Genomic DNA, 113,358 nt, shown 5'->3' on the forward strand with positions numbered 1-113,358 from the left:
TTTTCTTTTTGAGCCTTGTGTTTTCAAGCAAGCGTTCATCTATCGATAAGCCTTATAAACCTAGCTCATTCTGCACAGCGAAATTTAGGTTCGCACTTATTGTCAAGCACTTTTGCATAGCCTAGGATGGTAGTCAATAATTGGAATCTGGTTTTGCAATGCAAAACAAAGCAACGACACATCATCGATTTGCATAAAGGATTGATTCAATGGCGACGATATCTTCTCCGTTTCGCACCTTGGGAATCGTGGGCACCGGTGCCATGGGGCGCGGTATTGCACAGCTAGCAGCACAGGCAGGTCTGGAAGTAAGGCTCTTCGATGTCAAGGAGGGCGCGGTAGAAGAAGCCAAGGCGTTCATCGAAGGCCTTTGGCAGCGCGGCGTCAAGAAAGAGCGCCTATCAAGCGAAGAGGCGACGGCATACGGCGAGCGGCTGAAAAAAGCCGACGATCTCCAAGCGCTTGCACCTTGCGACATCGTCGTCGAAGCGATCGTCGAAAGGCTTGATGCAAAACAGTCACTGTTCTCCGAGCTCGAAGGTATCGTCGACACACAGGCAGTACTGGCGACCAATACCTCGTCGCTTTCGGTCACCGCCATCGCTGCGGGCTGCCGTCACCCGGAACGCGTCATCGGTTTTCACTTCTTCAATCCAGCGGTGCTGATGAAAATCGTCGAAGTGATTCCAGGGCTTCGCACCAGCGACGAGGTCACCGAGCGCGTGAGCGCGCTGGGCGAAGCGATGGGCCACTTCACCGCACGGACTACCGACACGCCGGGGTTTTTGGTCAACCACGCTGGGCGCGCCTTCGGCACCGAGGCGCTGCGCATTCTGGGCGAAAGCGTCACCGATGTGGCCACCATCGATCGCATCATGGTCGATCAGGGCGGTTTCCGGATGGGGCCATTCACCCTGCTGGATCTCACGGGTCTCGACGTTTCCCACGCGGTGATGGAGTCCATTTACCACCAGTTCTATGAAGAGCCACGCTTTCGCCCTTCCCCGCTGACACGCCAGCGCCTCGATGCCGGGCTTCTCGGCCGCAAGACCGATGAGGGTTTTTACCGCTACGTGGATGGAAAGCAGCAGATGCCCTCGGAACCCGAGCTTCCAGGGGCCGAGGCGCGACCGGTGTGGGTCAGCCAGGACGACCCGCAAAGTGCGGCGCAGCTTGCCAAACTCGTGCAAGACGCCGGCTGGACACTGGAAACCACGGATGCTCCCTCGCCACAGGCGCTTTGCCTGCTGACCCCGTTTGGCGAAGACACCACGACCTGCGCCCTGCGCCTCGAGCTCGACCCTCGCCGCTGCGTCGCCGTGGATATGCTCGCCGGGCTTGAAAAGCGCCGCAGCCTGATGGTCACGCCGGTCACCCAGGACGATTATCTGCAGACCGCCGCCGCTCTGCTCAATCACGACGGCACGCCGGTCAGCACCTTTCAGGACAGCAACGGCTTCGTGCTTCAGCGTATCGTGGCCTGCATCGTCAACGTGGGTGCCGAAATCGCCCAGCAAAGCGTCGCCGAGCCGGCCACCATCGACCGCGCCGTGGAACTCGGCCTGGGCTACCCCTTTGGGCCGCTGAAGATGGGGGATCACTACGGGGCGCGACGCATTCTGACCATTCTCGATCGGATGCAGGCGGCCACCGGGGACCCGCGCTACCGCCCAAGCCCGTGGCTGCGTCGTCGCGCCGAGCTCGACATGCCGCTGACCCAAGCCTAATGAAAGCACTCGGCCGAATCCTATTCTGAAACCGATTCGGCCGGCCTATTTGATAAACGCCCATTGACCACAACAAGGAAAACGTCATGACCGATGCTTACATTTTTGATGGTATTCGCACACCGTTTGGCCGCCACGGCGGTAGCCTTTCAGCCATTCGCCCGGACGATCTGCTCGGGCTCACGCTCAAGACGCTCGTCGAGCGCAACGCCTTCAAGCCTGAAAGCTACGAGGACGTGTTGGCCGGTTGTACCAACCAGGCCGGGGAAGATTCGCGCAACGTTGCGCGCCACGCCGCGCTTTTTTCGGGGCTGCCCATCGAGGTGGCGGGGCAGACAGTCAATCGCCTGTGTGGCAGCGGCCTGGCGGCGATGATGGATGCCGCCCGCGCGGCGCGCGTGGGCGAAGGTGAGCTGTTTCTAGCCGGCGGCGTGGAGTCGATGTCCCGCGCGCCCTATGTGCTGGGTAAGGCGGAGACCCCCTACGCCCGCAATCAACCGATGTATGACACGGTCATCGGTTCGCGCTTTCCCAACCCGTGGATCGGGCGTGAGTACGGCAATCACAGCATGCCGGAAACTGCCGACAACGTTGCCCGCGACCTGAACATCAGCCGCGAACAGGGCGATGCTTTCGCCGCTCGCTCCCAGGCACGCTACGCCAAGGCGCTGGAACAGGGCTTTTATGAAGGCGAAATCATGGGCGTCGAAGTCCCCCAGGGCCGAAAACAGCCGCCGCTACTGATCGACAAGGATGAACATCCGCGCCCGCAGAGCACCGAAGACAAGCTCGCCAAGCTCGGTGCCCTTTTCGAGGATGGCGTGGTCACCGCCGGCAACGCGTCGGGCCTTAATGACGGCGCCGCGGCGCTGATCGTCGGCACCCGCGGCGCAGGCGAGAAAGCCGGAGTCGCCCCGAGGGCGCGTATCGTCGCCAGCGCCGTGGCCGGCGTTGCACCGCGCGTGATGGGGTTAGGGCCGGTGCCCGCCTCACAGAAGGCGCTCGCCCGCGCGGGTCTTTCGCTGTCGCAGATGGACGTTATCGAGATCAACGAAGCGTTTGCCGTGCAGGTGCTGGGCTGCCTGCAAGGGCTTGGCCTTTCAAGCGACGACCCGCGTTTGAACATGAACGGCGGCGCCATCGCCATTGGCCACCCGCTCGGCGCGTCCGGTGCGCGTCTGGTTCTGACCGCGCTGCGCCAGCTGGAAGCCACTAAAGGCCGCTACGCGCTGGTGACCATGTGCATCGGCGTGGGCCAGGGCATCGCCACGGTCATCGAGCGCCTCGACGCTTGATCGCTTGCGTTGAAGGGTGTCGCGCTGGCCCCGGTGACATATGCGATAATGAACGCCATTCACCACCGATTGGAAGACCGAATGCAACACACCGATAGCGATGCCCCGGCCTCGCCCGGCAAGGACCGCAATTTCGTCACTGCTCTGGCCCGCGGGCTGGAGCTTTTGCGCGCCTTCGGAACCGGTGAGGAGTATCTGGGCAACGCCGAGCTCTCCAACCGAACCCGCATTCCCCGCCCGACGGTATCCAGGCTCACCTACACGCTGACCCAGCTCGGCTATCTTCAGCATAATACCCATCTGGAGAAGTACCGACTCGGTCCCGGCGTACTGGCGCTGGGCTACCGCTTTCTAGGCAACATGGGGATACGCGAGATCGCTCGCCCTCACTTGCAGAAGTTTGCCGAAGCCACGGACTGCAACGTAAGCCTGGGCGGTGCGGATCGCAGCGACATGGTGTATCTGGAAACCTGCCACGGCAGCGGGCCGTTGATCATTCGACTGGATGTGGGCTCCAGGCTTCCTATCGCCACCTCGGCCATTGGCCGGGCATGGCTGTGTGGCCTAACAGAGAGTAAGCGTGAGCAAGTCCTTCAAGTGCTCGCTCAGCACCATGAGCGTGACTGGCCAGCACTGGAAGCAGGTATTCAGCAAAGTCTGGAAGATTACGCCCAACACGGGTTCTGTTTTTCGGAGCAGGATTGGCAACGTGACATTAGCGCCGTGGCCATGCCGCTCATTCTGGAAGATGGCGCCGAGGTCATGGCAATCAACTGCGGTGGCTCCAGCGTACGCCTGGATCACGATCGACTGGTGCACAACCTTGGGCCGCGCCTCAAGGAGGTAGCCGCGCAAATCAAGCAGGAACTCGCTCCCAAACCTCGCATAGTGCGCTAAGCTTGCGTCCAAAGCTTTTCACTAACGCCCGTTTGAATGCATCATGAAAAGCGCGAGATCGAAAGGACGCGGGAGCGGCAATGCCAACGCAGTGGTTCAAACGCGAAGGAAACACACTTACTCTTCAGGGAGAGTGGACCTTAGAGCACTACGCAACACTTAAAAAAGCGCTCGACGGCCTCGACCCAAAAGCCAACGCCGAGATAAAACTCTTGGGTTTTGAGCGCATTGATACCGCCGGTGCAGCGCTCTTGATCAATCTTCTGGGCGTCGAGCGCGCCGGTCAGGTCGATGAGTGGGCAAGCGATTTACCCAAGTCGCAGCGCGCGCTGATCATGCGTATTGCCAGCGCCATGGACGTTTCGCTGACCCACGATACCGACACGCCCAATCGGCTGGTGTCGATGCTGGTGGGTATCGGAGCCCAGGTCGAGGGGCTTTATCGTCAGCAGCGCGAGCTTTTGGGCTTTATCGGCCTGGTGCTGGCAACGGCGCTGCCGATCATGATCAATCCCCGGCGCTGGCGGGTAACCGCCACCGTCGCTCACGTCCAGCAAAGCGGCTTGAATGCCGTGCCCATCGTCATGCTGCTCACCTTCATGGTGGGCGCAGTGGTCGCCTTTCTAGGCGCGACGGTGCTGCAGAGTTTTGGCGCGACCGTTTATACCATCAATCTGGTGGCGTTCTCTTTTTTGCGCGAGTTCGGCGTGCTGCTGGCCGCCATTCTGCTTGCCGGACGCACGGCCAGCGCCTTTACCGCCCAGCTCGGGGCGATGAAATCCAACGAGGAGATCGACGCGCTCAAGGCGCTGGGGCTCGACCCGATCGAGCTTCTGGTGCTGCCGCGGATTCTGGCGATGCTGGTGAGCCTGCCGCTTCTGGCGTTCATAGGCATGCTTAGTGGCCTTCTCGGCGGCGCGGTGGTCTCTGCGGTATCGCTCGACATACCGTTCTACCAGTTCATGAACACACTGCAGGAGAGCGTCTCGCTCAACCATTTTCTGGTCGGGCTGGCCAAGGCGCCGGTGTTCGCCTTCATCATCGCGGTTATCGGCTGTCTCGAGGGGTTCAAGGTCGCCGGAAGCGCTCAGTCCGTTGGCGCGCACACCACCTCGAGCGTCGTGCAGTCGATCTTCATGGTGATTTTGATCGACGCGCTGGCCGCGCTGTTTTTCATGGAGATGGGCTGGTGAGCGGTACAGGCGATCAAGAACCGGTCATTCGCGTAAAGGGGCTGGTCAACCGTTTTGGCGACCATACCGTCCATGAGAATCTCGATTTGATCGTCGAAAAAGGCGAGATTCTCGGCGTGGTGGGCGGCTCGGGTACCGGCAAGTCGGTGCTGCTTCGAAGCATCATTGGCTTGCAGCGCCCTAACGAAGGCACCATCGAGGTGCTGGGTACGGATCTTTCAACGCTGGACAACGAGGCGCGCAGCCGGGTCGAGCGCCGCTTCGGCGTGCTGTTTCAACAGGGGGCGCTATTTAGCTCGCTGAACCTTCAGGAGAATATCGCCCTGCCGCTGATCGAGCATATCGGTTTGCCGCGCGAGGACGCCGAGTACCTGGCGCGCATCAAGCTGTCGCTGGTGGGGCTTTCACCAGAGGACGCACTCAAGTCGCCGGAGTCGCTTTCCGGGGGCATGATCAAGCGCGCCGCCCTTGCCCGCGCGCTGGCACTGGACCCGGATATCCTGTTTCTTGACGAGCCCACCGCAGGGCTCGACCCCATCGGCGCTGCGGCGTTTGATCAGCTGATCAAGACGCTGCGCGATGCGCTCGGTTTCAGCGTGTTTCTGGTGACCCACGACCTGGATACGCTCCATGCGGCCTGCGACCGGGTGGCGGTGCTGTCCCAAAAGCGCGTGCTGGTGGCGGATACGTTGGAAAACGTCGCTCAAACCGACGACGAGTGGGTACAGGAGTACTTCAACGGTCCGCGGGGCCGCGCCGCCGCTTCTTCTTTCGATCAGGAGTGACACGCTCATGGAAACCCGTGCGCACCACGTTTTAATTGGTCTTTTTACCCTGCTGACCGCGGCCGCCGCGCTCGTATTCGCGCTCTGGATGAGCCAAGCGGCCGGTGAACAGGAGTACCGGCCCTACCGCATTCTGTTCGACAGAAGCGTCAGCGGGTTATCCGAAGGAAGCTCGGTGCAGTACAACGGCATCGAGGTCGGCGAGGTCACCAACATGGCGCTCGACCCGACCGACCCGCGCCAGGTGGTGGTGTCGATTCGCGTCGAAAAACAGACGCCGATCAAGATCGATACCCGCGCCAAGCTCTCGATTCCGAGCATCACCGGCAGCATGTCGGTACAGCTTGAAGGCGGCTCGCCGGAAAGCCCGCTTTTGTACGCGCATTCCAACGATGCAGTGCCTTTCATCCAGGCAGATCCTTCGCCCATTGCCACGTTCATGGAGCAGGGGGAAGAGATGATCGACAACGTCAATGCCATTCTTGAGAACGTGAACCGGTTGTTCAACGACGAGAGCCGCGAGCAGGCGGGCAACATTCTGACCGATATCGCCGAGATCACCGACATGATCGCTTCTCAGCGCGCCGCGCTCGACGAGAACATGGCGCTGTTTGGCGATACCTCCCGCCAGGCCACCGCAACGCTAGAACGCATCGAGGTGCTAAGCGACGAGGCCACTAGGCTTTTGCGCGAGGATGGCCATCAGGTCATGGCGAGCGCGGCTAGCGCCAGCCAGGACGTTGCCCGGGCCGCTCAGCGTATCGAGCAGTTGGTCGACGACAACGCCGCCGCGGTTGAAAGTACCCTCGCCAGCACTCAGGACGTCGCCCCGGCACTCTCGGCGCTGCGCTCGACGCTTACTACGCTTGACCGTATTACCCGCGATCTAGAAGAGAACCCGACCGACTTTTTGCTGGGTCGTGATCGAATAGAGGAGTTTCGCCCATGAAGATTCGCGCAGGCCTTGGCCTTTTCGCGGCCGCGCTGCTGGCGGGCTGTTCGGTGCTGCCGGAAAGCGACCCGGCCACGCTTTACCGCCTGCCGGTCGCCGCCAATCAAACCCCGGCAAGCAACCCCTTACTCGGCGATAAGCGTCTGGGCGTGGCTGCCCCGGAAGCGGGTCATCTATTCAGCGGCAACCGCATCGTGGTCTACCCGGATCGCAACGTGGTCAACGTCTACGAAGGTGCGCGCTGGCACGAAAACGCGCCGGCGCTGATACAAACCCGCCTGGTCGATGCGCTCTCGCAAAGCGGGCTATTCGAAAGCGTCGGCGTCGACCGGCTGCCGTCTGATCTGCTGCTGGTGAGCGAGCTTAGGCATTTTCAAAGCGAGTATGACCGCACACCGCCGATGGCGCGCATCCAGCTCGACGTTCAGCTCGTCGACGAGCAGCGACGGCCGATCGCCAACGAAACCCTTACCGCAGAATCGCGGGCGGCAAGCGTCGAGATTCCCGATGTCGTCGACGCCTTTGGCGAGGCCTGCGACCGCTTGAGCGCCGCGCTCGTCGAGTGGCTCACCACCCTTTCAAGCGACGCGCTCGCGTCCGCTTCCCAGAATTGAAACCTCAAAGCGCCCGCGGGTTTTTGGGGTAAAAGCGCTCGGGCTGACGCTCGAGGTGAGAAAAAAAGCGGGTATCCTTGTAAGGCATTTTCATGAAGCCGGAGACCCCTAGCCCGTCGATCAGATTGACCGCATCGAGTATCCGATCCAACAGCGCCGTAAAGGCGCGCTCCTGGTCCGGGTCGAGCAGCCGGTAGTAGCTATGAATTTTTAGGTGCCGTGGATGGGCCTCGAAGATGATCATACCGGTGTGGTGGATCTCGTTGAGCCGTTTGAGCAGCGCCATGATGGTGTCGGGCAGCGCCAAAAGCTCTTCCGGGTCGGGGCCGTCCTCGAAGTAGCTGTGCTGGCGGGTACGGTTCTCCTCTGGCGTGGCGCTTAGCTCGAAGCGAATACGGGTGCCTGGCTGACGCTCGAAGGGCTCACCCTCGCTTGCCCGCTCCAGATGCAGCGTCTGGCGGGCGTCGAACAGACAGCTTTTGAACACCCCCTGACGGTGAATGGCCCGGGCCAGGTGCACCATGTTGTTGACGGCCTGAGTGAATGCCGGGCGCCTAGCCGGGTCGTGCAGGTTCAAGGAGGAGTCGATATAGACCCCTTCGGCTTCCCAGCGAATGGCGAGCCCGCCCACGACAGGGTATCTGCCCAGCCGGCTTACCGAGGCGAGAAACGCCTTTTCGGTCTCCCCCATTCCCTGCATGAACTGCTTGTAGTAGCGGTCTAGCTGCACGTCGTTGACATCATCCAGCGCCGGCTCGACGTTGGCTTCACGCAGAAACGCCTTACGCGAGCTGTACACCACGGTATCGATCTCGGCGCCAGCCGGGCGTGCCCAGACCGGAATCAGCGCCACCGCGGGCTTTTCAGGCAGATCCACCATCACCGTGCGCGCTATGGCGGGCATGCGCGCGAGAAAGTAGTCACCGGCCTGGCGGCGCGTGGCAGGGTCTGGGTCGAGCATGGCGTCCAGCGTACGGGCGAACTCGACGGGAAGGCCCAGCGAGCTTGCCGGAATGGCGCGGTGGCCGAATCGGCAGGACTGCGCCGAAGCGAGCGCGTAGAGCGTGCCGGCCACGCCCTGCTCATCAAAACGCGGTGACGACAGCGCCCCGCCCAGCTGCTCCTCGCCAATGAAATAGACGTCGCCGAGGCGCGCGTTGGTTTGCTGAAGGTGGTTGGACATTAGCTCCATGACGTTGCTGCCGACCGGCTGCAGATCGCTATCCAACTGGGCGAATACCGACGAGCCCCAGTCGATCAATGCCACTGTCTCACGCGTGGCGTCATACACCAGGTTCGAGGGTTTGATATCGCCATGCACCAGCGGCCGGCCATAGGGGCCGGTCTCCTGGCGCAGCGCCAGCAGAATATCGGCGAGCTGCGCGGCGATTTTTACGACCAACCGGGGCGATAGCCGCCCGTGGCGCAGCGATATCTCCTCCAGATTCAGGCCCGGCGCCCGCTCCATGACCAGAATCGACTGGCCGCGAATGCGCTGATAGCTGACTAGCCGGGGAATGCGCGGATGATATATTTGATCGAGCATGAACGCCTCCTCCTCGAGGCGCTCCTGCAGGTGGGTGGGTAGGGTGATACGCGAGAACTTGAACACGTAGTGGCAAAGGGTGGCGCCCTGCTCGGCGCGACCGGCAAAGACGAAGCCGTAGGCGCCCTTGCCGATCAGCTCGATCGCCTCGAACCCAAGCTGGCCGAGCTCGGCCTGGCAAAGCGCCACCCAGTCCTTGAGCTTTCGCGCATCCCGATGGTTGAGAAGATAAACCGACTGCTCTTCGGGAATGTAGAACTGCTGTAGCGCCTTGGGCATCGCTCCCTCGCCGGGCTTTTGCGGTCAGTGGCTAGCGCAGATGCAACAGCATCGACTCCGGCGCCTCGAGAAAGCCCTTCCAGGCGTTGCAAAAGCGCGCAATGGTGCCGCCGTCGATGAAGCGGTGATCGCCTGCCCAGGTGACCGTCATGATCGCCCGGCGCGTCACCTGACCCTCCGCATCGAAACGCGGCAGCCACTGGCTTTTGCCGATAGCGACGATCGCCGCCTCCGGGGCGTTGATGATCGGCGCGGCGTAGGTGCCGCCGAGCGCGCCGATGTTCGAGACGGTAATGGTGCCACCCTTGAGATCCGCCTGATCGACACGCCCTTCGCGCGCCGCGGTGGTCAGCCGACCAACCTCTCTGGCAAGCTCCACAAGCGTTAACGCCTCGACCCCTTTGACATTGGGCACCATCAGCCCCGCCTTGCCATCCACCGCCATGCCGATATTGCAGTGCGCGGCGTAGTGAAGAGTTTCTCCCGCCTCGTCGAGCCGTGCGTTGACCAGCGGCTCGGACTCGATAGCCAGCGCCATCGCTTTCATGAAAAAGGGCATCAGGGTCAGGCGCTCGCCACCCGCCTCGACCGCGGGCTTGAGCCGTTCGCGAAGCGCCAAAAGCTCGGTAACGTCGATCTCTTCACCGTAGTGAAAGTGGGGAATGGTGCTGACCGAATGCACCATGCGCTTGGCCATCGCGGCGCGCATGCCGCGAAGTGGCTCGGTGCGCTCGCCGGCACTGCTCGCCCCCGGTGCCTGGGCCGGCTCGCCGCTGGCACTTTCCAGATGCGCCAGCACGTCTTCCTTGAGCACCCGGCCGTCCTTACCGCTGCCCTTGATCTCATCGAGCTTAAGCTCGTGCTCGCGCACCAGCCGGCGCACGGCGGGGCTGGCCGGGGTTTTGCCGTGGCGCTCTTGAGACGAAGTATCCGGCGCCCTTTGCGCTTCAAAACTGGAGCCCGATTGAGCGGCCGGCGCTATCGGTCGTGAAGCCGGCTCTTCACCTGGGGATGCCTCGGCCTTGTTCTCGTTCGCTGCGCCAGCACTTTCACCTTCGTCTTCAGCGTCATCGGTTTGGTAGGCGTATAGCGGCGCGTGCACCTTGGCGATTTCGCCTTTTTGCACGTACAGCCTGGTAACCACGCCCGCCTCGGCGGCGGTAATCTCGACCAGGGCCTTGTCGGTCATCACCTCGACGACCGGCTGGTCCTCTTCGAGCCGGTCGCCCTTTTGGACGTGCCACTCGACCACTTCGCACTCAACGATCCCTTCGCCGATGTCCGGCAGTACAAAATCACTCATGGTTTCTCTCCCGGATTAGAAATCGACGCTTTCACGGATCGCCTCGAAGATCTTGAGGTGATCCGGCAGGTACTCTTTTTCGAGCACCAGCGGAAACGGCGTGTCCAGCCCGGCCACGCGGCGAATGGGGGATTCCAGGTAGAGAAAGCAGCGCTCGGCCACCGTGGCGGCGATCTCGCCAGCGAAGCCGCCGGTCAACGGCGCCTCGTGGCTAATCACCAGCCGTCCGGTTTTGAGCACCGACTCGACCACGGCGTCGCTGTCCCAGGGCGACAGCGTGCGAAGATCGATCACTTCGCAGTCGATTCCCTGCTCCTCGGCAAGCTCGGCGGCCTTGTGAATCACCTCCATCTGCGCGCCCCAGCCGACCAACGTGATATCGCCGCCTTCGCGAGTGATCTCCGCCTGGCCGATGGGGAGCTGGTAGTCCTCCTCCGGCACTTCGCCGGTGGCGGCGCGGTACAGGCGCTTGGGTTCGAGAAACAGCACCGGGTCCGGGTCGCGGATCGCGGCGAGCAACAGCCCCTTGGCCTGGTAGGGGTTTCGCGGCACCACCACCTTGAGCCCCGGCGTATGGGTGAAATAGGCCTCCGGCGACTGCGAGTGGTAGAGCCCGCCGGCGATACCACCGCCGTAAGGCGTGCGAATGGTCAAGCCGCCGACGTTGAACAGATCGCCGGAGCGGTAGCGGAACTTGGCGGTTTCGTTGACGATTTGATCGAACGCAGGAAAGATGTAGTCGGCGAACTGGATTTCGGCCACCGGCACCGAGCCCTGGGCGGCCAGGCCGTTGGCGAAGCCGATGATGCCCTGCTCGACCAGCGGCGTATTGAAGCAGCGCGCCTTGCCGTACTTCTCCTGAAGATGGCTGGTAGCGCGGAAAACGCCGCCAAACACGCCCACGTCCTCGCCAAAGCAGATGACCTTGTCATCCTCGGCCATGGCGATATCCAGCGCTCCGTTGATCGCCTGCAGCAGATTCATTTTAGCCATGGCTACACCTCCTCATCCGTGGACGCGGCGGGCGCGATGTCCAAATCCAAGGATTTGGCGCCTTTCGGGTAGGCCTCAGGGTAGCGGCGAATATGGCGCTTGAGGCTATCAAGCTGGCGCGTCAGTTCCGGGGTCACCTCGGCATACACGTCGGTGATTAGAGAGTCCAGCGGCGGCGCGGCACGCTTCTCGGCACGCTTCAAGGTCTCCAGCACCTCGCGGCGCAGCGACTCCTCGAGCTCGCTCTGCTCATCGTCGCTCCACCACTCCTGACGGGTGAGCCACTTTCTAAAGCGCAGCACCGGGTCTTTGAGCCGCCAGGTCTCCTCTTCGCTCTTGGCGCGGTAGCCCGATGGGTCGTCTGACGACGAGTGGGCCGCGAGACGATAGGACATCGCCTCGATCAACACCGGCTTGTTCTGCTCGACGGCGATGACGCGCGCCCGGCGGGTAGCCTCGAACACCGCCAGCGCATCGTTGCCATCCACGCGAATGACGTGCATGCGATAGCCCATCGCCCGTGGGGCGATACCGTCGGCGGCGAACTGCTCGACTGCCGGTGTCGAGATGGCGTAGCCGTTGTTGCGACAAAAGAAGATAACCGGCACCTGGTGAACCGAGGCCATGTTGAGCGCGGCGTGAAAGTCGCCTTCAGAGGCCGCGCCTTCGCCAAAAAAGGTCAGCGTGCAGAGCCCGTCTCCGGCAAGTTTCTGGCCATAGGCGTAGCCGGTGGCCTGGGGAATTTGCGTAGCCAAGGGCGATGAAATGGTCATGTAGTGCAGCTTGCGCGAGCCGTAATGCACCGGCATCTGCCGGCCCTTGCCGTAATCCAGCTCGTTGCCGAACAGCTGGTTCATGAACTCATCGATGGTGAAGCCGCGATACATCAGCGCGCCCTGCTCGCGGTACTGCGCCATGATCATGTCGCGCTCATCGAGGGCAGCGGTGGCGCCGACGATGGCAGCCTCCTCACCGGTACACTGCATATAAAAGCTCAGCCGCCCCTGGCGCTGCGCGGCCAACATGCGCTCGTCGAGAAGCCTGGTGGCGAGCATCGCCTTGTACAAGCGCCGGGCGTGGTCGCGCTCGAGAGCCGGGGCCGCGGCGCCTTCGTACAGCACCCCTTCCGGGTCGAGCAGGCTAAAGGTCGGGATGGAAAACTCGTCGCCGGTCATGAAACTCGGCTGATGGTCGAAGCGTGTCATTTTTTATCCTTGTATGCCCCTTTTGAAGGCAGTGTTGTCGGTGCCGACCGTTTTTGCCAGTGGATATAACCGGCAGCGATCAACGCAACACATGAACAGTAACGCAGCGAACCACTTTTAGAGATACGACTTAGGGCGCAGAGCGCAAGCGCGCTCTGAAAGGCTAGCAAGGGGAGGGATTATGCGGCGGAGCGCCTGGCCAGCGCCTGCTGGAAAAGATCGAAAAGGCTATCGACGGTGAGTGCCAGCAGCGCGATCAAGAGCGCACCCTGCAGCACGTAGGCCATGTTGGAATTGACGATGCCGGAGATGATGGGATCGCCCAGGTTACTGGCCCCGACCGTCGCTCCCAGCGCAGCGGTAGCGATGTTGATCGTGATCGAGGTGCGAATGCCGGCGAGAATCACCGGGGCGGCCAGCGGCAGCTCGACGCGCCAGAGGATTTGGTGCTGGGTCATGCCCATGGCGAGCGCCGCCTCCTTGGTACTGGCGTCCACCCCCTGGAGCCCCGCTAGGGTATTGCGCAAAATCGGCAGAAGCCCGTAGAGCATGAGCGCGACGATGATCGGAAGCGTCCCAAAGCCCAGCACCGGTACCGCCAGCGCCAGTACCGCCACCGGCGGAAACGTCTGGCCAATGGAGGCGAGCTGGCCCGCCAGCGGCAGGAAATCGCGCCCGTACCGACGGGTAACACCGATTCCCGCCAGCACGCCGACCACGATAGTGACCGCCCCAGCGACGCCGACCACCAGCAGATGGCGGCCCAGCAGGTCGAGAAAGCTGGCGCGGCTATAGATGACCTGGCGGGCATCCGGCGCGATCCAGCGAAAAAAGCCGTCGGCATACTGCATGCCGAACACCGCCAGTGCCAGCAGTGCCGCCCAGCCAAGCGGCACCAGCCAGCGGAGTGCAAAACCGGGGCGCTGAGAGACGACACTAGCCAGCACGGTGCACGCCCCGCTCGGTTTGAGCTTCCTTGATCAGCCGGCGAAGCGAGAGCTCGCCAATGGGCACGTCGCTGGCATCGACTACCGTGAGCCGGTCGCAGTGATCGCGCATCATCATCGAAAGCCCTTGGCGCAGGGTGAAGTCGCCGGGAATGCGCGAGTGAGCGGGAATGGCCGAGCCCAGTGACGCCATATGGTCCTTTACCCGGGTGAGCGCGGCCTGCTTGAGCCCGCGCTCGAGCCCGCCGAGCATCGACTCCACGAAGGCGTCCGCCGGGTGCTGTAAAAGCGCAAGCGGGCTGCCCTGCTGTACGATTCGCCCGTCGCGCATCACCACCAGGTGGTCGGCAAGCTTCAACGCCTCGTCCATGTCGTGAGTGACGAACACCACGGTCTTGTGCAGTTTGGCCTGCAGACGTAAAAGCTCGTCCTGAAGCTTTTCGCGCGTGAGCGGGTCGAGCGCGCCAAACGGCTCGTCCATCAGCAGGATGTCCGGGTCGGCGGCCAACGCCCGGGCAACGCCCACTCGCTGCGCCTGACCGCCGGAGAGTTGGTGCGGGTACTTGTGGGCGAACTCGTCAACGGGCAGCCCGAAAATGCCCATCAGCTCCTCCACCCGCGCGTTGACCTTTTCCGTGGGCCATTTCAACAGCCGCGGCACCAGGCCGATATTGCGCGCCACGCTCCAGTGGGGAAACAGCCCGGTGCTCTGGATGACGTAGCCGATACGCCGCCTTAACTTGACCGGATTGAAGCTTTCGATGGGCTCGCCATCCAGCGTGATTTGGCCGTCGCTGTGAGAGATCAACCGATTGATCATGCGAAGCGTGGTCGATTTACCGCAGCCGGAGGTACCCACCAGCGCACAGAACTTGCCGCTGGGGATGCTCAAGGAGATATCGTCGACCGCGGTGGTGTCACCAAAGCGCTTGGAAACGCGGGAGAGCTCGATCATGCCTGTCCTCCGTGACGGGTGAGTTCAGCCAGCGCCCCGAGCCCGGCGTCCACGATCAGCGCCATGATTACGATCGGCAGCGCCCCGAGCAGCACCATGTCCATGGCGGCCTGCCCCAGCCCCTGAAAAATGAACGTACCCAACCCGCCGGCGCCGATCAGCGCGGCCACTGCGGCAAGCCCAACGGCTTGAACGGTGGTGATACGCACGCCTTCCAGCAGCACCGGCAGCGCCAGCGGAAACCGCACCTGCCAGAACCGTTGGGCCGGGCGCATACCCATGGCGGTGGCGGCTTCCAGGGTGTCCGGGCGCACCTCGCCCAGCGCAATGTAAGTGTTTCGCGCAATCGGTAGCAGGCTATAGGCGATCAGCGCAATCAATGCCGGCGTATTGCCGATGCCGCTCACGCCGAGATCGCGCAAAAAGGCCACGTTGGCACCGAGCCAAGCAAGCGGCGCCAGCAAAAGCCCGAAAAGCGCCAAGCTCGGGACGGTTTGAAAGAAATTCAGCAGCGCAAACCCGACCTTTTCTACCCGGGTGAACCGGCGCATCAAAAGCGCCAGCGTCATGCCCAGCACCAGGCTTACACCCACGGCGCTGGCGACCAGCACCAGATGCTGGGATAGCGCGGCGTAGAACGCGCTCTGGCGCGAATGGAACTCCTGCACCAGCGCCAGCTCGTCGAGCCAGAGCCGGGCGCAGAGCCACCAGACCAGCGCCACGCCCACCAGCAGCGCGGCGGTAGCCAAGCGTTTAAGCCCAAGGCGCAGGCGAAGCTCGACCAGGCACAACAGCAGCACGAACAAAAGCGTCCAGTAGCCTGCGCCGATGCCGAGCCGCGCCTGGGCAAGCGCCGGGTCGATGAGAAAATGGCCGGCAACCATCAGCCCAAAGGGCATCAGCAGCAAAATCAGCACCACGAGCAGCAGCATCGCTTGGTAGTTGACCCGCTCGGCCTTGAGCGACAGCGCCGCCAGCGTCAGCAGCAGCAGCGAGACCAAAAGAGCCCCCACCACGCCGAACGCGGCGACTACGTCAAACGCGCTGCCGGGGACGATACGGTTAGGTGCGACGCTGACCGTGGAGGTCAGCCAAAGCGCCGCAAGCATGACGATCGAAAGCGTCAGCAGTACCGCGTTGGGCGCAAGCGTGCGCGCCCCGGCCCTGAGCCGGGCCGTTGCCCTTAACGGCATCGATCAGTCGCCCAGGCTATCGAGATAGTCGCGGGCCACCTGATCCGGCGACAGCCCGTTGACCGCCACGTCGGCATTCAGGCGTTGGAGGGTTTCGAGATCGAGCGTTTCGAACACCGCCTCGAGGCTCTCTTCGATGGCCGGATAGGTTTCGAGCACGCTTTCGCGCACCAGCGGCGCGGGCTGATAGATCGGCTGAACGCCTTTGGTATCCTCCAGCACAACGAGGTTGAGCGCGTTGAGCCCGCCGTCGGTACCGTAGGTCATCGCCGCGTTAACGCCGCTGGTTTGCTGGGCGGCAGCGCGCATGGTGGCCGCGGTGTTGCCACCGGAGAGCACCAGCAGCTGGTCGTCGGAAAGCTCGAAGCCGTAGGCATTCTGAAACGCCGGGAGCGCCTGCTCGGACTCGACGAACTCGGCGCTGGCGGCGAACTTGAACTCACCGCCCTGCTCCAGATACTCGGTCAAATCATCCAGCGTCTTGAGGCCATTTTCTTCGGCCACATCGCCGCGCACGCTGATCGCCCAGGTGTTATTGGCGCTGGCGGGACGCAGCCACACCAGGCCGTTTTGCGCATCGCGCTCGCGCACGGTTTCAAAGGCCTGATCGGCATCGTTCCAGACCGGGCTGTCGGTCATGTCGAAAAAGAACGCGCCGTTGCCGGTGTACTCCGGGTAGAGGTCGATTTCACCAGCCTCGATGGCGCTTCGCACCACGCTGGTGGCGCCGAGCTGCAGACGGTTTTCCGTCGGAATCCCTTCGCGCTCCAGCGTCTGAATGATCAGCTCGCCAAGCACCGACCCTTCGGTATCGATTTTCGATGCCACGACCACCGGATCGTCGGCCTGGGCGGCGCTTGTGGCGAAGGCGAGCGCCAGCGTTGCAAGCGTAGGTTTAACCATGGAGCGCATTGTCATCATCCTTTATTCAATTGGCTCATCAAAGCGTTAAGTATAGGTGCCGCGCCGTCAAGCGCCACACCCACCGCCCGCTCTAAAGCGCTTCGACGACCCAGGTCGTGCCCTCGCGGGAGTCCTTGAGCACGATACCGAGTGCTGCCAGCTCGTCGCGAATGGCGTCGGCCCGGGCGAAATCCTTATCCATTTTGGCCTGTTTACGCTGCTCGATCTTCGCCTCGATCTCGGCGTCGCTGATCGCCGCGCTAGCGGTGCCTTTGAGAAACGCTTGGGGGGCCTGCTGTAAAAGCCCCAGCACGCCGCCCAAGCGAACGAGCTCGGCGGCCAGCGCCGGCGCGCTCGAAGGCGCCTCCGTTTTGGCGCGGTTCACTTCGCGGGCCAGATCGAACAGCACCGCCAGCGCTTCGGGCGTGTTGAAGTCGTCGTCCATCGCCGCCTTGAAGCGAGCATCGAACGACGCGTCTTCGATTGGCTGCGACGCGGGCGAATCTTCGACACCGTCAAGGGCGGTGTAGAAGCGAATCAGCGACTTGCGCGCCTCGACCAGCGAGCCCACCGAGTAGTTGATCGGGCTTCGATAGTGGCTCGCCACCAGAAGAAAACGAACCACTTCCGGGTCGTGCTCTTCGAGCACGTCGCGAATGGTAAAGAAGTTACCGAGCGACTTGGACATTTTCTCCTGGTCGACGCGCACCGCCCCGGCGTGCATCCAGGTGTTGACGTAGGTCTGGCCAGTGGCGGCCTCGCTTTGGGCGATCTCGTTTTCGTGGTGCGGGAAGGTCAGGTCAGGGCCGCCGCCATGAATATCGAACGTGTTGCCCAAACAGCACGTCGACATCGCCGAGCACTCGATGTGCCAGCCAGGCCGGCCGTTACCCCAGGGCGAGTGCCAGTGCGCTTCGCCCGGCTTGGCGGCTTTCCAGAGTACGAAATCGAGCGGGTCTTCCTTGTGCGTGTCTACATCGACGCGGGAACCCGCGCGCATGTCGTCGAGCTGGCGGTTGTTGAGCTTGCCGTAGCCGTCGAACTTGCGCACCCGGTAGTAGACGTCGCCGTTATCGGCGCGGTAGGCGAAGCCCTTGTCGATCAGCGTCTCGATCATCGCGGTGATGTCGTCGATGTGACCGGTGGCCCGCGGCTCTCGCGACGGCGGCAGGACGTTCAGGCGCGCCTCGTCCTCATGCATCGCGGCAATCATGCGCTCGGTGAGCGCGCCAATCGGCTCGTCGTTCTCTTCGGCACGCTTTAAAATCTTGTCGTCGATATCGGTGATGTTGCGCACGTAATCGACCTCGAACCCGCGCTCGCGCAGGTAGCGGGTGATCACATCGAACGCCACCATCACCCGGGCGTGGCCCAGGTGGCAGTAGTCGTACACCGTCATGCCGCACACGTACATGCGCACCTTGCCAGGCTCGATCGGCGTGAAGGTTTCCTTGGCGCGGGTAAGCGTGTTGTAAATCTGCATGGCCACCTCAGCCCTTTTTCTGAATTTTCGCCCAGCTATCCTTCAGCCCGACGGTGCGGTTGAAGACGAGCTTGTCCGGCGTTGAGAGGTGGCGGTCGGCGCAGAAGTAGCCCACCCGCTCAAACTGGTAGCGTGACTCTGGCGCGGCATCCGCGAGGCTCGGCTCGCCAACGGCCTGGCAGACAACCAGCGACTCCGGGTTCAGGTGATCAAGGAAGTCGGCATCCTTGTCACGGTCCGGCTGCTCGACCATGAACAGGTTATCGTAGAGGCGCACTTCCATGGGCACGCCGTGAACCGCGCTCACCCAGTGGATCACGCCCTTGACCTTGCGACCTTCCGGGTTCTTGCCGAGGGTATCGAAGTCCACCGAGCAGCGAAGCTCCTTGATCTCGCCGGCGTCATCCTTGATCACCTCGTCACAGCAGATCACGTAGCTGTTGCGCAGGCGCACTTCCTTGCCTGGGGCCAGGCGGAAGAACTTCTTGGGGGCGTCCTCCATGAAGTCTTCCTGATCGATATAGAGCTCGCGGGTCAGCGGCACTCGGCGCACGGCCATATCGTCGCGGGCCGGGTGGCCTGGCACCTCGTACACCTCTTCGAAGCCTTCGTCGACGTTGGTCAGCACGACCTTGAGCGGCTTCATCACGCACATCGCTCGCGGGGCATTGTCCTCGAGATCCGAACGGATCGCGTGGGTCAGCATGGCGATGTCGACCAGGCCGCCGTCGGCGCGGGTCACGCCGATCATTTCGCAGAACTTGCGAATCGAGGCCGGGGTGTAGCCGCGTCGGCGCATACCCGAGATGGTCGGCATGCGCGGGTCGTCCCAGCCGTCGACGATCTTCTCATCGACCAGCAGCTTTAGTTTGCGCTTGGACGTGAGCGTGTAATTCAGGTTCAAGCGGGCGAACTCGATCTGGCGCGGCTTGCTGGGCACCGGCAGGTTGTTCAGAAACCATTCGTAAAGCGGGCGGTGATCCTCGAACTCCAGGGTACAGATCGAGTGGGTAACGCCTTCGAGCGCATCCGACTGGCCGTGGGTAAAATCGTAGGAGGGGTAAATCTTCCAGGCGTCGCCGGTCTGATGATGACTTGCGTGGCGAATGCGGTAAAGAATCGGGTCGCGCAGGTTGATGTTCGGCGACGCCATGTCGATTTTGGCGCGCAGCACCTTCTCGCCTTCACCGAACTCACCAAGGCGCATGCGCTCGAGCAGATCCAGGTTCTCCTCGACCCCGCGCTCGCGGTAGGGGCTGGGGCGGCCGGGTTCGGTCAGCGTGCCGCGGTATTCACGTATCTCGTCCGGGTTCAGGTCATCGACGTAGGCCTTGCTTTCGCGCACCAAGTGCTGCGCCCAAGCGTAGAGCTGGTCGAAATAGGTCGATGCAAAGCGCACCTCGCCCGCCCACTCGAACCCCAGCCACTCGACGTCCTCCTTGATGGCGTCGATGTAGGCCTGCTCTTCCTTAGCCGGGTTGGTATCGTCGAACCGCAGATGACAGTCACCACCGAGTTCACGGGCCAACCCGAAGTTGAGACAGATCGACTTGGCATGGCCAATGTGCAAAAAGCCGTTGGGCTCCGGGGGAAAACGCGTCACGATAGTGCTGACCTGCCCGCTTTCGATCTCGTCGCGTACCTGGTTGCGAATGAAGTTCGGCGCTTTGGTGGTCTCGTTGGTCATGGCGGTGTTGATAACCTCACAGTGGATGGCGTGCCGGACGGCAAGCAGTGCGCGTCGTCCCGGAGTAGAACCGTAGCGCTTCGCGGCGCCGGGCAAAACCGCTATTATAACGCGACGCCGATGCACAGCGCCAAGGCGAACGCCTTCATTCAACAGGAATTTAACCATGATCGTATTACAGACCAGCATGGGCGACATCACTGTCGCGCTCAATCACGACAAAGCCCCGAACACCGCGGCGAACTTCGAGCAGTACGTGCGCGACGGCTTCTACGACGGTACGCTGTTTCACCGCGTGATCGACGGCTTCATGGTTCAGGGCGGCGGCTTCGACACCAACTTCGAGCAAAAGACGACCCGCGACCCGATCGAAAACGAAGCCGACAACGGCTTGGAAAACACGATCGGGACTCTCGCCATGGCGCGTACCCAGGACCCGCACTCGGCGAGTTCGCAGTTTTTCATCAACGTGGGAAACAACAGCTTTTTGAACCATAGCGGCAAGAATCTGCAGGGCTGGGGCTATGCGGTGTTCGGCGAAGTGGTCGACGGCATGGACGTGGTCAACGCCATCAAGGCGGTTTCCACGACCCGCCGCGGCATGCACGCCGACGTACCCGCCGAGGACGTCATCATCGAGCGCGCTTACGTCAAAGACGAGTGATCACCGGGAGTCCTATGCGCACGCTGCTGGTAGCCGACACGCATTTGAGCGGCGATACCCCCGAGATCAACCGAGGGTTCTTTCGCTATCTTGAACACACCGCCCAAGGGGCCGAGGCGCTCTACATTCTAGGCGACCTGTTCGACGCCTGGATCGGAGACGACACCCTCGACGCCCCTCACCCCAGCGCCCAAGTGGCGAGCGAGGTCGCAACGCGGCTACGCGCGCTAGCCGATACCGGCACCGCCGTCTATTTTCAGCACGGCAACCGCGACTTCTTGCTCGGCGAGCGCTTTTTAAGCGAGTGTGGCGCCACGCTCTTGCCCGAGACCTTCGAGGCCGAGCTGCAGGGCCTGCCCGTGGTGCTGTTGCACGGCGATAGCCTCTGCACCCAGGACGAAAGCTACATGGCGTTTCGCGCCCAGTCGCGAAACCCCGAGTGGCAGGCGCACATTCTCGCCATGCCGCTGGAGGAGCGCCTGGCGCTGGCCAAGAAGCTGCGTCTGGAGTCGGACAGCGCCAATGCCGGCAAGGGGGAGGCGATCATGGACGTCACGCCGTCAGAGGTCACGGCGCTGCTGCGCCAAACCGGCGTGAGCACCATGATTCACGGCCATACCCATCGCCCGATGGTGCACGAGCTGACCGTCGAGGACGTGCCGGCCCGGCGCTTTGTTCTGGGCGACTGGCAGTCGGACCAAGGGTGGGACATCGTGATCGAGGCCAGTGATGGCTTGCCGACCCCGCGGCTTCGACGCTTTGCGCTGGATGCGCCGCCTGAGCCAAACGCTGGCTGAACGCAACCAGAGTGGCAGCAAGAGCAGTCAACCCGCGGACATAAAAAAGCCGATCCAGTGGATCGGCTTTTTCGTTTCGCGTTTATCAAGCCCTCGTGTGATCACGAGAGCTCGTTAAAGCGTTTAACGCTCGATATCGGCGTCGTTTCTGAGCTGCTCGATCAGCCCCTGAACTGCGGCCTGGGCGCGCAGCTGCTCGGAAATGCGGGTAATGAACTCGCTGGCCTGATCGCCTTCATCGCTCTCGGGCGTGGTCACGCTGTCCAGCGCCACTACGCCAACGCTTGCTGGCATCATCACGCTTGCGTAGCTGCTATCACCTTCGTCCGGTCGCGGCATGCCAAAGACCCCATCGACCAGCGTGGCGGGCAGCGTCGTCGGGCCCTGGCGAGAAACATCGCTGGCCTCCTGCCAGTCGATATCGACGGAGTCGCCGGCGCTTAACGCATCGATGAGCCGCTGTGCCTCTTCCTTGAGCGCATTTTGGCGCTGAGCGGCGGCGACGTACCCTTCGATATCGCTGCGCACCTCGTCCAGGGGCAACAGCGTCGCTTCGCGGTGGTCCGCCACGCGCAATACCAGACGGCGGTCGTCGTCGAGCTCGATGACCTGGCTGTTGTAGCCGTCCTGAAGCACGTCGTCGGTGAAGGCCTCGTCCATGACGCCGGGCTCTGAAAGCACGCCGGTACCGCCATCGCGGGTGATCCAGTCCGTTTGATAAAGCGTCAGGCCCAGATCCTCCGCCACGCTTTGCAGATCGTCGGCGGCGAAGCTTTCGTCGATCAAGCTCTGTACCTGGCGGTTGAAATCGTCATTGACCTCATCGAGCGCGGCGGTTTGCTCAAGGCTTTCACGCTGCTCCTCGAAGCTCGGGCCTTCGACGCTGGTCACGCGCAGCACGTGGAAGGCGTTGCCCATTTCCACCAGTCCAGAGGTTTCCCCTTCCCCCAGGGCAAACGCGGCGTCATCAAACGCCTCGCCCATGATGCCCGGGGCGACGACGCCCAGATCGCCGCCCTGCTCGGCGCTGGCGGTATCGTCGGAGTACTCCAGCGCAACCTCATCAAAAGATTCACCGCCTTCAACGGCAGCCAGCGCCTGCTCGGCGCGCGCTTGGGCCTCTTCACGGCTGCGCTCGTCGCCGAACGTCACCATGATGTGCGATATCTGGCGGTCGCTGGTCTGGCTCTGAGCGCGGTAGGCGCGGCGCAGCGCCTCCTCGTCAACGTCAACCCCTTCGGCCATCTCCTGGCGGTCGATCACCACGTACTCCACCTGCACCTGCTCTGGCCGCTCGAAGCGCTCCGGATGGGTATCGTAGTAGTCGCTGACCTGCTCGTCGGTGACGTTCGGGTTGAAATCGATATCACCCTGGTCGAGCATCACGTAGCGAAAACTGCGCTGCTGATTTTGCAGCGCGAGGAGTCGCTCGCGCTCGCTGGGCAGCAAGAAATCGCTTTGTGCCAGGCCCTGCTGCAGGTAGCTACGCTTGAGATCGTTTCTTAGCTCTTCGCGAAACGCCAGCGGCGTATAGCCTGCACGGCCGAGCTGGTTGCGAAAGATATCCGCGTTGAAGCGGCCCTGCCCGTCCTGAAACTCGGGTAGCGTGACGATGACCTGATCGAGCTGCTCATCGGACAGATGGAAGCCGCCGTCGTCGGCGTACTGGCCCAGAAGCTCCTGGGTGATCAACTGGTCGAGCACATCGCTTCGAAGCGCGCGCTCCTGCTCCGGCGGCACCTGGCCCGAGCGCATCGCCCGCTGCACCTCGATTTCCACCTGTTGGCGCATGATGGGTTCGCCATTGACGCTTGCCACCTGATTGGGGTCGCGGCCGAACGCGCTGAACAGCGATTCGATGCCAAACAGCGCCATGGCGGCCACCATGAGCCCAATGATGATTTTAGCCCCCCAGCTTCGGGAACCGTTGCGAATACTTTGCAGCATGCTTGCCTCAGATCGTCACAGCCATTTGTCGCGCCCGGTGAGGGCCCTTTAAATAACATGGGCGCATCGCTTTCGCGATGCGCCCATTACGTTACATCAAACGCGGGTCAATCAGTTGACGGCGTCTTTCAACGCTTTACCCGCCTTGAAGTTGGGTACCTTGGCAGCGCTGATCTGGATCGGCTTGCCGGTTTGCGGGTTACGGCCGGTGCGCGCGGCGCGTTCCTTGATGGCGAACGTACCAAAGCCCACCAGTGAAACGCTCTCGCCTTTTTTGAGGCTATCGGTGACAGACTCGACCATGGCATCCAATGCGCGGGTTGCCGCTGCTTTCGGAATATCTGCAGACGCGGCAATAGCTTCAATCAGCTCGGACTTATTCACACTTCACCCCTTAAATGTTTCGAAAAAATGGCTCTGAACGGCGCGGTCACCGGCGGGTACAAGCTCAAAGCATAGCTGCGTTTTATAGCAATGCCTTGAAATACCTGTCAAGCGACCCGGATACGAGCGCCCGCCCCAATGAAGGGCCCGAGCGCTCCTTATACTTGCAAGCCTCTACGGGCTCTAACGCTTAATGCGTACTGGCCGTGGTGCTGCCGGTAAATGACGGATCGGCGCTTTTAAGCGCGGGCGCCCCCGATACCGGCTCCTCGGCCAAGGCTACCGCTAACACGTCATCTATCCACTGTACCGGGCGAATATCAAGCGCTCCCTTGATGTTATCCGGTACTTCCTTGAGATCACGGCGGTTTTCCTCAGGGATTAGGACGGTCTTTATACCACCCCGGCGCGCTGCCAGCAATTTCTCCTTCAAACCACCAATCGGCATCACTTCTCCGCGCAGATTGACCTCGCCGGTCATCGCCACGTCGCAGCGAACCGGACGACCGGTGTAGGCAGAGATCATCGCCGTCACCATGGCAACGCCGGCGCTGGGGCCGTCTTTCGGCGTAGCACCCTCTGGCACGTGGATATGAAGATCTTCGCTCTCAAAGCGCTCTGCGGCGATACCGAAGGTTGCCGCCCGCGCCTTGACCACGGTGTGCGCAGCGCTCACCGACTCCTTCATTACATCGCCCAAGGAGCCGGTCTTGTTGATCCGCCCCTTGCCCGGCGTGACCACGGATTCGATGTTGAGGATTTCGCCGCCCACAGAGGTCCAGGCAAGCCCGGTCACGCGACCCACCTGGTCTTCCTTCTCGGCCAGGCCGTAGCTGTAGCGGCGCACTCCGGCGTAGGTCTCGATGTGCTCGGCCTCCAAAGTGCGCGGCGGCTCCTTGGGCTCTTTGGACGTGCTCACCTCCGCCTCGACGCGCTCACGCAGCACCTTGCGGCACACCTTGGCGATCTGGCGCTCGAGCTCACGCACGCCCGCCTCGCGGGTGTAGTAGCGCACAAGCTCCAATAGCGCCTCGTCATCGAGGGCCAGCTCCTCGGTCTTCAAGCCGTTGGCCTTGAGCTGCTTGGGCAGTAGATAGCGCTTGGCGATCGCGAGTTTCTCGTCTTCGGTGTAACCCGGCAGACGAATGATCTCCATCCGATCCAGAAGCGGTCCGGGAATGTTCATCGAGTTCGCGGTACAGATGAACAGCGTCTCCGAGAGATCGTAGTCGAGCTCGAGATAGTGATCGCTGAAGCTGTTGTTCTGCTCCGGATCGAGCACCTCGAGAAGCGCCGAGGACGGATCGCCACGATGATCCATGCCGAGCTTATCGACTTCGTCGAGCAGAAACAGCGGGTTTTTCACCTCGGCACGCGCCATGCGCTGCATCAGCTTACCCGGAAGCGAGCCGATGTAGGTGCGCCGGTGGCCGCGGATCTCGGATTCGTCGCGTACCCCGCCGAGCGCCAAGCGCACGTACTTCCGGTTGGTGGCCCGCGCAATCGATTGACCCAGCGAGGTTTTGCCCACCCCGGGCGGGCCGACCAGACACAGCACCGGCCCTTTCATTTTCTTCACACGCTTTTGTACCGCGAGATACTCGAGAATGCGCGCCTTCACCTCTTCAAGGCCGTAGTGGTCCTCGTCGAGCACCTCCTGCGCCTTGATCAGGTCGTGCTTGACCCGAGTGCGCTTTTTCCAAGGCACGGCGATCAGCCAGTCCAGATAGGAGCGCACCACCGTGGCCTCGGCGGAGTTCGAGGCCATCATCTTGAGCTTGTTGAGCTCCTGAGTGGCTTTCTCGGCGGCCTCCTTGGGCATGCCGGCATCCGCAATCGCCTTCTCGTACTTCTCGGCTTCGTTGGGAACGTCGTCGAGCTCGCCCATCTCTTTCTGGATGGCTTTCATCTGCTCGTTGAGGTAGTACTCGCGCTGGGTCTTCTCCATCTGCTCCTTGACCCGGGAGCGGATACGCTTTTCGACCTGCAGCAAATCGATTTCGGACTCGATCAGCGCCATCAGATGCTCAATGCGATCGCGCACGCGATCCATCTCCAAAAGCTCCTGCTTGTCGCCTATCTTGAGCGACAGGTGGGCGCAAATGGTGTCCACCAGCCGGCTCGGATCCTCGATGCCGGAGAGCGAATTGAGCACCTCGTTGGGCACCTTCTTGGAGAGCTTGACATACTGCTCGAACTGATTGAGCAGCACGCGCACCAAAGCCTCCTGCTCGCGAGAGGTCAACGGCTCGCTTTCCCGCGGCGTGAGGTGGGCCTGAGTGTAGCCCGCCTCGTTCTCCTCGATATCGACCACGTCAGCGCGGAAACTGCCTTCGATCAGTACCTTGACGGTGCCGTCGGGCAGTTTTAGAAGCTGCATGATGTCGGCGACGGTGCCCATCCGGTATAAATCGTCATTGTCCGGCTCGTCCTGGGAGGCTTCGCGCTGGGCGACCAGCAGGACGCGCTTGTCCGCTTCCATGGCTGCTTCCAGCGCATGGATGGATTTTTCCCGCCCCACAAACAGCGGAATCACCATTTGCGGGTATACCACCACGTCGCGCAGCGGCAACATGGGTAAACACTGTGTCTGATCGGCGTTCTGCTGCATCGCAGACGTTCCTCAAATCGGATAGGCGCTCGATAAAGCGTTACCACTTCAAAGCGCCCAACAATATGGAAGACGCGGCCTGGTAACGTCAGCCGCTGGCTCGCTGGGTGATCCGGGTTCGGCCTGGCGCGGCGCGCCGGAAAAGCGGCGCGCGATCAGCGCCGGCTCGACGTTTTTTCGACGACCTTTCTACAACAACAAGGGGTCGCATAGGCGACCCCTTGGCGGTGGTGCAAGCAGAACCTGGATCGTACGCGGCGCGATTAGCCGTCGGTTCCGTCAACGCGCTTCTCTTGCTGATTGGTATAGATCAAAAGCGGCTGGCTCTCGCCTTCGATGACCGACTTATCGATCACCACCTTGCTGACGTCCTCGAGCGAGGGAATCTCGTACATGGTGTCGAGCAGTACCGACTCGAGAATCGAGCGCAGCCCCCGCGCGCCGGTCTTGCGCTCCATGGCCTTGGCGGCCACAGCGCGCAGCGCCTCTTCGCGAAACTCCAGCGTCACGTCTTCCATTTCGAAGAGCTTGGCATACTGCTTGACCAGCGAGTTTTTCGGCTCGGTCAAAATCTGGATCAGCGCATCCTCGTTGAGCTCGGTAAGCGTAGCGATGACCGGAAGACGCCCGACGAACTCGGGAATCAAACCAAACTTGACCAAATCTTCCGGCTCGACCGCAGCCAGAAGCTCGCCCACGCCTTTCGACGCTTCCTTGCTCTTGACGCTTGCGTTAAACCCGATACCGCCTTTCTCGGAGCGGTCGCGAATGACCTTGTCGAGTCCGGCAAAGGCGCCGCCCACGATGAAGAGCATGTTGGCCGTGTTGACCTGCACGAACTCCTGCTGCGGATGCTTGCGCCCGCCCTGGGGCGGCACCGAGGCGGTCGTACCTTCGATCAGCTTCAAAAGCGCCTGCTGTACGCCTTCGCCGGACACGTCGCGGGTGATCGAGGGGTTGTCCGACTTGCGCGAAATCTTGTCGATTTCGTCGATATAGACGATACCGCGCTCGGCCTTCTCGACATCGTAGTCGCACTTTTGCAGAAGCTTCTGAATGATGTTCTCGACATCTTCACCCACGTAGCCTGCTTCGGTCAGCGTGGTGGCATCGGCAATCGTGAACGGCACGTTCAAAAGCCGCGCCATCGTTTCGGCCAGAAGCGTCTTGCCGCTACCGGTCGGACCGATCAGCAGGATGTTGGACTTGCCAAGCTCCACATCGCTTTCGCGCACTTCGGTCTTCAAGCGCTTATAGTGGTTGTACACCGCAACGGAAAGCACCATTTTCGCGCGGTCTTGCCCAATGACGTAGTCGTCCAGGGTGTAACGAATTTCACGAGGCGTAGGCAGACGCTCTTCATCGCTCTCGGCATCGGCTTCGAGAACTTCCTCGCGAATGATGTCGTTACACAGGTCGACACACTCATCGCAGATATATACGGACGGACCGGCAATCAGTTTACGAACTTCGTTTTGATTCTTGCCACAAAACGAGCAGTAAAGCAGTTTGCCACCTTCGTCCTTGCCTTTGCCGTCGGCCATTGGCGTACCCCTGTCACTGCGGCGGCTCTCGCCGCCGGAAAAGCTCGTTGGAAAAGCGGTAATCCGTTTACGCTATCAGGATGCAGGCCGCTTATCCAGCACTGCGTCGATCAGGCCATACTCCTGAGCCTGGTTGGCGCTCATGAAGTTATCGCGGTCGGTATCGCGAGCGACTTTCTCGATATCCTGGCCCGTGTGATGGGCAAGAATGTGATTGAGTTTTTCGCGAATACCCAGGATTTCCCGCGTATGGATTTCGATGTCCGAGGCCTGACCCTGATAGCCGCCCAGCGGCTGGTGGATCATGACGCGCGAGTTGGGCAAACAGTAACGCTTGCCCGCCGCACCCGCAGTCAAAAGCAGCGCACCCATACTGGCAGCCTGACCGATACACACGGTCGAGACGTCCGGCTTGATGAACTGCATGGTGTCGTAAATCGACATGCCCGCGGTTACGGACCCACCCGGTGAGTTGATGTACAGGTGGATGTCCTTGTCCGGGTTTTCCGACTCGAGAAAGAGCATTTGCGCCACGACCAGATTGGCCATGTAGTCCTCGACCGGGCCAACGAGAAAAATGACGCGCTCTTTCAAAAGCCGCGAATAGATATCGTAAGCTCGTTCCCCTTTGGCGCTTTGCTCAACCACCATGGGCACTAAACCGCCGGCGTTTTGAATATCAAACTCACTCATACGGGTGATTCCTTGCGTCCGGTAAGGGAGAGGCGCACCGGGGTGCGCCACGAGATTGCCAAGGGTAGGTTAGGCGTTGGACTCTTCGCTCTCTTCCTCGCCCTGCTCCGCCTGCTGCTGAGCCGCGGCCAGCGCCTGCTGGTAGCTCATTTCGACATCCTTGACGTTTGCCTGCTCAAGAAGTTTGTCGACCGCTTTCTCTTCGAGGATGGCGGATTTGACTTGGGTCTTAAGCTCGTCGTTACCCATGTAGTACTCGACCACTTCAGACGGGTCTTGATACTGCTCGGCAAGCTCTTCGACCTTGGCCTTGATTTCGTCGTCAGAGGCGTCGAGTTCGTTGGTTTTGATGACTTCAGCAAGCAGCAGGCCGACCTGAACGCGACCCTTGGCCTGATCGGCGAACAGTTCGTTGGGCAGCTGGCTGACGTCGAAGTCTTCACCAAGACCGAACTGCTGAGCGGCCTGACGCTTCATACCGTCGGTTTCCTGCTGTACCAGCGCGCTGGGAACAGAAATGTCGTTGGCGTTTTTGAGCGCGTCCAGCACCTGCTGCTTGACGCGGTTATCGACCGCTTGGGACGCTTCGCGAGTCATGTTCTTCTTGATTTCGGCGCGGAATTTGGACTCGTCGCCGTCTTCAACACCGAAACGCTCGAAGAACGCGGAATCGACCGCCGGAAGCTCCTGAGCGCTAACCTTGTGAACCGTAACCTTAAAGGTAGCTTCCTGGCCGGCCAGATGCTCGGCCTGGTAGTCTTCCGGGAAAGTGACGTTGAGCGTTTTCTCTTCGCCTGCTTTCGCACCGATCAACTGCTCTTCGAAGCCCGGAATGAAGCTATTGGAGCCGATGACCAGCGAGTGGTTCTCGGCGCTGCCGCCTTCAAACGGCTCGTCGCCCAGGTAGCCCTGGAAATCGATGGTGACCTGATCGCCGTCTTCGGCGGCCTTGTCCACTTCCTGCCACTCGGCATTTTGCTTGCGCAGGGTTTCGATCATCTCGTCGACGTCGCTTTCGCTGACTTCAACGACCGGACGCTCCACGTCGGTGCCTTCGATCGAGTTCAGCTCGACCTGCGGATACACTTCCATGATCGCGACGAACTCGAAGTCCTTACCTGCTTCGTTGACCTTCGGCTCGATTTGCGGATACCCGGCGGGGTTCAAACCTTCGTCGGTAATGGCGCGGACGTAGCGCTCGCGCATGACTTCGCCAACCACTTCGCTGCGAACGCTGTCGCCGTAGCGCTGGCGAACGACGTCCATGGGAACCCGGCCTTGGCGGAAACCGTTCAAGCGAACGTTTTTCGCGGTGTCTTTCAAGCGAGCGCTGACGGCCTCGTCGATGTCCGCCGCCGGTACCTGGATGGTGATGCGACGTTCGATGGGGGAGGTCGTCTCGACAGAAACTTGCATGAATTGTCCTCTAGCGGCTGGGCGTTGTAGTGAGTGCGTATCAATAGTTAAAGGGGCGATTTTAAGAACCCCGGCGCAAGCTGGCAAGCGCCGGGATGCCCACCATGTTCGCAAGATGGGGGCGCGCTGCGTAATTACAAGGGAGTTTCAGTGAAATTCCGCGCTCCACTGTCAGTCAGTCGTTTTTCGCTGCCAGCCAAGGCTCACGGCAAATAGTAAAAGGCCACAGGTCGCGCCATGAGAGATAAACTGCTGCCAGCTTAGCCAGTCGGTCATCAGCAGGTGCCAAATCCCCATGATGGCGGCGCCAATACCCAGCGATACTCCCAGCCGCTTCAAAAGCGACGGCAGACGATTGCGCTCGTCACTTGAGAGTATGCGCCAGTTAAAAATCGCCGCGCCCGCGACTAGAACGATGGCGACCAGCAACAGGGTTAAACGCGTCTCGAAACCGCCGGCCACATAGCGTGGAATCACCGACAGCATGAGTATGCACAGGCCGATTGCCACCCCTACCCGTTCACAGCGTCCCGATTGCATCAGGCGACCTTAAGCGACTGCTCGTCGATCCAGGTTTCGACCCAGGGGAGCGCGGCGTCGTCCGCCATGAAGGTCTCCATGGCGTCCACTTCCAGGCGCTCGCCAAGGCGCTTGGCGCCCAGATCCTCGAGCATCGCGTCGAGCGACCGGCCGGCGCCGCAGAAAGTGTCATCATAGGAGCTATCGCCCAGCGCGATGAGCCCGTAATTGAGCTCTGTCAGCGCCGGACTTTGATCCTTAAGCTGGCGTACGAAGGGTACGAAATTACCCGGAAAATCGCCGCTGCCGGTGGTGGAGACACAAAAAAGCGTCAGCGCTTGCTCTTTAACGTCCTCGACAACCGGCTGCTCCTTAATCGAAACCGTATACCCGGCGGCTTCGAATAGCGGCTTGACCTGTTCGGCTACATCAAGCGCTCCGCCGTACATGGTGCCCACCAGAATATTGAGCTGAGGCATTGATGAACTCCTCGATAAACAATTCTCGAAAACCATGCTCGATAAAACATGTTCGAAAAAATCATGTTTGAAAAACAGTGAAAGCACGGGTCGGATAGCCTCCGACCAATACCTGATGAATTTGCTCGGATATTAACACGACTTGCCCGCAAAACGCATTCCGGGCGCCTGTGACCCAGACAATTGATGCGGGTCGCGCACAAAAAAAGCGCCCCGGTTAAGAGGCGCCTGGAACGAACAAGGGCGCCGCGCGCGCAATGGCGCAGCGGCTCCGGCGTCGACCCTCAAGCGTCGGTGAAGTGCTCGACCTGCTGCTTGAGCTTCTGACCCGGGCGAAAGGTCACCACGCGGCGAGCGGAAATCGGAATCTCTTCACCGGTTTTCGGGTTTCGACCCGGCCGTTCACGCTTGTCACGCAAATCGAAGTTGCCAAAACCGGAAAGCTTCACCTGCTCGTTTTCCCGCAGGCAGGCACGAATCTCTTCGAAAAACGTCTCTACCATGGCCTTGGCTTCGCGCTTGGACAGCGCAAGCTCGGTGTGTAGATGCTCGGCCAACTCCGCTTTGGTCAACGCCCCCATATCGCTTCTCCTTGTCGCCCACCATTGCCAACGATGTTGCTTGCGACCTTTAAGTGTCAGCCGCGAAGCTGCGCATTCAACGTGGCGCTTGCCTCGGCCACGATCGAATCCACCCGCTGATTGATTTCATCATCATTTAGCGTGCGCGATGGATGCTGCCAGGTCAAGCCCAGGGCGATACTCTTCTGCCCCGGCTCCACTCCTTTACCCGTGTAGACGTCGAAAAGCTTGAGATCCTCGAGATGATCGCCGGCCTGACGGCTCACGCAGTCGAGAAGCGCCTGAACCGGCGTTTGCGCATCGAGGCTGAAGGCGAGATCGCGACGCACTTCCGGGTAGCGCGATAGCGGCGCAAAGGCAGGAATCACGCCTTCGCTCAGCGCATCCAGGCGCACCTCGAACAGTACCGCATCGACCTTGAGTCCAAGCTCAGCGCGCACTTTCGGGTGCAGCGTACCGATCCAACCGGCGGGCTGGTCGCCGTGGAACAGCTCGGCGCACTGGCCTGGATGTAGTGCCGGGTGCTCACCGGGCTCGAAGCGCCAAGCGCTGTCGTCGCCCATCGCTAAAAGGCTTTCGAGATCGCCCTTGAGATCGAAGAAATCCACCGCGGTCTTGTCGCTGCTCCAGCCTTCAAGCTCACGCGGCCCGCAGGCAAGCGCGCCCAGCATCGGGGTTTGGATGAGCGAATCGAGCTCGCCCTGGAAGACCAGCCCGGTTTCGAACAGGCGTACGCGGTGCTGCTGACGGTTCAGGTTGTGCGAAAGCGCGCGCACCAGCCCCGGGAAAAGACTTGCACGCATGACCGAGAGATCCGCCGAGATCGGGTTGGCCAGCACCGGCGAGACCGCTTCGGGCAGAAGCGTCTTTTGAAGCTCCGGCGCGACGAAGCTGTAGGTGATCGCCTCCTGATAGCCGCGCGCGACCATCTGGTTTTTAAGCGCCGACTGGGTCAGTCGAGCCTCATTGGCCGGGCGCAGTGCTAAACGCGCCGCCGGGCGGCGAACCGGCAGGTTGTTATAGCCGTGGATGCGGGCGATCTCTTCGATCAAATCCTCTTCGATCGCGATATCGAAACGCCAGCTCGGTACCGCTACCTGCCACTCGCCGTTGGCATACGAGTTTGTAAGCCCGAGACGGTCGAGAATATCGCTGACTTCGTCAGACGCAAGCGCCTTGGAGAGCGCTTGCTTAAGACGAGCCTCGCGCAGCGTAATACGTCGCGCTTGTGGTAGCCCCGCCTCGCTTTGCGTTTCACAGACCGGCCCCGCCTGGCCACCGCAGATATCGATCAAAAGACGGGTAGCACGCTCGATCGCCTGAGCGGTCAGCGACGGGTCGACGCCGCGCTCGAAACGGTGAGAAGCATCGGTGTGAAGCCCGTAGGAGCGCGCCTGGCCGGCGACCGCCAGCTGCGTGAAGTAGGCGGCTTCGAGAAACAGCGTACGCGTGGTGGCGCTAACGCCGGAGGACTCACCGCCCATGACGCCAGCCATGGCCAGCGGACCGGTACCGTCGGCGATCACCAGCGTATCCGGGCGCAGCGCGATGTCCTGGCCGTCGAGCAGCGTCAGCCGCTCGCCCTCTTGGGCCATGCGCACCTGAATGCCCTCGCTCAGGTTATCCAGATCGAAGGCGTGAAGCGGCTGGCCGAGTTCGAGCATGACGTAGTTGGTGACGTCGACCGCCGGGTCGATGCTACGCACGCCGCTGCGGCGCAGGCGCTCGACCATCCAAAGCGGCGTCGGCCGAGTCAGATCGACGCCGTCGATCACCCGCGATACGTAGCGCGGACACTGCTCAGCGGCGCTGACGCCGACCGGGAAGCGCTGTTCGCTGCTCGGCGCGACCGGGTCAGTGCCGGGCGCCTGGACCGGCAGACGGTTGAGTACGCCGACTTCCCGAGCCATGCCCTTGACGCTCAGGCAGTCGCCCCGGTTAGGGGTCAGGTCCACCTCGATGGTCGCGTCATCGAGCATCAGGTAGTCGCGCACGCTGTCACCCACCGGGGCGTCTTCCGGCAGTACGAAAATACCCTCCGAGGCCTCTTCCTCGAGGCCAAGCTCCGAGGCGGAGCAAATCATGCCGAAGGATTCGACGCCGCGAAGCTTCGCTTTCTTGATCTTGAAATCGCCGGGCAGCAAACCGCCTACCTGGGCGAAGGGCACGCGCTGGCCGACGGCCACGTTGCGCGCCCCGCAGACCACCTGTACCTCGCCGGTGCCGTCGTTGACGCGGCAAACGTTGAGCTTGTCGGCGCCCGGGTGCGGCTCCTTGGCGATGACCTCGGCGACCACCACGCCTTCAAAGGCGGGTGCGACGGGCTCAACGGCGTCGACTTCGAGGCCCGCCATGGTGATCTGATCGGCAAGCGCCTGGGTGTCCAACTGCGGCGATACCCACTCACGCAGCCACTGTTCTGAAAATTTCATGCTCGTTCCTGTGTCTGGCGGCGTGGTTAGGCAAACTGACGTAAAAAGCGCAGGTCGTTTTCGAAAAACAGGCGCAGGTCGTTGACGCCGTAGCGCAGCATCGCCAGGCGCTCGGCGCCCATGCCGAAGGCGAAACCGGTGTAGCGCTCGGTATCGATACCGGAGTGCTTGAAGACCTCAGGGTGCACCATGCCGCAGCCCATCACCTCGAGCCAGCCGCTGTGCGAGCAGACCCGACAGCCGTCGCCGCTACACATCACGCACTGAATATCCACCTCGGCAGAGGGTTCGGTGAACGGGAAATAGGAGGGGCGAAAGCGCACGTCCAGATCGTCGCGCTCGAAAAACGCCTGCAAAAAGTCTTCGATGGTGCCCTTGAGATCGGCAAAGCTTACGCCTTCGTCGACCAGCAGCCCCTCAACCTGGTGAAACATCGGCGTGTGAGTGAGGTCGGAGTCGCTGCGATAGACCCGTCCGGGGCAAACGATGCGAATCGGCGGTTCGCTCTCTTTCATCGTGCGCACCTGGACCGGCGAGGTGTGGGTACGCAGAAGCCGCGTGGCGTCGAAATAGAAAGTGTCCGCCATGCCGCGCGCAGGGTGATGCGCGGGAATATTGAGCGCTTCGAAGTTGTGGTAATCGTCTTCGATTTCAGGCCCCACTGCTACGTCATAGCCGATACGGGTGAACAGGCTCTCGATACGCTCCAGTGTACGCGTGACCGGATGTAGCCCGCCCGGCGCCTGAGCGCGCCCCGGAAGCGTCACGTCGATCTTTTCCGCCGCCAGGCGAGCGTTTAGCGCTTCACTCTCCAGCGCCGAACGCTTGGCGTCGATTTCGCCCGCTAACGTCTGCTTCGCCTGGTTGATACGCTCGCCCGCCGCCGGGCGCTCCTCGGCGCTGAGCTTACCCAGCCCTTTCAAAAGCGCGGTGACCTCGCCCTTCTTGCCCAGGTAGCGAACTCGTAATTCGTCCAGCTCAGCGACGCTCTGCGCGGCCTTGATCGCGTCGCGCGCCTCTGATACCAGCGTAGGCAGGTGGTCCATCCATTAAACTCCGAATTAAGCGGTTTTCATCCAATAAGGCGTCGCCAGAACGGGGCCTTACTTGCCATTTTTTAATGGCAAAAAAACAGGGGAAGAGCGGCTGCTCTTCCCCTGCACGGGTCATAGGGACATGACCCTGGTTTCAAGCCAAAGCGGGCCTAAAACCTTATTGGGCAGCCTTGGCTTTTTCCACGATGGCAGCAAACGCTGCTTTTTCGTGAACCGCCAGATCCGCCAGTACCTTACGGTCGATTTCGATGCCGGCTTTCTTCAAGCCACCAACGAAACGGCTGTAGGACATGCCGTTGATGCGGGCACCGGCGTTGATACGCTGGATCCACAGGGCACGGAACTGACGCTTGCGGTTACGACGGTCGCGGTACGCGTACTGGCCGGCCTTGATGACGGCCTGCTTGGCAACGCGGAAAACGCGCGAACGAGCACCGTAGTAGCCTTTGGCCTGCTTCAGTACTTTCTTATGACGACGACGGGCGACAACGCCACGCTTGACTCGAGTCATGACACACTCCTGACTTTAAAAAATTCGAAAAACGACTTACAGATTCGGCAGCATGCGCTGGATCAGCGGCTTGTCAGCCGAGTGAATCTGCTTCATACCGCGAAGCTGACGCTTACGCTTGGTCGATTTCTTGGTCAGGATGTGGCTACGGAAAGACTGCTTGTGCTTGAAGCCGTTAGCCGTCTTCTTAAAGCGCTTGGAAGCGCCGCTGTTGCTTTTGATTTTCGGCATGAGAAAAACTCCGCTCGATGTTTTTTAGAAAACCCAAGGCCGGTCAGCGCCAGGCGCTGACCCGTTAAATTCGCCGTTGGATCACTTCTTCTTGGGGGCAAGAATCATGATCATCTGGCGGCCTTCCATTTTCGGGAAGGATTCCACCGTACCGATCTCTTCGAGGTCAGCAGCGACCCGCTCCATCAGCTTGCGGCCGATGTCCTGGTGCGCCATTTCGCGACCGCGAAAACGCAAAGTGACCTTGCCTTTGTCACCACCTTCAAGAAAGCGAATCAGGTTTTTAAGCTTGACCTGATAATCGCCTTCGTCGGTGCCAGGCCGGAATTTAACTTCCTTGACCTGGATTTGCTTTTGCTTTTTCTTCTGAACCGCTTTTTGTTTCTTCGTTTCAAAAACAAATTTGCCGTAATCCATAATCTTACAGACGATGGGGTCGGCATTCGAAATTTGCACGAGGTCCAAACCGGCAGCTTCAGCCCGTTCCAACGCTTCGGTGGTGGGCACAACACCCAACTGCTCACCTTCTGCATCGATCAGACGGACTTCTTCTTCGGTAATACGCTCGTTCATTGGTGGGCGTTTGTCTGCTGGACGCCCGCGCGGGTTGCTTCGCTTGATTGCTCTGTCTCCTTAGGCAATTGACGATGTCGCCAGGGCTGCTCTCTCGGCACTTGCGCGTTCGATGAAGTCATCGACGGTCATGGTGCCGAGGTTTTCGCCGCTGCGAGTTCGCACGGCCACTGAGTCAGCTTCGACTTCCTTATCTCCGACCACAAGAAGATAGGGAATTTTCTGTAACGTATGCTCACGGATTTTAAAGCCGATCTTCTCGTTCCTCAAGTCTGCCTTGACGCGAAGACCGCTTTTTTGCAAGCGTTTCTCCAATTCCAGCGCATAATCACGCTGCGAATCGGTGATATTCATGATCACCACTTGCTCGGGTGCCAGCCATAATGGCATAGCGCCGGCATAATGTTCAATCAGGATACCGATGAAGCGCTCCATGGAGCCGACGATCGCCCGGTGCAGCATGACCGGCGCCTTGCGCTCGCCGCCTTCGGTCACGTACTGCGCGCCAAGGCGTTCGGGCATCATGAAATCAACCTGCATGGTGCCGACCTGCCATTCGCGGCCCAGGCAGTCCTTCATGTGATACTCGATCTTGGGGCCATAGAACGCGCCTTCGCCGGGAAGTTCCTGCCACTCGACGTCGCAGGCCTTTAAAGCACCGCGCAGCGCGTCCTCGGCGCGGTCCCACACCTCGTCGCTGCCGATGCGTTTTTCCGGACGCAGCGCGATCTTGATCGCGATATCCTCGAAGCCGAAGTCCTGGTACACCTTCAGCGCCTGGCGGTGGAAGCTCGTGACTTCCGGCTCGACCTGCTCTTCGGTGCAGAAGACATGGCCATCGTCCTGGGTAAAGGCTCGCACGCGCATGATGCCGTGCAGCGCGCCGGAGGGCTCGTTGCGGTGACAGCCGCCGAACTCGCCAAAGCGCACCGGAAGCTCGCGGTAGCTTCGAAGGCCCGAGTTGAACACCTGGACGTGGCCCGGGCAGTTCATCGGCTTAAGCGCGTACTCGTGCTTTTCCGATTCGGTGAAGAACATGCCATCGGCGTAGTTGTCCCAGTGGCCGGACTTTTTCCACAGCGACACGTCCATGACCTGCGGGCAGCGAATCTCCTGGTAGCCGCCCTCTTTATAGACGCCGCGCATGTACTGCTCGACCTGCTGCCACAGCGCCCAGCCGTTGGGGTGCCAGAACACCATGCCCGGCGCCTCTTCCTGCATGTGGAAGAGATCGAGCTTGCGCGCCAGCTTGCGGTGGTCGCGCTTTTCCGCCTCTTCCAGACGCTTCAAATACGCCTTGAGCTGCTTTTTGTCGGCCCAGGCCGTGCCGTAGATGCGCGTGAGCATGGCGTTGGAGGCGTCTGCACGCCAGTAGGCACCGGCCAGCTTGGTCAGTTTGAACGCTTTTAGATGACGCGTGTTGGGCACGTGCGGGCCCCGGCACATGTCCGTGTACTCTTCGTGGTGGTACAGGCGGATGGCCGCGCCGTCCGGGATCTCGCGCACGATCTCCTGCTTGTAGGGTTCGTCGCGAGCAACGAAGGTTTCCAGCGCCTGGTCACGGTCGACGTATTCGCGAACAACGTCGTACTCGGTGTCGATCAGCGACTGCATGCGCTTCTCGATCGCGTCCAGATCGTCCGGCGTGACCGAGCGGCCAAAGTCGATATCGTAATAAAAGCCGTTTTCGATCACCGGGCCGATCGCCATTTTGGCGTCGGGGTAGAGCTGCTTGACCGCATGCCCAATCAGGTGCGCGCTGGAGTGGCGAATGATGTCGACGCCTTCCGGGTCGCGGGCGGTGATGATCGCGACCTCGGCGTCGTGCTCGATCATGTCGGCCGCATCGACCAGCACACCGTCGATCTTTCCGGCCACGCACGCCTTGGCCAAACCAGGGCCAATGGACTCGGCGAAAGCCATGATGGAAAGCGGTTCGTCAAACGTACGTTGGCTGCCGTCGGGCAGTGTCACTATGGGCATTCGGGTGTTCCTTGAGCGCAGTGGTGATCCATACCAGGGATCACATATCGCTATCAATGGCTTGAGGGTTCGTTTCAAACGCAAAAGCGCCTGCCCACTGATGGGCAGGCGCGTAGACTAGCAGACTTTCAAGCCACGAGACACCGGCGCCCGGCTTGCCCCGCAGGGCCAAAACCAGTGCCAAGAACGCTTCAGCCGCAGTGCGCCAGCGCCAGAACGTGCTCACGAGTCAGCGGTGCGAGCGCAAGCGCCTGGGCGCTGGGCGGCGTGACCCACACCGCCTCGGCGATCTCCGCCGCCGCCTCGACGTGCTCATCAAGGTCCAGACGAAAAAGCTCGGTATCGATCAGCGTATCCGGCTCGTTGGCGGCCTCGATTTTGAGGCGCGCCATGTACTCGAGACGCTCAGACGCCACGACGACGCCAAGCTCCTCTTCGAGCTCGCGAACCAGCGCCTGGCGGGCGGGCTCGTTGGGTTCGATTTTACCGCCGGGCTGCATGAAGAAGCGGCTCCCCCGCTTTCGCACCAGCAAAAGCTCGCCCACGGCGTTGATGACCAGCGCCGCGGCGATGTGCAGCGTATGTGCGGGCGCCCCGGTAGGCGCTCCCGCTGAAACGACGCTATCGCTCATGCGACGGCCTCAAAACGCCCAGTCGTCGTCTTCGGTGGCGACCGCCTTGCCGATCACGTAGGACGAGCCGGAGCCCGAGAAGAAGTCGTGGTTCTCATCGGCGCTGGGCGATAGTGCGGCCATGATGGTCGGGTCCACGTCGGTCACGCTGCTCGGAAAGAGCGGCTCGAAGCCCAGGTTCATCAGCGCCTTGTTGGCGTTGTAGTGCAAAAACTTCTTCACGTCCTCGGTCAGGCCGACCGCGTCGTAGAGCGACTCGGTGTAGCGCACCTCATTGTCGTAAAGCTCCAAAAGCAGCTCGTAGGCGTAATCCTTGACCGCCTGCTGGCGCTCCGGAGTGGCCTCGTTGAGGGCCTGCTGGAACTTATAACCGATATAGTAGCCGTGCACTGCCTCATCGCGAATGATCAAACGGATCAGATCCGCCGTGTTGGTGAGCTTGGCGTGGCTCGACCAGTACATGGGCAGGTAGAAGCCGGAGTAGAACAGAAACGACTCCAGGAAGACGCTGGCGACCTTGCGCATCAAGGGGTCGTCTGCACGATAGCGCTCGAGAATCAGCTCGGACTTCGCCTGGAGCATCGGGTTCTCTTCGCTCCAGCGAAAGGCGTCGTCAACGTCGCGCGTGGTACAGAGCGTCGAGAAGATCGAGCTATAGGAGCGCGCGTGTACCGACTCCATGAAGGCGATGTTGGTGTACACCGCCTCTTCGTGCGGCGTGCGCGCGTCCTCCATCAGCGTTGGCGCACCGATGCTGCCCTGGATGGTATCCAGAAGCGTCAGACCCGTGAAGACGCGGATGGTCAGCTGTTTTTCCTGCTGAGTCAGCGTGTTCCAGGACTGAATATCGTTGGACAGCGGCACTTTTTCCGGCAGCCAGAAGTTGCTCGTCAGACGGTTCCAGACCTCCAGGTCCTTGTCGTCCTGCAGCCGGTTCCAGTTAACGGCGTCGACCCGTGATAGGCGTTGCATGGTGTTCATTGTGCGGTCTCTTTCGTTACGTGGTTACAGCGTGCAGGAAACACAGCCTTCAACTTCGGTGCCTTCCAGCGCGCTTTGACGCAGACGAATGTAGTAAAGCGTTTTAATGCCCTTGCGCCACGCGTGGATCTGCGCCTTGTTGATGTCGCGCGTCGTGGCGGTATCCGGGAAGAACAGCGTCAGCGACAGGCCCTGATCGACGTGTTTGGACGCCTCGGCGTAGGTGTCGATGATCTTCTCGGGGCCGATCTCGTAGGCGTCCTGGAAGTAGTCGAAGTTCTCTTCGTTCAAGAAAGGCGCCGGGTAGTAGACGCGGCCGAGCTTGCCTTCCTTGCGAATCTCGATCTTCGCCGCCACCGGGTGAATGCTCGAGGTGGAGTGGTTGATATACGAGATCGAACCGGTCGGCGGTACGGCCTGCAGGTTACGGTTGTAAAGGCCGTGAGCCATGACCGACTTTTTCAACTGCTCCCAGTCGCCCTGGGTCGGAAGCGCGATGCCGCTGCGCTCGAAGAGTCCGCGCACCTTTTCGGTCTTCGGCAGCCACGCATCATCAGTGTACTTGTCGAAGAAGGTGCCCGAAGCGTAGGTGGAGTCGGCAAAGCCCGCGAAGGTGTCGCCATGCTCGATCGCCAGCTGATTCGACGCGCGAATGGCGTGAAACGCTACGCAGTAGAAGTAGAGATTGGTGAAATCCAGCCCCTCTTCCGAGCCGTAATAGATGTGCTCGCGAGCCAAAAAGCCGTGCAGGTTCATCTGGCCAAGGCCGATAGCGCGTGACTTGGCGTTTCCTTCGGCGATCGAGGGCACGCTCTTTAGGTTGCTCATCTCGGAGACGGCGGTCAGGCCACGAATGGCGATGTCTACGCTGGTGCCGATATCGCCGGAATCCATCACCTTGGCGATGTTCATCGAGCCCAAGTTGCAGGAGATGTCCTGACCGATCTTGCTGTAGTTCAGGCTTTCATCATACTCGGTCGGCGTGTTGACCTGCAGAATCTCCGAGCACAGGTTGCTCATGTTGATGCGCCCGGCGATCGGATTGGCCCGGTTCACCGTGTCTTCGAACATGATGTAGGGGTAGCCGGACTCGAACTGAAGCTCAGCAAGCGTCTGGAAGAAGGCGCGCGCGTTGATCTTCTGCTTGCGAATGCGCGCGTCCGCGACCATCTCGTGGTAGTGCTCGCTGACGCTGATATCGCCAAACGGCTTGCCGTAGACCCGCTCCACATCATAAGGCGAGAACAGATACATGTCGTCGTTGCGCTTGGCGAGCTCAAACGTGATATCCGGAATGGTCACGCCAAGCGAGAGCGTCTTGATACGGATTTTCTCGTCGGCATTTTCGCGCTTGGTATCCAGAAAGCGCAGAATATCCGGGTGGTGGGCGTTCAAGTAGACCGCCCCCGCGCCCTGGCGCGCGCCGAGCTGGTTGGCGTAGGAGAAGGCATCTTCCAAAAGCTTCATGATCGGAATGATGCCGGAGGACTGGTTCTCGATGCGCTTGATCGGTGCGCCGGACTCACGAATGTTGCTCAGCAAGAACGCCACGCCGCCGCCGCGCTTGGAGAGCTGCAACGCCGAGTTGATCGAGCGGCCGATCGACTCCATGTTGTCTTCGATACGCAGCAAAAAGCACGATACCAGCTCACCGCGCTGCTGCTTGCCGCAGTTCAAAAACGTCGGTGTGGCCGGCTGGAAGCGCCCGCTGATGATCTCGTCGACCAGCGATTTGGCAAGCTGCTCGTCACCGCGGGCAAGCGTTAGCGCCACCATGCATACGCGGTCTTCGTAACGCTCGAGATAGCGCTTGCCATCGAAGGTTTTCAGCGTATAGCTGGTGTAGTACTTGAACGCGCCCAGAAAGCTTGGGAAACGAAATTTGTAGGCGTAGGCCTGCTCGAACAGCGCCTTGACGAAAGCCGGCGCGTACTGGTTGAGCACTTCGGCTTCGTAGTAGCCCTCTTCTACCAGGTAGTCGAGTTTCTCTTCCAGCGAGTGGAAAAAAACCGTGTTTTGATTGACGTGCTGCAGAAAGTACTGGCGCGCCGCCTCGCGGTCCTTGTCGAGCTGAAGCTCGCCGTTGGCACCGTAAAGATTCAGCATCGCGTTCAGCGCGTGATAGTCCAGCGTACGCGTCTGGCTCGCTTCTGCCACCGGTTTTTTCGTTTCAGGCACGTTGGTAGTGGCTACGTTTGTCGTTTCCAAAACTCTTCTACTCCTTTGCGAACCCTGGCGACGTCATCGTCAGTGCCCAAAAGCTCAAATCGATAAAGCAGCGGCACTTGGCACTTCTGGGCGACGATGCGCCCCGCCAGCCCGTAAGCCTCGCCAAAATTGGTATTGCCAGCGGCAATGACGCCTCGGATGAGGCGCCGGTTATGCTCATCGTTCAAAAAGCGGATCACCGGACCCGGTACCGCCCCTTGCGTACCGCCCCCACCATACGTTGGGGTAATGAGCACGTAAGGCGTGTCGATATGAGGGACCGGGTCGTTGCGGTTGATCGGCAGCCGGTGCGCCGTCAGTCCCAGCTTTTCCACGAAACGATGGGTGTTGCCTGACCGGGTGGAAAAATACACCAGCGTGCCAGCCAACGGTGCGTGAGCGTCCGTCAGCATGGCACGAAATTAAGCCAGTGCCTGGATGCGATCCGGACGAAAGCCCGACCAGTGATCGTCACCGGCCACGACCACGGGCAGCTGGCGATAGCCCAGCGCCTCGACTTCCTGCTGGGCGCCATCTTCGGCGGTGATATCGATCACGGTGTACTCGATTCCCTGCTTGTCCATCGCGCGGTAAGTGGCGGTGCACTGAACGCAGGCGGGCTTGCTGTAAATCTGGATGGCCATGGCTATTTTTTCCTTTTCATAGCGGCGTTTTTGGGCTAGAGCACCGGTTGTGCCCGACCCCCTCTAAACAGACTACGCATACTATATATAGACCACCACAAAATCAATTCAAGCATATATGGTATTTTTTAATCCACAGGTTATTGACAAAGTGTACCCAGCGCAGCGGCGCGGCCCACCCGTGAAAGGCTTTGAAAAAAAGCGAATTGCAAGCGCGATATCTATCGATTAAAGCCGTTTTTAGCCCCATTTACGGCCGGGTTTTAGAAGGTTATCCACTTCGATTTTTGGCGATAAAAAAGCTGTGCCTGGGTCAAAAGCGAGCCGGAAAAAAGCGCAAATATTCGCGTGGTGGCATGCTGAGCCAAATGCCAACAATGGACGTTCAAAAACCGTGGAGATGAAGGAGGCAGCAAGGCGGCAAAAGAGAACGTTTCAGGAGGCGATGCGAATGGGGCCTGCGCATAAGACGCGCAGCAAAAAGCCCGACCGGAGCCGGGCTTTCGACAAGGCGCTCAAGGCGCCTTGCTAATCGGTCAACGTCTTAGGCAATAGCGGCCTGGTAGCGACGCTCGACTTCGTCCCAGTTGACGACTTCAAAGAAGGCGGCAATGTAGTCCGGGCGCTTGTTCTGATATTTCAGGTAGTAGGCGTGCTCCCACACGTCCAGACCCAGAATCGGCGTGTTGCCGTCCATCAAGGGGCTGTTCTGGTTCAGCGTATTCTCGACGACCAGCTTTTTCTGCGGCGTTACGGAGAGCCACGCCCAGCCGCTGCCGAAACGACCGGTAGCGGCCTTTTTGAACTCTTCCTTGAAGGTGTCGAAGCCACCCAATTCGCTGTCGATTGCCTTGGCAACGTCACCCTTGGGCTGGCCGCCGCCGTTGGGCGACATCATTTGCCAGAACATGGAGTGGTTGACGTGACCGCCGCCGTTGTTGATCACGGCCTGACGCTTCTCTTCCGGCACACGGTCCAAGTTGGACACCAGCTCTTCGATCGACAGATCTTCAAGGCCGGTGCCTTCGAGCGTGCTGTTCAGGTTGGTCACGTAGGTATTGTGGTGACGAGAATGGTGGATTTCCATCGTCATCGCATCGATGTTCGGCTCGAGTGCGTCGTAGGCATACGGCAGTTCGGGTAGTGTATGTGCCATGTCATCATCTCCTTGAGTGACTTTCGATGTTCACTGAGTAGGTGTGGTCACACCCTACTCTTTTCAACCGCTTGAGCGGAATTTTCCTCGAAACGCAAACGTGCATTGGCGCTGCGCGCCCTAGCACTCTAGCTAACAATCAGCGCTTTATCTAATAGGCGCGCAATAAAAAAGCCGGCTGCACGGCAGCCGGCTTTCGCTCATCCGCCTTAAAGCGAATAGCACGTTTACGCTGTTAGAGCTTGCTCTCGAGTTCCGGCAGCAGCTCGAACAGATCCCCCACCAGCCCGTAATCCGCTACCTGGAAGATCGGCGCTTCCTCGTCCTTGTTGATCGCCACGATCACCTTCGAGTCCTTCATCCCCGCCAGGTGCTGGATCGCGCCACTGATGCCCACCGCGATGTACAGATCCGGGGCCACGATCTTGCCGGTCTGACCCACCTGCATGTCGTTGGGTACGAACCCTGCGTCCACCGCCGCCCGCGAGGCGCCGACCGCCGCACCCAGCTTGTCGGCGATGCCGTCGAGCAGCTTGAAGTTCTCGCCGTTGCCCATGCCGCGGCCACCGGAGATCACGACCTTCGCGCCCCCCAGCTCCGGGCGGTCGGACTGCGCGAGCTCCTCACCGATGAACTGCGACTGGTCGTTGTCGACCACGGTGTCGAGGGCTTCGATCGAGGCGGCGTTGTCGCTACCCACGGCGTCAAACGCCGTGGTGCGCACGGTCATGACCTTGAGCGCGTCGTCGCTTTTCACCGTGGCGATGGCGTTGCCGGCGTAGATCGGACGCTTGAAGGTGTCCGGGCCGTCGACCGCAACGATCTCGGAGAGCTGGCTGACGTCCCTGAGCGCGGCGACCCGCGGCAGCACGTTCTTGCCGGTGGTCGAGGCGCTGGTGAGAATATGGGTGTAGTCGTCGGCCAGCGCCACGATCAGTGCGCCCAGCGGCTCGGCGAGCTGGTGGGCGTAGACGGTGTTATCCGCCAGCCGAACCCGGGTGACGCCGTCGAGCTTCGCGGCCTGATCGGCGGCGGCCTGAACGCCTTCGCCGGCGATCAATACATCGATATCGCCGCCGATCTCGCGGGCGGCGGCCACCACGTGGGCGGTGGCGTCAAGCAGGTGGCCGTCGTGGAGATCGGCCAGTACCAGAATGCTCATGGAGTGTACTCCCTGGAATAACGGTGAAAGAGGCAGTCGGACGGTGGAGTGATCAAAGCACCTTCGCTTCGTTCTTGAGCTTGTCGACCAGCTCGTCGACCGAGGCCACTTTCACCCCGCCCTTGCGCTCCGCCGGCGTTTCGACTTTCACCAGGCTCACTTTTGATCCCACCTCGACGCCGTAGTCCGCCGGGGTCTTGACGTCCATCGGCTTCTTCTTGGCCTTCATGATGTCGGGAAGCTTGGCGTAACGCGGCTCGTTGAGGCGCAGATCGGTGGTGACGATCGCCGGAAGCGACAGCGACAGGGTCTGCAGGCCGCCGTCGATCTCGCGGGTGACGGTAACCTTGTCGCCGTCGACGGCGACCTTCGAGGCGAAAGTCGCCTGGGGCAGGTTCGCAAGCGCCGCGAGCATCTGGCCGGTCTGGTTGTTGTCGGTGTCGATCGCCTGCTTGCCGAGAATCACCAGCCCCGGCTGCTCCTGTTCGACCACCTTCGCCAGCAGTTTTGCCACCGCCAGCGACTCGACGCGCTCGTCGGTCTCGATCTGAATCGCACGGTCGGCACCGAGCGCCAGCGCGGTGCGCAGCTGCTCCTGGGCGGCTTTCGGGCCAATGCTCACGGCGACCACTTCCGTGGCCACGCCCTGCTCCTTCAGACGCACCGCCTCTTCCACGGCGATCTCGCAGAAGGGGTTCATGGCCATCTTGACGTTGGTGAGATCCACGTCCGAATGGTCCGCCTTGACGCGAATTTTCACGTTGTAATCGATGACGCGTTTGACCGCGACTAATACTTTCATGGTTTCCTCGCTCGGCTGATAAGAAGCCCAAACTCTGGCTTAATTAACTCGGCGGCCAGTGCATTGTGGCGATGGCTAATGCCGCCTGGCTCTAAAAATGAAAAAAAGGCCTGCTCGATACGACATTCATTCAAGCGTTTGACAGACGGGTATTTGCATCAATGTGCCACAGCTTGTCTACGCCCTACAACGTCGAGCCGCTAAAATGCCGTCTAGAGCTAATATAGCGCTTTTGAAACAATAAATCCGGCGCCCAGGCAAGGCTAAAACGCCTGTCGAGGCGCCACAAATGATCGGCAGACCATCGTCGTGATGACCCGAGACCGGTATTATGCCTATCATGGGGTATAACCAGAAGCAAACGACCGTTTAGTATTAAGTCCGTGTTTTTATAAGCCACGGTACTAACGAGAATAAGGAGAGACCAGTGGAAAACGCAGAGCGCGATGTCATGGAAATGGACGTTGTCATCGTTGGTGCGGGGCCCTCTGGCCTGGCGGCGGCGTGTCGCCTGATGCAGCAAGCCAACGAAGCCGAGCAGGAACTGAGCGTGTGCGTCGTAGAGAAGGGCTCCGAAGTCGGCGCCCATATTCTATCCGGTGCGGTGCTGGAGCCGCGCGCCCTAAATGAGCTATTCCCGGACTGGCAAGAGCGCGGTGCCCCGCTCAACACGCCGGCCACCCGCGACGATCTTTACCTGTTGAAGGATAGCGAGAACGCCCGCAAGCTGCCCCACGCGCTGGTGCCAAAAAGCATGCACAACACTGGCGGCGACCAGACGCGCTACGTGATTAGCGCGGGCAATCTTTGCCGGTGGCTCGCCGAGCAGGCCGAGGCACTCGGCGTCGAAATCTTCCCAGGCTTTGCCGCTCAGGAAGTAATTATCGAGGATGGCGCGGTGCGCGGCATTCTCATCGGCGACATGGGCGTTGCCGCCGACGGCACGCCCAAGGATGGCCACATGCCGGGCATGGAGCTGCGGGCCAAATATACCCTCTTCGCCGAGGGCTCGCGCGGGCACCTGGGTAAGCGCCTGATCCGCGAGTTCTCCCTCGACGAAGGCCGCGACCCCCAGCACTACGGTATCGGCTTGAAGGAGCTTTGGGACGTACCCGCCGAGCAGCACGAGCCTGGGCTGGTGGTTCACGGCTCCGGCTGGCCGCTTCAAAACGATACCCACGGCGGCTGGTTTCTTTACCACGCAGAAAACCAGCAGGTCGTGGTCGGCCTGATCATGGATTTGGGCTACAAGAATCCGTGGCTCTCGCCCTTCGATGAATTCCAGCGCATGAAGCACCACCCGGTGCTGCGTCAGTATCTGGAAGGCGGCAAGCGCGTCGCTTACGGTGCGCGCGCCATCACCAAGGGCGGTTACAACTGCCTGCCGAAAATGACCTTTCCCGGCGGACTTTTGATCGGCTGCGACGCCGGCACGCTGAACTTTGCCAAGATCAAGGGCATCCATACCGCGATGAAGTCCGGACTGGTGGCCGCCGAGAGCGTGTTCGAGGCGATCAAGTCAGGTGACGAAGGCGGCGCGGAGCTTTCAAGCTTCACCGAGAAGTGGGAGTCGAGCTGGGCTTTTGAAGAGCTCAAGGAGAACGCGAGCTTTGGCCCGGCAATGCACAAGTACGGCAACGTCGGGGGCGGCGCGTTCAACTTCGTCAATCAGCTCGTTGGCAACAAGCTGCCAACGCTACACGATACCACCACCGACCACGGCGCGTTAAAGCCCGCCGATGAGTTCGAGAAGATCGACTACCCCAAACCCGACGGCAAGCTCTCGTTCGATAAGCCCTCATCGGTGTTTCTGTCCAACACCAACCATGAAGAGGACCAGCCCTGCCACCTGAAGCTGACCGACCCATCGATTCCCATCGAGCACAACCTGCCCAAATACGCCGAGCCTGCCCAGCGCTACTGCCCGGCCGGGGTGTACGAAGTGGTGGAAGACGATCAGGGTAAACCGCGCTTTCAGATCAACTTCCAGAACTGCGTGCACTGCAAGACCTGCGACATCAAGGATCCGGCCCAGAACATTACCTGGGTGGCGCCGGAGGGCGGCGGCGGGCCGAACTATCCCAACATGTAGCCCCTACTACTCCAACATGCAGCCCCTTTGCATGAATGAGCTCGGCCTCTCGAGGCCGAGCCTTCTCAAACCGCATTCTCAAACCGCAAGGCCCGCCGATCAGGCGGGCCTTGCGGTTTCCAGCAGCGTAATCGGCGCGCGCCGGGCAATCAGCCGGCGTCGTCCGGCCTGCGCAAAGCGAACGTCGATCACCGGGTCCTGGGGATTGCCCTCCACCGCGGCGACTTCCCCTTCGCCAAACACCTCGTGCATCAGCCGCTGCCCCGGATAGAACTCGCCATCTACTTGTGCCGGCGCGACGCTTGCAGGCGCCGTGGTCAAGGGGATGTCCTCACGACCCAGACGCGTGAGATAGCGCTCGATCAGGGTCGTCGACTCGACACTTAGCGCCGCCGACGGCGGGGACGGTGCCAAAAGCGCCTTTGCCACCTGCACGCCGTCGTGCCAGCGACTTTCGGCAATGAAGCGGCTAGGGCGATGGGCGCCTGCGTCATTGAGAAGCAAAAGCCGCTCCTGAGCCCGGGTGATCGCCACGTAAAAAAGCCGGCGCTCTTCTTCCAGTCGCGCATCGGAAAGCGGGTTATCGCGGCTGTAGTGAGGGAAATCCTCTTCATTGATGCCGGCGACCACGACCAGAGGCCACTCCAGCCCCTTCGCCCCGTGCACGGTGCTGATCAGCACGCCGCCGGCCTGGTTTTCCACCGGGCGCTCCAGAAGCTCGATGAAGGCGTCCGGGTTCTGCACGCTTTGTGCCTGCTCGATCAGCACGTCCAGAAGGCGCACGTCCTCCTCGCCCTTGTCGCGGCGGGCGGCGGCGCGCTTAAGCGTTTTTTCCGCCTCGATGGTCGTCACCACGTGCTGTAAAAGCTTCGCCGGCGGCCAGGCACTGAGCGTCGGCAGATCGCACAGCAGCGCCCAGCGCTTTTTCAGCGTGCGCTGCTGGATCGGCTTGAGCGAGGCCAGAAGCGGGTCGCTGCGCTCGGGAAAGGTCTGGGTCTCGGCCAGCCGGTGCGCCAGGCGACTCAGGCGCTCTCGCGCCACGAAGGGCGTGGGCTGAGCGAGCAGCAGCATGAGATGATTGGGATCCTTTAACAGCGCCGGGCGCCGCGAAAGCTTGAGATACCCGGCCAGCGCCTGCACCAGCGGCAGGCGGAACACGAAACGGTCCTCGCGGGCCAGGCGGAACGGTATGCCCGCCTGCAACAGCGCCAGCTGAAACGGCACTGACAGCGCCCAGCTGCGAACCAGAAGACTCACCTCGTCCAGCGCTCTGTTCGACGCCTGCCACTGACCGAGCGCCTCAAGCAGCAGCCGATTGCCCTGGCCGGCCTCGATGCGAGTATCGACGTTCCCCGGTGCGGCCAGGCAGAGCTGGTCCGGGCGGCGAGCGTTTTGCGAGATCGCGTGATTGGCCGTCAGCGCCAGCGCATGGCCATGACGAAAGGTGGTCGAGAGCGGATAGTCGGTGGCCGCGCCAAAGGTCACGGTGAAGTCGTCGAGCATGGTGTCCGGGCGGGCGCCGCGCCACTCGTAGATACACTGGTTGGCATCGCCCACCGCCATCACGCTCGCCGTGTTGCCGGCCAGCACCTTCAAAAGCCGCTGCTGGGCGGTATTGATGTCCTGATACTCGTCGATGATGACGTGATCGAGAAAGCCCGCGACGCGGGCGCGAAGCGCTGCGTCTGCCTCCAGCGCCTTCAGCGGGCGGTAGAGAAGATCCGCGTAGGTCATTAGCGCGTGATCCTTCAACAGCCGCTCGGCCTCATCGAAGGCATCGGGGAAGTAGTCGCTCTCCTGCTCGAGCCCCAGCCGCTCGAAAAGTATTTGTGGGGTGCAGAGATCCGCCTTCACCAGCCCGCAAAAGTGCGCCAGCGTTTCGAGACGGTCGGCGTCGAGCGCGGTTTCGCGCCGCTCGGGCTGGTCCGCCAGGACGTTGAGGCTTGCCTGACGCAGCAGCCGCTCGAGCTGCCACTCCGCCGATAGAAGCTGACGTGGCTCCAGCGCCCCCCAGCGGCACAGACTCTGAGTGAGCCGGTGCCCCAGCGAGTGAAACGTGCGAACGTCGGGCAGCGGCTGGCCGGCGGGCGCCATGCTCGCCAGGCGGCGCTGAAAATCCTCTCGCGCGGAGCGGTTGAACATCAGTACCAGAATACGCCTAGGGGACACACCGCGCTCCAGCAGGCGCAGCACGCGGGCGGCCATCGTGGTGGTCTTGCCCGCCCCGGCCACCGCTGCTACCCGGGCATGGCCGTCTGCGTGTTCGATGACCGCGCGCTGTTCCGGCGTCAGCTTCACGGCGTCTCGCGGGCGCGGTCGTCGCCGCCAAGCTCGCCAAGCGGGTAGCGGGCGCCTCCACTCTCAAGATACAGCCGCGCCCCCTCCGGGTGCTCCTCGAGCACTGCTTCGTCGATCAGCCGGTAAAATACGTTGCGATGAAGCCTGGCGGCCAGGCCAAAGCGCACCGATATTTCCGGCATAAGCTCGCCATCAGGGGCTTCGCTGAGCGTCATCGGGTGGGTGTCATCGAGGCGCACGACGTCGTCGAACTGGGTGGTAAACCACCAGGCGCCCTCGTTGAAATCCGCCTCAACGATCACGAACGGTAGATCCTTGACCGTGACCCGCCAGCGCTCGGCCGGCGTGACCAGACATACCCCCTCGTCGAAGCGGCGCAAGAGCGTGGCCAAAAGGTGCGGAATTTCCGTGCGGCCGAAGGGCTCGCCTTCGTGTCGCCAGCGCCCGTCGGCGTCGATGACGATATCGATATCGCCGCTAAGCGCCGGATGCCACTGATCCACCGGCGGGATAGTGGCCGAGTCCGGGCGGTGCGTGAGCAGTCGATCGATGTTCATAACGTTCTCCCGACGGGGCCAGCGCAGCCAGGGCTCACACGAGCCCGGCCTGCGCGAGCGCCTGCTGGACGTGGGGCGGCGCATCGGGAACGGCGCCGCGAAAGAGACGGTAGAAGTTGGCCGTGGTCTGCATGGCGACTTCGTCGACGCTGATACCCCGCTCGGCGGCGATGCACTCCGCGACCTCCACCACCCAGGCGGGCTCGTTGGGTTTACCGCGGTGAGGCACCGGGGCGAGATACGGGCTATCGGTTTCGATCAACAGCCGGTCCAGCGGCAGCACCTTGGCAAGCTCGCGAAGCGACTTCGCGCTTGCAAAGGTGACGATACCGGAAAGCGAGATGTAGAAGCCAAGGCGAATTGCCTCGCGCGCCATCTCGATATCTTCGGTGAAGCAGTGCAGCACCCCGGCGACATTGGGGTCGGTATGCTCGCGCAGAAGCGCCAGGGTGTCCTCTTTGGCCTCGCGGGTGTGCACGACCACCGGAAGTTCGAGCTCGGTGGCAGCGATCAGGTGGCGCTTGAAGCGCTCGTGCTGTACCTCGACGCTTACGCGATCGCGGTAGTGATAATCGAGCCCGGTTTCACCGATCGCCACCGCCCCGAACTGATCCGCGGCCTCCTTGATCGTCTCGACCTCGGGTTCGTGCTCGATGCTGGCCAGCGGATGAAGCCCCGCGGAGATCGCCACGTCCTGATGGCGGCGCGCAAGCGCGGCAAGACCGGGCATATCGTCGAGCGTGACCGCGATCGCCAGAAACTGGCTCACGTGAGCGGCGCGCGCCGCCGCCAGGGCAGCGTCGACATCGCCGTCGTAGGTGTGTTCGGAAAGACGATCCAGATGGCAGTGCGAGTCAACAAACATTAAAGCCTCGGGTAAAACGGCACATTGGGTGCGAAGGTGTGGCTTGTTAGCTAGAGCGTAAAGGAGGCCGGCGCGTTATCGAGCTGGCCGGCGAGCAGGGTTTCGATCTTGTCGCGCACCGCATAGTCTTGAAGGCCAAAATGCACGCCGATACCCGCCATGCGCCGCCCGCTGATACCGGCCGGCGAGACCCATACCACCGTGCCGGTCACGCTCAACCGCTCGCTTTCACCGGGCAGCGTGATCAGCAGGTGTACCACCTGTCCGAGGCGATAGAAGGTTTCGACGGGGACGAACATGCCGCCGCGCTCAAGATACGGCATGTAGGCCGAGAGCAGCGTGGGAATATCCGGCACCGTTAGCGAAAGAGCTTTTTGAGCGGTCATCGACACCTCGTGCAGTGGCATTAAACGGGTGATCGGCTTGGCAGCGGTCAGGAGCGCAAAAGCGCCGACCAGCGCACCAACCACGCCTCGAGCACCAGCTGAGGGTTGGGGTTGGTGCCCATCGACAGCAGCCGGCGCTGCTCGCGCGCGTAATCCAGCAGGCGAAACCAGTCCTGAACGCGGGCATTCTTGACCGCCTGGCGGTAAAGCGGCTCCAGATCTGGATTGTGTAGCGCCGCGGTCTGGCCGGTCAGGCCGAGTCGGATTAGATCCTCGAGCCAAGCGATACCGTACCATAATATGGCGTCGATCATCTGGCGGTCCAGCCGCGCCGCCTCGGAGACCGGCTCCGCGCCGCGCACCAGCTGCTCGAAGCTGTCGTGAATCTGATGGCGCAGCGCACGCTCGTCCGGGGCGGCAAGCTCGATGGCCAACAGCGGCAGCCCCCCGGAAACCTGCCACCAGAAAAGCGCCTCATCGCTGCCCAGGTGCTCGGTTAGAAAGCCCTGACACTGCTCGAAGGGAACGCTCGGCAACGACCACTGCTGGCAGCGCGAACGAATGGTGGGCAGCATGCGCGAGGGCACATCCGACAGCAGGATAAAGAGCGTCTGCTCGCCAGGCTCCTCGAGGCTTTTGAGCAGCGCATTGGCGGCGGCGCTGTTCATCGCCTCAGCCGGGCTGATCACGATCACCCGGTAGCCGCCCTGCTGGGCGGTCTGGTGAACGAAGCGATTGACCTCACGAATCGAGTCGATCCGAATCTGACGCTTGCCCTCTTCCAGGCTAATGCGCATTAAATCCGGATGATAGCCCGAGGCGAGCATGCTGCAGCTGTGGCAGTGGCCGCAGGCCTGCTCACCGGGATTCAAGCACAGCGTACGCGCCACCAGCGCATCGGCAAGCTGCTGTTTGCCAAGCCCGCGGGCGCCGCTGAGCAGCAGCGCGTGGGGCATGCGCCCCTCGCGTAAGAGCCGCAAAAACTGCTGCCAAATCCCGCGGTGCCAGGGCAGAAGATCCGCTATGGCCATGTTGCCACCCGCTCTTCAAGCGCCTGCGTCAGGGCGGCTTGCACCTCATCGAGCGGCTTCTGCGCATCGATCAGAGCAAAGCGCTGCGGGTCGGCGGCGGCGCGCGCCTGGTAGGCGCCGCGCACGGCGCTGAAAAAGGCCGCCTGCTCGCGCTCGAAGCGATCCGGCTCGGTATTGCTGGCCTGTCGCCGGCCCTCCAAACGCGACTTCGCCGCCTCTGGCGGCATATCGAGCAGCAGGGTCAGATCCGGCGCGAGCCCCTTTTGCACGAAACGCTCGAGAGTTTCGATGCGGGCGGGATCGATGCCGCGCCCACCGCCCTGATAGGCGAAGGTGGCGTCGGTAAAGCGGTCGCACACCACCCAAGCCCCGCGAGCCAATGCCGGCTCGATCTTCTCGGCTAGATGCTGGGCGCGGGCGGCAAACATCAGCAGAAGCTCCGCGTCGCTGTCGAGCGGCTCATCAAACGTGGTGGCCAACAGCAGCTCGCGGATCGACTCCGCCCGCGGGGTGCCGCCGGGTTCGCGGGTAGTGATGACCTCCAGCCCTTGCGCTCGAAGCCACTGCGCCACGAAGGCAACATTGGTGGACTTACCCACCCCTTCGCCCCCTTCCAGGGTAATAAAGCGACCGCGCTGGGTCATTGACACCTCGTAAAACCGTGAGCGGCGTCGGCATCCACCGGCGCCGCCTTACTGATTGCGTATATAGCGATTGACGGCGTTGTTATGCTCGCGCAGCGTGCGCGAAAAGTGGTGCGTGCCGTCGCCTTTGGAGACGAAATAGAGGGTCTCGCCGGGAAGCGGATCGACCGCGGCTTCGAGCGACGCCCAGCCGGGCATCGCGATGGGCGTAGGCGGCATGCCGTCGATCACGTAGGTATTGTAGGGCGTGGCTTCGCGCAAGTCCGCGTAGGTGATGCGCCCATCGTAGCGCTCGCCCATGCCGTAGATCACCGTGGGGTCGGTTTGCAGGCGCATGCCCTGCTCCATGCGCCGCTTGAACACGCCCGCGATTTCACGACGCTCTTCCGGCGCCCCGGTTTCACGCTCGATGAGCGAGGCCATGATCAGCGCCTCGTAGGGCGACTCGATGGTGAGATCGTCGGCGCGGTTTTCCCAGGCCTCACTGAGCATCTGCTCCATCCGCTCGAGCGCTTGGCGAAGAATGTCCACGTCGCTCATCCCCAAGTGATAGCGGTAGGTATCCGGGAAGAACCAGCCTTCCGGGTAGGTACCTTCGCGGCCCAGCAGCGCCATCACCTCATCATCGCTCATGCCGGTGGTCCGGTTATCGAGCTTTTCGGCGCGGTCCAGAAGTTCGCGCATCTGGCGAAACGTCCACCCTTCGGGCACGGTTAGCGCGTAGGTCATCACGTCGTTACTGCCCAGCAGCGCCATGACCTCGCGCGCGCTCATGTCCGGGATGATGCGGTACTCGCCAACCCGAAGCCTTGGCACCTCGTCGGGCGCGATGCGCGCCAGCAGGCGAAACGCCCAGCTATCGTCGACCACACCCTGGGCGTCGAGATCGGCGATCGCCTGGTTGAACCCGGTGCCGGGGGCCACGTAGTAGAGCGTTGGCTCATCCAGCGCCACCGGCGCGTCGAGCCGGCTTTGCCAGTACACATAGCCGCCGACCAGGGCCGCACCAACGAGCAGCGCCAGTACCAACAGCGCCCCCAGCAGTCGTTTCACCATCTCACTCGCTGCCTCTTGTCAAAATGAATCCGGGTAGCCCAAAAGGCGATGTGCCTCGCGTTGAAGGCCTCCCGTCGTTAACGGCCAGCGCGCAACCGCGCCACCATCGGCGTCGACCAGAGTATGAACCGGCCAGAGTCCCTGGACGGAGTTGCCGACCCATAGCGCCTCGACGCCCAAAAGCGCACGAGCGTCGATCTCGGCAATGTCGACATGGCCCTGCTCGATCAGCGCATCGCGAAGCGTTCCGGCCACGCCGCACTGCTCGAGCGCCGGTGTAAAAACCCGCCCCCGATCGCGCCAGAACACGTTCATGCTGACCGCCTCGACCACCAACCCTTGGGTATCGAGTAACAGCCCTTCGTGAACGTTTGGATCACGCCACTCCTGGCGCGCCAGCACGTTCTCGAGCCGGCTTAGGTGCTTAATACCCGAAAGCCTGGGCTGATGGCCAAGACGCAGCTCGCAAAGACGCACGCAGGCGCCCTGGCGCCAGCGCTCGACCGGCGCGGTAAAGCGGCGGTAGCTGACCAGCAGACGCGGCTCGGGCACCTCGGGCGCCCGGTAGCCTTGGCCGCCGCTGCCCCGGGTTACGATCAGCTTGAGCACCTCGAGCCCACGCGCCGCGTCTGGCTTAAAGCTCGCCTCCAGCGCGTCGAGCGAAGGCATGGGAATGTCGAGCGTTTGGCAGCCGCGGGCCAGGCGCTTGACGTGGCAGGACCACAAAAGCGGCTGCCCCGCGCGCATCAGCACCGTTTCGAACAGCCCGTCGCCAAACGCGAGCCCGCGGTCGTCGCCGGGTACGTGACAGGCATCGGGCATCGGCGTTTACACCCGCGTAAACAACAGCGAGCCGTTGGTGCCGCCAAATCCAAAGGAGTTGGAGAGCGTGGTGTCGATACGCATCTCGCGCGCCGTATGCGGCACGTAGTCGAGATTACAGCCCGGCTGCGGGTTGTCCAGGTTGATGGTCGGCGGCGCGATTTGATCGCGAATCGCCAAAATGCTGAAGACCGCCTCGACCGCGCCCGCCGCGCCGAGCAGGTGACCGATCATCGACTTGGTCGAGCTCACCGCAACGTTTTTGGCACCCTCGCCGATGACGCGCTCGATGGCCCGGCTTTCGGCGAGATCGCCCGCCGCGGTCGAGGTGCCGTGGGCGTTGATGTAGTCGACCTTTTCCGGGTCGATCCCGGCATCCTTGATCGCGTTGCTCATGGCAAGCGCCGCCCCGCGGCCATCTTCCGGCGGTGCGGTCATGTGAAAGGCGTCGTCGCTCATGCCAAAGCCTGAAAGCTCGGCGTAGATGTTCGCCCCGCGCGCTTTGGCGTGCTCGTACTCTTCGAGCACCAGCACGCCGGCACCGTCGGAGAGCACGAAACCGTCGCGGTCGGCATCCCAGGGGCGGCTGGCCGCCTGCGGGTCATCGTTACGCGTGGAGAGCGCACGCGCCGCGGAAAAGCCGCCAAGTCCCAGCGGCGTAGTCGCCATTTCGGCGCCGCCACAAATCATTACGTCGGCATCACCGTAGGCGATGGTGCGCGCGCTGTAGCCGATGTTGTGCGTGCCGCTGGTGCAGGCGGTGGTGATCGCGATGTTCGGGCCCTTGAAGCCGTGCTGGATCGCCATGTTGCCGGAGATCATGTTGATGATCGAGCCGGGCACGAAAAACGGCGACACGCGCCGCGCACCGCCTTTGTTGAGCGCGTTATGGTTATGCTCAATCATCGGCAGCCCGCCGATGCCCGAGCCGATCGCTACGCCAATACGTGCCGCGTTCTGTTCGGTGCACTCGATCCCGGCATCGCTGATCGCCTGCCCACCCGCGGCCATGCCGTACTGGATGAACAGATCCATCTTGCGAGCGTCCTTGGGATTGAGATACTCGCCGATATCGAAATCCTTCACCGACCCGCCAAAGCGGGTGTTGAAACTGCTGGCATCGAAATGCTCGATCGGCGCAATGCCGCTTTTGCCCGCCACGATATTGGCCCACGACTGCTCGACCGTATTGCCCACTGGCGTGACCAGGCCAAGCCCGGTTACCACTACCCTTCTACGCGCCATCAGCTTTCCTCCCGGCATCCTTGGTACAAGACCAAAACGGCCTGCTGTCAAAATTTCGCCTAGTATACCGGAGATTGGCCAACGAATTCACTCAAGTGCAGACACAAAAAAAGCCGCCCTGGGCGGGGCGGCTCTTTTTTCTCCAGACATCGACTGCTTGTCTGAACGATCGCGTCGATCAGCCCTTACTGATGGGCGTTGACGTAGTCGATCGCTTCCTGAACCGTAGTGATCTTTTCGGCTTCTTCGTCAGGAATTTCGGTGTCGAATTCCTCTTCCAGCGCCATAACGAGCTCTACGGTGTCAAGCGAATCAGCGCCCAGGTCTTCGGTGAACGAAGAGCTATTCTGGATATCCTCTTCCTTGACGTTCAGGCGCTCGGCCACGACTTTTTTAACGCGCTCTTCAATGGTACTCATCAACGTACTCCAGTCATTCACAGTTAGCCGTTATTGATAACCAGCTATATCGGGAACCGCTAGCCAAAAGCTGCGGGTAGTTTATAGACGCCCCAGGGTCGACGCAACCGTCGAATCCGGGCCATCAACGCATATTCATACCGCCGTTCACGTGAAGCGTCTCGCCGGTAATATAACCTGCCGCGTCGCTGGTCAAAAAGCCCACCGCTGCGGCGATCTCTTCCGGCCCGCCCAGGCGCGCCAGAGGAATCTGTTTCAACAGCGCTTCGTGCTGCGCTTCGGGCAGCGCCTCGGTCATGTCGGTTGCGATAAACCCTGGCGCCACGGTGTTGACGGTGATCGCACGAGACGCAACCTCTCGCGCCAGCGCCCGGCTAAAGCCTTCCATGCCGGCCTTGGCGGCAGCATAGTTGGTTTGGCCCAAATTGCCCATGGTGGCCACCACCGAGCTGATTGATACGATACGCCCAAAGCGTGCCTTTGTCATACCGCGAAGGCAAGCTTTACTTACACGATAAACGGATTTGAGATTGGTATCCATAACCGAATCCCACTCGTCCTCTTTCATACGCATCAACAAGTTATCGCGCGTGATGCCGGCATTGTTGACCAGAATGGTCGGCGCGCCGAAACGCTCGCCGATCTCCTTGAGCACAGCATCGATGCTCGCTTGATCGGTCACGTTCAAACAGATACCCGCACCTTCGATACCCTGCTCTTTCAGGTCGGCATCGATTTTTTGCGCACCGGATTCGCTGGTGGCCGTACCGATCACGATACGCCCCTGGCGGCCAAGCTCGTGTGAGATGGCGCGACCGATGCCGCGACTGGCGCCGGTTATCAGCGCAACTTTACGTTCAATGGTCATAGCGCTTTGCCTTTAACCGTTTGAGAATCTGACCAGCGTAGCGCCTACGCGCGCTGGTCGGCCAACGCTTCGCGGGCAAGCTCGAGAGCCTGCTCGAGACTGTCCGGGTCGTTGACCGCCAGTCCCTTGCTCGAGCGCACGATGCGCTTGTTAAGCCCGGTCAATACCTTGCCAGGCCCGCACTCGATGAAAACGCTCGCGCCCTGATCGGACATCGTTTCGACGCAGTCCGACCAGCGCACCGGCTGGTAGAGCTGCTCGATCAGCCGCGTGCGCAGCGTGTCGATATCGGCGTGAGCCTTGGCGTCGACGTTTTGCACGACATTGTAGCGCGGCGCGCGAAATTCGACCTCTTTCATATGGGCGCTGAGCCGTTCGGCGGCCGGGCGCATCAGCGCGCAGTGGGACGGCACCGATACCGGCAGGGCCATCGCGCGCTTGGCACCGGCTTCCTGGCAGGCATGGATCGCCCGCTCCACCGCGCCCTTGTTACCGGCAATCACGACCTGGCCTGGAGAGTTGTAGTTGACGGCAGCGACCACCTCGTTTTGGGCAGCGCTTGCGCACGCCGCCTCTACGGCTTCGTCACCGAGGCCCAAAATCGCGGCCATCGCACCCTCGCCGTCGGGTACGGCGTCCTGCATCGCCTCGCCGCGCAGGCGCACCATGCGCACGCCTTCGGCGAATCCCATCACCCCAGCGCACACCATGGCGCTGTACTCGCCCAGGCTGTGGCCGGCCATGATGCCGGGCCGCGGGCCTTCGAGCTCCTGCCAAACGCGCCAGATCGCAACGCTCGACGTCAGAAGCGCCGGCTGAGTACACGCCGTTTTGTTGAGCGCCTCTTCAGGGCCATCCTGGACGATTTTCCACAGATCGAAGCCCAGGGCATCCGACGCTTCCTCGAATGTCGTTCCCACCACGCTGTAGCGCTCGGCCAGCTCGCGCAGCATGCCTGGCTGCTGCGAACCCTGACCGGGAAACACGAAGGCAAGGGGTTGTGACATATCGTTCACCTTTGCTCTAGTAGGCATTTGCTCATTCGAGCACATGGACGAGGCGGCGCCGCTGGCGACCGGCCGTCCAATCAACCTTCAATGCGTTGTTTTATTGCTCGCCCCGCGCGGGCCTCGCTCTAAAAGTAGACGCTCCACACGGGCGGGCAGACTGTGCGCTACTTCGTGTAGCGCGCGTTCGATCGCGTAGTAAAAGCCTTCGGCGTCGGTGCTGCCGTGGCTTTTCACTACGCTCGCTTTAAGACCCAAAAGTGAGGCTCCGTTATAGCGCGCCGGGCTCAGTTCACGCTTGAGCTGACGCAACAAGGGCCTTGCCAACCAACTCGCCAGTCGCCCGCTTGGGCGCGAGCCAAGCGCCGTTTGCAGACGCTCCATAAGCATCCGGGTCAGGCCTTCACTCGCCTTGAGCGTGACGTTGCCGACGAAGCCATCACAGACCACCACGTCGAGCCCTCCACGGTAGATATCGCCTCCCTCGGCATAGCCGCGATAATCGAGCCCCAGCAACGTGGCGCGCTCGCGAAGAAACGCATCGGCTTGGCGCACGCTGGCACTACCCTTGACCGCCTCGACCCCTACGTTCAATAGCGCAACGCTTGGCCTCTCGACGCCGTCCAGACACTGCACCATCGCCGCCCCCATGAGGGCGAAATCCACCAGCCGCTCCGGCGGCGAGTCGACGTTGGCGCCAAGATCCAGCAAATAGCAGCGCCCGCTTTGTCCGGACGGAATCGACGTACTGATCGCCGGGCGCGAAAGCCCGCCGCTAAGCCCGACGTCGCGCCGGGCGAGCGCAACGAGGGCGGCGGTATTGCCCGCGCTGACGCCCGCACTCGCCTCGCCACTGGCGACCATCGACAGCATGGCGGCCATGCTGGTGGCGTGACCGTAGCGTAGCGCCCAGGCCGCGGTGGCATCCGGGCGCACATGATTCGACGTATCACGAACCACCAAACGCGACGCTGCCGCAGCCAAAGGCCGCGGCAAGCGCTTAAGCTCAGTCGCCAGGCGCTGAGCAGGGCCAAACAGAACCAGTTCAAGCTCGGGGCGTTCGACTACCGCCCTGGCAGACCCTTCGACGATACAGCGGGGGCCTTCATCGCCCCCCATTGCATCAATCGCCAGGCGCACGCGAGACTGGCTCCGTTTTGCCGTTTGAATAAGGCGTGAGGCTTATACCTCGACGACCTTGCGACCGCGGTAGAAGCCGTCCGGCGCAACGTGGTGGCGCAGGTGGGTAGTACCGGTTTCCTTGTCCTGGGACAGGGTCGGGCCGGTCAGGGCGTCGTGGCTACGACGCATGCCGCGCTTGGAACGAGTTTTACGACTTTTTTGAACTGCCATGGGATGTTACTCCTGGATTAAGTAGGTAAGTACTGCTTACTTCTTACCGTCGGATGAGTCCTTTCCTTTCAAGGCGCCTAGCACCGCGAAAGGATTCGATGCGGGGGTAGGCGCATCGTCTGCGCCGTCCGTCTTGCTGACCAGCTGATCTGACGAGACATGACACTCGGCCTCGTCGTGATAGACCACTTGCGGCAAACTGAGGATGAGTTCGTCCTCGAGCACCGTCAGCAAGTCCAGCTGTTCGTTTTCCACCAGTACCGGCTCGTGACTGGCAGGAAGCTCGGACGCCAGCGCCTCGTCGGCAATCATTCCCAGCAGGAAGTCGCTCGACACGTCCTGGCTTAGCGGCACCAGACAGCGGCGACACGCAAGCGAGAGCGTTGCACGCAAATGGCCACGAATTTCACGACGACCTTGGGCATCGATACCAAACGCAAGCGATGCAAAGCACTCGCCGGTTTGTTCACCAGCCTCTTCGGCCAAACGGGGCATTCTGTCGAGCGCCACTTGGCCTTCGAGTCGTTCGTCGCGGGCGGCGAGCTTATAAGGCTCGACCCGACTGGGGAGTTGTGAGGTCAACATAGGCGCGCAATGATAGGCACTCGCCGCGGCCCTGTCAAAGCCGTACCGCCATTTCTTTGCCCTTTTAGGCGTTAATCTCACAAGTTTTACCAAAGGCGGTATAAAAAGCGTTATCAAAGGGTATTAAAACGTCATAAAACGCGCTTCTCTCATTAAGCATCCACCTGCCTAACGCCGCTTTTAGCCGCCCGACACTACCCAGACAGACGGTTTTTAACTACTGTTTTAGATCAAGTTTTCAACGTCTTTTTATGAACCGCCTTGAACTGCATTTTCAAACTCGTGCCAGGCCGCAGTTTAAATCAGCCAGGTCGGGCGCTTTTACCGCCTTACACATATTAAGTTATAAAACGCCCTTTAAAGGCCCAAGGAGAATGCCGTGCCCGAAGTCGCCAACGCCCCGCTCGTACTCGCCTCGAGCTCCCGCTTTCGCAAAGCGCTGCTTGATCGCCTCCAGCTTCCTTATCAGTGCCGCTCGCCGGATATCGACGAAACCCCGCAGCCGAATGAATCGCCGGAGGCGCTGGTGCATCGGCTGGCACTAAGCAAGGCGAGCGCCGTTGCCGATGAGTTTCCCGATCACCTGATTATCGGCTCGGATCAGATCGCGCTGTTCGACGGCGAGATACTCGGTAAACCGCACACCGCCGAGCGCGCCTGCGCCAACCTTGCGCGCTTCTCCGGCCATCGAGTGCGCTTTTTGACCGGCCTGGCGCTGCTCGATACTCGCCGCGGCCAGCACGACGTCATCGTCGAGCCCTTCGAGGTCGTCTTTCGAACCCTGACTCACACCGAGATCGAGCGCTACGTGGCGACCGAGCAGCCGCTGGATAGCGCCGGCAGCTTTCGCATGGAAGGGCTCGGGATCACGCTGTTCGACGCCTTCGACGGGCGTGACCCCAACGCGCTCATCGGCCTGCCGTTAATGGCGCTGTGTACGCTTTTGCGCCAGGCGGGCATGGACCCGCTCGGCGAGCGCGTGGCAACCGCCTAGCGCGCCTCGAAACGAAGCGGCGAGCGCGTGGTCTCGACGCCCAGAAGCTCTGCCGCCGCGCCGGTGAAGCCCCGCGTGAAGCGCTCGAAGGGGTCGAGGCGCGGGGTGTAATTCTCCCAGGCGGCCTCATCGACCTGCGCGCGGGCGACCTGCTCAAGGCTACCCAGCTCATCGATGAGCCCAAGCTCGATTGCCTGCTCACCGCTCCAGATCAAACCAGAGAAAAGCTCGTCGCTTTGTACCAGGCGGTCGCCGCGCCCGGCGATGACGTCATCGATGAACTGTTGATGCGTCTGCTCCAGCACGCCCTGCCAGAAGGCGGCGATATCTTCGTCCAGCGGCTGGAACGGGTCCAGAAACGCTTTGTTCTCGCCGGCGGTCATTACGCGGCGCTCGACGCCGAGCTCATCGATCGCTTCCTGAAACCCGAAGCCCGCGTAGATCACCCCGATGGAGCCCACCAGGCTCGCAGGCGAGGCGACGATGGTATCCGCCGCCGAGGCGATGTAGTAGGCACCGCTCGCGCCGATATCCTCGATCACGGCGATGATCGGCTTGCCGCCCTGCTCTCTTAGCCGCATGATTTCGGCGTAAACGCGCTGGGACTGCACCGGGCTCCCGCCGGGGCTGTCGATATGCAGCACGATGGCGGCGGCGCCGTCCGCCTCCCAGGCCCGGTCGAGCCCTTTGATGATGCGCTCCGCGTTGGCCGGCGCATCAGCGGCGATCACGCCGTGAACCTCGACCAGCGCCAAGTGCTTTTGCGCCGGCGCGGCGCCGCCAGAGGCCGGAAAGAACACGCGGTAGAGCGCAAAAAAGAGTAGCGCGAGCACCAGCGTCAGCAGTAAAAGGCGGAAAAAGAGCTTCCAGCGCCGGCTGCGGCGCTGCTCGGTGAGCACCCCGCCGATCCAGCGATCCATCATTTCGATCTGCGCCAGCCGCTGGCGCTCGCGCAGCGTCTCGCTGCTGTCGCCCGGCGCGCCCGCAAGCGTCTCGCCGCGCTCATCCCTGGTCACTTCCGGCCCTTGGGTCCAGCGGTCCTCACGGCCTGACGCCGTATCGCCCTGCTCGTCCAGGCGGCGGCGCGGCGGCGGGTCGAGACGTCCCTCGTCGTTGTTCATGGCATGTTCCTGTCAGCGGGATGGGCGGCCAGGCGAGCTACTCGCCTTCGAGCCAGTTGAAAAGATCGGAAACGCTGTGTGCTATCCAGCGAGGCTCGCTTTGACGAAGCCTGGCCGGGGTATGCACGCCGTAGGTGACGCCGACGCGGTCCATACCGAGTGCGCGCGCCATTTCAAGGTCATACTCGGTGTCGCCTACCATCACGGCGCGCGAAACGTCGATATCGAGCTCACCAAGAAGCTCCTCGAGCATCTGCGGATGCGGCTTCGAGCGGGTTTCGTCCGCGGTGCGGCTGGCATCAAACAGCGCGCCGCTACCGGTTTCGCGAAAGATCCGGTCGAGCCCGCGGCGGCTTTTACCGGTGGCCACCGCCAAACGCTGCCCCGAACGGGACTTCAGCCGCGAAAGCCCCTCCGGGGCGCCGTCGAAAAACGGCATGGGCGTGGTGTTTTCGACCACGAAGTGGTGCGAGTAGCGCTGCCTGAGCGTTTCGGCGCGCTCACCGTCGATGCCCGGGCAGAGCGTGGCAATCGCCTCGGGCAGCCCCAGGCCGATGATGTTCTCGATCGCGCTCACCTCGAGCTCGCCCCACTCGGCCTCCCGGGCGGCGGCCTGCATGCAGGCGACGATTTTCGGCACCGAATTCATCAGCGTGCCGTCCCAGTCGAAAATGATCAGCTCATAACGCATGGTCAATCCTTTAACGGCGCGCGCGGGCAAGGGCGGATTCGAGCGCCTCGGGCAGCGGCGCTTTCACCGTGACCGGGCGGCCGTTACCCGGCTCGGGAAAGGTCAGTGCGCGGGCGTGCAGAAACAGGCGCTCGACGCCGAGCTGGCGTGACATGTAGCCGCTCTCTTTAGTGGCGTACTTGTCGTCGCCCAAAAGTGCGTGGCCGGCGTGGGCGGCGTGCACGCGAATTTGGTGGGTGCGCCCGGTCACCGGCTCCGCCTCGATCAGCGTCACTTTCTCGAAGGTTTCCAGCACCTGAAAATGGGTGCGCGAGACCTTGCCGTTCGGGTCGACTCGCACGCGGCGCTCGCCGTTGCCGGCGTCATACCGATCAAGGCGCGCGCTAACGTAGGTCTTGCGCGCCGGCCAGCGCCCGCTGACCAGCGCCACATAGCGCTTGTCCATGGCATGCTTTTTGAGCGACTCGTTGAGCGTCACCAGCGCCTCGCGGGACTTGGCAAGCAGCAAACACCCGGAGGTGTCGCGGTCAAGGCGGTGAACCAGCTCCAAAAAGTTCAGATCGTCGCGCACCTGTCTAAGTGCCTCGATCAGCCCGATCTTCACGCCGCTTCCGCCGTGCACCGCAAGGCCTGAGGGCTTGTTCATCACCATCCAGTCCGGACCTTCCATGATGACGCTGCCGATCAACAGGTCGCGCAGGCTATCGCTTACCTCCTTTTGCGCCTCACGCGGGGTCAGGCGAAGCGGCGGCACGCGCACCAGATCGTGGGCGTTGAGCCGATAGTCCACCTTGACGCGCTTTTTATTGACGCGCACTTCGCCCTTTCGCACGATGCGATAGATCAAGGCGCGGGGCGCCCCCTTTAAACGGGTCATCAAAAAATTATCGATTCGCTGACCCGCCTGTTCCGGGGCGATCTCCACCCACTGCACTTCGCGCCCTTCGGCCATCGCCGCATGCTCCTGGTCGGTTGTGACACTATCCTGGTCGGTTGTAAAACCGTCAGTGTCAAAGCGGCCCATTCTAACGCAGTGCTTGCGCCATTGCGTCAATTGCTGGCGCCAGGCTTACCTGTTATATTCCAAGTGGCTCATTGGCAGGGCGTGATGCAGGTTGGGTACGCCCAACAGACACCGTTGTTTTCCTGCCCAAGCGCTCTGCCCAAGCGCCTGCCCGTCCAACACGCAGGCCCGAGCGAAGGTCCAATGGATTAGTGTACGCATTACCCATTACCGGATGTAAAAAACGAAGTAACCCTGCCGCCCGACAGGCGGTAGTGTTCGTGGCGATGCCTGGTTGGCCGCCGCGAAAATTGGAATATACGTTACGCCCCGGTTCGGGGTTCAAATGTCACTGCTCGATTAATCGAAAGTGCCATCCAAAATCCGACCCGAGGCGTCAGGATCAACGCTGTGCCGATACCGGCGTTGACGAATCGATGAATGCCAGGTGTAGGCGGTGTCAGCAGGGCCGGATGGACGTCAACGCCACCGAAACACGTCCTGCCTCCGCCACGTACTCAACGCCTCCTAGCCGCGCGGGCCACACTGCCCCCGGCTCAATGCGTCAGCATAGCCATGCGCCGAGCACAAGCACGCAGCAAAAGCGATTCGTCGACGCCAACGCCTTGACGGCGCATCGGTGCATACGCATTGCGAGACACCATGAAAAGAATGCTCATCAACGCAACCCAGCCCGAAGAGCTGCGGGTTGCGCTCGTCGACGGTCAACGCCTGTACGATCTGGATATCGAATCCGGCGCCCGCGAACAGAAAAAAGCCAATATTTACCGTGGCAAGATCACCCGGGTCGAGCCCTCCCTGGAAGCGGCGTTCGTCGACTTCGGCGCTGAGCGCCACGGCTTTTTGCCGCTCAAGGAGATCTCGCGCGAGTACTTTCTAAAGGACGTTTCCGGCCGCCCCAGCATCAAAGAGGTGCTCAAGGAAGGTCAGGAAGTCATCGTTCAGGTCGATAAAGAGGAGCGCGGAAACAAGGGTGCGGCGCTGACCACCTTCATCAGCCTGGCCGGGCGTTTTCTGGTTTTGATGCCCAACAATCCGCGCGCCGGCGGCATCTCACGGCGTATCGAAGGCGACGATCGCAGCCAGCTCAAGGACGCGATGTCGCAGATGACCGTGCCGGACAAGATGGGCCTGATCGTGCGTACCGCCGGCATCGGGCGCAGCGCCGAAGAGCTTCAGTGGGATCTGGACTACCTCGCCCAAGTGTGGGAGTCGATTACCGCCGAAGCCTCCAAGCGCCCTGCGCCGTTTTTGGTCTACCGCGAATCCAACGTTATCATTCGCGCCATGCGCGATTACCTGCGCCAAGACATCGGCGAGGTGCTGATCGACAGCCCCGAGATTCACGCCGAGGCGCTGAGTTTCATCCGCCAGGTAATGCCCTCGTACCAGCAAAAGATCAAGCTCTACACCGACGAAGTGCCGCTGTTCTCGCGCTTTCAAATCGAATCCCAGATCGAAACCGCCTATCAGCGCGAAGTGAAGCTGCCCTCCGGCGGCTCGATCGTCATCGACCACACCGAAGCGCTGGTTTCCATCGACATCAACTCGGCGCGCGCCACCCGCGGCAGCGACATCGAGGAAACCGCCCTTCAAACCAACTCGGAAGCCGCCGACGAGATCGCCCGCCAGCTGCGCCTGCGCGATATCGGTGGCCTGGTGGTCATCGATTTCATCGATATGGGCCCGGCGCGCAACCAGCGCGAAGTCGAAAACCGCATGCGCGACGCGCTCAAGCTCGACCGCGCGCGCGTCCAGATCGGACGTATCTCGCGCTTTGGCTTAATGGAAATGTCGCGCCAGCGCCTGCGGCCGTCGCTGGGCGAAACCAGCGGTGGGGTGTGCCCGCGCTGTGACGGCCAGGGCAGCATTCGTGACGTGCGCTCACTGTCACTGTCGATCATGCGTCTGATCGAAGAGGAGGCGATGAAGGAGCGCAGCGCCCAGATTCGCGCCATTTTGCCGGTGCCGGTCGCCACGTACCTGCTCAACGAAAAGCGCAGCGTGCTCGCCGATATCGAAGCGCGTCAGGACGTTCGCGTAGTGCTCCTGCCCAACCCGGAAATGCACACGCCGCACTACGACGTGCAGCGCCTGCGCTCGGATCACCTCGACGAGGACGAAAGCCATACCCTCTCGAGCTACGAGCTCTCCATGGAGACCGAGGTCGGCAAGGAGCCGGATCCAAGCTTTGCACCGCCGGCCCAGCGCGCCGAAGCCGCGGTCAAGACCGTTGCTCACAACGCCCCGGCGCCGGCATCGCTGCAAACCGACAGCGCCCCCGCTCCCGCCGCCAAATCCGAGGCACCGGCCAATGCTGAATCCGGCGTACTAGGCCGTTTGATTCGCGGCTTCGCCAAACTGCTGGGCAGCGACGAAGCCGCCACCACCGAGCAAAAGTCCGCCGCCGAGCCCGCCTCACGCAGGTCGCAGACAAGCGACAAGAGCGCCTCTGGCGAGCGCAGCCAGGGCGGCAAGCCGGCGCGCGAGAAGCGCCCGGATAACGCTACGGCGCGCAGCGAGTCCAGCCAAACCGAAGCCCGCAATGGACAAAGCGCCAAGGGCGACGACGAGTCGAGCGACAAGCGCGGAGGCCCGAACCGTACGCGCAATCGCCGTCGCAACGGCCAGACCAATAGCGCTCAGGCGGGCAACGCCCAATCCAGCGAGACAAAAGCCAGCGAGACGAAAGCCAGCGATAGCGCCAAGTCCGCGCGCCAAAGCGAGCGCAGCGGTGAGAGCGAGGCGAACCAGACCCCGTCCAATAAGCGAAGCGACGGCCGCCGCGACAAGCCGCGCGACGCCAAGCCTAAAAACGAGAGCCGCGCACCCAAAGAAGCCGACGCCAAGGCGGAGCCCAAAAGCGAGCAGAAGCCCGAGCCAAAAGGCGAGCAGAAAACCGACGCCAAGGCCGAGCCGAAGCAGGATGCCCCCAAGGATGACGGCAAGCCCAAGCGTACGCGCAACAACCCGCGCAACCGCTCGCGCAAGCAGGCGATCAACCCGAAAGCCGAAGCCGAGCAGCTCGCCCTTCAGGCAGAAGCCGCCAACGCCCCGGCGCCCGCTGAAAGCGTCAGCGACGTGAAGAGCACGGCAAGCGAGCCCGCCAGCGTCGAGCCCCTCCAGCGCGAGCAGGCACCGGCAAGCGGCGCGAAGAGCGAGCAAGCGCCTGATGCCGAGAAAACTCCGGCCGCTGCGTCGGCGTCGGGCACCGAAGACACCCTCGCCGCGGAGCCCCTGACGCAGGAACGCGAAGCGCAGGCGCCGCAAGAGCCTGTCGCTGAGCAAAAAGCGCCCCAGACCGAAAGCGCCGAGCCGGAGACGGTTGATGCGACAAGTGCGCCAGCGCCAGTCGACAGCGAGCCTGCAGCTCAGGAGCGCAAAGCGCCGATGAGCAGCGACGCCTCCGATGGCGATACGGCTTCAAGCGCCGACGACGCGCTGGTAAGCGACAAGGTCGCTGCGCCGGAAAGCGTAGCGTCACCCCAGCCGGAGGAAACCCCGGCCGCTGAGTCGCCCGTCGCCACCGAGCCGAAAACGCCCGAGACGGCGATTGCCGAGGATGCCCAAAAGGCGCAGCCCGAGCAGAGCGTTGAGCCTGCTGACGCACCGACACCGGCTGAAAACGACGTTCAGGCGCCGAAGGAAGAAGCCCTCGCCTCACCCCAGGTTCAGGACGAGACCCACGCCGACGAGCAGGCCTCACTCAACGTGAGCCGCGAGGCGTCGAACCCGACGGAGCAGCTCGAAAGCTCCGAGTCAGCGTCGAAAGCCGACACTGCCGCGAAGGTGGATGCCAGCGCCGACGACCAGGCGGATTCGAACGCCGATGGCGCTTCCACGGTAGCAGCGACCGACGCTGAACCGGAAGCCGCGCCTACTGCCCCTACAGAGCGCGCAGTGGCGCAGCCTTCCGATGAGCAGAGCGCTGACCAGGCAAATGCCGAGCCTGCCCCGCAGGACGACAGCGCTTCCGCCAAACCGGCGCCGAAGCGCCGCCGCCGGGCGCACAACGACCCGCGCGAAAAGCGCAAGCAAGGCAGTGCCGGCCAGGAGTAAACCGCGCACGTGAAAAACCCCGCCTCGGCGGGGTTTTTTTTATGCCTGTAAAAGAGTGAGATAAATACAGTGAATTAAATAAGGTGCGAAAAGAAAGCGTCCGTACAAACGCCTAGAGCGTTCGCGGCTCCGGCTCAAGGCGTACGCCAAAGCGGGACTCGACCGTCTCGACGATGGTGTTAGCCACGTCGAAAAGCTCTTCGCGGCTGCCGCCGCCAAAGTGCACCAGCACCAGCGCCTGGCGCTCGTGAATGCCAAAGGCGCCGAAGCGTTGGCCCTTCAATTCACACCGGTCGATCAGCCAGCCCGCCGCGAGCTTACAGCGCCCGTCAGGCTGCGAGAAACAGGGCATGTCCGGATGGCGACCCAGTAACGCCTGGGCCGTGGCCTCGCTTACCACCGGATTTTTGAAAAAGCTGCCGGCGTTGGCGAGCACGTCCGGGTCCGGCAGCTTCTCTTGGCGCGTTTGGCATACGGCCTGGGCAACTTGCAATGGCGTTGCCTCTCTGGTGACGCGCTGAGCCAGATCGCCGTAGCCAAGCTTTGGCGCCCCGTTTCGGGAGAGCCGCAGCGCCAGGCGCAGAATCGCGACCTTTCCCGCCAGTTCGCGCTTGAAGACGCTGTCGCGGTAAGAAAGCTTGCACTGCTCTTGGGAAAGCCAGTAAACGCGCCTGGTATCGAGGGTCATGACCTGCACGCCTTCGAGGCAGTCGCCGAGCTCGACCCCGTAAGCGCCGATATTCTGCACTGGCGCCGCACCACAGCGTCCAGGGATGAGCGCCAGGTTCTCGAGCCCCCACCAGCCGCGCTCGGCAAGCGTCATCACCAGCGTATGCCAGTGAGCGCCGGCACCCACGTAAGCGATACCCTCATCCCCTTTTCGCTCGATCCACCACTGGTCAAAATCCAGCGTAATGGCCGCGCCTGTAAGGCGCTCTGGCAGCAGCACGTTGCTGCCGCCGCCGAGTAATGTGACAGGCAGATTTTTTGAGCGGCACGCCTCGAGCACCCGGCGAAGCTCCGTCAGTGTTTTAGGGCGAGCGGCAATATCCGCCGTGCAGGGAAGCCTCAACGTATTGGCGAAGGTGAGATCCACCTTCTCTTCAAGCACTGCACCCATCAGCGCTTTCTCAGGGCTTCGATCAAGCCTTGTGAGGCCGCCTCGATTAAATCCAGCACGTGCTCAAAACCCTGCTCGCCGCCGAAGTACGGGTCTGGCACCTCGGTTTCACTCACCTCGGCATACTCGAGAAAGAGGCCGATACGCGCGCGGCAGCCGTCAGGCGCCATTGCCCGAATGGCGTCGAGATTATCGCGGTCCATGCCGAGCACGTAGTCGAAGGCGTCGAAATCCTCGGGGCGAAGCGTGCGCGCCTTGAGCTCGCTAATATCCACCCCGCGGCACAGCGCCGCTTTTTGAGCGCGCTCGTCCGGCGCCTTGCCTACGTGCCAGTCGCCGATGCCGCAGGAATCGACCTCGACCTCACAAGCGAGCCCGGCATCAACGAGGGCCTTGCGAAACACGCCTTCGGCGCTCGGTGAGCGGCAAATATTGCCCAGACAGACGAACAGCACTCGCGTCATTGGGCCTCCGTTTGTTCGATGAGTAAACGCACCCGCGCCAGATCTTCAAACGTATCCACGCCGGTGGGATTTTGCGCGCAGGCCAGCGCCACCTGAATGATGTGACCGTGCTGAAGCGCTCTGAGCTGTTCGAGCTGCTCGAGCTGCTCGAGCTGGGAAGGCGCCATGTGCTGGTAGTCGCTTAGAAAGCTCGCCCGATAGGCATAGATACCGATGTGCCTGAGCCAGGCATCGGTACTCAGAAGACTCGGCTTCTGCGCGAACTGCTCGCGATCCCAAGGCATGGGCGCCCGCGAGAAGTAGAGCGCGCGCCCAGCGTGGCTACGGGTGACCTTGACCACGTTCGGGTTGAATAGCGTTTCGACCTCCAGGATCGGCTCGGCCAATGTTGCAATCGACGCCTGGGGATCGTCGGCGAGCCGCTCGGCCACCTGGTCGATTAGCGCCGGCGGAATCAAGGGCTCGTCGCCCTGAACGTTGACGACCAGCGTATCGTCGTCAAGGCCCAGCCGCTCGGCTACCTCCGCCAAGCGGTCGGTGCCGGAGGGGTGATCCGAGCGGGTCATGACGACCTCGGCCCCTAGCGGCAAAAGCGCCTCGCGAATGCGCTCGTCGTCGGTGGCCACGACCACGCGCCTGGCCTGGCTTTGATTGGCGCGGCGCCAGACGTGGGCTACCATCGGCTCACCGGCGATATCCAGAAGCGGTTTACCGGGCAGGCGCGAGGAGCCAAAGCGCGCCGGGATGACAACGATGAAATCCGTTGAGCCTGCCATCTACGCCTGCCCCGTGCGTCCTGGTGAGGTGTTGAGCTTCTCGTCGGCGCTGAGTACGCGCGCCTCTTCCGGCAGCATTACCGGGATGCCCTCACGAATCGGGTAGGCCAGCCCATCGTAGTAGCAGATGAGCTCCTGCGCGTCGCGATCGTATTCGAGTTTGCCGTTACAAAGCGGGCAAACCAGCATTGCCAAGAGTTCCTTATCCATGAGCGCCTTCCTCGTATGTGTTTGTCGATAGTGATTCATTCGGGGCACGCGTTGCCAGCGCGTCGATCAGCCAGGCACCAAACGACTCGGGGAGTTCGGCCTCGACCTCCAGCGCCCAGCTCTCGTTGGGTGCAAGCGTACGACACTTTACCGCGTCCTTGGCCGTCATCACGAGCGGCCTGGGCGGGGTAAACGCAAGCGCTTTGGCATCGAAGGCGTGATGATCAGCAAACGCGTGGCGCTCGCCCTCGACGCCGAGAGCGTCAAGCGTCTTGAAAAAGCGCGCGGGGTTGCCGATACCCGCCACCGCGTGCACCGGGGGCTCGAAAGGTAACGGTGTGAGCGCGGCGTGCTCGCCGCTGCCTACCCGCTGCCAGCGCGCCGGGGCGAGCGTCATCGTGACCGGCTCGACGGACAGCGGCCGAGTGAGAGCGCCGTTGACGATCACCGCATCCACGCTTTCGAGCCTTCCTGCCGGCTCTCGCAGCGGCCCCGCGGGCAGGCAGCGCCGGTTGCCAAGGCCCCGCGCGCCGTCGATCACTAGAAGCTCGATATCGCGGCCCAGCGCCAGATGCTGCAGGCCATCGTCGCTGATGAGGATGTCGCAGCCGCGCTCGATCAGCGCCCGGGCGCCGCGCGGGCGGTTCGGGTCCACCGCCACGCGCGCGCCGGTTTGGCGAAAGAGCATCAGCGGCTCATCGCCGCTGTGCTCGACTGGGGTCGTCTCATCCACGATCAGCGGGTACGCCGGTGCGCGGCCACCGTAGCCGCGCGTAACGATACCGGGCGTATAGCCATGGCGCGCCAGGAACGCGGCAAGCCAAGCCACCAGCGGCGACTTGCCGGTACCTCCGAGGGTGATGTTACCCACCACGATGACCGGCACCGGCGCGCGCCAGACGCTTTTTTTGCCCGTGCGGTAGGCGCGGGCGCGACGCCTGGCCACTGCGCCATAAAGCGCGCTCAAAGGCAGCAGCGGTAGAAGCCAGGGTGCTTGGGTGAGACGCTCCCGGTAGACCCCGTCGAGCCAGCGGCCGGCAAGGCTCACGCGTACTCCTGAAACTGCATCTGATGAAGCGCGGCGTAAGCGCCTTGACGCTCGAGCAGCGCCTCGTGGGTGCCCTGCTCGACGATCCGCCCCTGATCCATCACGACGATACGATCGGCGCGCTCGATGGTAGAGAGCCGGTGGGCGATCACTAGGGTCGTGCGGCCCTGACAGACGTATTCGAGCGCCTTTTGAATATAGCGCTCGGATTCGGAATCGAGCGCCGACGTCGCCTCGTCGAACACCAGAATGGGCGCCTTTCGGTAGATCGCCCGGGCAATGGCCAGGCGCTGGCGCTGGCCGCCGGAAAGCGTGAGGCCGTTTTCGCCGACCACCGTATCAAGGCCCTGCGGCAGCTGGTCGATGAACTCGCTGGCGTAGGCCGCCTTGGCGGCCTCCTCGATTCGCGCCCGATCAGGCTCGTTCTCGCCGTAGGCGATATTGGCGGCGATGGTGGTGTTGAACAGCGTCACCTGCTGCGAGACGATCGCGATGTGCTGACGAAGTGCGCCGAGCGCGTAGTCGTCGATATCGGCATCGTCGATCAGCAGGCGCCCTTCAGACGGCCGATAGAAGCGTGGCAACAGCCCGACCAGCGTTGACTTGCCGCCGCCGGAGCGCCCAACGATGGCGACCATTTCACCCGGCGCAATGTGCAGGTCGATGCCGTGGAGCACGTTGGGCTGCTCCTCACCGTAACGAAAGCTCACGTTTTCAAAGCGCACGTCACCCTTGAGCGTTTCGGGGACCAGCGTGCCGTTATCCGGCTCGGTGGACAGATCCACCACGCCAAACAGCTCGGCGGCGGCGGCCAGCCCCTTTTGAATGTCGCCGTTGATTTCGGTGAGCTGGCGCACCGGCTTGATCATCAGCGCCGCGGCGGTGATGAAGGCCACGAATTCCCCCGGCGTCATGTCGGCTAAAAAGGCCGGCGCCATGGCAAGCCACACCAGCAGCGCCATCGAAATCGCTACCAGCATCAAAATCACCGGCGAGCTGATCGCCTTGGTCATCGCCTGTTTCATGCTCTGGCGGCGGTTCTCTTCGCTGGCGCGCTCGAAGCGTTTTTTCTCGAAGGCCTCGGCGCCGTGGGTGCGCACCACCCGATAGCCCGTGAGCGCCTCTGACGCAACGTGGGTCACGTCGCCCACGGAGTTCTGTATTCGCTTGGAGATTTTGCGAAAGCGCTTGCTGACGAAGCTCACGACCACGGCGATCACCGGCGTCACCGCCAAAAAGAGCAGCGTCAGCATCCAGTTGGTCCAGAGCAGGTAAAGCACCAGCCCGACGACGAAAAGCCCTTCGCGCAGAATCACCGTGACCGCGTTGGTCGCCGCACTCGCGACCTGCTCGACGTGGTAGGTGACGCGCGAGACGAGATGGCCGCTCGAGTGCTGATCGAAAAAGCGCCCGGGCAGATGCAGCATATGATCGAACACGTCGCAGCGCAGCGTATGAATCACATAGCGGCCCACGTAGGCCATGTAGTAGGTGCTCAAAAACGTTCCTATCCCGCGGGCGGCGAACATCAGCACCACGAACAGCGGCAAAAAGAAACGAAAGGCGGCGTCCGGGTTCTGTATCCCGTCGATCAGGCGCTTCATCATCTCGGCCAGCGCCGTGCTGGACGCGGCGTAGATCACGAAACCGATGATCGCCAACGCAAACATTTTCCAATGGGGTTTTACGTACTCCAACAAGCGTTTGTACAACGCCCAGCTCGAATCGGTCACACGCGCTCCAGCCCTAATGTGCAGTGCGCCGAATTCTACCCTAAGGCGCGACGTATCAACACCGCTTGCGCCTTTTCACCGACGCACGCGCCGTCTCGACGCGTATTTCCTTACCCGCCTCGACATGAAAGCTCAGCGCCCCATCCTCGGCGGTGCTCCAAAGGCAGCTCGATACGCCTCGAAACCGGCGCACCACCTCATCCGCCGGATGGCCAAAGGCGTTGTCACGCCCGGCGCTGAATACCACGTGCCGCGGCGCGCTTTCACGCACGAACTGTACGCCGGAGCTCGAACGGCTCCCGTGGTGGCCCGCCACCAGCACGCTGACTGTGGCTTCGAGATCATTGATCAGGCGCCGCTCGGTTTGGCGCCCAACGTCACCAGTGATCAATACACGGTGCTCGCCAACGCTAACCTCGAGCACGCAGGAGCGCTCGTTGGGCGTGAGCGCGTTCTCCCCGGCCGGCGGCCAGAGCACGCGGTACGCGATTTCGTCGTGTGCCCAGCGCTGGCCCCGGGCGCAGGGCGTAAACGGCGCCGCCACCACCTCACCCCAGGGTGCCTGCCAGGCCGCCACTGCGTGGTCGCTCAAAAGCGCCTTGACGCCGCCGGCGTGATCGCTGTCGCCGTGGCTAACGATTACGCGATCAAAGCGCTGTCCAGGCGGCCAGAGTGACTCGATCGGCATGAAGCCGCTTCGAAAGCGCGGGCCGGTATCGTACAAAAGCCGCCGGGTGGCGCTTTGAAGCTCGATAAGCTGGCCCTGGCCGACATCGAACACAGTGACGCGCAAAACCCCAGGCGCGAGTGATTTGGGCTGGTAGAAAAACAGCAGCGCAGCGGCCACCGCGCAGGAGGTTGCGCGCAGCCAGCGCGGCACGAAGGCGAGTCCAAAACAGAGCGCCAGCAGTAAAAGCGCCGCGGCCAGGGCAAAGCGAAGCTCGATGGCGGGCTCCCATAGCGGCAGCGCCTCGAGCGCGATGCGTAAAAGCGCATGAAAAACTCTAAGGGCGGCTTCGAAGCCGCGCCAAACGAGCTCGCCGGCGCCGAACAGCGGCGCCAGCAGCCAGCCCAGCAGCGCCAGCGGCACCATGACCGCACTCACCCAGGGCACGGCGATCAGATTCACCAGCGGCGCTCCCGGGGCAACGCGGCCAAAGCCGATCAGCACCGCCGCCGCCATGAGTGGCGACAATAAAAGCTGTGTTCGTACCAGCGCCCACACCCAGCCCCTGACGCCCTGGGGCCGGGCTCGCCCCTGCCAGATGACGATCAGCCAGCCCACGGCCACAAACGATAGCCACAGCCCCGGGCGCCAGGGCGCGAGCGGGTCGACCAGCACGACCAGTAAAAGCGCCAGCCACCAGGCCTGCCAAGCTCCCGGCGCGTGGCGCCCGCTGAGCACCCAGAGCCCGAGCAGCGTCATCACCATGGCGCGCATCGCCGGCGGCCCCAACCCCGCAAGTACGGCGTAACCCACGCAGGCGCCCCCCGCCGCTAACCAAGGCCAGGCACGCAGCCGCCAGTTTTGCGGGGTCATCAGCCGGGCCAGAAGGCGGCTGACCCAGAGCACCAGTGAGGCCACCAGCCCCACGTGCAAGCCGGAGATGACCACCAGGTGCGTGGTGCCGGTGGCGTTCAAAAGTGTCCAATCGTCCTGGGTCAGCCGCTGGCTCGAGCCCAAGCTAAGCGCAGCGAGCCAGCGCCTGGTGCGCGCCTCCAGGGACGTGGCGTCGATGTGCGCAAGCGCCAGCGACCTCAACGTCGAACGCTTTGGAGTGATCAAGTGCGGCGCCGGGTCCGGGCGCACGTAGCCGGTGGCGTGGATGCCCTCGCGCCAGAGCCAGCGGGCATAATCGAAGCGGTGTGGGTTTTTGAACCCGCCGGGCGGTCGCAGGCGAAGCGTAAGCCGCCAAGTCTGGCCCGCTTCAAAGGCGGTATCGCCATAGGCACTGACGCGCACGCGATCAAGCCCGGCGCAGTCCAGACGCTGCGCCGGGCTTTCGCACTCGAGCACGCGAAGGTTTAGCCGGCTTAAGCCTTCATCGCGCTGCGCCTCATCAATGCGCGCGATGACGCTGAGATCCTCACCGCCGAGCCCCGCCGGCAGCGTTCGCTGCCACTCGAGGTGAACGCCGAGCAGCACCCAGCCCCCTGCCAGCAGTGCGGGCAGCGCTCGAGGGGCGCGATTGACGAGCAACAGCGCGACCACCAGCGCTGCGCCGAAGGCGGGTAGAAGACGCCCTTCGGCGCCGCTGTACTCGGCGATCACTGCCGCACCGAGCGCTGCCATGGCCGCCGGTGCGACCGCCCCTATTCGCATGTTCACCCCCAAGCCGGCGCGTGACGACCGGCGTAGCCTTCGCGGCGCGCGATGTGGATAATGGAGCGCACTACTTCAAAGAGTAACCGACATGCCGCGCCGTTTCCTGCAGCGCTACATGCCCAAGCCCGACACCCTGAGACGCCAGCGATCGCTTCGCTTCATGGCGCCCTTGATCGCCGACCCCGGGCTTTGGCTGTTGACGCGTAAAAGCGTGGCCAACGCCTTTAGCGTCGGTATTTTTTGCGCCCTGCTGCCGATTCCGCTGCAGATGATGTTGGCCGCGCTCGGCGCGCGGATCGGGCGCTGCAATCTGGCGCTGTCGGTAAGTCTGGTCTGGATCACCAATCCGCTGACCATGCCGGTGATCTTCTACTTCAACTATCGGGTGGGAACGTTCTTGATGGGGGCACCGGTGCGCGAGGCGCCGTCGCGCATTTCGACGCGCTGGCTGGCCGAGCAGATGCACGACATCTTGCCGCCGCTGTTTCTAGGCTCGATCGTCACGGCGGTCGTGCTCGCCGTACTCGCTAACGTGACCATTCGCCTGCTGTGGCGCTGGCACGTCTCCTACAACTGGAAACGCCGCCGACAAAAGCGTCGGCGGCGTCGGGCCAAAATCGAATCCGAGTTCGACAAGTAGCGCTACTCGAATGAAGTGCCGGGCGTGTCGTTCTCCAGGCGCCCGCCGTTCAGGCGCATGACTCGATCCTGATGGGCGGCAAGGCCTACATCGTGGGTCACGATCACGAAAGCGCAGGCGCTTTCGCGGGCGAGTTCGTCCATCAAGCTCAGGATGGTGCCGGCGGTGGTTTGGTCCAGGTTGCCGGTCGGCTCATCCATCAGCACCAGGCTCGGGTCGGTGACCAACGCGCGTGCGATCGCCACGCGCTGGCGCTCGCCGCCGGAGAGCTCGCCGGGCTTGTGATCCGCCCGCGCCTTCATTCCTACCCGCTCGAGAATCTGCATGGCGCGCTCTTCGGCGACCTTTTTGCGCTGACCGCGAATGATCAGCGGCAGCGCTGCGTTCTCCAGCGCGCTGAACTCCGCCAGCAGGTGGTGAAACTGATAGACGAAGCCGATGTAGCGGTTGCGAAAGTGGCCAAGCTGGGTTTCGTTGAGCCCGGCCAGCGACTCGTCGGCGATGGTGATGCTGCCCTTGCTTGGGCGGTCGAGCCCGCCGAGCAGGTTCAAAAGAGTAGTCTTGCCGGAGCCAGAGCTTCCGACGATGGCCACGCGCTCGCCGGCGCGCACCTCGAGGGTGAGCCCGTCGAGCACCGTGAGGTCCTGGGGTCCTTCGCTGTAGACGCGGGTGAGCGACTGACAGGAGAGCATCACCGGGGCGTGGGAAGTGGCTGTGGTCATGGGCGCGTCCTTATTCATAGCGCAGTACGTCCGCCGGCTGCACGCGCGCGGCCCGCCAGGCAGGATAGAGCGTCGACAGGAAGGTCAGGCCTAAGGCGGCGAGTACGATATTGCGAATGTCGCTGAAAATCAGTTTCGAGGGCAGGTGGCTGACGAAGTAGACGCCGGAATCGAGAAACTGAATGCCGGTAAAGGATTCGAACCAGCCGATCACGTCCGAAATCGTCAGCGCCAGCACGACGCCGGCCAACACGCCAAGCGCGATACCAATGATGCCGATGGTCAAACCCTGCACGATGAAGATGCCCATGATCGAGCGCGGCGTGGCGCCGATGGTGCGCAAAATAGCGATGTCGGCGCGCTTGTCCGTGACCACCATGACCAGTGTGGAGACGATATTGAACGCGGCCACCGCGACGATCACGGTCAGCAGCAGCCCGATCATGCGCTTCTCCATCTGGATCGCCTGAAAGAGACTTCCTTGGGTGAAGGTCCAGTCGCGGCCGATGTAGCCCGGGCCGAGATCGTTGACGATCGCTTGAGTTTCGCTACCGGCGGCGAACAGATCGTCGAGCTCCAAACGCAGCCCGCCAATGGCGTCGCCCAGCCGCGCCAGCGTCTGCATATCCGAGATATTGGCGTAGGCAAGGCTTCCGTCGAGATCCGCCCCGACGCTGAAGATACCGCTGACGGTGAAGCGTTTTAGCCGTGGGAAAACACCCGCGGGGGTGATCGAGGCCTCGGGCACCAACAGCGTGACACGGTCGCCGACCCCGACGCCCAGCCGGTTGGCGAGCATCGAGCCGAGCACCACGTTCCAGGAGTCCGGCGCCAGATCACTTAGCTCGCCTTCGCGCATGTGATCGCCGATGATCGACACTTGGTCTTCCCAGGCCGGGTCGATGCCGGTCACCATCGCACCCTGATTGCGCCCGCTGGCCGAGAACATGCCCTGCTGCTCGACGTAGGGGGCGACACCGATCACCCGGTCGCGCTCGATCAGACGGTCGGCCAACGCCTCCCATTCCACGAGCCCCGGGCGGTATTCGATCTTGGTGTGGGGCACCATGCCCAGAATGCGAGTGCGAAGTTCGTAATCGAAGCCGTTCATCACTGACAATACTAGAATCAGCACGGTCACGCCGAGCGTGAGCCCCAGCATGGAAATCAGCGAAATAAACGATATAAAGTGGTTCCGGCGTTTAGCGCGCACGTAGCGCAGCCCCACCAGAAAAGGCAAACGATCAAGCATGGCGTCATTCCTTGGTTAACTGGCGCCCATGGTACGGTTTTTTTGCCCGCCCTGCATGGGTAAACGCGCCGGGTAAGCGCAATCCTTCGCACCCGCCCGGCAGGTCCTGGCTTGCTTGCAACTTGCCCAGCGACCCCCTACATTGCGCCTTTTGGCCGGTATCGACGCCGGCGTTTTCCTTGGCAACGAGAGCACTCATCCTTGGCAACTTTTCCCTACCGTTTGCTGCCGGAATGGCACCCTCAGGACGGCCTGCAGCTCACCTGGCCGCGCGCCGACGGTGACTGGCAGCCGCTTTTAGAGCGTATCGAGGCAACGATGGAGCGCATCGTGCTGGCCGCTGCGCGCTTTCAGCGCGTTATCCTAAGCGTGCCGGATGCCGCCACACGTGCGCGCCTCGAATCCCGCTTTGCGACCCTTGGCGTCCCCGGCGAGCGGCTGCTGCTGGTCGAGGCCGATACCGACGATACCTGGGCGCGGGATCACGGCCCACTCGGCGTTATGACGCAAAACGGCGACATGGCGCTGCTCGATTACACCTTCACCGGCTGGGGCGGCAAGTTTCCCGCCAGCCGCGACAACGCCCTGACCCAAGCGCTCGGTGCGCAAAACGTCTGGGCCTGCCCGGTACTGCCGCGCACAATGGTGCTCGAGGGCGGCGGTGTCGAAACCGACGGTCAGGGCACGCTCTTGACCACCAAAGCGTGCCTTTTGAACCCGAACCGTAATCCAACGCTTTCCCAGGCAGAGGTCGAGCAAGCGCTCAAGGAGGACTTTGGCGTCGAGCGCGTTCTATGGCTCGAAAACGGCTATCTCGAGGGCGACGACACCGACAGCCACATCGATACGCTGGCGCGCTTTTGCAGCGCTGACACCATCGCCTACGTGCGCTGCGACGATGAAACGGACCCGCACTACGCGGCGCTAAAAGCGATGGAGGCCGAGCTCCAGGGGTTTCGCCAGACAAACGGCGAACCCTACCGTTTGGTCGCCCTGCCGTGGCCGGCGGCGGCGTTCGATCAAGACGACGGCCATCGCCTGCCCGCGACTTACGCCAACTTCACCATCATCAACGGCGCCGTGCTCGTGCCGACCTACGCCGACCCGGCGGATCTGGAGGCGCTCAACGCCCTGGCCCAGGCCTTCCCGGAGCGCCAGATCGTTCCCATCGAGTGCCAAAGCGTAATTCGCCAGCACGGCAGCCTGCACTGTTTGACCATGCAGCTACCCCAAGGCACGCTCAACGCCGCACGTTTCAAGGAGGCCTCATGAGCCGAGAACTGACCGTCGCCGTCATTCAGCAAAACGCCTGGCCGGACAAGGAGAAGAGCCTTGCGGCCTCGGACGAGGGCGTGCGCGCCGCCGCCGGGCGCGGAGCGAAGCTCGTGCTGCTCCAGGAGCTTCACGCCACCCACTACTTCTGTCAGTACGAGGACCCGGCGCTGTTTGACCTGGCCGAGCCGCTGGACGGGCCAACGAGTCAGCGCCTGGAAGCGCTTGCCCGCGAGCTCGATATCGTGCTGGTCGGCTCGATTTTCGAAAAGCGCGCCGCGGGGCTCTACCACAACACGGCGGTGGTTTTCGATGGCGCGCGCGGGCGCGTCGGTCAGTATCGCAAGATGCACATTCCCGACGATCCGGGCTTTTATGAGAAGTTCTACTTCACCCCAGGCGACGTCGACGAGCGTCGGAGCGAGGGCTTCACGCCCATCGATACCTCCGTTGGTCGGCTCGGCGTGCTGGTGTGCTGGGATCAGTGGTATCCGGAGGCGGCGCGGCTCATGGCACTATCGGGTGCGGAGCTTCTGCTCTACCCCACCGCGATCGGCTGGGACAAAACCGACGATGAGCAGGAGCAGGCCCGCCAGAAGCAGGCTTGGACGCTGATTCAGCGCGCTCACGGCGTGGCCAACGGCCTGCCAGTGCTGGTGGCTAACCGCGTTGGCTTCGAGCCGGATCACTCCGGCGTTGGCTCAGGCATCGACTTCTGGGGCGGCAGCTTCGTCTGCGGCCCCCAGGGCGAGCTTCTGGCCCACGCAGGCACCGAGACCGAGCAGCTGGTGGTCACTCTCGATATGGAAAAAAGCGAGCGCACCCGGCGCATCTGGCCATACCTGCGCGACCGTCGCGTGGACGGCTACGGTGATCTGACGCGGCGCTATCGCGACTGAAACGCCCTCCTCACTCCATACGAAAACGCCGGCGCTGAATGCGCCGGCGTTTTTGATAAAGCCGCGACTCTGCCGGAGCTGCCTAGCCGGCTACTTCCAGAAATCGCGAATCGAGGCAATGCCCTGGGCGCCGACGGCGCGGGCGTGGTTGGCATCGAAACGGGTCATGCCGCCAAGCGCGAATACCGGCATGCCGGCGCGCTCGACGAGCTGCTGAAAGTCGTGCCAGCCCATCGGGGCTACATCCGGATGCGACGGCGTGGTGCGAAGCGGCGACAGCGTCACGAAGTCGCAGCCAAGCGTGGCGGCTTTATCGAGCTGGGTTTGATCGTGGGTCGAGGCGGAGAGCCACTTGCCCTCGCCGATCGGGCGGCGCTCCAGCTCCATCAGTCGCTGGCTGGTGAGGTGAATACCGTCGGCATCGACCTGCTCGAGAAGCTCCGGCTCGCCATTGAGCAGAAGCCTCGCGCCGAACTCGCGACACAGCGTCAGCGCCGTTTGTGCGCGCTGCACGTAGGCGTCGCGCTCAAGGCCCTTGGCACGCAGCTGAACGAGGCGAACGCCGTCCTCGTCGAGCGCGCGGCGAAGAAGGCTTTCAAAGCGCGTATCGTCCGGTTCTTCGCCGGTGATCAGGTACTCCTTGGGCAGCATCACCGCGCGCAGAATGGGCAGATTGGCCGCCGGGAAGGGGTAGCCGACCAAATCCTCCATCGCGACCCAGCGAACCGCCTGACCTTCACGCCCGAAGGGCTCGCCGGCGAACTCGTGCACCTGCCAAACGTCGAGCAGGATGTGCTTGTCGCTGTACTCGTGGTGAACGCGAATGAGCGGCTGGGCGCGGCGGATCTCGACACCGAGTTCCTCGTGAAGCTCGCGCTTCAAGCCCTCGAGCCCGGTTTCGTAGGGCGCAAGCTTGCCGCCGGGAAACTCCCACAAGCCACCGTGATCGACGTTGGAGGGTCGGCGTGCGATCAGTACGTGCTTTTTATCGGCGCTGACGATGGCGGCTGCGGCGACGTGAACCCGTCGTTTTACCATTACATTCATGACGTTCTTTTCCACATTGGAGCGCCCGGCGAGCCGGGCACTTGACTACAAAGAGCTAAATCGCGTTCTAACACGCTTGTCCAGCATCGACTTTAAAAAGGCGGCGCGCCTAGCTTCGATAGTCGGCGTTGATGGAGACGTAGTCGTGCGATAGATCCGAAGTCCAGACGGTCGCGTGCGCATCGCCCCGGCCCAGATCGATACGAATGGTGATCTCCTCGCCTTTCATCACCCGGCTGCCCGCCTCTTCACTGTAGCTCGCCGCCCGTCCGCCATTTTCGACCAGGCGCACGTCGCCCAGATCGATCACCACACGGCTGACATCGAATTCATCGACCGGCGCGCGCCCGACGGCGGCCAAAATCCGCCCCCAATTGGCGTCACTGGCATAGAGCGCGGTCTTCACCAGCGGCGAGTGCGCCACGGTAAAGCCAACGTCCAGCGCTTCCTGGCGGCTCGCAGCGCCTTCGACATTCAAAGTGACGAACTTGGTCGCCCCTTCGCCATCGCGAATGATCATCTGAGCAAGCTCGGTCATCACGCCCTGTAGCGCTTGGCGAAACACCACGATCTGCTCATCGGTTTCCACACGTGGGCCGATGTTGGTCGCGGCGAGCATGCAGGCGTCGTTGGTCGAGGTATCGCTATCCACGGTGATCGCATTAAAAGAGCGATCCACGGTTTCGCGCAGAAGACGCTGTAAAAGCGACTGCTCGATGCTGACATCGGTCACCACGAACCCAAGCATCGTGGCCATGTTGGGCTTGATCATGCCCGAGCCCTTGGTGATGCCGTTGATACTAAAGCGCTCACCGTCGATCTCGGCGGTGACCGTGGCGCCCTTGGCGCGGGTATCGGTGGTCAGTATCCCCTCACCGGCAAGCTGCCAAGCCTCGCTGTCGCTGGATAACGCTTTGAACGCGTCAGGAAGCCCAGCCAGCAGCCGCTCCATGGGCAGCGGCTCGCCGATCACACCGGTGGAGAACGACAGCACCTGCTCGCTGGCAACGCCAGCCTGCTCGGCTGCTGCCTGACAGGTGCGTTTGGCATCTGTCAGCCCCTGCTCGCCGGTACCGGCGTTGGCGTTGCCGGTATTGATGACCCAGTAGCGCGAGGACGTCGTTGCCGCCAAATGCGATTTGGCGGTGATGACCGGCGCGGCGCAAAACGCGTTTTGGGTAAATACCGCCGCCGTGACGGCGGTATCCGGAAGCTCGATAACCACCAGATCGCGGCGCTGAGGCTTTTTGATGCCCGCCATGGCGGAGCCCAGGCGCACCCCGTCAAGGGGTGCCATCGTTGGAAACGGACAGTGACCCACCGCCATGCTCTTCTCCTGTAACGTCTATCGGTGCGCTAGGGCGCGCGTTATTGAAGCTTGCCGCAGCACTGCTTGTACTTCTTGCCAGAGCCGCAGATGCACGGGTCGTTACGTCCGACCTTTGGCGCTTCGCGGCGCTGCGGGGCGGCCTCGCCATTGCCGCCTACGCTTGATGACGGGGCTTCTCCGCTCTCGGCGTCCGGGCCACGCTGGGCCTCGGAGGCAGCGGCTTTTTCGCGCGCGGCGTCTTCGCGGCGCTTCTGCTCGAGCGCATCGACCTCTTCGGGCTGGCGTACCTGTACATGGCTCAGGATGCGCGTCACGTCTTCCTTGATGTTGATCAGAAGATGCTGGAAGAGCTCGAAGGCTTCGCGCTTGTACTCCTGCTTGGGGTTTTTCTGCGCGTAGCCGCGCAGGTGAATGCCCCGGCGCAGGTGATCCATTGATTGAAGGTGTTCTTTCCAGCGGGTATCGAGTACCTGGAGCATGACCTGCTTCTCGAAGCGCTGGATCAGCGCCTTGCCGGCGGCGGCGATCTTGGCGTCGTAGGCCTCGCGGTGCATGGCCTGCAGGCGCTCGCGAAGCTTCTCTTCGCTGAAGCGGTCGTCCTCGGCGGCCCACTGGGTGACCGGCGCGTCGAGGTTGAACTCGGTTTTTAGATGCGCTTCGAGCCCGGGAAGATCCCATTGCTCGGCCAGGCTCTGGGGCGGCACGTAGTCGCTGATGGTGCTCTCCATCACCTCTTCGCGAATACCGATCACCGCTTCGGAGACCTCATCGGCGGCCAGTACGTCGTTACGCTGCTCGTAGATCACCCGGCGCTGGTCGTTGGCAACGTCGTCGTACTCCAGAAGCTGCTTACGAATGTCGAAGTTGCGTCCCTCGACCTTCTTCTGCGCCCGCTCGACGGCGTTCGATACCATCTTGTGCTCGATCGCCTCGCCGCGCTCCAGGCCCAGCGCCTGCATCAGGCGCTTGACCCGGTCGGAGCCAAACAGCCGCATCAGGCTATCTTCCAGCGACAGGAAGAAGCGCGTCGAACCCGGGTCGCCCTGGCGACCGGCGCGGCCGCGAAGCTGATTGTCGATGCGCCGCGACTCGTGGCGCTCGGAGCCAATTACGTGCAGCCCGCCCGCTTCGAGCACGGAGTCGTGGCGCTGCTGCCAGTCGGCCTTGAGCGCGGCGATCTGCGCCTCGTCTGGGTTGTCGAGCTTGGCAACGTCTGCTTCCCAGTTACCGCCGAGCATGATGTCGGTACCGCGCCCGGCCATGTTGGTGGCAATGGTGACCGCCCCGGGACGGCCGGCCTGGGCGATGATCTCGGCCTCGCTTTGGTGCTGCTTGGCGTTCAACACGTTGAACTGCATGCCAGCGTTTCGCATCAGCTGGGCCAGGTACTCGGAGGTCTCGATCGACGCGGTACCCACCAGCACCGGGCGGCCGGCCTCGGTCACCGCCTGAACGTCCTTGATGATCGCTTCGAACTTCTCTTCACCGCTGAGATAGACCAGGTCGTTCAAGTCCTTACGCGCCAGCGGACGGTTGGTCGGAATGACCACCACGTCGAGGCCGTAGATCTGGCGGAACTCAAAAGCTTCGGTATCGGCGGTACCGGTCATGCCGGCAAGCTTTTCGTAAAGACGGAAGTAGTTCTGGAAGGTCGTGGAGGCGAGCGTCTGGCTCTCGCGCTGCACGGTCACGCCCTCTTTCGCTTCCACGGCCTGGTGCAGGCCTTCGGACCAGCGCCGGCCCGGCATGCTGCGACCGGTGTGCTCGTCGACGATCACCACCTGGCCTTCGACGACGATGTAGTCCACATCGCGCTGGTAGAGATTGCGCGCCCGCAGCGCCGAGTGCATGTGCTGTAGAAGGTTCAGGTTCTGGGCGGCGTAGAGCGAGTCGTGCTCGCCTAGAAGGCCTTGGGAGCGCATCATCTCCTCGACCTTGTTGTGGCCCTGCTCGGTAAGCTCGACCTGCTTCTGCTTTTCGTCGAGCACGAAATCGCCGCTGACCGGCGTTTCATCGTCCTCGCTCACTTCGCCGCGCTCCAGGTGCTGCGCTAGGCCGTTGACCACATTGTAGAGTTCGGTGTTCTCGTCCACAGCGCCGGAAATGATCAGCGGTGTGCGCGCCTCATCGATCAAAATCGAGTCGACCTCATCGACGATGGCGAAGTGCAGGTCGCGCTGCACCTTCTCCTCGAGCGAGAACGCCATGTTGTCGCGCAGGTAGTCAAAGCCGAACTCGTTGTTGGTGCCGTAGGTGATGTCGCACTTGTAAGCGTGACGTTTCTCTTCACCGGTTTGGCCCGAGAAGATAACGCCCACCGTCAGCCCGAGAAATTCGTAGAGCGGACGCATCCACTCGGCGTCACGCCGCGCCAGGTAGTCGTTGACCGTGACCACGTGCACACCCTTGGCGGGTAGCGCGTTGAGATAGACCGCCAGAGTCGCCACCAGCGTTTTACCCTCGCCGGTTTTCATTTCCGCGATGCGCCCGCGGTGAAGCGTCATACCGCCGACCATCTGAACATCGAAGTGGCGCATACCCATGACGCGCTTGCTCGCCTCGCGCACTACCGCAAAGGCGTGGGGCAGCAGCTTTTCCAGCGACTCGCCGGACTCCAGGCGCGTACGTAGTTCACCGGTTTGTGCCTGCAGCGCGGCGTCGTCCAGCGCTTCGATTTCGGTTTCGAGCTTGTTGACGTCCTGCACGCTTTTCGTCATGCGTTTAACGTCGCGGTCGTTCTTGGAGCCAATGGCCTTGCGCAATAATGTGTTAATCATGAAGTTTCCAAATCATTTCAAGCGCACCAGCGGAGCACCCTTAAAAAAGCTGTTTCAAGCAAGATGGTAAAAACGAACGTGGGGCTGGACGGCGGGCGGTCCGCGCTGGGTTAGCACGTCGCGGGCGGCGACCCGGGGCAAGGCAAGGCGTGGGGCGATCGAAGGGCGCTTTTTCAGGCACGCGGTGATTTTTTTGACACGACGCAGCAGGGAGCGAACCCGACGCCGACGGGCCAAACGCTGCGACTGAACGCGCAGGATGGCCGGCACCCAAAGACAGATCGTCGCTGCCCGCTCGCTGGCTTTGACGGCGGATAGCGGCGACAGCGACACCGGCAGCAGGCAGCTGACTAAAAGCCCCGCCAGCCACCAGCGCGCAAGCCCGCTGCGGCGAGTGCGCCGCAGGACTATCTGAGGGCTTGGCGCGGACGTGGATGACATGCTGGGTGTCGACTCCCTGGCGTGTTAGGCTCTTCCGATGACGCCCCGGCCGCTCGCAACTGGCGGCCTGAAAGCGCACGAATCCGGTTTTCTGGAATTAAGCGTATGAGTATAAAGGTTAAGCGTTCCCGCGCACAGCCCATCGGCCAGGTGCTTAAAAGCTCTTCCGACATCAGTAACCTGATGCGCCAGTCGCGGCTAATCGATCAGGCCCAGCGCCACCTGCGCGGACACCTGCCCGAAGAGATGCGTGAACACATCTTTGTCGGCGGCTTTAGCAATGCCCGTCTGACCCTGATCAGCGGCCAGGCGAGCTGGCTTTCCTGGCTTAGATTCGAGCAAACGAGGCTATTGCAACTGCTGCACCAGCTTCCCGGATTCGAAGCCGTTACCGGCTTTCATTTCAAGGTGCGCCCAGTTCGCCCGGTCGTCGCACCGCAGCGCAATACCCGAGCGCTTTCACAAAAAGCGAGCGAAACGCTCACTCAGTGCGCAGAGGATACCCAGGACAGCCGCCTTAGAGGGGCGCTCGAGCGCTTGGCCTCTCACGCCGCGAACAAAAACACGTTCTCCTGAACGCATAAAGCACCGCAAGCGGTGCTTTATAAATGGGGGAGCGGGCGGCGTTTTCAACCGTGCTCCCTGCCTTAAAACGCTAGCCCTCCCTTCTGCTTCAGGGCTCAGCGTTTGGCCTGATGAATCAGGCCATGGCCGGGGCGGCGTAAGAAATCGGCGCCACGTCCTTCTCGTCTTCGAACGTTACGACTTCATAGGCTTCGGGGCGGGCGAGCAGCTCGCGACAGAGCTGATTGTTCAGCGCGTGACCGGATTTAATCCCGCGGAACTCGCCGATCAGGCTGAAACCCAGCTGGTAGAGATCGCCGATCGCATCCAGAACCTTGTGCTTGACGAACTCGTCCTCGTAGCGCAAACCGCCCTCGTTCACGATGCGGTAGTCGTCGACGACGATGGCGTTATCGAGGCTTCCGCCGAGTGCGAGGTTATTGGAGCGCAAAAACTCCAGATCGCGCATGAAGCCGAAGGTACGCGCCCGCGACACCTCCTTGACGAAGGAGGTCGTAGAAAAGTCGATCAGCGCGTTCTGGTGCTGCTGCTCGAACACCGGGTGATCGAAATCGATGGAGAACGATACCTTGAAACCCTGATGGGGCAAGAAAACCGCTTCCTTGTCGCCGTCACGAACCGCGATCCGCTCCTTGATGCGGATGAACTTCTTGGCGGCGTCCTGCTCGAGAATGCCCGCGGACTGGATCAAAAATACGAAAGGACTGGCGCTGCCATCCATGATTGGAATTTCGGCGGCGCTCACGTCGATGTAGGCGTTATCGATACCGAGCCCGGCAAACGCCGACATCAAATGCTCGACGGTCGCGACCTTGACGCCGTTTTGCGAAAGCGCAGTGCAAAGGCGTGTGTCTTCGACTAACTCGGCGCGGGCAGGAACGTGTACCACGGGATCCAGATCGGTTCGAACGAATACGATGCCGGTGTTCGCAGGTGCCGGGCGCAGCGCCAAGTGGACTTTTTTACCCGAGTGCAGACCCACTCCGGTAGCGCGAATCACGTTTTGTAATGTACGTTGTCTGATCATGGGCGTGGTAGAACTCTTATAACGGGGCCTTCGGCAAGGAACCGACGCCGACCGTAGAAAAGGGAAGTTATCGAACAGTGTTTACTTTAACAGCAAACGAGCGTTTTAACCAAGTTTTCTCGGTTAAAACGCTCGCCAGCCGTTTAAAGCACTGTCATGTAAAGCCGACTGCCGTTTGAATCAGTCCGCCTGACGGCGCAAAAACGCGGGGATGTCCAGATAGTCGTCGGACTCGGCGGACCGGCGCTTCTCGGCACGCGGTTTAGGCGCAGACTCCTGAGCTTCGGCGCGGGCCGCGGACTGCTGACGCGTGACGGTCGGCTGCTGCATTTTGCGGTAGTCGGCAGGCTCGGAGGCGGCGCGGCGAGCCGGCTCGCGGGCAGCCTGCTTGGGCTTGGTGCCGTCGAGGCCCGCGGCGACTACGGTCACGCGCAGCTCGTCGGACATTTCCATATCAATGGAGGTGCCCACCACGATGGTCGCTTCCTGAGAGGCGAACTCCTGAACCGTTGCGCCGACATCATTGAACTCGCCGATCGACAGATCCGGGCCAGCGGTGATGTTGACCAGAATACCGCGGGCACCGTGCAGGTCGATATCCTCGAGCAGGGGACTGCGAATCGCCTTTTCGGCGGCTTCGCGAGCGCGGTTCTCGCCGGTAGCCCCGCCAGTACCCATCATCGCCATGCCCATCTCGGACATGACCGTGCGCACGTCGGCGAAGTCGACGTTGATGATACCGGGGCTGGTGATCAGCTCGGCAATGCCTTGAACGGCGCCGAGCAACACGTCGTTGGCCGCGCTGAAGGCGGTCAAGAGCGTGGCGTTCTTACCCAACACCGACAGAAGCTTCTCGTTAGGAATGGTGATCAGCGAGTCGACGTGCTCGGAGAGCTCTTTCATGCCCTCTTCAGCAGCGCGCATACGCTTGGGCCCCTCGAAAGGGAACGGACGCGTGACCACCGCCACCGTTAGAATCCCCAACTCCTTGGCGACCTGCGCCACCACCGGCGCGCCGCCGGTACCGGTACCGCCACCCATGCCGGCGGTGATGAACACCATGTCGGCACCGTCGAGAAGCTCGGCGATACGCTCGCGATCTTCCATCGCGGCTTGACGCCCGACTTCCGGGTTCGCCCCGGCCCCAAGGCCCTTGGTGATTTCGCCGCCCAGCTGCAAAACCGTTTTGGCGGAAACGCGCTTGAGCGCCTGGGCATCGGTATTGGCGCAGATGAACTCGACGCCTTCGATGTTGCTTTCCACCATGTGGTTGACGGCGTTACCGCCACCGCCGCCCACACCCACTACTTTGATGACCGCACTGCTCGAGGGTGCGTTATCTACCAATTCGAACATAAGCCCCGTCTCCTGAACCGCGCTTGCGGCCCTATCAGAAATTTCCTTTGAACCAGCCTTTGATTTTCGCTAGCGCCGAATGATCGTCCCTGCTATCACGCTGGACGTGCTCGCCGCGCCCCTTATGGGGTGCGCTTGCCCGTCCATGGCTCTCAAGACCCTGTCCGTGGCGGGACTCCTGCAGTGCATAGTGCAAAAGCCCGACGCCTGTCGCATAGATGGGATTGCGAACCACGTCTGCCAATCCCCGCACGTTCTGCGGGCAGGCGATACGCACCGGCATATGGAAGATCTCCTCCGCCAGCTCGCTCACCCCTTCCATGCGCGATGTGCCCCCGGTCAACACGACCCCGGCGGCCACCATGTCTTCGTAGCCACTACGGCGTAATTCATCGCGTACCAGCGTAAAGAGCTCTTCGTAACGCGGCTCCACCACTTCCGCCAATGCCTGGCGCGAAAGGTCGCGCGACGCTCGATCGCCAACGCTTGGTACCTTGATCATTTCATCGCTTGCGGCCAGCTGGGTCAGCGCGCAAGCGTACTTGACCTTGATCTCCTCGGCGTGCTGCGTCGGCGTTCGAAGCGCCATCGCAATATCGTTGGTGACCTGGTCACCGGCGATGGGAATGACCGCCGTATGGCGAATCGCCCCTTCGCTAAAAATGGCCATATCGGTCGTTCCCCCACCGATATCCACCATGCAAACGCCCAGCTCGCGCTCGTCTTCGGTCAGTACCGCCATGCTGGAGGCCAACTGCTCCAAAATGATGGCGTCGACTTCCAGCCCACAACGGCGCACGCACTTTTCGATATTTTGCACCGCGTTCAAAGCCGCGGTAACCAAGTGCACCTGCGCCTCCAGGCGCACGCCGGACATACCCAGCGGCTCGCGAATACCGCCCTGGGCATCGATTGAGAACTCCTGGGGCAGCACGTGAAGCACCCGCTGCCCTTCGGAAATGGCCCTGGCGCGGGCCGAGTCGATAACACGATCAATGTCAGAAGGGGTGACTTCGCGTTCCTTGATCGCAACGACGCCATCTGAATTCATCGAGCTAATATGACTACCGGCAACGCCGACGTAGACCGAATGAATATCGCAGCCGGCCATGAGCTCGGCTTCTTCGACCGCCCGCTGAATCGATTGAACCGTCGATTCGATATTGATCACGACGCCGCGCTTCATTCCCCTTGATGGGTGAGAACCTATTCCCGCAATTTCGATGCCGCCATCGTCGGTGGGTTGACCGACGATCGCGACGACCTTGGACGTTCCGATGTCCAGCCCGACAACCATATTGGATGCGTTGGGTGAGCCTGCCATGAGTCGGGTTATCTCCTTATAGTAATCTTTTAACCGATAAACGATCGATGGTCGGCAACCGTTTATCTACCAATGAACATCAATATGGATCGGATGAAACGATCAGGGGCGTCTGTCTGACCCGTTAAATCCAAAAAGCGCCTCGTTTATAAACGCCTTGTTAAAAACAAATCATCACCACTATCACGACTTTTCTCTAAAACACACTGTACATCGACGCCAACACATGTTTATTTATACATGCTTTTATAAAAAGCGAGCTTGAACGCATCCCCCGTTAAAGCCGCCCCAACTCGATCATCTTTCATCTTGAACCGCTTGACTGGCCAAAACGCGTTATAAAAGACGGTCGAAGGCCATCATATAGAAACGCCCACCATTATACGACTGGTCCCACCCACGATAATGGGCTTGGCGAAGAATTTAAACCCCAGCGGTGGCTTTTCCTTGTTGGCAAACGCTCACTTTTAAGTAAACGTCGGCAACTTTCAATAATGAAGGCATCGCTACTCTTCGCCGTCGTCGAATTCTGTTTCGCCGTGCCAGGCGACCGCCACGCCATTGGGATAGCGTAAATCGATATAGCGAATCTGGTCGCCCTGACGCGAAAGCTCGCGCTGCCAGGAAGCGGTGAGCCGCGCCAAACGCGTGCCGTGCTCGCGCCGCCCAAGCATCACCCAAGCACCGTTATCGAGCTGCAGCCGCCACGCACCGCGCGGCTCGAGACGCAGCTGAGAAAGCGACAGTGACAATGTCGCGAAGTGGTTTGTCAGGCGCTGGTAGTAGTCGAGCACTTCTTCACTGCTGCCTACAGGGCCCGCCAGGTCGGGGAGGTTCGGCGGCACCTCGAGCGGGGCAAACGCGAAGGGCTCGCCTTCCGGGTTGAGCAGGAAATCGTCGTTCCAGCGCGCGATCGGCTGCTGCTCGACGAGTTCGAACACCAGCGCGTTGGGCCACTCCCGCGAGATACGCACCTCGAAAAGCCAGCCGATGGTGAGTGCGCGCTCACGAAGCTCGCCAAGATCCGCCGATAGCCAAGTGGCGTTTTGTACCAGCGGCGCCAGCTGGGTGCGCAGATAGCCGGCGCTGACGTACTCCCACTCGCCGCGAATCGAGACGCGCTCGATGGGTCGGTCGAGCCAGAGCCACAGCGCCCTGCCCCCGCCGCCGAGCAGCAGCGCGAGCAGTACGATCCCAAGCCAGGCGTTACGCTTTTTCATATGGTTTCTTCACCGGAACGTCTCACCGGGCTGCGGCGGTCTGGAGAATGTCGAGGACCAGCTCGTCGAAGCCGATGCCGGCGTGAGCCGCCGCCTGGGGTACGAGGCTGTGATCGGTCATGCCGGGCACAGTATTGACCTCGATGAGCCAGAACGCGCCGTCCTTGTCGCGCATCACGTCGATACGGCCCCAACCGCGGCCGCCCATGGCGCGAAACGCCTTTAGACACAGCGCCGCCAGCGCCTGCTCGTCGGCATCAGAAAGCCCGCAGGGCAAATGGTAAAGCGTGGTGTTCGAGTGGTACTTGGCTTCGTAGTTATAAAACCCGCCGGGTACCTCCACGCGAATGGCTGGCAGCGTTTGTTCGCCCAGAATCGCGACGGTGTACTCCTCGCCTGCGATGAAGCGCTCGGCCATCACTTGGGCATCAAAACGGGCCGCTTCCGTGTAGGCGGCTTTGAGTTCGGCTTCGCTTTTGACGATACTGATTCCCAGTGTCGAGCCCTCGTGTACCGGCTTGACGATCATCGGAAGGCCCAGCGCGTCGACCACTGCCGACCAGTCGGCGTCGTCACTTAGCGTGATGCTCTCCGGCGTCGGCAGACCCTGGGCGCGCCACACCTGCTTGGTGCGCTCCTTGTCCATACCGAGCGCCGAGGCGAGTACGCCGCTGCCGGTGTAAGGGATATTCAAAAGCTCCAGCGCCCCTTGCAGGGTGCCGTCTTCGCCGCCGCGCCCGTGAAGCGCGATGAACACTTTTGAGGGTGCCAGCGCTTCCAGCCCGGCAAGCCCACCCTCGCGCGGGTCGTACCCCTGGGCGTTGACGCCCTGACGCTTGAGCGCCTCCAGGACCGCCGCGCCGCTTTTGAGCGACACCTCGCGCTCGCCGGACGTGCCGCCCAGCACCACCACCACGTTATCTGTCGCGTTGCCCGCAGCCATCACGCTCATAGCTCAACCTCATCCAACGCAAGCCCGGCCTTCGCCAGCGCCAGCGAAATACCGCCGACGTCCCCGGCGCCCTGGGTAATCAAAATGTCGTCTGGGCGCAGCACCCGTTTCAAAAGCGCCGCCAGTTCCTGCTTGTGCTCGACGAACAGCGGATCGACCTCACCGCGCTGGCGAATGGAGCCGGCAAGCGTTCGCCCTTCCGCGCCTGGAATCACCGCCTCGCCAGCGCTGTAGACGTCCAATAGCACCAGCGTATCGACCTGGGAGAGTACGCGCACGAAGTCCTCGAACAAGTCGCGTGTGCGGCTATAGCGGTGCGGCTGGTACAGCATCACCAGCCGCCGTTTGGGCCAGCCCGCGCGCACTGCCTGAATCACCATGTCGACTTCCCGCGGGTGGTGGCCGTAGTCGTCCACCAGCATGACCTCGCCGCCTTGATTCGGCGCGGGAAAGTGGCCGTGTACCTGAAAGCGGCGCCCCACCCCGGCAAAACTCGCCAGGCCCGCGAGAATCGCCTCGTCGCCGACACCGGCGTCGGTGGCTACCACGATCGCCGCCATGGCGTTCTGCGCGTTGTGGCGCCCAGGCATCGCCAAGCGCACGTCAAGCGGGGCGGCGCCGTCGGGCCGTTGCGCGGTGAAGCTCACCTCGCCTTCGCGCTGGCTGAAATCGGTAATGCGGTAGTCCGCATCCTCGTTAAAGCCGTAGGTCACGAACTGGCGCTTGACCTGCTCACACAGGCCCTGAACGTGCGGGTCGTCAGTGCAGAGTACCGCAAGGCCGTAGAACGGCAGATTGTGCAAAAACTCGATAAAGGTGGTTTTCAGCCGCTCGAAGTCGTTGCCGTAGGTCGCCATGTGATCGGCGTCGATATTGGTGACGATCGAGACCATCGGCTGCAGGTGCAAAAATGATGCGTCAGACTCGTCCGCCTCTGCCACCAGGTAATCACCTTCACCCAGGCGCGCGTTGGCGCCGGCGCTGGTGAGCTTGCCACCGATCACAAAGGTCGGGTCGAGCCCGCCTTCGGCCAAAAGCGTTGCGGTCAGGCTCGTAGTGGTCGTCTTGCCGTGGGTGCCGGCCACCGCGATGCCGTGGCGAAAACGCATCAGCTCGGCGAGCATTTCGGCGCGGCGCACGACCGGCACCCGGTGCTCGTGGGCCCAGCGGATTTCCGGGTTGGTCTCGTCGATGGCACTCGACACCACCACGACGTCGGCGCCTTGAACGTTCTGCTCGGCGTGGCCGATGAAGACCTCGACGCCGCAGCCGCGCAGGCGCTCGATAACGGTCGACACGCGCATGTCGCTACCGCTGACCGCGTAGCCCTGATTGGCGAGCACTTCGGCGATACCGCACATGCCCGCCCCGCCAATGCCCACGAAGTGCAGGCGCTTGATGCGCCGCATGCCGGGGCCGCTGGGGCGTACGCTGTGCGATGGCTTGTCGGTTATCATATCGGTCACGCCGAATCTCCTTGCTTCACTAACGAAAGGCATCCTGCCGTCAAACGCTCCAAAGCGTCCAGGTGCGCCGCTTGGCGCGCGCAAGCGGCCATCTCGACCAGGGTGTCACGGGTCAATAGCTCATCCAAAAGCGCGGTCAGCCGCTCCGGGGTCAGCTCACTTTGCACCACGCAGCGCGCCGCACCGGCCTCGACGAGCACCTCGGCATTGACGCGCTGATGATCGTCCACGGCGAAGGGAAACGGTACCAACAGCGCCGGTTTGGCCGCCGCGGCAAGCTCCGCCACGGTCAGGGCGCCGGCGCGGCAAACGACCAGGTCCGCCCAGTCGTAGGCCGCCGCCATATCATCGATGAATGGCTCGACCCGTGCCTTTACACCAAGCGCTTGATAGCTCTCGAGTGTCGCCGCGTCGCGCTCCCGCCCCGCTTGGTGCCATACCTCGGGGCGATTACCCTCGCCGAGTGCTGCCAGCGCTACCGGCAGGCGCTCATTGAGGGCGACCGCCCCGAGCGAGCCGCCCACCACCAGCATTCTAAGCGGGCGCGTGCTGAACTCCACAGAGGTGCGCGGAGTCTCGCCAAGCGCGGCGATTTCGCCGCGCACGGGGTTGCCGATCACCTCGGCTCGGGGGCCAAAGGCGTTGTCGAAGGCGGCGTAGGTTTTGCTGGCCAGCCGCGACAGCACCCGATTGGTTAGCCCCGCCACGGCGTTTTGCTCGTGGATCACCAGCGGTACGCCGCAGAGTTTGGCCGCAAGCCCGCCGGGGCCACTGGCGAAGCCGCCCAGGCCCACGACAACATCCGGCTTGAAGCGCTTGATGACGCGGCGGGCATCCAGCACGGCGCGGCTCAAGTTGAACGGCGCCTTGAGCCAGCCCGCCGCCCCCTTGCCGCGAAGCCCGCTGATCGCCACGGTATTGAGCGGTATGCCGGCTTCCGGCACCAGACGGTTCTCGATACCGCGGGGACTACCCAGCCACTGTACTTCCACGTTTTGGGCCATGAGCGCTTGGGCGAGTGACAGCGCGGGGATGACGTGGCCGCCAGTCCCGCCGGCCATGATTAACATGCGTCGACGTGCGTTCGTCGTCACAAACGACTCCTTACTCAAGATAAACGCGGCTCGAAGCGTGATTTATAGGGGGTAGAGGCGCGCCGCGGGCGGTGGCGGGTTTCCGCGTCCACGCGCAGCAGCAGGCCTATCATCATGCCGGTGACCAGTAGGCTCGAGCCGCCGTAGCTAATCAAGGGAAGCGTCAGCCCCTTGGTAGGTAAAAGCCCGGAGCTCACCGCCATGTTGATGAAGGCCTGGGCGGCGATGATAAAGCCGATGCCGTAGCTCACATAGGCGCCAAAAAGGTGGCCGGCGAGCTCCGCCTTTCGTCCAATGAGCATCGCGCGGGTAACGAACAGCGTGAACAGCGCCACCACGCAAACCGCGCCGATCATACCCAGCTCCTCGGCGATGACCGCGAAAATGAAGTCGGTGTGCGCCTCGGGCAGGTAGTGAAGTTTTTGTACGCTGTTGCCAAGGCCGGTGCCGGAAATGTGGCCGCGGCCAAAGGCGATCAGCGCCTGAGTCAGCTGATAGCCGGTGGCGAACTGATCCGCCCAAGGGTCGAGAAAGCTCGTCCAGCGCGCCAAGCGGTAGGGTTCCATCACGACCATCATCACCGCGCCGAAGGCGAGCACACCGCCGCTGCCGATCAACAGCACCATCGAGGCGCCGCTCATCATCAGCATGCCGATTACGCAGACGGTATAAACCACCATGCCGCCGAAGTCCGGCGCAAAAAAGAGCAGCCCAGCAGGCACTGCGAGCACCGCGATCGGCCGCCACATGCTGAACGCGCGGGTGCGAAGCTCATAAGTGAAGCGCGACATGAACGCCGCCATGTAGAAAATCAGCCCCACCTTGCCAAGCTCGGAGATCTGCAGGCTCGGCAAGGGGCCGGGCAGCGAAATCCAACGCTTGCTGCCGTTGACCTCCTGGCCTACCAGCAAAACCATGACGAGCATGAAAATACTGGCCACCAGAATTAGCGAGGCATTTTGGCGCCAGGCCTCCAGCGGTACGCAGAGCATGAATAGACACGCCGACCCGGAAACCAGCAAAAACAGGGCGTGCTGGCGTGAGTAGTAGTAGCTGTTCTCCAAAAGCCCGACGGAGGCGGAGCTCACCATCACCCAGCCAAGCCCGGCGAGCGTGACCACGGCCACGATCAGCCATACGTCGCAGGGCAGATTTTTCGTACTTATCGCATTCAAGAAGCGCTGGCGCCGGCTCATGCGTTCACCTCACTGCGTTGTCGTGACACCCACTGGCGAAACGCCTCACCGCGCGCCTCATAGTTGGCAAACTGATCCAGACTCGCGCAGGCAGGCGATAGCAGCACGCAGTCACCAGGCTTTGCCACTTCGAGCGCGGCTTCCAACGCCTGCTCCAGCGTCTCGACCTCACGAACCGCCACCGTCGGCGCCAGGGCGGCCTTGAGACGCTGGGCGTCGGCGCCGAACACCAGCACCTGGCGGGCATAGCTCGCCAGGGGAGCGGCCAGCGGCGTAAAATCCGCCCCCTTACCGACGCCGCCGGCCAGCAGCACCAGCCGGCCTTCGAGCGTAGCGCCTATGCCTTCGATGGCGGCAAGTGTGGCGCCGACGTTGGTACCCTTGGAGTCGTTGACGAAGCGCACCCCGTTCAGGGTGTCGATCACTTCGCTGCGATGGGGTAAGCCCTTGAACGTTTCGAGCACCGCGCACATCGGCGCACGGGAGAACCCAAGCGCCTCGCCTAGCGCCAGCGCCGCCAGGGCGTTCATGTAGTTGTGCCGCCCGGCCATGCCAAGCGCGTCAACGCGCATCACGCGATCGAATCCCTTGGCAAGCCACTGGTGGCCCTCGAAGGTGACTAGCCCCCACTCGCCTTCGCCCGGGGCATCGCCGGTAAAGCGCACGGTTGGCACGGTGTCATCAGCCCAAGTGAGCGGATCGTCGGCATTAACGACGGCAAGCCCTGCATCGATGAAGATACGCGCCTTCGCTTGGCGGTAGCGCTCGAGGGTGGCGTGGCGGTCGAGATGATCTTCGCTCAGGTTCAAAAATGCCGCCGCCGCCGCGCCCAAGCGCGGCGTGGTTTCGAGCTGAAAACTCGAAAGCTCGAGAATGTAAAGCTCAGCGTCGGGATGGGCTTCCAGCAAATCGAGCGCCGCGGTCCCAAGGTTACCACCCACCGCAGCGTTTACGCCTGAGGCCTTGGCCATCTCGCCCAGTAGCGTCGTGACTGTGGATTTGGCGTTGGCCCCGGTGATGGCGGCGATAGGCGCTTTCACCGCTCGCTTGAACAGCGCGATTTCGCCGACAAGCCTGGGCTCGTCGGTCGCCGGGTTGTGCTCGTCCAGAAGCCCTTCCAGGCCCGGTGTGAGCGGATCGACGCCCGGGCTTATTACCACTTCGAAAGCGCGGCTGAAATCGACCGCGTCGAGCGGGCCGCAGTAGGTGGCAACGCCCGGGCACTCGACCTTGAAGGCGTCCAGCCCAAGCGGCGCGGCGCGGGTATCGAGCAGCGCAAAGGGCCGGCCCAGGCGCGTCAGGTGGCGGCAAATCGCCCGCCCCGAAACGCCCAGGCCGATCACGGCGGTCACTCCCTCGGGTATGTGCATGGGTTGGCTCCTTGCGTTACGACCCGCGTGAAGGCTAGCGCACTTTGAGGGTGGCAAGTCCCAGCAGCACCAGCACCACGGTGATGATCCAGAAGCGCACGATCACGCGCGGCTCAGGCCAGCCCTTTAGCTCGTAGTGGTGATGAAGCGGCGCCATGCGAAAAATGCGCCGGCCGGTGAGCTTGAACGAGCCCACCTGCAGGATGACCGAGAGGGTCTCGACCACGAAGATACCGCCCATGATGAACAGCACGATCTCCTGACGCACGATCACCGCGACCACGCCCAGCGCCGCCCCCAGCGCAAGTGCGCCCACGTCGCCCATGAAGACCTGAGCGGGATAGGTGTTGAACCACAAAAAGCCCAGACCCGCGCCGGCGATGGTCGCACAGAACACCGCGATTTCGCCGGTGCCGAGAATGAAGGGAATATGCAGATAGTTGGCGAACACCGCATTGCCGCTGGCGTAGGCAAACACCGCCAGGCCCATGGCGACGAGCACCGTCGGCATGATCGCCAAACCATCCAGACCGTCGGTCAGGTTGACCGCATTGGAGCTGCCGACGATGACGAAATAGGTCAGCACGATATAGAAAAGACCCAGCGGCAGCGCGAAATCCTTGACCAGCGGCAGCAGCAGACTGGTCTCGGCGGCGCTGGTGGCATTGAGATAGAGAATCAGGGCAGCGCCCAGCCCCACCACCGACTGCCAGAAATATTTCCAGCGCGCGGGCAAGCCCCGGGGATTTTTCTCGACCACCTTGCGATAGTCATCGACCCAGCCGATCGCGCCGAAGCCCAGCGTCACCGCCAGTACCACCCAGACGTAGTAGTTGGCCAGATCGCCCCACACCAGCGTGCTGATCGCGATCGACATCAAAATCATGACCCCGCCCATGGTGGGCGTACCGGCCTTGGAGAGGTGCGACTGCGGGCCATCGTCGCGCACCGATTGGCCGATCTGACCCTCGACGAGCCGGCGAATGACCCAAGGGCCGAGCCACAGGCAGATCATCAGCGCGGTGATGGCGGCAAGAATGATGCGAAGCGTGAGGTAATTAAAAACCTGAAAGGCGCTTTGATATTGAGCTAGAAAGTTCGCCAGGTGAAGTAACATGAACGGCGTTTACCCTGTTTCAACCGAGCAGCGCGGCAATGACGCGTTCCATGCCCGCACTGCGTGACCCTTTGACCAGCAGCGTGGCGTTGGGCGGCAGCGTATTAATAAGATGACGCGCAAGCGTCTCGTGGTCGTCGAAGTGGTGCCCGCGACCAAAGGCATCGCTCGCTGGCCGCGTGGCGTCGCCGCAGGTCAGCAGCGTATCAACCCCCAGCGCTTGTGCGAAGCGGCCGACCTCGGCGTGAAGCGCCTCGCTCTCATCGCCAAGCTCGCCCATTGCCCCCATGGCGAACCAGTGCGGGCCGGGAAAGCGCGTGAGCGTCTCGAGCGCGACCTTCATCGCCCCCGGGTTGGCGTTGTAGGTGTCGTCCAGAAGCGTCGTGCCGTTGGGGCCTTCGATCACGCTGAGCCGCCCTTTTAGCGGCGCGAAAGCGCACAGCGCCTCAACAACGCGCCCGGGCGCCACGCCCACGGCAAGCGCAGCGGCGGCGGCGGCCAGGGCGTTGCTGACGTTATGCCTGCCGGCAAGCTTGAGCCGCACTTCGCCTAGCGACGCGCCGTTTTGAACAAGCGTGAAAGCATACCGCCCTTGCGAGTCGCAGGAAAGAGCCCGGGCGCAGACATCCGCCTCGGCTTCGACGGCGTAGCTCACCACCGGTCCAGGAGCGAGCGCCGCCCAAGTGGCGAAGTAACGATCCTCCGCGTTGAGCACGGCAACGCCTGCTGGCGTAAGCCCGAGCAAAATTTCGCTCTTGGCCTGGGCGATCTGCCCCATACCGCCAAATTCGCCGACGTGGGCGCCGGTCACGTTGGTGATAATGGCAACGTCCGGCGCGGCGAGCCGGCTGGTCCAGGCGATCTCACCCAAGTGGTTGGCGCCAAGCTCCACCACCGCCGCCCGATGCTCGGGGGCCAGGCGTAGAAGCGTCAGCGGCGCGCCGAAGTCGTTGTTCAGATTGCCTTGCGTTGCCAGCACCGGGCCGAGTGGGGCGAGCAGCGCCGCGGTCATCTCCTTGACCGTGGTCTTGCCGCTGTTGCCGGTCACGGCCACCAGCGGATGAGCGAACCGCTGGCGCTGCGCGCGGCCCAAAAGCCCTAAAGCAAGGCGGGTGTCAGCACAGACGATTTGGGGCAGAGCGCTCTCAATAGGCGTTTCGACCAGCGCCGCCGCGGCGCCCTGCTCGAGCGCCTGCTCCAGGAAGGCATGGCCGTCGAAGCGCTCGCCTCTGAGCGCCACGAAAAGCGCTCCGGGAGTGATCTGGCGCGTATCGGTGGTGACGCTCGAAAAGCAGCACTCCGGGAAATCATCGGCGAGTGAGACGTTGAGCGCCTGGGCAACTCGCTGTGGGCTCCACTGCATCAGCGCACGCTCCGAGCGGCCAGCGCCTTTTGCGCCTCGAGATCGTCGCGGTAGGCGTGGCGGACGCCGTCGATTTCCTGATAGGGTTCGTGCCCTTTACCGGCGATCAGCACCACGTCCTGGGGGCCGGCCTTTGCGACCACCTCAGAAATGGCGGTGCGGCGATCCCCCACCTCGCGAAACGAGGCGTTCTCGCTAAAGCCTTCGATGATCATCCGGCGGATGGTGTCGGCCGGCTCGCCGCGCGGGTTATCATCGGTAATGACGCAGTGATCGGCGAGAGACTCCGCAACGCGCGCCATTTCCGCACGCTTGCCGGTATCGCGCTCGCCGCCGCAGCCAAAGACGCACCAGAGCTTGCCGGCATCTCCCAGATGCTCGCCAAGCGCGCCTAAGGCGGCGCCGAGGGCATCCGGGGTATGGGCGTAGTCGATGACCACGCTCGGGGCGCCCTCCTCCTTGAGCAGCGCCATACGACCGGGCACCGGCGAAAGTTTGGCGGCGGCGTCGAAGAGTGCTGCCAGCGGCTCGCCTAGACCGTAAAGCGTGGCGATCGCGAGCAGCACATTGTCGAGGTTGAACCGCCCCATTAGGCCGAGTTCGAGCGTCTTTTCGCCTTCCGGCGTGGCGATCAGCGCGTTCTGGCCCAACGCATGGGGATGCCAGCCAACGACGCGCAGCGTGCACGCCTGGTCTTCACCGACTGCCAGCACGCGCACGCCTTTTTCGAGCCCGGCCAGCATGAGCCGGGTCAGCGGGTCCGCGGCGTTGACCACGGCGAGGGTGATTTCGGAGCGGCGAAAGAGCCTGGCCTTGGACGCCGCGTAGGCGGCCATGCTGCCGTGATAATCCAGATGATCGCGGCTCAAGTTGGTAAACACGCCAACGCTGATCGGACAGCCGTCGAGGCGCCCTTGGTCGAGCGCGTGGGACGAGGTCTCCAGCGCCACGCGCCGGGCGCCGCTTTGGGCAAGCTCTGACAGCGCGTGCTGAAGTGCCAGCGGCCCCGGCGTGGTGAGGCCGCTATCGTTTAGACGGTCGAGCCGGCCGGTGCCGAGCGTACCGATCACCCCCGCCGGCGTATCCAGCTGCTCGCTGAGCGCGGCAATGTAGTGGGTCACCGAGCTTTTGCCGTTGGTGCCGGTCACGCCAATGAGGTCGAGCCCGCCGGGCACGGCGAAGAGCGTTCGGCCGAACTCACCCAGCCGACGCGCCAGATGCGGAAGATGCAGCACCTGCCCTTCCAGATGCACGCTCGGGCCATCGGCCTGGGCGAGCACCAGCGCCGCGCCTTGGCTGAGCGCCGCCTCGATAAACTCACGGCCATCCCGGGCGCTGCCGGGCACTGCGACGAACACGTCGCCGCTTTTAATCGCGCGGGAGTCGCTGGTGATGTAAAACTCGTCGGCAAGTACCGGCAGCTTAGGCGGCAACTGCTGGGGCGGCCACCCTAGGGTCAACGCCTCCCAAAGGCGGGCGGGGCTGGACGTCATCTTGTCTCCTTCACGCTATTGCACTTCGTAATCGGGCGGCACGTCGAGCAGGCGCAAGGCGTTACCGGTGACGCTGGAGAATACCGGCGCGGCGACCGCGCCACCGTAGAACTGCCCGGCCCGCGGGTGATCGATCATCACCACCGTGACGATACGCGGGTCGGAGATCGGCGCAATACCGGCGAACACACTGCGATAAGCGTTTTCGGCGTAACCCTGCTGGCCGGTTTTGCGCACCGTGCCGGTCTTACCGCCGACTCGATACCCTTCAACCCGGGCGCGGCGCCCGCCGGAGTTGGGCCCAACGGAGCTTTCCAGAATGTCGAGCAGGTCGTTGGCAACGCTTGGCTGGATCGCCGGGATGCCCTGGGGCGGCTCGGAAAGGCGCAGAATCGACGGCGGCATGCGCACACCGTCGTTGGCAAGTGCGGTATAAGCGCTGGCGAGCTGCACCGCCGAGGCCGAAAGCCCGTAGCCGTAGGAGAGCGCGGCACGCTCGCTGCGCGACCAGCGTACCGGCGCCGGCAGGCTGCCCGTGGACTCGCCGGGAAAGCCGGTGCCCGGGCTCTGGCCAAAGCCGAGCTGGTTGTATTTTTCCCAGATCGCGGTGTCGTCGAGCTGGAGCGCGAGCTTCGACATGCCGATGTTGGAGGACTTCTCCAGAATACCGGCCAAATCGAGCTTGCCGTGGTTGCTGACGTCGCGAATGGTGAAGCGGTCGATGCGCATCCAGCCAGGCGAGGTGTCGATGACCACGTCACGATCGACTACGCCGCTCTCCAGCACCGCCGCCATCGCCAGCGGCTTCATCACAGAGCCGGGCTCGAACACGTCGACCAGCGCCTGGTTGCGAAGCCCCCGGGGGTCGAGGCCGGCGCGGTTGTTGGGGTTGTAGGACGGCAGGTTAGCCATTGCCAGCACTTCGCCGGTGCGCACATCCATGGTCACCAGCACGCCGCCGTCGGCTTCGTTCTCCGCCACCGCCGCACGCAATTCGCGATAAGCCATATACTGGATACGCTGGTCGATAGAGAGCGTCAGTTCGCCGCCGGGCTGGGCGTCGCTGATCACGCCAAGCTCGCGCACCAGCCGCCCGCGCCGGTCGTTGAGCACGCGGCGCTGGCCCGGGTGACCGGCCAAAAACGGTTGGTAGGCAAGCTCGAGGCCTTCCTGGCCCACGTCGTCAACGTTGGTCACGCCCAGAAGCTGGGCGGCAACTTCACCGGCCGGGTAGTAGCGTTTGTACTCGCGCTGCTGATACACGCCGGGCGTGCGCAGATCGAGAATGCGCTGGGCCGCCTCCGGCGTCATCTGGCGGCGCAGATACATGAATTCGCGGCTTTCGTAGCGCTCGACGCGCGCCTCGAAATCGTCGAGGCTCACCCCTAGCGCCTGGGCGAGCATGACGCGCTGGATGCCATCCGTGGGCAGCTCCTGGGGGTTGGCCCAAAGCGTCACTACGGGCGTCGAGATCGCCAGCGGCTCGCCGTTTCGGTCGGTGATCATGCCGCGGTGGGAAGGAATGACTTCGTGGCGCAGCGTGCGCGCGTCGCCCTGGCTTTGCAAAAAGGGCCGGTCGATGACCTGCAAAAGCGTAATGCGCCCGACCAGTACACAGGCTGCCATGGCTACCAGAATCAGAATGAAGAGAAAGCGCCCGCCCGCCAGCGGCGGCGCTATGGGGTGCTGTCGGGACGAGCCTCCCCGGCGGCGTTGATTCATGGCCGAATCACCTCGACATCGTCTACATCGGGAATGCGCATTTCAAGACGCTCGGTGGCGATCTGCTCGACACGGGCCGGCGTCGACCAGGCGCCCTCTTCGAGCAGCAGCTGGCCCCACTCGGTTTGCAGCTGGTTCTTCTCCTGCTCGAGGCGCTGGAGCTGGGCGAACTGGGTTCGCGTCATGTGGGTGGTCACCACCACGGCCAGAGCGGTCAGCAGACAGGCCAAAAACAGCGCAGTGATGATTAGCGGCCACACGCGCAGGCGCAGCTTGAACGGCCACTCGCTGCGCATCACGGACCACCAGTAATCAATTCGATCCAGCATGGCTAGCCTCGCTTTTTGGCCGCCCGCATCACGGCGCTTCGCGCGCGCGGGTTCTGCGCCACTTCGTCCTCGCTTGGCCGCACGCCCTTGTTGAGCGCCTCGAGCCGGCGATTGATCTGGTCGTCACGAATCGGCACGCCGCGGGGCAGGTCGGTATCGCCACGCACGTGGTGGCGAATGAAGCGCTTGACCCGGCGATCCTCGAGCGAGTGAAAGCTGATCACCACCAGATGCCCGCCCGGCGCCAGCGCCTCGAGCGCCGCCTCAAGCGCGGCGTCGAGCTGATCGAGCTCGCCGTTCAAATGGATCCGCAGCCCCTGGAAGGCCTTGGTGGCCGGGTGGCGCCCTTTCTCCCAGGCGGGATGAGCGGCCTTGAGGACCTCGGCCAAGTCGAGGGTGTGGGTAAAGGGTTTTTCCGCGCGGCGGGTCACGACCGCGCGCGCCAGCCGCTTGCCGAAGCGCTCCTCGCCAAGGGTCTTGAACACGTGGGCGATATCGGTCTCGCTTGCGCGCGCCAGAAAATCCGCCGCGCTCTCGCCCTGGGTCGGGTCCATGCGCATATCGAGCGGGCCGTTGCGCATGAAGCTGAAACCGCGCTCCGGGTCATCGAGCTGCGGAGACGACACGCCGACGTCCAGTAATACACCGGCAAGCTTGCCGTGAAGGCCGAGCTCTTTGGCGTACTCGCCCAGGCGCGCGAACTCGCGCCGGGTGATCGAAAAGCGTGCGTCGTCGATATCATCAGCGGCGGCGATCGCCTGAGGGTCGCGGTCCATGGCCAGCAGCCGGCCGTTTTCGTCAAGGCGTGAAAGAATCAGGCGCGAATGGCCGCCGCGGCCAAAGGTACCGTCCAGATAGACACCGTCGGTTTGATGAACGAGGGTATCGACCGCGCCGTCCAGCAACACGCTGGTGTGGCGAAAGTCGGAAGCGGTCTGGCTTGCAGAGGACATGTTACGCACGCTGTGTTGAAAGGCCCTGGCGGGCCTTTTATGGAAATGGGGAGTCGGCCGGTAAGCCGGGTTCTGTCGTGGACAGTCATTCCTCTAGGCGCTTTGTCGCCAAAGCGCTCAAGCAACCTACCCGGACCCAGCGCGGGCCACGCCAATGGGTCCCTATTTGGTCTTGCTCCGAGTGGGGTTTACCTTGCCACGCACTGTTACCAGGCGCGCGGTGCGCTCTTACCGCACCCTTTCACCCTTACCGGTCCACAAGGGACAGGCGGTCTACTCTCTGCTGCACTTTCCGTCGGCTCGCGCCGCCCAGGCGTTACCTGGCACTCTGCCCTATGGAGCCCGGACTTTCCTCCCCTGCGCAAGCGCAGCGGCGACTGTCTGGCCAACTCCGGCGGCAAGCATACCAGCGCCCTGCCCGCGCCTCAATGCTCGGTTTTCATTACGCGTTTCAAGGCCCTAACCTATCTTATGAATCGGGTTTCATCATTTGGAGCCGCGCGTACCACTCTTTCTTGCGCCCGCCCAGAAGGTTCGCCGCAATCGCCGCGCCCTGCTTGACACCCACGCCTTCATCGAGCAGCGTTTTCAACAGCGTTTCGTCGTCGATACTCTGCTCGCTCGCTTTTTGAACCGCCGGCGCGCCGCCGATCATGACCACGAACTCGCCGCGCGCCTGATTGGGGTCCACGGCCAAAATATCGAGAAGCTCTGATGCCACCCCCTGCAAGAAGGTCTCGAAGGTTTTGGTCAGCTCACGGGCCAGCACGATGGGACGCTCTGGCATTTGCTCGGCGAGCGCTTCGAGGGTCGCTACTATCCGGTGGGGGGATTCGTAGAACACCAGCGTCTCTTCGCGTTTTTGGTAGCTCTCCAACACCTGGCGCCGAGCGCCGGCCTTGGCGGGCAGAAAACCGGCGAAGGTGAAGCGGTCAGTAGGCAGCCCCGCCCCGCTTAGCGCGGCGGTCAGCGCACACACCCCGGGGATGGGAACGATATGGCGGTTGCGCGAACGCAGCGCTCTTACCAGAATGAAGCCCGGGTCACTAATCAAGGGCGTGCCGGCATCGCTGATCAAGGCGATACTTTCGCCGGCCTCGAGGTAGGCGTCCAGCGACTCCACCCGGTGCGCTTCGTTGTGCTCATGAAGCGACAGCAGAGGCTTGTTGATCCCCAAGTGACTTAAAAGCCGTGCGCTGTGCCGGGTGTCCTCGGCGGCGATGCGCGATACGCTTTCAAGAATCCGGGCGGCACGCGGCGTCAGGTCCTCCAAATTCCCAATTGGCGTGGCAACCACGTACAATGTGCCCGGAGGCTGGTAGCTCATATTGGCTCCTGATTGACTATTCTTAATTGACTGATAGCTGTCGCTGATGCTGCGCTATGCTTGTGCAAGGATTAAGGGACTCGTCCTCGGCTTTAAACAGCGCAAACGAAAAAACCAAGGAAGCATACATGAAACGTTCACTCCGTGGCCTGCTTGCCACCGCCTTTACGGCCCTACTGATCAGCGGCTGTGCCATCCAACAGCCCAGCGGGGTCGATCGCATATCCGACGCAGACGCCGGGCGGCTGTTGAGCCAGGCCGAACAGCAGGGCCCCGAGCAGGCATCATTAAGCCGGCTAGAAGCTGCCACCATTTTGGCAGGCCAAGGCGATCGCGAAGCTGCGTTCGATGCCGCCGCCGCCGTGGACGAAGCGAGCTTGTCCGAGCGTGACCGGGTACGCTGGGCGCTGCTATTTTCCGAGCTCGGCCGAGCGCTAGACGACCCGCGCGCCGTGCTGCGCGCCACCCAAGTGCTGGACGACGAGCTGCCGATGCAGGGTAACGAGCAGCAAACCCTGCGCGAGCGTGCCCAATGGGCCCGCCAGGCAATGGACGAGCCGGGCCGCGTTCAGGCCAGCTTGCCGGCACTCGAAGGTCAGGACATTCGCCGGATCATGGTCGCACTGCCGCAGTCCGGACCGCTCAGTAGCGTTGCCGATACCATCAGTAACGCTATGCGTGAGCACAATAAGGTTCGCGGCCAGGGCGTCGAGCTGACCTTCGTCGACTCCTCGCAGTACTCCACCGACGAGCTTTATAGCCGCGCCCAGCAAATGAACGCACAGCTGATCGTCGGCCCGCTGGACAAGGAAGACGTCACACGCCTTGAGCAGCGCCAAAGCGTTCCGCTTCCGACGCTGGCGCTGAACTACGGCAGCGGCGCGCAAAACCAGGCCGCCGGCCTTTTCCAGTACGGCCTTTCCGCTGAAGACGAAGCCCGCCAAGCGGCGCGGCGCGCCTACCAGGACGGCCGCCGCCAGGTAGCGGTCATGGTGCCGGACAATGACTGGGGCCGCCGCGTGGGCGAGGCCTTCTGGAACGAGTTTCATCAACTCGGCGGTGAAGTACCCAACGCCGTTCGCTATAACCCGAGTAACGATGTCTCGAGCGCGGTGGAAACGGCGCTGAACGTCAGCGGCGGTCGCGCTCAGTTGGGTAACATCGATGGACTATTCCTGCTCGCGCTGCCTGAGTACGCGCGCCAGGTGCCGCCGATGATGGACTTCTATTACGCTCAGAAGCTGCCGATCTACGCGACCTCGCATCTGCACGAAGGCACCCAAGAGCGGCGCCTGAACCAGGACCTCGATGACGTAATGTTCGTCGATATCCCGTGGCAGATTCCGGACGCCGCGGTAGGCGGTGCCGAAGCGCTGCCCTTCTACTCGAGCTACCAGGCGCTTCACGGCGAAGCCGACGCCTCGCTTTTCCGCCTGCAGGCGATGGGCGTCGATGCTTACGAGCTTGCCACGCACCTGTCGGACCTTTCCTCCATTCAAGGTTTCAACGGCAGCACCGGCACGCTGTCGATGTCCGGCGACGGCCGTATTCACCGCGAACTGCCCTGGGCGCGCTTCCAGAACGGCCGCCCCGCGCCGATTCTGTCGCCAGGACTTTTGGGTGACGAATAAGCCGCAAACTGCGCGCCGTCGCGGCGCCGCCACCGAGCAGCTTGCGGCTCGGTGGCTCGAAGAGCGGGGCTTGACACTCGTCAGCGCCAACTATCAGGTCAAGGGTGGTGAGCTCGATTTGATCATGAGAGATGGCGATACGCTGGTATTCGTCGAGGTCAAGCACCGCGCCACGACGCGAGGCGGCCATCCGCTCGAAACCATCACACCACAAAAGCAGCGCCGCCTGATTCGGGCGGCGTCGCTCTATTTAGCGCGCACGGCTGTCTCGACACCCTGTCGTTTTGATATTCTAGCGATCACCGGTCACCCACCTGCTCTCGAGTTTCACTGGGAGAAGGCGGCGTTTGACGCATACTGACTTACACCAGGAAGCCCTCATGGACTTTCAATCCCGCATTTTAAGCCACTTCAATTCAAGCATTGATACCAAAACCTACGCCAGCGAAGTGCTGCCTCCGTTCATCGAAGTCGCCAGCCAAATGATGGTGCAGTGCCTGGTCAACGAGGGCAAAATTCTTGCCTGTGGCAACGGCGGTAGCGCCGGCGATAGCCAGCACTTCTCGGCAGAGCTTCTGAACCGCTTCGAGCGCGAACGCCCGAGCCTGCCGGCGCTGGCGCTAACCACCGATACCTCGACGCTCACCTCGATCGCCAACGACTACAGCTACAACGAGGTTTTCTCCAAGCAGATTAGGGCGCTGGGCCAGCCTGGCGATATACTGCTGGCGATTTCAACCAGCGGTAACTCCGCCAATATCGTTCAGGCGATCCAGGCGGCTCATGATCGCGATATGGCGGTGGTTGCACTGACCGGGCGCGACGGTGGCGACATGGCCTCGCTCTTGGGCCAGGACGATTGCGAAATCCGCGTGCCGGCCACTTCGACCGCACGCATCCAGGAAGTACATCTTCTGGCGATCCACTGCCTGTGCGATCTCATCGATGAGCAGCTATTCGGCGGCGGCGCTTAGGCGCACCGTATAAACGATACTTTTTTACACTTTCAGGAGTTGGCGATGGCCCTTTGTAACGCGCTTCGTTCCTTTTGCTTGATCACCGCCTGCAGTGCGGTACTGCTGGCCGGCTGTGCCAACAACTCGGCGTCGAACCCGTCCAACTATGCCCAGCGCAGCAACGATGTCGAGGCGGTCGACGTCACCATCGAGCGTCAGGTCGAGCGAGCCCTGGATCAGGCAGATGCTCGCCTGGGCGATGCGCGCATTCGCGCTCACAGCTATAACGGCACGGTACTGCTGGTCGGCCAGGTGCCGAGCGAAGAGCTGCGCACCATGGCAGGTGAAGTGACCGGCGACCTGCGCGGCGTCAACCAGGTACACAATCAGCTGGCGATCGCCGCCAACCTGCCCGCGAGCCAGCGTTTGACCGATACCTGGCTGACTACCAACGTGGTGAGCCATTTGGCCACCAATGAGCACATCGACTCATCGAAGCTCAAGGTAACCACTGAGAACGCCAGCGTCTACCTGATGGGCATGGTGACCCGTCAGGAAGCGGATCGCATCGTCAACGCGGCCTCAGCCGTCAGCGGTATCCAGCGCATCGTCAAGGTATTCGACTACATCGATTGATCGGCGCCCTGCCGACCAACATCGCCGGCACGATCACACGGCGCAAAAAAAAGCCCCGCACACGATTCGTGTGCGGGGCTTTGTCGTTGCGAAGAGGCCGGCTATTTGACGACGCGAAGCGTTGGCTTCTTTTTGGCCTTGCCCTCTTCCTTCTTCTTTTCCTTATCCGGCGCATCGACCTGACTTTCGTCGGCGGGGCCGGTAACGCTTAGCTGCGGGCCAGCGCTTTCGTCGATGTCCGAGGTTTCGAGCTCCTCATCGTCGCTATCGAGCTCCGGCTCCTGGCCAAATACCATGCCCGCGCCGTTTTCACGGGCGTAAATGGCGATCAGCGCGTTGATCGGCACCATGACCTGCATCGGCTGGCCGCCAAAGCGCGCGCTGAAGCCGATGGCCTCGTTCTCCATGAACAGATCGCGCACCGCCGTTGGGGCGACGTTCAACACGATCTGGCCGTTTTGCACGAACTGACGCGGCACCTCGACGCCTGGCTGGGTCGCATCGACCACCAGGTGCGGGGTCAGTTCGTTGTCCAGAAGCCACTGATACAGGGCCCGGGCAATATAGGGACGGCTCGATTTCATAAGACTCCCCTTGTATCAATAACGCCCCGCGAGCGGGGCCCAAAGCATTTACGCGCGCATCTCTTTTTCGCGCTCGTTCAGGGCGGCCTTGAACGCATCGCGCTCGAATACCCGCTCCATGTAATCCATCAGCGGCTTGACCTGCTTTTCGGGAAGCTCGATGTTGAGCTCCGGCAAACGCCAAAGGATCGGCGCGAGGCAGCAGTCCACGAGGGTAAACTCTTCGCTCATGAAAAAAGGCATGTCCTCGAAGATCGGGGAGATACCGATCAGGCTTTCACGAAGCTCCTTGCGCGCCTTCTCGGCCTCTTTTTTACCGCCGGTGCGAATCTGGTCGAGCATCGGGCACCACTCACGCTCGATGCGGTGCATCCAGAGACGGCTCTGGGCGCGAGCAACCGGGTAAACGGGTAGCAGCGGCGGATGCGGGAAACGCTCGTCCAGGTACTCCATCATCACCTTGGACTCGTACAACACCAGATCGCGATCCAAAAGCGTGGGTACGCTGTTGTAGGGGTTGAGATCGGCTAATTCCTGCACCGGCTGATCGTCGCTAACGTCTACGATATCGACGGCGACCCCTTTTTCAGCCAAAACAATGCGCACTCGATGGCTAAAATGATCGTCATTACCGGAGTAAAAGATCATAGAAGACCGCTTGGCCACAACACCCATGAAAGCATCCTCGCATCAAAACAATAGACAATAATAACATGCCAGCGCCCACCTGGGGGAGACGGACCCGCGCCATCCCAAAGCGCCCAGGGCACCTTAACATTTTCAGCGCGATTTGGGCCCGGACGGCGTCAACGCAACGACCTGACACAAAAAACGCCCAGGCCAAGGGCCTGGGCGTTTTCTTCGCAGCGCGTAGAAAATTAACGCTTGGAGAACTGCGGACGACGACGTGCTTTACGCAGACCGACTTTCTTACGCTCGACCTGACGCGCGTCGCGAGTCACGTAGCCGGCGGCACGCAGCGCAGGACGGAAGTCTTCGTTGTACTCCATCAGCGCGCGGGTGATGCCGTGACGAATGGCGCCGGCCTGGGCCGAACCACCGCCGCCTTCGACGGTCACGTAGACGTCGAACTGGTTTAGAGTTTCGGTCAGCTCGAGCGGCTGGCGAACCACCATACGACCGGTAACGCGACCAAAGAACTCGTCAAGCGCACGGTTGTTAACGGTGATGTTGCCGGAACCCGGCTTGAGGAACACACGAGCGGTGGAAGTCTTGCGGCGCCCGGTACCGTAGTATTGCTGTGACATGGCGAAGATTTCCTTAAATGTTCAGTTCAAGCGGCTGTTGGGCGGCGTGGGGATGCTCGGTTCCCGCGTACACTTTGAGCTTGGAGTGCATGGCACGACCCAGCGGACCTTTCGGCAGCATGCCCTTAACGGCAAACTCGATGATGCGCTCCGGCGCATGATCCTTGAGCTGGTTGAAGGTCATGGAACGCAGACCGCCCGGGTAACCGGTGTGACGGTAGTAGTTCTTGTCAGTGGCTTTCTTGCCAGTGACCTGAATCTTCTCGGCGTTGATGACGACGATGTAGTCGCCGGTATCAACGTGAGGCGTGAATTCGGGCTTATGCTTGCCACGCAGGCGGCGAGCGATTTCGGTAGCCAGACGACCGAGCGTTTTGTCCGTGGCATCGACAACATACCAGTCGCGCTGGACGGACTGCGGCTTAGCACTGAACGTCTTCATGGATGAAATTCACCAGATAAAGTGTATTGGGTAACGCGACCGCAAAGGCCGTGCACCATCCCTATTTTTTTTGGTTACGACCCGACAAACGCGGCCAGTAACGGTTAGCGAGGCGGCATTCTACACGAGCAGTGCCGACAAGTTAAGCGCCCGGGCGAATTTTTATCCGAGCAGCAACTTGGACGCGCAGGGCTTATAAATCATGGTTTTTGCGTCAGAACTTGTGAATCAGGGCTTGTGCGCCAGCGCCAGGTACTCCTGAGACTGCATCTCCTGAAGCCTTGACAGCGTGCGCTGAAACTCAAAAGCGAGCTTGCCATCGGTGTAAAGCGACTCCACCGCCACCTCCGCCGACATCAAAAGCTTCACCCCGCGATCATAGAATTCGTCGACCATATTGATGAAACGCCGCGCCTGGTCTTCGGTTTTAGCGCTCATCTGGGGCACGTTCGACACCAGCACAGTATGAAACTCCCGGGCCAGCTCGATGTAGTCGTTCTGGCTGCGCGGGCCGTCGCAAAGCTCACGGAACTCGAACCAGGCCGTCCCTTCATAAAGCCGACGCGTTTTGAGCACGCGATGATTGACCTCCAGCGGCGCGCCCTCCTCCCCGCCTTGACCGGCAATCTCCCTGAAGCTTCGCGTAAGCTCCTTTTCGGCGGCCTCGTCGCAGGGGGTATGGAAGATTTCGGCGCGCTGTAGCGCGCGCAAGCGGTAATCGACGCCAGAGTCGACGTTGACTACCTCGCAGTGGCGGTTGAGCAGATCGATGGCGGGAAGAAAGCGCGCGCGCTGCAGGCCATCCTTGTAG

General features: G+C 62.2%; 105 protein-coding genes and 1 other RNA gene (1 of these 106 running past the window's edge). 20 read left to right on the top strand and 86 right to left on the bottom strand.

From position 1 onward, the window contains the following. Positions 1-209 precede the first annotated feature (209 nt). The 7 genes from ACGLWX_RS01600 to ACGLWX_RS01630 all read left to right on the top strand — a co-directional run bounded on the left by ACGLWX_RS01600 (position 210) and on the right by ACGLWX_RS01630 (position 7,463). The gene (locus ACGLWX_RS01600) at positions 210-1,727 is read left to right on the top strand and encodes a 3-hydroxyacyl-CoA dehydrogenase (RefSeq protein WP_396236784.1); all 1,518 of its coding nucleotides are present in this window, start codon (positions 210-212) and stop codon (positions 1,725-1,727) included. An 86-nt stretch (positions 1,728-1,813) separates the two neighbouring features. Continuing rightward, complete coding sequence (locus tag ACGLWX_RS01605; protein ID WP_396236786.1) at positions 1,814-3,022, top strand: 3-oxoadipyl-CoA thiolase; 1,209 nt, start codon at positions 1,814-1,816, stop codon at positions 3,020-3,022. A gap of 81 nt (positions 3,023-3,103) precedes the next feature. Continuing rightward, positions 3,104-3,919 (top strand): IclR family transcriptional regulator, encoded by an 816-nt coding sequence (locus tag ACGLWX_RS01610; protein WP_252109778.1) that lies wholly within the window; start codon positions 3,104-3,106, stop codon positions 3,917-3,919. Between the two features lie 80 nt (positions 3,920-3,999). Then, positions 4,000-5,112, top strand: a complete 1,113-nt coding sequence (locus tag ACGLWX_RS01615; protein ID WP_396236788.1) for an MlaE family lipid ABC transporter permease subunit — start codon at positions 4,000-4,002, stop codon at positions 5,110-5,112. Then, entirely contained in the window at positions 5,109-5,897 is a 789-nt protein-coding gene (locus ACGLWX_RS01620) for an ABC transporter ATP-binding protein (RefSeq protein WP_396236790.1), read from the top strand. Before ACGLWX_RS01615 ends, ACGLWX_RS01620 begins: the two co-directional genes overlap by 4 nt. Before the next feature lie 7 nt (positions 5,898-5,904). Further along, entirely contained in the window at positions 5,905-6,846 is a 942-nt protein-coding gene (locus ACGLWX_RS01625) for an MlaD family protein (protein WP_396236792.1), read from the top strand. Continuing rightward, positions 6,843-7,463: an ABC-type transport auxiliary lipoprotein family protein gene (locus ACGLWX_RS01630; RefSeq protein ID WP_396236794.1), complete on the top strand. Its 621-nt coding sequence runs from the start codon at positions 6,843-6,845 to the stop codon at positions 7,461-7,463. The genes ACGLWX_RS01625 and ACGLWX_RS01630 overlap by 4 nt, the downstream gene beginning before the upstream one ends. A 4-nt stretch (positions 7,464-7,467) precedes the next feature. Here ACGLWX_RS01630 and ACGLWX_RS01635 read toward each other — a convergent pair whose 3' ends face one another. The 10 genes from ACGLWX_RS01635 to ACGLWX_RS01680 all read right to left on the bottom strand — a co-directional run bounded on the left by ACGLWX_RS01635 (position 7,468) and on the right by ACGLWX_RS01680 (position 19,957). Beyond that, positions 7,468-9,288: a protein kinase gene (locus ACGLWX_RS01635; RefSeq protein WP_252109783.1), complete on the bottom strand. Its 1,821-nt coding sequence runs from the start codon at positions 9,286-9,288 to the stop codon at positions 7,468-7,470. Positions 9,289-9,319: 31 nt separating this feature from the next. Further along, the gene (locus ACGLWX_RS01640; protein ID WP_396236796.1) at positions 9,320-10,591 is read right to left on the bottom strand and encodes a 2-oxo acid dehydrogenase subunit E2; all 1,272 of its coding nucleotides are present in this window, start codon (positions 10,589-10,591) and stop codon (positions 9,320-9,322) included. Between the two features lie 15 nt (positions 10,592-10,606). Then, positions 10,607-11,584, bottom strand: coding sequence for an alpha-ketoacid dehydrogenase subunit beta (locus tag ACGLWX_RS01645; RefSeq protein WP_396236798.1), 978 nt, complete (start codon positions 11,582-11,584; stop codon positions 10,607-10,609). 2 nt (positions 11,585-11,586) lie between these two features. Continuing rightward, on the bottom strand, positions 11,587-12,789 hold the full coding sequence (locus ACGLWX_RS01650) for a thiamine pyrophosphate-dependent dehydrogenase E1 component subunit alpha (RefSeq protein ID WP_396236800.1): 1,203 nt from the start codon (positions 12,787-12,789) through the stop codon (positions 11,587-11,589). 179 nt (positions 12,790-12,968) lie between these two features. Next, complete coding sequence (locus tag ACGLWX_RS01655) at positions 12,969-13,736, bottom strand: ABC transporter permease (RefSeq protein WP_396236802.1); 768 nt, start codon at positions 13,734-13,736, stop codon at positions 12,969-12,971. After that, positions 13,726-14,691 (bottom strand): ABC transporter ATP-binding protein, encoded by a 966-nt coding sequence (locus tag ACGLWX_RS01660; protein WP_396236804.1) that lies wholly within the window; start codon positions 14,689-14,691, stop codon positions 13,726-13,728. The genes ACGLWX_RS01655 and ACGLWX_RS01660 overlap by 11 nt, the downstream gene beginning before the upstream one ends. Beyond that, positions 14,688-15,884, bottom strand: a complete 1,197-nt coding sequence (locus ACGLWX_RS01665) for an ABC transporter permease (protein WP_396236806.1) — start codon at positions 15,882-15,884, stop codon at positions 14,688-14,690. Before ACGLWX_RS01665 ends, ACGLWX_RS01660 begins: the two co-directional genes overlap by 4 nt. Before the next feature lie 3 nt (positions 15,885-15,887). Beyond that, on the bottom strand, positions 15,888-16,796 hold the full coding sequence (locus ACGLWX_RS01670) for an ABC transporter substrate-binding protein (protein ID WP_286087060.1): 909 nt from the start codon (positions 16,794-16,796) through the stop codon (positions 15,888-15,890). A gap of 82 nt (positions 16,797-16,878) precedes the next feature. Further along, positions 16,879-18,270, bottom strand: a complete 1,392-nt coding sequence (gene cysS, locus ACGLWX_RS01675) for a cysteine--tRNA ligase (RefSeq protein WP_396236808.1) — start codon at positions 18,268-18,270, stop codon at positions 16,879-16,881. A 7-nt stretch (positions 18,271-18,277) separates the two neighbouring features. Next, the gene (locus ACGLWX_RS01680; RefSeq protein ID WP_396236810.1) at positions 18,278-19,957 is read right to left on the bottom strand and encodes a glutamine--tRNA ligase/YqeY domain fusion protein; all 1,680 of its coding nucleotides are present in this window, start codon (positions 19,955-19,957) and stop codon (positions 18,278-18,280) included. A 166-nt stretch (positions 19,958-20,123) separates the two neighbouring features. Here ACGLWX_RS01680 and ACGLWX_RS01685 point away from each other — a divergent pair, with 166 nt between their 5' ends. Both ACGLWX_RS01685 and ACGLWX_RS01690 read left to right on the top strand, forming a co-directional pair. Continuing rightward, a complete protein-coding gene (locus ACGLWX_RS01685; RefSeq protein ID WP_396236812.1) occupies positions 20,124-20,621 on the top strand; it encodes a peptidylprolyl isomerase in 498 nt (165 codons plus the stop codon). 14 nt (positions 20,622-20,635) lie between these two features. Next, positions 20,636-21,418 carry a UDP-2,3-diacylglucosamine diphosphatase gene (locus ACGLWX_RS01690; RefSeq protein ID WP_396236814.1) on the top strand — a complete coding sequence of 261 codons (783 nt, stop codon included), beginning with the start codon at positions 20,636-20,638 and terminating at the stop codon, positions 21,416-21,418. 123 nt (positions 21,419-21,541) lie between these two features. Here ACGLWX_RS01690 and ACGLWX_RS01695 read toward each other — a convergent pair whose 3' ends face one another. The 23 genes from ACGLWX_RS01695 to ACGLWX_RS01805 form a co-directional block, all read right to left on the bottom strand. Continuing rightward, positions 21,542-23,365: a SurA N-terminal domain-containing protein gene (locus ACGLWX_RS01695; RefSeq protein WP_396236816.1), complete on the bottom strand. Its 1,824-nt coding sequence runs from the start codon at positions 23,363-23,365 to the stop codon at positions 21,542-21,544. A 111-nt stretch (positions 23,366-23,476) separates the two neighbouring features. After that, positions 23,477-23,749, bottom strand: coding sequence for an HU family DNA-binding protein (locus tag ACGLWX_RS01700; protein ID WP_252109795.1), 273 nt, complete (start codon positions 23,747-23,749; stop codon positions 23,477-23,479). A 190-nt stretch (positions 23,750-23,939) separates the two neighbouring features. Then, on the bottom strand, positions 23,940-26,360 hold the full coding sequence (gene lon, locus ACGLWX_RS01705) for an endopeptidase La (RefSeq protein WP_396236818.1): 2,421 nt from the start codon (positions 26,358-26,360) through the stop codon (positions 23,940-23,942). Between the two features lie 263 nt (positions 26,361-26,623). Beyond that, on the bottom strand, positions 26,624-27,904 hold the full coding sequence (gene clpX, locus ACGLWX_RS01710; RefSeq protein WP_252109797.1) for an ATP-dependent Clp protease ATP-binding subunit ClpX: 1,281 nt from the start codon (positions 27,902-27,904) through the stop codon (positions 26,624-26,626). A gap of 75 nt (positions 27,905-27,979) precedes the next feature. After that, positions 27,980-28,597, bottom strand: coding sequence for an ATP-dependent Clp endopeptidase proteolytic subunit ClpP (clpP, locus tag ACGLWX_RS01715; RefSeq protein WP_252109798.1), 618 nt, complete (start codon positions 28,595-28,597; stop codon positions 27,980-27,982). A 69-nt stretch (positions 28,598-28,666) separates the two neighbouring features. Beyond that, positions 28,667-30,013 (bottom strand): trigger factor, encoded by a 1,347-nt coding sequence (tig, locus tag ACGLWX_RS01720; protein ID WP_396236820.1) that lies wholly within the window; start codon positions 30,011-30,013, stop codon positions 28,667-28,669. Between the two features lie 171 nt (positions 30,014-30,184). Then, positions 30,185-30,553, bottom strand: a complete 369-nt coding sequence (locus ACGLWX_RS01725; RefSeq protein ID WP_396236822.1) for a hypothetical protein — start codon at positions 30,551-30,553, stop codon at positions 30,185-30,187. Continuing rightward, positions 30,553-31,011 carry a flavodoxin domain-containing protein gene (locus tag ACGLWX_RS01730; protein WP_396236824.1) on the bottom strand — a complete coding sequence of 153 codons (459 nt, stop codon included), beginning with the start codon at positions 31,009-31,011 and terminating at the stop codon, positions 30,553-30,555. The genes ACGLWX_RS01725 and ACGLWX_RS01730 overlap by 1 nt, the downstream gene beginning before the upstream one ends. Before the next feature lie 284 nt (positions 31,012-31,295). Further along, complete coding sequence (locus ACGLWX_RS01735; protein ID WP_252109802.1) at positions 31,296-31,592, bottom strand: integration host factor subunit alpha; 297 nt, start codon at positions 31,590-31,592, stop codon at positions 31,296-31,298. 56 nt (positions 31,593-31,648) lie between these two features. Beyond that, positions 31,649-34,024, bottom strand: coding sequence for a phenylalanine--tRNA ligase subunit beta (gene pheT / locus ACGLWX_RS01740; RefSeq protein ID WP_396236826.1), 2,376 nt, complete (start codon positions 34,022-34,024; stop codon positions 31,649-31,651). Between the two features lie 26 nt (positions 34,025-34,050). Further along, positions 34,051-35,070, bottom strand: coding sequence for a phenylalanine--tRNA ligase subunit alpha (pheS, locus tag ACGLWX_RS01745; RefSeq protein ID WP_252109804.1), 1,020 nt, complete (start codon positions 35,068-35,070; stop codon positions 34,051-34,053). Between the two features lie 166 nt (positions 35,071-35,236). Continuing rightward, positions 35,237-35,590: a 50S ribosomal protein L20 gene (gene rplT, locus ACGLWX_RS01750; RefSeq protein WP_009097607.1), complete on the bottom strand. Its 354-nt coding sequence runs from the start codon at positions 35,588-35,590 to the stop codon at positions 35,237-35,239. Positions 35,591-35,626: 36 nt separating this feature from the next. After that, entirely contained in the window at positions 35,627-35,821 is a 195-nt protein-coding gene (rpmI, locus tag ACGLWX_RS01755) for a 50S ribosomal protein L35 (RefSeq protein WP_396236828.1), read from the bottom strand. Positions 35,822-35,902: 81 nt separating this feature from the next. Then, positions 35,903-36,394 carry a translation initiation factor IF-3 gene (gene infC, locus ACGLWX_RS01760; protein ID WP_252109806.1) on the bottom strand — a complete coding sequence of 164 codons (492 nt, stop codon included), beginning with the start codon at positions 36,392-36,394 and terminating at the stop codon, positions 35,903-35,905. A gap of 60 nt (positions 36,395-36,454) precedes the next feature. Further along, a complete protein-coding gene (thrS, locus tag ACGLWX_RS01765) occupies positions 36,455-38,377 on the bottom strand; it encodes a threonine--tRNA ligase (protein WP_396236830.1) in 1,923 nt (640 codons plus the stop codon). A gap of 191 nt (positions 38,378-38,568) precedes the next feature. Continuing rightward, positions 38,569-39,009, bottom strand: a complete 441-nt coding sequence (locus ACGLWX_RS01770; protein ID WP_396236832.1) for an NUDIX domain-containing protein — start codon at positions 39,007-39,009, stop codon at positions 38,569-38,571. A 9-nt stretch (positions 39,010-39,018) separates the two neighbouring features. Then, entirely contained in the window at positions 39,019-39,990 is a 972-nt protein-coding gene (gene nrdF / locus ACGLWX_RS01775) for a class 1b ribonucleoside-diphosphate reductase subunit beta (protein ID WP_252109809.1), read from the bottom strand. A 24-nt stretch (positions 39,991-40,014) separates the two neighbouring features. Continuing rightward, positions 40,015-42,168 (bottom strand): class 1b ribonucleoside-diphosphate reductase subunit alpha, encoded by a 2,154-nt coding sequence (nrdE, locus tag ACGLWX_RS01780; RefSeq protein ID WP_396238158.1) that lies wholly within the window; start codon positions 42,166-42,168, stop codon positions 40,015-40,017. A gap of 11 nt (positions 42,169-42,179) precedes the next feature. Then, entirely contained in the window at positions 42,180-42,611 is a 432-nt protein-coding gene (nrdI, locus tag ACGLWX_RS01785; protein WP_252109811.1) for a class Ib ribonucleoside-diphosphate reductase assembly flavoprotein NrdI, read from the bottom strand. A 9-nt stretch (positions 42,612-42,620) separates the two neighbouring features. Continuing rightward, the gene (gene nrdH, locus ACGLWX_RS01790) at positions 42,621-42,842 is read right to left on the bottom strand and encodes a glutaredoxin-like protein NrdH (protein WP_252109812.1); all 222 of its coding nucleotides are present in this window, start codon (positions 42,840-42,842) and stop codon (positions 42,621-42,623) included. 544 nt (positions 42,843-43,386) lie between these two features. Then, on the bottom strand, positions 43,387-43,998 hold the full coding sequence (locus ACGLWX_RS01795) for a superoxide dismutase (RefSeq protein ID WP_252109813.1): 612 nt from the start codon (positions 43,996-43,998) through the stop codon (positions 43,387-43,389). 235 nt (positions 43,999-44,233) lie between these two features. Further along, entirely contained in the window at positions 44,234-45,160 is a 927-nt protein-coding gene (locus ACGLWX_RS01800) for an electron transfer flavoprotein subunit alpha/FixB family protein (RefSeq protein WP_396236774.1), read from the bottom strand. Between the two features lie 52 nt (positions 45,161-45,212). Next, positions 45,213-45,962: an electron transfer flavoprotein subunit beta/FixA family protein gene (locus tag ACGLWX_RS01805; RefSeq protein WP_396236834.1), complete on the bottom strand. Its 750-nt coding sequence runs from the start codon at positions 45,960-45,962 to the stop codon at positions 45,213-45,215. Positions 45,963-46,389: 427 nt separating this feature from the next. On the opposite strand from ACGLWX_RS01805, the gene ACGLWX_RS01810 reads away from it, so the two are divergent. Continuing rightward, positions 46,390-48,054, top strand: a complete 1,665-nt coding sequence (locus ACGLWX_RS01810; protein WP_252107652.1) for an electron transfer flavoprotein-ubiquinone oxidoreductase — start codon at positions 46,390-46,392, stop codon at positions 48,052-48,054. 99 nt (positions 48,055-48,153) lie between these two features. On the opposite strand, the gene ACGLWX_RS01815 is transcribed toward ACGLWX_RS01810, so the two are convergent. The 15 genes from ACGLWX_RS01815 to ACGLWX_RS01885 form a co-directional block, all read right to left on the bottom strand. Then, positions 48,154-50,352, bottom strand: a complete 2,199-nt coding sequence (locus ACGLWX_RS01815) for an ATP-dependent helicase (RefSeq protein ID WP_396236836.1) — start codon at positions 50,350-50,352, stop codon at positions 48,154-48,156. After that, a complete protein-coding gene (locus ACGLWX_RS01820; protein WP_396236838.1) occupies positions 50,349-50,909 on the bottom strand; it encodes a DUF1285 domain-containing protein in 561 nt (186 codons plus the stop codon). Before ACGLWX_RS01820 ends, ACGLWX_RS01815 begins: the two co-directional genes overlap by 4 nt. A 34-nt stretch (positions 50,910-50,943) precedes the next feature. Further along, positions 50,944-51,774, bottom strand: a complete 831-nt coding sequence (locus tag ACGLWX_RS01825; protein ID WP_396236840.1) for a TatD family hydrolase — start codon at positions 51,772-51,774, stop codon at positions 50,944-50,946. 50 nt (positions 51,775-51,824) lie between these two features. Continuing rightward, positions 51,825-52,160: a PilZ domain-containing protein gene (locus ACGLWX_RS01830; RefSeq protein WP_252107646.1), complete on the bottom strand. Its 336-nt coding sequence runs from the start codon at positions 52,158-52,160 to the stop codon at positions 51,825-51,827. Between the two features lie 47 nt (positions 52,161-52,207). Then, the gene (locus tag ACGLWX_RS01835) at positions 52,208-53,191 is read right to left on the bottom strand and encodes a DNA polymerase III subunit delta' (RefSeq protein ID WP_396236842.1); all 984 of its coding nucleotides are present in this window, start codon (positions 53,189-53,191) and stop codon (positions 52,208-52,210) included. Next, entirely contained in the window at positions 53,182-53,835 is a 654-nt protein-coding gene (tmk, locus tag ACGLWX_RS01840; RefSeq protein ID WP_396236844.1) for a dTMP kinase, read from the bottom strand. The genes ACGLWX_RS01835 and tmk overlap by 10 nt, the downstream gene beginning before the upstream one ends. Positions 53,836-53,883: 48 nt before the next feature. Continuing rightward, the gene (mltG, locus tag ACGLWX_RS01845; protein WP_396236846.1) at positions 53,884-54,891 is read right to left on the bottom strand and encodes an endolytic transglycosylase MltG; all 1,008 of its coding nucleotides are present in this window, start codon (positions 54,889-54,891) and stop codon (positions 53,884-53,886) included. A gap of 18 nt (positions 54,892-54,909) precedes the next feature. Then, positions 54,910-55,713: an aminodeoxychorismate lyase gene (gene pabC / locus ACGLWX_RS01850; RefSeq protein WP_396236848.1), complete on the bottom strand. Its 804-nt coding sequence runs from the start codon at positions 55,711-55,713 to the stop codon at positions 54,910-54,912. Positions 55,714-55,719: 6 nt separating this feature from the next. Then, the gene (fabF, locus tag ACGLWX_RS01855; RefSeq protein WP_396236850.1) at positions 55,720-56,958 is read right to left on the bottom strand and encodes a beta-ketoacyl-ACP synthase II; all 1,239 of its coding nucleotides are present in this window, start codon (positions 56,956-56,958) and stop codon (positions 55,720-55,722) included. 185 nt (positions 56,959-57,143) lie between these two features. After that, positions 57,144-57,377 carry an acyl carrier protein gene (gene acpP, locus ACGLWX_RS01860; protein WP_008956801.1) on the bottom strand — a complete coding sequence of 78 codons (234 nt, stop codon included), beginning with the start codon at positions 57,375-57,377 and terminating at the stop codon, positions 57,144-57,146. Positions 57,378-57,501: 124 nt separating this feature from the next. Next, a complete protein-coding gene (gene fabG / locus ACGLWX_RS01865) occupies positions 57,502-58,245 on the bottom strand; it encodes a 3-oxoacyl-ACP reductase FabG (RefSeq protein ID WP_396236852.1) in 744 nt (247 codons plus the stop codon). Positions 58,246-58,289: 44 nt separating this feature from the next. Continuing rightward, positions 58,290-59,252, bottom strand: a complete 963-nt coding sequence (fabD, locus tag ACGLWX_RS01870; RefSeq protein ID WP_396236854.1) for an ACP S-malonyltransferase — start codon at positions 59,250-59,252, stop codon at positions 58,290-58,292. Positions 59,253-59,339: 87 nt separating this feature from the next. Further along, the gene (gene plsX, locus ACGLWX_RS01875; protein WP_396236856.1) at positions 59,340-60,392 is read right to left on the bottom strand and encodes a phosphate acyltransferase PlsX; all 1,053 of its coding nucleotides are present in this window, start codon (positions 60,390-60,392) and stop codon (positions 59,340-59,342) included. A gap of 42 nt (positions 60,393-60,434) precedes the next feature. After that, positions 60,435-60,605 carry a 50S ribosomal protein L32 gene (rpmF, locus tag ACGLWX_RS01880; RefSeq protein WP_252107626.1) on the bottom strand — a complete coding sequence of 57 codons (171 nt, stop codon included), beginning with the start codon at positions 60,603-60,605 and terminating at the stop codon, positions 60,435-60,437. A gap of 36 nt (positions 60,606-60,641) precedes the next feature. Continuing rightward, on the bottom strand, positions 60,642-61,190 hold the full coding sequence (locus tag ACGLWX_RS01885; RefSeq protein WP_396236858.1) for a YceD family protein: 549 nt from the start codon (positions 61,188-61,190) through the stop codon (positions 60,642-60,644). 379 nt (positions 61,191-61,569) lie between these two features. On the opposite strand from ACGLWX_RS01885, the gene ACGLWX_RS01890 reads away from it, so the two are divergent. After that, the gene (locus ACGLWX_RS01890; protein ID WP_396236860.1) at positions 61,570-62,184 is read left to right on the top strand and encodes a Maf family protein; all 615 of its coding nucleotides are present in this window, start codon (positions 61,570-61,572) and stop codon (positions 62,182-62,184) included. On the opposite strand, the gene sppA is transcribed toward ACGLWX_RS01890, so the two are convergent. Genes sppA through ACGLWX_RS01905 form a run of 3 tightly spaced genes read right to left on the bottom strand, consistent with a single transcriptional unit; the run spans position 62,181 to position 64,948 of the window. Then, entirely contained in the window at positions 62,181-63,305 is a 1,125-nt protein-coding gene (sppA, locus tag ACGLWX_RS01895) for a signal peptide peptidase SppA (protein WP_396236862.1), read from the bottom strand. The two genes, ACGLWX_RS01890 and sppA, sit on opposite strands and share 4 nt — an antisense overlap. Before the next feature lie 37 nt (positions 63,306-63,342). Further along, entirely contained in the window at positions 63,343-63,996 is a 654-nt protein-coding gene (locus ACGLWX_RS01900; RefSeq protein WP_396236864.1) for an HAD family hydrolase, read from the bottom strand. 10 nt (positions 63,997-64,006) lie between these two features. Continuing rightward, positions 64,007-64,948, bottom strand: a complete 942-nt coding sequence (locus tag ACGLWX_RS01905; RefSeq protein ID WP_396236866.1) for an RluA family pseudouridine synthase — start codon at positions 64,946-64,948, stop codon at positions 64,007-64,009. A gap of 714 nt (positions 64,949-65,662) precedes the next feature. Between ACGLWX_RS01905 and rne the strand changes: the two genes are divergently transcribed. Further along, positions 65,663-69,079, top strand: a complete 3,417-nt coding sequence (gene rne / locus ACGLWX_RS01910) for a ribonuclease E (protein ID WP_396236868.1) — start codon at positions 65,663-65,665, stop codon at positions 69,077-69,079. Positions 69,080-69,191: 112 nt separating this feature from the next. On the opposite strand, the gene murB is transcribed toward rne, so the two are convergent. Genes murB through ACGLWX_RS01945 form a run of 7 tightly spaced genes read right to left on the bottom strand, consistent with a single transcriptional unit; the run spans position 69,192 to position 76,753 of the window. Beyond that, a complete protein-coding gene (gene murB / locus ACGLWX_RS01915) occupies positions 69,192-70,199 on the bottom strand; it encodes a UDP-N-acetylmuramate dehydrogenase (protein ID WP_252107606.1) in 1,008 nt (335 codons plus the stop codon). After that, positions 70,199-70,663 (bottom strand): low molecular weight protein-tyrosine-phosphatase, encoded by a 465-nt coding sequence (locus ACGLWX_RS01920; protein WP_252107604.1) that lies wholly within the window; start codon positions 70,661-70,663, stop codon positions 70,199-70,201. The genes murB and ACGLWX_RS01920 overlap by 1 nt, the downstream gene beginning before the upstream one ends. Further along, the gene (gene kdsB, locus ACGLWX_RS01925) at positions 70,660-71,439 is read right to left on the bottom strand and encodes a 3-deoxy-manno-octulosonate cytidylyltransferase (protein WP_396236870.1); all 780 of its coding nucleotides are present in this window, start codon (positions 71,437-71,439) and stop codon (positions 70,660-70,662) included. The genes ACGLWX_RS01920 and kdsB overlap by 4 nt, the downstream gene beginning before the upstream one ends. After that, a complete protein-coding gene (locus ACGLWX_RS01930) occupies positions 71,440-71,649 on the bottom strand; it encodes a Trm112 family protein (RefSeq protein ID WP_252107600.1) in 210 nt (69 codons plus the stop codon). Continuing rightward, positions 71,642-72,697: a tetraacyldisaccharide 4'-kinase gene (gene lpxK / locus ACGLWX_RS01935; protein WP_252107598.1), complete on the bottom strand. Its 1,056-nt coding sequence runs from the start codon at positions 72,695-72,697 to the stop codon at positions 71,642-71,644. Before lpxK ends, ACGLWX_RS01930 begins: the two co-directional genes overlap by 8 nt. Continuing rightward, positions 72,694-74,430, bottom strand: coding sequence for a lipid A export permease/ATP-binding protein MsbA (gene msbA, locus ACGLWX_RS01940; RefSeq protein WP_396236872.1), 1,737 nt, complete (start codon positions 74,428-74,430; stop codon positions 72,694-72,696). The genes lpxK and msbA overlap by 4 nt, the downstream gene beginning before the upstream one ends. A 55-nt stretch (positions 74,431-74,485) precedes the next feature. After that, a complete protein-coding gene (locus ACGLWX_RS01945) occupies positions 74,486-76,753 on the bottom strand; it encodes a DNA internalization-related competence protein ComEC/Rec2 (RefSeq protein ID WP_396236874.1) in 2,268 nt (755 codons plus the stop codon). Between the two features lie 91 nt (positions 76,754-76,844). Here ACGLWX_RS01945 and ACGLWX_RS01950 point away from each other — a divergent pair, with 91 nt between their 5' ends. Then, positions 76,845-77,396, top strand: a complete 552-nt coding sequence (locus tag ACGLWX_RS01950) for a DUF2062 domain-containing protein (RefSeq protein WP_252107595.1) — start codon at positions 76,845-76,847, stop codon at positions 77,394-77,396. Between the two features lie 2 nt (positions 77,397-77,398). Here ACGLWX_RS01950 and ACGLWX_RS01955 read toward each other — a convergent pair whose 3' ends face one another. Together ACGLWX_RS01955 and ACGLWX_RS01960 are read right to left on the bottom strand one after the other, a co-directional pair. Continuing rightward, on the bottom strand, positions 77,399-78,118 hold the full coding sequence (locus ACGLWX_RS01955; RefSeq protein ID WP_252107594.1) for an ABC transporter ATP-binding protein: 720 nt from the start codon (positions 78,116-78,118) through the stop codon (positions 77,399-77,401). A 10-nt stretch (positions 78,119-78,128) separates the two neighbouring features. Further along, positions 78,129-79,370, bottom strand: a complete 1,242-nt coding sequence (locus ACGLWX_RS01960; RefSeq protein WP_396236876.1) for a lipoprotein-releasing ABC transporter permease subunit — start codon at positions 79,368-79,370, stop codon at positions 78,129-78,131. Positions 79,371-79,571: 201 nt separating this feature from the next. Here ACGLWX_RS01960 and ACGLWX_RS01965 point away from each other — a divergent pair, with 201 nt between their 5' ends. Together ACGLWX_RS01965 and ACGLWX_RS01970 are read left to right on the top strand one after the other, a co-directional pair. Continuing rightward, complete coding sequence (locus tag ACGLWX_RS01965) at positions 79,572-80,642, top strand: agmatine/peptidylarginine deiminase (protein WP_396236878.1); 1,071 nt, start codon at positions 79,572-79,574, stop codon at positions 80,640-80,642. After that, positions 80,639-81,541 (top strand): carbon-nitrogen hydrolase, encoded by a 903-nt coding sequence (locus ACGLWX_RS01970; protein ID WP_396236880.1) that lies wholly within the window; start codon positions 80,639-80,641, stop codon positions 81,539-81,541. The genes ACGLWX_RS01965 and ACGLWX_RS01970 overlap by 4 nt, the downstream gene beginning before the upstream one ends. A 90-nt stretch (positions 81,542-81,631) precedes the next feature. Here ACGLWX_RS01970 and ACGLWX_RS01975 read toward each other — a convergent pair whose 3' ends face one another. The 4 genes from ACGLWX_RS01975 to ACGLWX_RS01990 all read right to left on the bottom strand — a co-directional run bounded on the left by ACGLWX_RS01975 (position 81,632) and on the right by ACGLWX_RS01990 (position 87,136). Further along, a complete protein-coding gene (locus tag ACGLWX_RS01975; RefSeq protein ID WP_396238160.1) occupies positions 81,632-82,579 on the bottom strand; it encodes a Nudix family hydrolase in 948 nt (315 codons plus the stop codon). A 118-nt stretch (positions 82,580-82,697) separates the two neighbouring features. Then, the gene (gene argJ, locus ACGLWX_RS01980; protein ID WP_396236882.1) at positions 82,698-83,915 is read right to left on the bottom strand and encodes a bifunctional glutamate N-acetyltransferase/amino-acid acetyltransferase ArgJ; all 1,218 of its coding nucleotides are present in this window, start codon (positions 83,913-83,915) and stop codon (positions 82,698-82,700) included. A gap of 41 nt (positions 83,916-83,956) precedes the next feature. Beyond that, positions 83,957-86,695, bottom strand: a complete 2,739-nt coding sequence (gene secA, locus ACGLWX_RS01985; RefSeq protein ID WP_396236884.1) for a preprotein translocase subunit SecA — start codon at positions 86,693-86,695, stop codon at positions 83,957-83,959. 54 nt (positions 86,696-86,749) lie between these two features. Beyond that, entirely contained in the window at positions 86,750-87,136 is a 387-nt protein-coding gene (locus ACGLWX_RS01990; protein WP_396236886.1) for a hypothetical protein, read from the bottom strand. Between the two features lie 105 nt (positions 87,137-87,241). On the opposite strand from ACGLWX_RS01990, the gene ACGLWX_RS01995 reads away from it, so the two are divergent. Then, positions 87,242-87,712, top strand: coding sequence for a DUF721 domain-containing protein (locus tag ACGLWX_RS01995; protein ID WP_396236888.1), 471 nt, complete (start codon positions 87,242-87,244; stop codon positions 87,710-87,712). Between the two features lie 124 nt (positions 87,713-87,836). On the opposite strand, the gene lpxC is transcribed toward ACGLWX_RS01995, so the two are convergent. From lpxC to rsmI, 17 genes are all read right to left on the bottom strand, one after another. Next, a complete protein-coding gene (gene lpxC / locus ACGLWX_RS02000) occupies positions 87,837-88,748 on the bottom strand; it encodes a UDP-3-O-acyl-N-acetylglucosamine deacetylase (RefSeq protein ID WP_396236890.1) in 912 nt (303 codons plus the stop codon). Positions 88,749-88,928: 180 nt separating this feature from the next. After that, entirely contained in the window at positions 88,929-90,104 is a 1,176-nt protein-coding gene (gene ftsZ / locus ACGLWX_RS02005; protein WP_252107575.1) for a cell division protein FtsZ, read from the bottom strand. 34 nt (positions 90,105-90,138) lie between these two features. After that, positions 90,139-91,428, bottom strand: coding sequence for a cell division protein FtsA (gene ftsA, locus ACGLWX_RS02010; RefSeq protein ID WP_252107574.1), 1,290 nt, complete (start codon positions 91,426-91,428; stop codon positions 90,139-90,141). 506 nt (positions 91,429-91,934) lie between these two features. After that, the gene (locus tag ACGLWX_RS02015) at positions 91,935-92,648 is read right to left on the bottom strand and encodes a cell division protein FtsQ/DivIB (protein ID WP_396236892.1); all 714 of its coding nucleotides are present in this window, start codon (positions 92,646-92,648) and stop codon (positions 91,935-91,937) included. A 22-nt stretch (positions 92,649-92,670) separates the two neighbouring features. Further along, positions 92,671-93,591, bottom strand: a complete 921-nt coding sequence (locus ACGLWX_RS02020) for a D-alanine--D-alanine ligase (RefSeq protein ID WP_396238162.1) — start codon at positions 93,589-93,591, stop codon at positions 92,671-92,673. Positions 93,592-93,596: 5 nt separating this feature from the next. Then, positions 93,597-95,057 (bottom strand): UDP-N-acetylmuramate--L-alanine ligase, encoded by a 1,461-nt coding sequence (gene murC / locus ACGLWX_RS02025; RefSeq protein ID WP_396238164.1) that lies wholly within the window; start codon positions 95,055-95,057, stop codon positions 93,597-93,599. A gap of 5 nt (positions 95,058-95,062) precedes the next feature. Continuing rightward, positions 95,063-96,160 (bottom strand): undecaprenyldiphospho-muramoylpentapeptide beta-N-acetylglucosaminyltransferase, encoded by a 1,098-nt coding sequence (murG, locus tag ACGLWX_RS02030; protein WP_396236894.1) that lies wholly within the window; start codon positions 96,158-96,160, stop codon positions 95,063-95,065. Positions 96,161-96,174: 14 nt separating this feature from the next. Then, positions 96,175-97,356: a putative lipid II flippase FtsW gene (gene ftsW / locus ACGLWX_RS02035; protein ID WP_396236896.1), complete on the bottom strand. Its 1,182-nt coding sequence runs from the start codon at positions 97,354-97,356 to the stop codon at positions 96,175-96,177. Further along, complete coding sequence (murD, locus tag ACGLWX_RS02040) at positions 97,353-98,726, bottom strand: UDP-N-acetylmuramoyl-L-alanine--D-glutamate ligase (protein ID WP_396236898.1); 1,374 nt, start codon at positions 98,724-98,726, stop codon at positions 97,353-97,355. Before murD ends, ftsW begins: the two co-directional genes overlap by 4 nt. Before the next feature lie 34 nt (positions 98,727-98,760). Continuing rightward, entirely contained in the window at positions 98,761-99,843 is a 1,083-nt protein-coding gene (gene mraY / locus ACGLWX_RS02045; protein WP_252107564.1) for a phospho-N-acetylmuramoyl-pentapeptide-transferase, read from the bottom strand. Positions 99,844-99,862: 19 nt separating this feature from the next. Beyond that, positions 99,863-101,206 carry a UDP-N-acetylmuramoyl-tripeptide--D-alanyl-D-alanine ligase gene (gene murF, locus ACGLWX_RS02050; RefSeq protein ID WP_396236900.1) on the bottom strand — a complete coding sequence of 448 codons (1,344 nt, stop codon included), beginning with the start codon at positions 101,204-101,206 and terminating at the stop codon, positions 99,863-99,865. Beyond that, complete coding sequence (locus ACGLWX_RS02055) at positions 101,206-102,699, bottom strand: UDP-N-acetylmuramoyl-L-alanyl-D-glutamate--2,6-diaminopimelate ligase (RefSeq protein ID WP_396236902.1); 1,494 nt, start codon at positions 102,697-102,699, stop codon at positions 101,206-101,208. Before ACGLWX_RS02055 ends, murF begins: the two co-directional genes overlap by 1 nt. A gap of 15 nt (positions 102,700-102,714) precedes the next feature. Next, the gene (locus ACGLWX_RS02060; RefSeq protein WP_396236904.1) at positions 102,715-104,421 is read right to left on the bottom strand and encodes a peptidoglycan D,D-transpeptidase FtsI family protein; all 1,707 of its coding nucleotides are present in this window, start codon (positions 104,419-104,421) and stop codon (positions 102,715-102,717) included. Then, positions 104,418-104,750, bottom strand: coding sequence for a cell division protein FtsL (ftsL, locus tag ACGLWX_RS02065; protein ID WP_252107555.1), 333 nt, complete (start codon positions 104,748-104,750; stop codon positions 104,418-104,420). The genes ACGLWX_RS02060 and ftsL overlap by 4 nt, the downstream gene beginning before the upstream one ends. Before the next feature lie 2 nt (positions 104,751-104,752). Then, the gene (rsmH, locus tag ACGLWX_RS02070; protein WP_396236906.1) at positions 104,753-105,703 is read right to left on the bottom strand and encodes a 16S rRNA (cytosine(1402)-N(4))-methyltransferase RsmH; all 951 of its coding nucleotides are present in this window, start codon (positions 105,701-105,703) and stop codon (positions 104,753-104,755) included. A gap of 45 nt (positions 105,704-105,748) precedes the next feature. After that, positions 105,749-106,096, bottom strand: an RNA gene (rnpB, locus tag ACGLWX_RS02075) — RNase P RNA component class A. 76 nt (positions 106,097-106,172) lie between these two features. Beyond that, a complete protein-coding gene (gene rsmI, locus ACGLWX_RS02080) occupies positions 106,173-107,030 on the bottom strand; it encodes a 16S rRNA (cytidine(1402)-2'-O)-methyltransferase (RefSeq protein ID WP_396236908.1) in 858 nt (285 codons plus the stop codon). Positions 107,031-107,158: 128 nt separating this feature from the next. On the opposite strand from rsmI, the gene ACGLWX_RS02085 reads away from it, so the two are divergent. The 4 genes from ACGLWX_RS02085 to ACGLWX_RS02100 are packed head-to-tail and all read left to right on the top strand — an operon-like array spanning position 107,159 to position 110,253. After that, entirely contained in the window at positions 107,159-108,661 is a 1,503-nt protein-coding gene (locus ACGLWX_RS02085; protein ID WP_396236910.1) for a penicillin-binding protein activator, read from the top strand. After that, positions 108,651-109,022 (top strand): YraN family protein, encoded by a 372-nt coding sequence (locus tag ACGLWX_RS02090; RefSeq protein ID WP_396236912.1) that lies wholly within the window; start codon positions 108,651-108,653, stop codon positions 109,020-109,022. The genes ACGLWX_RS02085 and ACGLWX_RS02090 overlap by 11 nt, the downstream gene beginning before the upstream one ends. Before the next feature lie 19 nt (positions 109,023-109,041). Next, positions 109,042-109,635 carry a phosphoheptose isomerase gene (locus tag ACGLWX_RS02095; protein ID WP_252107541.1) on the top strand — a complete coding sequence of 198 codons (594 nt, stop codon included), beginning with the start codon at positions 109,042-109,044 and terminating at the stop codon, positions 109,633-109,635. Positions 109,636-109,680: 45 nt separating this feature from the next. Next, positions 109,681-110,253: a BON domain-containing protein gene (locus ACGLWX_RS02100; protein WP_396236914.1), complete on the top strand. Its 573-nt coding sequence runs from the start codon at positions 109,681-109,683 to the stop codon at positions 110,251-110,253. A 101-nt stretch (positions 110,254-110,354) separates the two neighbouring features. Here the strand turns inward: ACGLWX_RS02100 and ACGLWX_RS02105 are convergent, their stop codons facing one another. The 5 genes from ACGLWX_RS02105 to zapE all read right to left on the bottom strand — a co-directional run. Beyond that, the gene (locus ACGLWX_RS02105; RefSeq protein ID WP_252107537.1) at positions 110,355-110,837 is read right to left on the bottom strand and encodes a ClpXP protease specificity-enhancing factor; all 483 of its coding nucleotides are present in this window, start codon (positions 110,835-110,837) and stop codon (positions 110,355-110,357) included. Positions 110,838-110,885: 48 nt separating this feature from the next. Beyond that, on the bottom strand, positions 110,886-111,512 hold the full coding sequence (gene sspA / locus ACGLWX_RS02110; RefSeq protein WP_252107536.1) for a stringent starvation protein SspA: 627 nt from the start codon (positions 111,510-111,512) through the stop codon (positions 110,886-110,888). 203 nt (positions 111,513-111,715) lie between these two features. Then, complete coding sequence (rpsI, locus tag ACGLWX_RS02115; RefSeq protein ID WP_252107534.1) at positions 111,716-112,105, bottom strand: 30S ribosomal protein S9; 390 nt, start codon at positions 112,103-112,105, stop codon at positions 111,716-111,718. A 13-nt stretch (positions 112,106-112,118) separates the two neighbouring features. Then, positions 112,119-112,547 (bottom strand): 50S ribosomal protein L13, encoded by a 429-nt coding sequence (rplM, locus tag ACGLWX_RS02120; protein ID WP_252107532.1) that lies wholly within the window; start codon positions 112,545-112,547, stop codon positions 112,119-112,121. Between the two features lie 228 nt (positions 112,548-112,775). Further along, a protein-coding gene (gene zapE, locus ACGLWX_RS02125) for a cell division protein ZapE (protein WP_396236916.1) crosses the window boundary here: on the bottom strand, positions 112,776-113,358 show its 3' end. Its footprint extends 599 nt past the window's final position; 583 of the gene's 1,182 nt are visible here — the last part of the coding sequence; its start codon lies beyond the right edge, outside the window; it ends in the stop codon at positions 112,776-112,778.

Source organism: Halomonas sp. HMF6819 (genome assembly GCF_044335525.1).
In the GTDB taxonomy this organism is placed as follows: domain Bacteria; phylum Pseudomonadota; class Gammaproteobacteria; order Pseudomonadales; family Halomonadaceae; genus Vreelandella.

Bases quoted from the DNA above. Each gene is read 5' to 3' on its own strand.
- ACGLWX_RS01600 (WP_396236784.1), top strand. From the start codon at position 210: ATGGCGACGATATCTTCTCCGTTTCGCACCTTGGGAATCGTGGGCACC.
- ACGLWX_RS01605 (WP_396236786.1), top strand. From the start codon at position 1,814: ATGACCGATGCTTACATTTTTGATGGTATTCGCACACCGTTTGGCCGC.
- ACGLWX_RS01610 (WP_252109778.1), top strand. From the start codon at position 3,104: ATGCAACACACCGATAGCGATGCCCCGGCCTCGCCCGGCAAGGACCGC.
- ACGLWX_RS01615 (WP_396236788.1), top strand. From the start codon at position 4,000: ATGCCAACGCAGTGGTTCAAACGCGAAGGAAACACACTTACTCTTCAG.
- ACGLWX_RS01625 (WP_396236792.1), top strand. From the start codon at position 5,905: ATGGAAACCCGTGCGCACCACGTTTTAATTGGTCTTTTTACCCTGCTG.
- ACGLWX_RS01630 (WP_396236794.1), top strand. From the start codon at position 6,843: ATGAAGATTCGCGCAGGCCTTGGCCTTTTCGCGGCCGCGCTGCTGGCG.
- ACGLWX_RS01635 (WP_252109783.1), bottom strand. From the start codon at position 9,288: ATGCCCAAGGCGCTACAGCAGTTCTACATTCCCGAAGAGCAGTCGGTT.
- ACGLWX_RS01640 (WP_396236796.1), bottom strand. From the start codon at position 10,591: ATGAGTGATTTTGTACTGCCGGACATCGGCGAAGGGATCGTTGAGTGC.
- ACGLWX_RS01645 (WP_396236798.1), bottom strand. From the start codon at position 11,584: ATGGCTAAAATGAATCTGCTGCAGGCGATCAACGGAGCGCTGGATATC.
- ACGLWX_RS01650 (WP_396236800.1), bottom strand. From the start codon at position 12,789: ATGACACGCTTCGACCATCAGCCGAGTTTCATGACCGGCGACGAGTTT.
- ACGLWX_RS01660 (WP_396236804.1), bottom strand. From the start codon at position 14,691: ATGATCGAGCTCTCCCGCGTTTCCAAGCGCTTTGGTGACACCACCGCG.
- ACGLWX_RS01665 (WP_396236806.1), bottom strand. From the start codon at position 15,884: ATGCCGTTAAGGGCAACGGCCCGGCTCAGGGCCGGGGCGCGCACGCTT.
- ACGLWX_RS01670 (WP_286087060.1), bottom strand. From the start codon at position 16,796: ATGCGCTCCATGGTTAAACCTACGCTTGCAACGCTGGCGCTCGCCTTC.
- cysS (WP_396236808.1), bottom strand. From the start codon at position 18,270: ATGCAGATTTACAACACGCTTACCCGCGCCAAGGAAACCTTCACGCCG.
- ACGLWX_RS01680 (WP_396236810.1), bottom strand. From the start codon at position 19,957: ATGACCAACGAGACCACCAAAGCGCCGAACTTCATTCGCAACCAGGTA.
- ACGLWX_RS01685 (WP_396236812.1), top strand. From the start codon at position 20,124: ATGATCGTATTACAGACCAGCATGGGCGACATCACTGTCGCGCTCAAT.
- ACGLWX_RS01690 (WP_396236814.1), top strand. From the start codon at position 20,636: ATGCGCACGCTGCTGGTAGCCGACACGCATTTGAGCGGCGATACCCCC.
- ACGLWX_RS01695 (WP_396236816.1), bottom strand. From the start codon at position 23,365: ATGCTGCAAAGTATTCGCAACGGTTCCCGAAGCTGGGGGGCTAAAATC.
- lon (WP_396236818.1), bottom strand. From the start codon at position 26,360: ATGCAGCAGAACGCCGATCAGACACAGTGTTTACCCATGTTGCCGCTG.
- clpX (WP_252109797.1), bottom strand. From the start codon at position 27,904: ATGGCCGACGGCAAAGGCAAGGACGAAGGTGGCAAACTGCTTTACTGC.
- clpP (WP_252109798.1), bottom strand. From the start codon at position 28,597: ATGAGTGAGTTTGATATTCAAAACGCCGGCGGTTTAGTGCCCATGGTG.
- tig (WP_396236820.1), bottom strand. From the start codon at position 30,013: ATGCAAGTTTCTGTCGAGACGACCTCCCCCATCGAACGTCGCATCACC.
- ACGLWX_RS01725 (WP_396236822.1), bottom strand. From the start codon at position 30,553: ATGCAATCGGGACGCTGTGAACGGGTAGGGGTGGCAATCGGCCTGTGC.
- ACGLWX_RS01730 (WP_396236824.1), bottom strand. From the start codon at position 31,011: ATGCCTCAGCTCAATATTCTGGTGGGCACCATGTACGGCGGAGCGCTT.
- ACGLWX_RS01735 (WP_252109802.1), bottom strand. From the start codon at position 31,592: ATGGGGGCGTTGACCAAAGCGGAGTTGGCCGAGCATCTACACACCGAG.
- pheT (WP_396236826.1), bottom strand. From the start codon at position 34,024: ATGAAATTTTCAGAACAGTGGCTGCGTGAGTGGGTATCGCCGCAGTTG.
- pheS (WP_252109804.1), bottom strand. From the start codon at position 35,070: ATGGACCACCTGCCTACGCTGGTATCAGAGGCGCGCGACGCGATCAAG.
- rplT (WP_009097607.1), bottom strand. From the start codon at position 35,590: ATGACTCGAGTCAAGCGTGGCGTTGTCGCCCGTCGTCGTCATAAGAAA.
- rpmI (WP_396236828.1), bottom strand. From the start codon at position 35,821: ATGCCGAAAATCAAAAGCAACAGCGGCGCTTCCAAGCGCTTTAAGAAG.
- infC (WP_252109806.1), bottom strand. From the start codon at position 36,394: ATGAACGAGCGTATTACCGAAGAAGAAGTCCGTCTGATCGATGCAGAA.
- thrS (WP_396236830.1), bottom strand. From the start codon at position 38,377: ATGCCCATAGTGACACTGCCCGACGGCAGCCAACGTACGTTTGACGAA.
- ACGLWX_RS01770 (WP_396236832.1), bottom strand. From the start codon at position 39,009: ATGAGCGATAGCGTCGTTTCAGCGGGAGCGCCTACCGGGGCGCCCGCA.
- nrdF (WP_252109809.1), bottom strand. From the start codon at position 39,990: ATGAACACCATGCAACGCCTATCACGGGTCGACGCCGTTAACTGGAAC.
- nrdI (WP_252109811.1), bottom strand. From the start codon at position 42,611: ATGCTGACGGACGCTCACGCACCGTTGGCTGGCACGCTGGTGTATTTT.
- nrdH (WP_252109812.1), bottom strand. From the start codon at position 42,842: ATGGCCATCCAGATTTACAGCAAGCCCGCCTGCGTTCAGTGCACCGCC.
- ACGLWX_RS01795 (WP_252109813.1), bottom strand. From the start codon at position 43,998: ATGGCACATACACTACCCGAACTGCCGTATGCCTACGACGCACTCGAG.
- ACGLWX_RS01800 (WP_396236774.1), bottom strand. From the start codon at position 45,160: ATGAGCATTCTGGTACTGGCCGATCTCCACGACGGCCACCTGCTTGAC.
- ACGLWX_RS01805 (WP_396236834.1), bottom strand. From the start codon at position 45,962: ATGAAAGTATTAGTCGCGGTCAAACGCGTCATCGATTACAACGTGAAA.
- ACGLWX_RS01820 (WP_396236838.1), bottom strand. From the start codon at position 50,909: ATGAACATCGATCGACTGCTCACGCACCGCCCGGACTCGGCCACTATC.
- ACGLWX_RS01825 (WP_396236840.1), bottom strand. From the start codon at position 51,774: ATGTTTGTTGACTCGCACTGCCATCTGGATCGTCTTTCCGAACACACC.
- ACGLWX_RS01830 (WP_252107646.1), bottom strand. From the start codon at position 52,160: ATGACCGCTCAAAAAGCTCTTTCGCTAACGGTGCCGGATATTCCCACG.
- ACGLWX_RS01835 (WP_396236842.1), bottom strand. From the start codon at position 53,191: ATGGCCATAGCGGATCTTCTGCCCTGGCACCGCGGGATTTGGCAGCAG.
- tmk (WP_396236844.1), bottom strand. From the start codon at position 53,835: ATGACCCAGCGCGGTCGCTTTATTACCCTGGAAGGGGGCGAAGGGGTG.
- mltG (WP_396236846.1), bottom strand. From the start codon at position 54,891: ATGGTGAAACGACTGCTGGGGGCGCTGTTGGTACTGGCGCTGCTCGTT.
- pabC (WP_396236848.1), bottom strand. From the start codon at position 55,713: ATGCCCGATGCCTGTCACGTACCCGGCGACGACCGCGGGCTCGCGTTT.
- fabF (WP_396236850.1), bottom strand. From the start codon at position 56,958: ATGGCGCGTAGAAGGGTAGTGGTAACCGGGCTTGGCCTGGTCACGCCA.
- acpP (WP_008956801.1), bottom strand. From the start codon at position 57,377: ATGAGTACCATTGAAGAGCGCGTTAAAAAAGTCGTGGCCGAGCGCCTG.
- fabG (WP_396236852.1), bottom strand. From the start codon at position 58,245: ATGACCATTGAACGTAAAGTTGCGCTGATAACCGGCGCCAGTCGCGGC.
- fabD (WP_396236854.1), bottom strand. From the start codon at position 59,252: ATGTCACAACCCCTTGCCTTCGTGTTTCCCGGTCAGGGTTCGCAGCAG.
- rpmF (WP_252107626.1), bottom strand. From the start codon at position 60,605: ATGGCAGTTCAAAAAAGTCGTAAAACTCGTTCCAAGCGCGGCATGCGT.
- ACGLWX_RS01885 (WP_396236858.1), bottom strand. From the start codon at position 61,190: ATGTTGACCTCACAACTCCCCAGTCGGGTCGAGCCTTATAAGCTCGCC.
- sppA (WP_396236862.1), bottom strand. From the start codon at position 63,305: ATGAACAACGACGAGGGACGTCTCGACCCGCCGCCGCGCCGCCGCCTG.
- ACGLWX_RS01900 (WP_396236864.1), bottom strand. From the start codon at position 63,996: ATGCGTTATGAGCTGATCATTTTCGACTGGGACGGCACGCTGATGAAT.
- ACGLWX_RS01905 (WP_396236866.1), bottom strand. From the start codon at position 64,948: ATGGCCGAAGGGCGCGAAGTGCAGTGGGTGGAGATCGCCCCGGAACAG.
- rne (WP_396236868.1), top strand. From the start codon at position 65,663: ATGAAAAGAATGCTCATCAACGCAACCCAGCCCGAAGAGCTGCGGGTT.
- murB (WP_252107606.1), bottom strand. From the start codon at position 70,199: ATGGGTGCAGTGCTTGAAGAGAAGGTGGATCTCACCTTCGCCAATACG.
- ACGLWX_RS01920 (WP_252107604.1), bottom strand. From the start codon at position 70,663: ATGACGCGAGTGCTGTTCGTCTGTCTGGGCAATATTTGCCGCTCACCG.
- kdsB (WP_396236870.1), bottom strand. From the start codon at position 71,439: ATGGCAGGCTCAACGGATTTCATCGTTGTCATCCCGGCGCGCTTTGGC.
- ACGLWX_RS01930 (WP_252107600.1), bottom strand. From the start codon at position 71,649: ATGGATAAGGAACTCTTGGCAATGCTGGTTTGCCCGCTTTGTAACGGC.
- ACGLWX_RS01945 (WP_396236874.1), bottom strand. From the start codon at position 76,753: ATGCGAATAGGGGCGGTCGCACCGGCGGCCATGGCAGCGCTCGGTGCG.
- ACGLWX_RS01950 (WP_252107595.1), top strand. From the start codon at position 76,845: ATGCCGCGCCGTTTCCTGCAGCGCTACATGCCCAAGCCCGACACCCTG.
- ACGLWX_RS01955 (WP_252107594.1), bottom strand. From the start codon at position 78,118: ATGACCACAGCCACTTCCCACGCCCCGGTGATGCTCTCCTGTCAGTCG.
- ACGLWX_RS01960 (WP_396236876.1), bottom strand. From the start codon at position 79,370: ATGCTTGATCGTTTGCCTTTTCTGGTGGGGCTGCGCTACGTGCGCGCT.
- ACGLWX_RS01970 (WP_396236880.1), top strand. From the start codon at position 80,639: ATGAGCCGAGAACTGACCGTCGCCGTCATTCAGCAAAACGCCTGGCCG.
- ACGLWX_RS01975 (WP_396238160.1), bottom strand. From the start codon at position 82,579: ATGGTAAAACGACGGGTTCACGTCGCCGCAGCCGCCATCGTCAGCGCC.
- argJ (WP_396236882.1), bottom strand. From the start codon at position 83,915: ATGGCGGTGGGTCACTGTCCGTTTCCAACGATGGCACCCCTTGACGGG.
- secA (WP_396236884.1), bottom strand. From the start codon at position 86,695: ATGATTAACACATTATTGCGCAAGGCCATTGGCTCCAAGAACGACCGC.
- ACGLWX_RS01990 (WP_396236886.1), bottom strand. From the start codon at position 87,136: ATGTCATCCACGTCCGCGCCAAGCCCTCAGATAGTCCTGCGGCGCACT.
- ACGLWX_RS01995 (WP_396236888.1), top strand. From the start codon at position 87,242: ATGAGTATAAAGGTTAAGCGTTCCCGCGCACAGCCCATCGGCCAGGTG.
- lpxC (WP_396236890.1), bottom strand. From the start codon at position 88,748: ATGATCAGACAACGTACATTACAAAACGTGATTCGCGCTACCGGAGTG.
- ftsZ (WP_252107575.1), bottom strand. From the start codon at position 90,104: ATGTTCGAATTGGTAGATAACGCACCCTCGAGCAGTGCGGTCATCAAA.
- ftsA (WP_252107574.1), bottom strand. From the start codon at position 91,428: ATGGCAGGCTCACCCAACGCATCCAATATGGTTGTCGGGCTGGACATC.
- ACGLWX_RS02015 (WP_396236892.1), bottom strand. From the start codon at position 92,648: ATGAAAAAGCGTAACGCCTGGCTTGGGATCGTACTGCTCGCGCTGCTG.
- ACGLWX_RS02020 (WP_396238162.1), bottom strand. From the start codon at position 93,591: ATGGCTGCGGGCAACGCGACAGATAACGTGGTGGTGGTGCTGGGCGGC.
- murC (WP_396238164.1), bottom strand. From the start codon at position 95,057: ATGATAACCGACAAGCCATCGCACAGCGTACGCCCCAGCGGCCCCGGC.
- ftsW (WP_396236896.1), bottom strand. From the start codon at position 97,356: ATGAGCCGGCGCCAGCGCTTCTTGAATGCGATAAGTACGAAAAATCTG.
- murD (WP_396236898.1), bottom strand. From the start codon at position 98,726: ATGCACATACCCGAGGGAGTGACCGCCGTGATCGGCCTGGGCGTTTCG.
- mraY (WP_252107564.1), bottom strand. From the start codon at position 99,843: ATGTTACTTCACCTGGCGAACTTTCTAGCTCAATATCAAAGCGCCTTT.
- murF (WP_396236900.1), bottom strand. From the start codon at position 101,206: ATGCAGTGGAGCCCACAGCGAGTTGCCCAGGCGCTCAACGTCTCACTC.
- ACGLWX_RS02055 (WP_396236902.1), bottom strand. From the start codon at position 102,699: ATGACGTCCAGCCCCGCCCGCCTTTGGGAGGCGTTGACCCTAGGGTGG.
- ACGLWX_RS02060 (WP_396236904.1), bottom strand. From the start codon at position 104,421: ATGAATCAACGCCGCCGGGGAGGCTCGTCCCGACAGCACCCCATAGCG.
- ftsL (WP_252107555.1), bottom strand. From the start codon at position 104,750: ATGCTGGATCGAATTGATTACTGGTGGTCCGTGATGCGCAGCGAGTGG.
- rsmH (WP_396236906.1), bottom strand. From the start codon at position 105,703: ATGTCCTCTGCAAGCCAGACCGCTTCCGACTTTCGCCACACCAGCGTG.
- rsmI (WP_396236908.1), bottom strand. From the start codon at position 107,030: ATGAGCTACCAGCCTCCGGGCACATTGTACGTGGTTGCCACGCCAATT.
- ACGLWX_RS02085 (WP_396236910.1), top strand. From the start codon at position 107,159: ATGAAACGTTCACTCCGTGGCCTGCTTGCCACCGCCTTTACGGCCCTA.
- ACGLWX_RS02095 (WP_252107541.1), top strand. From the start codon at position 109,042: ATGGACTTTCAATCCCGCATTTTAAGCCACTTCAATTCAAGCATTGAT.
- ACGLWX_RS02100 (WP_396236914.1), top strand. From the start codon at position 109,681: ATGGCCCTTTGTAACGCGCTTCGTTCCTTTTGCTTGATCACCGCCTGC.
- ACGLWX_RS02105 (WP_252107537.1), bottom strand. From the start codon at position 110,837: ATGAAATCGAGCCGTCCCTATATTGCCCGGGCCCTGTATCAGTGGCTT.
- sspA (WP_252107536.1), bottom strand. From the start codon at position 111,512: ATGGGTGTTGTGGCCAAGCGGTCTTCTATGATCTTTTACTCCGGTAAT.
- rpsI (WP_252107534.1), bottom strand. From the start codon at position 112,105: ATGTCACAGCAATACTACGGTACCGGGCGCCGCAAGACTTCCACCGCT.
- rplM (WP_252107532.1), bottom strand. From the start codon at position 112,547: ATGAAGACGTTCAGTGCTAAGCCGCAGTCCGTCCAGCGCGACTGGTAT.